The organism is Sphingomonas sp. DBB INV C78 (genome assembly GCF_042693015.1).
In the GTDB taxonomy this organism is placed as follows: domain Bacteria; phylum Pseudomonadota; class Alphaproteobacteria; order Sphingomonadales; family Sphingomonadaceae; genus Sphingomonas_E.
In genome coordinates this window covers 1,761,788-1,877,130 of record NZ_CP170544.1, presented here as the reverse complement: position 1 = coordinate 1,877,130, position 115,343 = coordinate 1,761,788, and the positions used below count along the sequence as shown (strand labels likewise).

Genomic DNA, 115,343 nt, shown 5'->3' with positions numbered 1-115,343 from the left:
CTACCTACACGTAGGTAGAAAACGACGCGTCGCGGAGAGAAGCGGATTCGCAGCCGTCGCCCGCGTCGTTCTTTTGGGAGGGATGCATGAATCGTCGTTTTGCGCGCATAGTCACTTGCCTGCTGGTCGGAACCGCGGGGATCACGCCCGCCATCGCGCAGGACGCGGCTTCGGATGGCATCGAGGAAATCGTCGTCACCGCGCAGAAGCGCGAGGAGTCCCTTCAGGACACGCCGATTTCGATCGCGGCGTTCGGTGCCAAGGATCTGGAAAGCAAGGCGATCACCGGCCTCGTCGATCTGCGTGCGAACGTGCCCAATCTGCAGCTCACCCCGCATCCGAACAGTGCTGCGACCACGCAGATCTTCATGCGCGGCGTCGGCCTGAGTGACGACCAGATCACCCAGGATGGCGGCGTCGCGGTCTATATGGACGGCGTCTATATCGCGCGTAGCCAGGGGCAGGCGCTGGAAGTTGCCGATCTGGAGCGCGTGGAAGTGCTGCGCGGTCCGCAGGGGACGCTGTACGGCCGCAACGCAACGGGCGGCGCGATCAACTTCATCACCAAGAAGCCGGATCTCGGTGATTTTGGCTTCAAGGGGCAGGTGACGATCGGCAATTACGACAATCTGCGGATCAAGGGCGCGGTGAACGTGCCGATCGGCGATACGTTCGCGGCGCGCTTCTCCTACATGAATGCCCAGCAGGACGGCTTCATCAAGAATCCGGGCACGCAGGTGAAGCGCTGGGGCGACAAGGATCGCGAGGCGATGCGTGCCGACGTGCTGTGGGAGCCGTCCGACAGCATCAGCCTGCGCTACAGCTATGATCGTTCGGAAATCAACGACACGCCGATCTATGTCGCGTTGTCGCCGCTCCATCCGCTGACGATCCCGCGCCCCGATGCCGGCAGCCCGCTGGTGCGCGACGTGGTGCCCAACGATGTGACCTCGCAGGGACATAGCCTGATCGGCGAATGGGAAGCCGCGGACTGGCTGACGATCCGTTCGATCACCGCCTATCGCAAGCTCGATAACTTCCAGAACCAGGATTATCTGACCGGTGCGATCGGGCCGTTCCCGCTGCAGAAGAACCAGAGCCGCGCCAAGCAGGATCAATGGAGCCAGGAAATCCAGTTCGTCGGTGACGCGCTCGACGGCGGCCTGCAATATGTCGCGGGCTTCTATTACTTCACCGAAGAAGGCAGCAATTTCAGCAACAGCTACAGCCCGCCGACACTGACGCGCAGCTTCACCACGGCGACGATCGACAACGAATCCTATGCGTTGTTCGGACAGGCGACCTGGACGCCGGAATGGATCGACCGACGGCTGCACATCACGATCGGCGCGCGGCAGAGCTGGGATCAGCGGGCGGCGACGCTGGTGCGGCAGACGCAGGTGGGTGGCGGCCCGATCGTGCCGGTGCCCGGCATGGGTGATGGCGACCGCAAGTTCAACGATTTCAGCCCGAGCTTCGTGCTGGCCTTCGACGCGACCGAGAGCGTGAACGTCTATGCCAAGGCGGTGAAGGGCTACAAAAGCGGCGGCTTCAACATCCGCGCCAGCTCGATCGCGGCGTTCAACCAGGGGTTCGATCCGGAGACGCTGTGGTCCTACGAAGCCGGCATGAAGGGCCAGTTCCTGGACAACAGGGTGCGGCTGAACATCGCGGCCTTCGTGTCCAACTATAAGGACATCCAGATCAACGTGCAGTCCGATCCCACCAATGTGCGGATCACCGACGTGCTCAACGCCGGCAAGGCGACGGTGAAGGGTGTCGAGGCGGATCTGACGCTGGCGCCGGTGCGCGATCTGCGCGTCACCTTCAACTATGGCTATCTCGACGCGCAATATGACGAGGTGATCAACGCGGCGGGCGTCGATGTGGCGGACAATTACCGCTTCACCAACGCGCCCAAGCACACGATCGCGTTCGACGTCCGTTACGATCTGCCGCCGACGCCGATCGGCACGCTCACCGCCAACGTGAACTACACGATGCAGAGCGACAAGTTCACCAACTCCACGATCAGCGGCGGCAAATATATCATCGGCGATTATGGCCTGCTCAACGCCCGGCTGGATCTGGGCGACATTCCGGGCGTCGATGGCGTGCGCCTTGGCCTGTGGGGTCGGAACCTCACCGACAAGGAATATTACATCATGCAGTTCAACATCGGCCGCCCCGGCGCGCTGTTCGGCGAACCGCGCACCTATGGTCTCGATCTCAGCGTCGATTTCTGACGGTGAGAATGATGCGATACTCCGTCGCGGCGTTGGGGGCGATCTTCCTCTCCTTCTCCGGCGCCGCGATGGGGGAGGGGGATTATCGGCCGGGCGCGGCCGATGTCCCCCGCACCGAACGCGCCTTTGCGGGCGGGCCGGCCGAGTTCCGCTTCGTGGTGATCGGCGATCGCACCGGCCAGCATCGGCCCGGTGTGTTCGAGGATGCGATCGCGAAGGTGGACGAACTCCGGCCCGATTTCGTGATCAACATCGGCGATCTGATCGAGGGCAATACCGAAGATCAGGCGCGGCTCGACCAGGAATGGGGGGAGGTGAATGCGGCGATCGGCAAGCTTGCCGTCCCCTTCTTCTACGTGCCCGGCAACCATGACCTCACCAACGAGGTGCAGCGCGCCGATTGGCGCAAGCGGCTGGGCGCGGACTATTACAGCTTCACCTACAAGGGCGCCTTGTTCCTGGTCCTGAATACCGAGGACCCGCCGCAGCCGAAGATCGCGCGGATGAAGCTGTTCCAGCAATATGGCGCGGAGGCGATGAAGACGGTGTTCACCGCGCTGCAGGGCGATCCCGCCAAGGCCGACGCGCTGTTTGCGAGCGACCCGAAGCTGGCGGAACTGGCGGCGAAGATCCGCGGATCGGAGAATGTCGCCTTCAGCAGTGATCAGGTGAAGATGGTCCGCGATGCGCTGGCGAAGACCCCCAACCCACGCTGGATATTCGTGCTGATGCACCGGCCGGCCTGGAAGGTGGATTCACCTGCCTTCCGGGCGATCGAGGCGATGCTGAAGGGCAGGCCCTACACGATGCTGGCCGGCCATTATCACAAATATGCCCATGAGGTGCGTGCGGGGCGCGACTATGTCCAACTCGGCACGACCGGCGGAATGCCCGGTGGCGCGGCGGACGACCCCGCCGTGGTGGACCATGTGATGTGGGTTGCGGTGGCTGAGGGCGAGCCCCGCATCACGAATCTTCGGCTGGAAGGCTTCTTCGGTAAAGTTGGGCCGAAAGCCAAAGCCCAATCGCTTGCCCCGGCCCCCGTTTCACCTCACTGAACATCCCGCATCACGGAGAATATTGGTCCATGGCTTCCACCGACCTTTCGCCCGCATTGGGCAATCCCGGCACCGCCGTCATCATCACCGGCGGCGCATCGGGCATCGGCCTGGCCTCCGCCCGCGCGCTGGCCGCTGTCGGCCGTGGCGTGGCGCTGTGGGACATCAACGGCGCCAAGGCTGCGGAGAGCGCAGCGGCGATCGCGGCCGAATTTGGCGTGAAGGCGCTGGGCCTGGGCGTCGACATCACCGACATCGCCGCCTATCCGGCTGCGATCGCCGCAAGCCGTGAGGCGGTGGGCGCGATCGGCGGCCTCGTCCATGCTGCCGGTATCGTCGATACGGGATCGCTGGAAGGCATTACCGAGGAAAGCTGGGCCGCGGGCATCAACACCCATCTGCGTCCGCTGGCGCTGTTGACCCAGCAGCTCCAGCCCGATCTGAAGGCCAATCCGGGATCGGCGATCGTCGCCATCACCTCGATCAACGCGACGCTCGGCAATGGCATCAACCCGGTCTACACCGCGGCCAAGGGCGGCATGCTCTCGCTCGTCCGCTCGCTTGCCGATGGCCTGGCGCCGCACGGCATCCGCGTCAATTCGGTGTCGCCCGGCCAGATCATGACCGCGATGATGAAGCCCGCGGTCGACAATCTGCCGCAGGGTTATTTCGAAAAGCGCATCCTCCTCGAACGGATCGGCGTGCCGGAGGAAATCGGCCGCGTCGTCCGCTTCCTGCTTTCGGCCGAAGCGAGCTATGTCACCGCCGCGGAGATCGTCGTCGACGGCGGGAATATCTCGTCCCAGCGCGGATAAGGCCAAAAAGGCCAGCGGGATAAGAAGGGAGAGGGAATGAATAACCGGGGTTCGACTTTTCGGTTCGCTGTGGCTGCCTCGATCGCGGCCGCCGTGCCGCTGCTGGCGGGATGCGCGACCGGGGCGACACGTGCGCCGGCGGCGATTTCGGAAGAGCAATCCGGCGTCATTCCCTTCACCAGCGCCAGCGTGAACCGCGTTGCCGACAATGGCGATGCGCAGATCAACTGGTCGGCGCCGGGCGCGGGCCGCGTGACCGTCTATGCCGGCCATGACCCGGAACAGATCGCGCGCGACAAGCCCGTAGGCCATGGCGATGCGATCGGCGGCATTCGTGTGTCCGGCCTGATGCCGGGCAAGCGCTGGTTCTTCGCACTGGTGCCGGAACATGGCGCGCCGCTCGTCATCGCCGATCGCGGGCTGCATCTGGCGACCATCCCCAATCTGCGCGACATCGGCGGTTATCGCACCAACGACGGCCGCTGGGTGAAGATGGGGATGATCTATCGCTCAGATCAGCTCGACCGATTGAGCGATGCCGATCTGGCGGCGATGGGCGGCCTCGGCCTGACGCTGGTCGCGGATCTGCGCACCGAAACCGAACGGCAGCGCGAACCCGATCGCGTGCCCGCGGGCGCGCAGCCGCTCGTCCTCGACGTCGCGGCCGACAGCACGGGCAGCCTGGGCGGAGACATGAAGAAAGCGGGTGCCGCGATCATGGCCGGCAAGGGCGCCGCGCTGATGGTCGATGCCAATCGCGACTTCGTGACGCTCAGCAGCGCCAAGGCGGCTTATGCAGGGCTGCTCGATCGGCTCGACGATCCGACCGCGGGCGGGACCCTCTATCACTGCACCGCCGGCAAGGACCGCACCGGCTGGGCGACGGCGGTGATCCTGACCCTGCTGGGCGTGCCACGCGAAACGGTGATGGCCGATTATCTCGCCAGCAACGAATATCTGCGCGCCAAGAATGAGGCGACGATCACTTCGGTCGCCAAGATGATGCCGCGCGAGAAGCTGGAGCCGGTGCTGGGCGTGCGCGCCGAATATATCCAGGCGGCGTTCGACGAGGTGGAGAAAAGTTACGGTTCGTTCGACGCCTATCTGAAGGACGGGCTGGGGCTGGACGGCGAGGAGATCAACGCGCTCCGAACGCGCTATCTGACGGGCGAGGCCGCGCGCCGCTAAGTTCGATGCCGCTGGCCCTATGCGCTTCCTGGTAATCCCGAATGTCGATCGGTCCCAGAGCCCATAGGGCCGCTCTGCCACCCCGCCTTATACTTCACCCGGCGAGGTGGGGCGCGAAGGCGCAGCGGATTCTGCAGGGGCCGGTGACTGGCGAAGTCGCATGTCGCGCTTTGCTGTCACCCATGCACCGGGCACCACGATAAACAGCAGAACGAGGCTTGCGGCGAGCGCGTAGCGGCCAGGTGCAGACAATGAGGGCGCAGCCTGCTGGAAGCCGGCCATCATGAAGACGTGAAGTGTGAACATCTGGATCGAATATTTCCCCGCATTCACCAGGAAGGGAAGCGAGAAGTACCAGCGCATGACCCGATCGAGCCATGCCAGTGGCCCTTCTGGACGCAGCAGAATCGCGCAAAATAGCGAGATGAAGGCGAGAATCTTGAAGAGGTAGACGGGGTGCAACTGCACTCGCGGCCAATTGCTGTTCAACTCCGCAAACCCTTCAAACGGTGTCGGGAAATAGCTGGTCTGGCGTCCGACAAGGACGACCACGGCGGCAACTGCCATCAGGGCATAGAACGTGCCCTGCGGCAGGCGTTTGATGAGCTCTGCCGCATCCTGCGATCGGGTTCCGATATACAGGAAGGCCATTAACAGAAATTGCCACGCCGGGACGTCAAACACGATGAAGCGGTTGCCATAGCCGAACATCCCGGCTGCATAGGTCGCCTGGCTCGCTGCGTAGATAAGCCCGGAGATTGCCAGCACGGTTCCGAGGCCAATGCGAGGCACCATCCAGAACAGGCCGTAGAGCAGCAGGAAACAGTAGAAATAGATCGGCAGAATATCGGAATAGGCCCCGCCATCCCGCATTACGGCGACGCTTCCGATGAGCGGCAGCGTTTCTGCCAAAGAGGTGCTGCTGAATGTCATCTGTGGACGCCCCTTTGGATGCAAGCAGTAAATCGGGGCATGTTGGCACGTAGTCGGATGCTGTCATCTGTCCGGCCTCGATGAGCAGCGCCATAGCTGCGGGCCAGTATGGGAGTTCGCGGACCGGATCCATTTCAGCAACGCGCGCTTGGTTAGCGCTCCGACATTCCCTGGTTCTTCCAGCCCCGTCTCGCCGACTGTTGTGCCATACCCTCCTTCGACCGCCTACGTCCCCGACGCCTCTGGCCTCAGTCCTGGCTTACGCCGTGACCACTGCCGGAGCTCTGTAATCTTCGTTCCTGGTGAGCAGCGCCCAGGCCATGCGCGCCATCTTGTTGGCGAGCGCGACGGTGACGAGCATGCGCGGCTTGCGGGCCAGCATCCGCTCCAGCCACGAGCCAGTCGGCGCACCGAAGCGACACGCCTGGCGCACGATAGAGCTGCCGCCAATGATGAGCAGCCGCCTGATGGTCCGCTCTCCCATTTTCGAAATGCTGCCCAATCGCTGCTTTCCGCCTGTCGAGTGCTGACGGGGCGCGAGGCCGAGCCAGGCAGCGAAGTCGCGACTCTTGCGGAAGGCCTCGATCGGCGGCGCTAGCGCGATAATGGCCGTCGCAGCAATGGGTCCGATGCCAGGAATAGTCATCAATCGTCGGGCTGCTGCATCCTCCTTTGCACGCCGCGCGATCTCACGATCGAGCACGGATATCTGCTTGTCGAGTTCCGCGAGCAGGTCGACCATGAGCTTGAACATCGGCCGCGCCGCTTCCGGCAGGCTCGAGGTCATCGCCTCATCCTCCAGAAGGTCAGCCAGCATCGCCATATGCGCGGTCCCGCGTGGCGCCACCCAGCCATACTCGGCCAAGTGGCCGCGGATCGCATTAATGAGCTGGGTGCGCTGACGCACCACCAGATCACGCGTGCGGAACACAAGCCCCGCAGCCTGCTGCTGCTCGCTCTTCACCGCGACGAAGCGCATGTTTGGACGCTGCGCTGCCTCACAGATCGCCTCGGCATCGATCGCATCGTTCTTGTTCCGCTTCACGAACGGCTTCACGTAGGCCGGCGGGATTAGCCGCACATCGTGTCCCATCGCCTGCAGTTCGCGCGCCCAGTGATGCGCGCCGCCGCACGCTTCGAGCGCTACAACACAGACCGGCTGACCGACGAAGAAGTCGAGCAGCTTGACCCTCGTCAGTTTGCGACTGAACACCATGGCACCGCACTCATCAGCGCCGTGCGCATGAAATACGTTCTTGGCGATATCCAGACCAATTGTGGCAACCTGCGACACGGACGCCTCCCTCAGTGGTGTTCAACACCTCCACTTTGACACATCGATGCCGTCGGGGGGCGTCCACCCCATCAGCAACAGGAAAGGGATCGCACTGATCAGGTAATATTTGTAAATAGTACCGAGGCGACCATTGAGGAAGGCGTAGAATCCTCCGACCGTCTTGATCCGCGTCGCGTAAAGATAACCGATGATGAACCCCGAAATCGGGATAAAAAATTCCGCATCATACATGCTGATGAAGAAGTGATGATGCATGTATCGGAGATAGTTCATCCCTTCGCTGAAGCTGAGATGAGCTATCAGCATTCCGATGAGTAAATGCCCACGGATTCCGTCAACCAGATGTAAGCGCATCCGGCTTCCCCCCCAAATTGTCCCCGGAAAACTAACATATGATAAGAGAGGATATTGCAAGCCGTTAACCAATCTCGCCATGAGATCGTATCTGTCGCTGGGAGAGTGCGCGGCGGCGGTCGTCGCGTTTGCACCGTGGCGATCTGGGATTCCTCGCCGCCATCTTGCGTTTGCCTTCGGCGAATTGGCTTGGCTGAATCGCTGACGCCTTGGTTGGTGGCTGCCGCGCTCGAACGATGGATCGCCTGCGCCCGATCGAAATTCATTCTTGTATGGCATATAATATATGCCATTAGATAATTGTGATTCGATCGGTGGAGGGGATGGTGACGACAGATGTCGCGACCCGGAAAGGCAAAGGGGAGGTCCGCCGGGGCCGACGCCCGCGCCTTTCGCGCGACGCCGTGCTCACGGTTGCGGCGGAGATGATCGCGCGCCAGCCGGCCGCGCCTTTTTCGCTCAATGCGTTGGCGCGCGAACTGGGCGCCAGCCCGATGGCGCTCTACACCTATTTCGGCAGCAGCCATGATCTGCACCAGGCGCTGACCGAGCATATGCTGCGCGAGCTGGTGGTGGAGATGGATGCCGCCATGCCGCCGCTCGACGCGATCGCCGGCTGGTGCCATGCCACCCGTGCCTTCTTTCTGCGCTATCCGCAGCTTATCCACCTGCTGATCTGGGAAGGCGGCGGCGCCTCGATCGCCTGGTTCAACAAGTCGCTGCCGCTGGTCGACGCGCTGCGCCGCACGGGCCTGGACGGGGAGGATCTCGCCCGCGCGACCCTGTGGGTCTGGGGCGACATCATGGGCGCGATCCACAACGAGATCAGCAATCGCGCCGCGCCGCAGGTGATCACGCCCGATCAGGTAGCGCGCATGGAGCCGGCGCTGCACGCGCCCGTCACCGCTTTGCTCGCCATGGTCGGTGGCGACGGCCATTTCGACAGCTTCTTCGATTATCAGGTGGCGCGCCTGCTCGATGCGATTGCAGCGCTCACCAATCACCAACGAACATAATCAAGCGGACGGATGGAGTGATGCAGGAAGAGATGGCGATGCAGGTGGCGAAATACGTCACCATCTATGGCACCGGGGCGGGCATCTTCCTGCTCTTCTGGCTGGTCGCGGAAGCCTATCTGCGGCGGCGCGAGGGCAAGCGGGCGGTCAGCGGCGAAGGCTGGGCGAACTTCATCCTCTTTCCCTTGGGGCCGCTGGCGGAGGGCATATTCCTGAATGCTCTGCTGATCGCGGGCCTCTATCAATTCTATGCGCTGACGCCGCTGCGGGTGCCGGTCACGCTGTGGACGCTGCCGATCTACTTCATCGTCGGCGAATTCGCCCAATATTGGTTCCACCGCGCGGGCCATGAGGTGCGGCTGCTCTGGGCCGATCATTCGATCCATCATTCGGCCCAGACCTATGATTTCACGGTCAATCTGCGGCACACGCCGTTTTCGACGGTGTATCGCTTCCTCACCTGGGCGCCGCTTGCGCTGCTCGGCTTCGAGCCGCTGGTGCTGGTCGTCTTCGCGATGACGACTCCCGCCTTCCAGTCGCTATGCCACACCGAACGGCTCGGCCGCTTCCATCCCTGGTTCGAATGGCTGTTCGTCAGCCCCAGCAACCATGCGGTCCACCACGCGAGCAACCCGCTCTATATCGATCGCAACTATGGCGGGTTGCTGAACATCTGGGATCACGTGTTCGGCACCTATCAGCGCTTGGAGGAGCATACGCCGCCGGTCTACGGCATCACCCGACAGGTGGATTCGAACAATCCGGTGAAGATCCTGCTCCACGAATTTCGCCATCTCTCCCGTGATTTCCGCGGGGCACCCGACGGGCGGCAGAAGCTGGGCGTGCTGTTCGGCAAGCCGGGCGAGACGTTCGAGATGGACAAGGCCGCGAAGGACATGCCCGTTGCCGAGGGGTTGGAGGCGGCGCGATGAAGCCGTTCGACGTGTGGACGCTTGCGGCATTGGTCGCAGCACTTGCCCTGCTGGCGACGCTCAGGCTTTCAGTGCCGGGTGCACAGCGCGTGCGCCGACTGAAGCTGATCGCACATCCCGCCTTGCTGTTGCCGTTGATCCTGACGGTGCCGATGACGGTGGGCCTGATGCTGGCGGGCATGGTGCCGATCGCGCCGACCGCGGCTCAGGCTATCGTCACGGCGAACTATGGCTATTGGGCGGGAATCGCGGCGCTTATCACTGTGGTGACGGCCGAGCTGTGGCTGTTGTGGACGCCGGCCATCGCCGCGCGGGGGATGGCGCGGAACGCCGATCATCCCGGTTTGGGGGGGCTGCCGATCGTCAACCTCCTCTTCGGGGCGACGATCCTGGCCCTATTGTGGTGGGCCTGGAACTGAGAAGGCTGGTGCGGACGGCGGGACTCGAACCCGCACTTTCAAAGAAAAGCAGATTTTCGCACCACTTCGGCTTTCGCCGCCGGCCCTTCCGCGAGGAGGGGCCGTTCGTGGTCCGGACTGTCCCTTCGCCATGGCCCAAGGGCCGAAGGCGCCACCCGTCCAGTCTCTACACCTTCCTGCCCACGCCACAGGGCGGGGCGGGCTTGGCTCGGGATTGGCCTGACCGGCGTTTGCCGGCTTTAGCTTTCCCCGAATTTGAGCGGTTCTGCACCGCGGGTTTCCCCGCGGGCACCCAAATCATTTAAGTCTGCTGCGTCTACCGATTTCGCCACGTCCGCGGCTTACTGCCAAAGGCCGCAAGCCGCGGGCGCGGTCAAGCCGGAAATCGCATACGCCTCAAACATTCAGGCGCGCGCGCATCTCCTTGCCAGGTTTGAAATAGGGAACGCGCTTGGCGGCAACCTTCACCGATTCGCCGGTGCGGGGGTTGCGGCCGGTACGGGCAATACGCGCCCGAGTCGAAAATGCGCCGAAGCCGCGCAGCTCGACCCGGCCGTCTTCCTTCAACCGTTCCGAAATCTCTTCGAAGAACACACCGACGATGCGTTCGACCTCATTCATCGAGAGGCCCGGATTGTCCCGGGCCAGCATTTGCACGAGTTCCGATCTGATCATTGGCCTTCCCCCATTGTGACGGACCGCTCGGCGCCTCCAGGGTTACAGACTTTAGCCGTTGCCAGGAACAGGACCCCCACGGTCCCAATCCTCGGAAACGATCGTCACCCCACAGACGGGCCGACACGATCCGGCGTGCCGGCCTCCATCAATATGCAACAAAACGAACGGGAAAGCGACGGGTGAGTTGCGCTGTCTCAAGCGCTGCCATAGCCATCTCTAGCGTCACTGAATCGGAGTGGAATGGATGATCGTTCGGAAACTCTTCCTGGTCGCGGGGCTGGCGCTGGCGGCCCAGCCGGCGATGGCCGACCCCCTGCCGAAACCGCCGTCTTTCGCCACTTGCAGCGTGTGCCACAAGGTCCAGGCGGGCGTGCCTTCGGCGATGGGGCCCAATCTGTGGGGCGTGGGTGGGCGCCAGCCGGCGACGCTGCCCGGCTATGCCTATTCGCCGGCGATGAAGAAGGTGACGAAGCCGTGGACGCGGGCCGCGCTGATCGCGTTTCTCGCCGAACCCCAGAAGATCGCACCGGGCAACAAGATGGCTTATGCCGGACAGAAAGACCCCAAGGTCGCCGCCGCGCTCGCCGATTATCTGATGTCGCTGAAATAGATTTCGGCCGAAACCCAAAGAAAAAGGGCGCGAACCGCAAGGTCCGCGCCCTTCTTTTGCGTAGCCCGAAGGCTTGAGCGTTACTCGCCGCGCGCCTTGTTCAGCGCCGCGCCGAGGATGTCGCCCAGCGACGCGCCCGAGTCGGACGAGCCATACTGCGCAACCGCCTGCTTCTCGTCGGCGATCTGCATCGCCTTGACCGAGAAGGTCGGCTTCTTCGAACGATCGAAGCCGGTGACCATCGCGTCGAACTTCTGACCGACCTGGAAACGCTCCGGACGCTGCTCGTCGCGGTCGCGGCCGAGATCGCCACGCTTGATGAAGCCGACCGCGCCATCGTCGCCCGCCTGGACGTCGAGGCCCGCATCGCCGACCGAAAGGACGGTGATGGTGACGATCGAGTTCTTGGCCAGCTTGTCGCCGCTGGCGGCAACGACGCCACCACGCTCAAGCTGCTTCATGCCGAGCGAGATGCGCTCCTTCTCCGGATCGATGTCGAGCACGACGGCCGACACGGTTTCGCCCTTGTGGTGGAGAGCCAGGGCTTCCTCGCCCGAAACGCCCCAGGCGATGTCCGACATGTGGACCATGCCGTCGACGTCGCCGTCGAGGCCGATGAACAGGCCGAATTCGGTCGCGTTCTTGACTTCGCCCTCGACGGTCGAGCCAACCGGGTGCCTCTCGGCGAAGGCTTCCCACGGGTTGCTGATCGCCTGCTTCAGGCCCAGCGAGATGCGGCGCTTGTCGGCGTCGACCTCGAGGATGACCACGTCGACTTCCTGCGAGGTCGAGACGATCTTGCCCGGATGGACGTTCTTCTTGGTCCAGCTCATTTCGGAGACGTGGACCAGGCCTTCGATGCCCGGCTCAAGCTCAACGAACGCACCATATTCGGTGATGTTGGTCACGCGGCCGGTGAACTTGCCACCGATCGGATACTTGGCGGCCGCGCCTTCCCACGGATCGCTCTCGAGCTGCTTCATGCCGAGCGAGATGCGCTGGGTTTCGCGGTTGATGCGGATGATCTGGACACGGACGGTATCGCCGATGTTGATCATCTCGCTCGGGTGGCCGACGCGCTTGTAGCTGAGGTCGGTGACGTGCAGCAGGCCGTCGATGCCGCCGAGATCAACGAACGCACCATAATCGGTGATGTTCTTGACGACGCCTTCGATCACCTGGCCCTCGGCCAGCGACTGGATCAGGCCGGTGCGCTGTTCGGCGCGGGTCTCTTCCAGAACGGCGCGGCGCGACACGACGATGTTGCCGCGGCGGCGATCCATCTTGAGGATCTGGAACGGCTGCGGGATGTCCATGAGCGGGGTGACGTCGCGCACGGGACGGATATCGACCTGGCTGCCCGGCAGGAACGCCACGGCGCCGTTGAGGTCGACGGTGAAGCCGCCCTTGACGCGGCCGAAGATGACGCCATCGACGCGGGTCGACTGGCCGAATTCGGCTTCGAGCTTGTCCCACGCGGCTTCGCGGCGGGCGCGGTCGCGCGACAGCATCGCTTCGCCGTGCGAATTTTCGACGCGGTCGACATAGACTTCGACTTCGTCACCGACCTTGAGTTCGGCCTTCTGGCCCGGCGCCGGCGCGAATTCGCGCAGCGCGACACGACCTTCCGACTTCAGGCCGACGTCGATGACGGCCATGTCGTTTTCGATGGCGGTGACGGTGCCCTTGACGACGCGGCCTTCGAAGCCCTGTTCATCGCCGAGAGTTTCATTGAGGAGAGCCGCGAAATCATCGCGGGTCGGATTGGCGGCAGTTGCCATGGTCTAGAGTTTCCTACTAACGGTTTCCGGCCATCTGGTTGGATCCAGAGGTCTTTTGGCCGAACCGCCGCACGGGCCCCATGCCCGGACGGCATCTTTCAGGCGACACCCGCGAAAAGCCAAAAGCGCGCAAGGAGCCTCCGGTGTCATCCGCCGGTTCCTCTGCGCGCCGGTTACGAGCTGGCCTTGCGGCCGATCCCGAGCTGGGCTTCCACGAGCGAAATCGCCCGATCGACGGCGGCGTCTATATCCAAATCGCTGGTATCCAGCAAGGCGGCATCGTCGGCCGGCTTGAGCGGTGCGGTCGCCCGCGTGCTGTCCCGCAGATCGCGAGCGCGGATGTCAGCTTCGATCTGGCCGACGTCGACCTCGTGACCGGCGCGCGCCAGTTCGTCATGGCGGCGACGCGCCCGCACCGCGGGGGACGCCTGGACATAGAGCTTGGCACTGGCATGCGGCACGATCACCGTGCCGATATCGCGCCCGTCGAGCACCGCACCGCCCGGCTGCGCAGCAAAGGCGCGTTGGCGCGCGACCAGTGCCTCGCGCACGGCGGGGATCGCCGAAACCCTGGAGGCGGCGGCACCCGCCATCTCGGTGCGGAGTTCCCGGTCGGCGAGCAGCGTGCCTGGAAAATCGCAGGCGGCCAGCGCGTCCGCCTCATTTTCCGGGTCGCCACCCGCGCGCAGCACCTGCACGCCGACGGCGCGATAAAGGAGGCCGGTGTCGAGGCAGGGCAGCCCATAATGAGCGGCAAGCGCGCGGGCGATGGTGCCCTTGCCCGATGCGGCGGGGCCGTCGACGGCGATGATCATTTCGGGTCACCCCCTGCCAGCCAGTCGCGAAGTGCGGCCAGATAGGCCTTGGGCTGATCCGATTGGGTGCGGTGGGCGGCGTCGGCGATGATCTTCAGGGTCGCGCCCGGCGTCTCGGCCATCAGGCGGCGGGCGGTTTCGGCGGTCACCTCGTCCGAATCGCCGATCAGAAACAGGGTCGGGGCGGTGATCCGCTTCAGCAACGGTTCGCCATCATAATCGGCCAACGTGCCGGTCGCGCGGAACTCGTTCGGCCCCCACATCGCGTTATAGATGTTGGCGGCGAGCTTGAGCCCGTGGCGTTGCTCATAGGCCTGCGCCCAGGCAGGCAGCGGCTTGAGCCGCCAGAACCGCGCATAAAAGGCGTCGACGGCCGCATCGCATGTCGGCCGGGCAGGCGGGTAGGGGCCTTCGCACGCATCGAGCGTTGCCTGCACCTTGGCCGGCAGCATCGCGCGCAGCGTGGCCGCATCTTCCATCCAGGCGCGGGTGGAGATCAATGGCCCCTGGAGGACGAGGCTCGCCAGTTCCTTCGGCTGGCGGGCAGCATATTCGAGCGCGACCGTGCCACCCCAGCTGTGCCCCAGCACATGCCAGCGATCGACGCCCAGCGCGGTGCGGATCGCCTCCAACTCTGCGACGAATCGCGGGACGACCCAATTGGCCGGATCGCCCGGCTTGTCGGAAAGCCCGCAATCGAGCTGGTCGTAGAGGATCACCGCGCGATCCTTCGCCAGCGGCAGTGCCGGCAGGAAGGCACCGTGCGAGCCACCGGGGCCACCATGGATCATCACGATCGGCGGCAACTTGGCGTTGAGATCGCCATTGATCCGCACATAGGCGCGGCCGCCGGGCACCGGCACCATCATTTCCCGATCGGGGCGGACGAAAGCGGCGGCATCGGTGTCGGCAAGCGCCGAGGCGGGTGCCAGCATCGCAGCGCCGGCAGCGGCCAGCGTGGTCCTGCGGTCCATCATCATATCCCGGTTCAATCGATCGCCACGACGCGGCGGTGGGCGCCGAGGCTGGTTAACATCTCGGCGAAGCCGGGGAAACTGGTGGCGACCGGCGCCATATCGTCGATCACCACGGGTTGCCGCGACATCAGACCGGCAATTGCGAAGCTCATGGCGATGCGATGATCGAGATGCGCCTTTACGGTCGCGCCGCCCGCCAGCTTTTCGCCATCGCTGCCGTCGACGATCAGGCCGTCCTCCAATTCCTCGACGCGTGCGCCGATTGCGCGCAGCCCTTCGGCCATCACGGCGATCCGATCCGATTCCTTAACGCGCAGTTCCTCCAGCCCGCGCATCACGGTCCGACCCTGCGCCATTGCCGCGGCGACGAAGAGGATGGGAAATTCATCGACCATGCTCGGCACGATCTCCGACGAAACCTCGATCCCGGTCAGCGTGGAATGGCGTACGACGAGATCGGCCACCGGCTCGCCGCCGACGATGCGTTCATTGGCAAAGCTGATGTCCGCGCCCATCGCGCGCAGCACTTCATAAAGCCCGGCGCGGGTGGGATTGAGGCCGACATTCTCCACCGTCACCGACGACCCCGGCACCAGCAATGCGGCAACCACGGGGAAACCAGCCGAAGATGGATCGCCCGGCACGACGATCGCCTGGGGCTTCAGTTCGGCCTCGCCGCGGATCGAAATGATCCGCGCACCGTCTGCATCTTCCTCGACGCTGAGTTCGGCGCCGAAGCCGCGCAGCATGCGCTCGCTATGGTCGCGCGTCGGTACGGGCTCGATGACGCGGGTGATGCCCGGCGTGTTGAGGCCGGCGAGCAGGATCGCCGACTTCACCTGCGCGGAGGCGACCGGCAGGCGATATTCGATTGGCACCGCCGGGCAGATCCCCCGCACCATCAAAGGCAGGCGCCCGCCAGGACTGGCGTTGAATTCGGCGCCCATCAGGCCGAGCGGATCGGTGACGCGGCCCATCGGCCTTTTGGACAGCGACGCATCGCCGATGAAGGTGGCGGTGATGGCGTGGCTCGCCACCAGACCCATCAACAGCCGTGTCGAGGTGCCGGAATTGCCCATGTCGAGGGCCGCCTGCGGTTGCAGCAGGCCACCCACGCCGACGCCGTGAATGCGCCAGCGGCCATCGTCGCTGCGGGCGATATCGGCGCCCATCGCCCGCATCGCGGCGGCGGTGGCCAATACATCCTCGCCCTCCAGCAGGCCCTCCACCACGCTTTCACCGACCGCGAGCGCGGACAACATCAGCGATCGGTGCGAGATGGATTTGTCGCCCGGCACACGTACGGTGCCGTTGAGCGGGCCGTCAGCCGAAAAGGCGATCGAGGTGGCGGGGGATGCGGGGGAGTGGGCGTTCATCGGACGCGGCTTTTGACAGCGGCCCCCCGCTATGGCAAGGCGCCCGGCGTTTCGCTCTCGGTCCGCTGGTTCGGGGGTGCTTTTCCAATTCTTTCTTTGGAGTCTCACAGCCGTGGTGAAACCTGAATGGGGCACCAAGCGGTCCTGCCCGAAATGTGGCACCCGCTTCTATGATCTTGGCAAGGAAGATCCTGTCACCTGCATCGAATGCGGTACGGCGTGGGAGCCCGATCCCATCCTGAAGTCGAAGCAGCCGCTGCCGTTCGATGCGCCCAAGAAAGTGGTCGACGAGGACAAGGTCGATGCCGATCTGTCTGAGGACGATCTGGACATCGACGAAGATGCCGAGCCGAGCCCGGACGACGATGTCGACCTGGGCGGCGACGACGATATCGGTGTCGCCACGGGCGGCGACGACGACGAAAACTAAATTTTCGGATTGTTGCGATAATCATCTTGCAGGGGGGCGCGACCCGATCTAAAGGGCGCGCTCCCCGCCGGTCCCAACCGGCGGAAAATGAGATGGGGCCGTAGCTCAGCTGGGAGAGCGCTGCAATGGCATTGCAGAGGTCAGGGGTTCGATCCCCCTCGGCTCCACCATTTAAAAAGCCCGGATTTCCGGGCTTTTTTTATGCGCGGCATTGGCCGGATAGCGGCCAGTTTCCTTGAGATTGGTATCGCGCCGGGATGCGCGACGCGGTCTGGTGATAATGAAAAGGAGTCGATTGTGCGGACCCTTCCGGTCGGCTGATCATTCCATCCGAATGTCTGCGGCAAGGCAGCAGCTCCGTCACTACTTCATCTCCGTAATAAGCGGCCCGTCATGGTTGCAGCGATCCGGTGACCAGATCGTCGCGCCTGGCCGGCGGTGCTCAGTGCGCGATGTTGACCGTGCCGCCGCCGCGCCGGGACTCGCGGGGCGACATTCCGAAGGTCTGGACATGCCAGCGGGTGAAGGCGCCGATCGAGCTGTAGCCGAGCATGTCGGCGACATCGGTCACGCGTACCTTGGGATTGGCCAGATATTGCGCGGCGAGTTGCATGCGGGCGCGGTTGAGGAGTTGGCTGAAGCTGGTGCTTTCGCCGTCGAGCAGGCGTTGCAGCGTCCGGATGGTGAGGCCCATCGAATCCGCGCAGGTCTGGATATTGGCGCGGCCGGAGGGGAGGAGGAGCATGACGATCTGCTCGACCTCCTGGGCAGGGCTGCGGCGCGCGGGGCTGACGACGGATTCGATCAGGCGGCGGGCGTGGAGCGCGAGCGCGGCATCAGCCTTGGGGTTGGGCCGGTCGAGATCGCGTGCGTCGAGCACGATGCCGTTGAAAGGCGAATTGAACTGCGGCGGGCAGCGGAACAGGCGGCGGAAGATCGCCATCTCGTTCGAGGGTGGAGCCTCATGGGCGAAACAGGCCGCTTGCGGTTCCCATTGGTCGCCGAGAACGGTTGCGCATAGCCGCGCAATGACTCCCATCGCCAGGTTCGATGCCTGGCGCGATGGTTCCGGAGTGCTCAGCGAGAAATCCTCGCGCAGGATCACCTCTTCACCGATCTGCTCGAAATGCAGCACCAGCGTCGAATTGACCCGGTTGCGGAATTCCGCGAGCGCCTCCAGCGAGAGGCGCAGCGTCGGCTGATGGACGATCAACAGGCTCGTTGTGCCGAGATCGGCGAGCGATCGGCCCTCCGCCATACGCAGGCCGAGGGTGAGGCAGCCCGTCGCGGCCGCGCTTTTTTCGAGAAGGCGGATGGCGGCGCGGGCCGAGATCAGTTGCTCGGGATTGGTCAGCAAATCGGGGGACAGCCCGATATCCTTCAGGATAGGGCGCGGATCGACACGGAATTCCCGCATCGTTGAAAAATAGCCGGTCAGCGCGGCGACGCGCATAAGCTCCGTCATTCCGCCTCTCCGAAAGCCGCCCCCTTGGCGTCGAATGGCAAAAGAATGTCATCAAATGTGAAAAAGGCAAGCGGGCTGCTGCCTATGCCTCATTCAAATTATCGAATGAGGGTGATGCGTAAATGGCAAAGGCGGTCCGCTTTTACGAAACCGGTGGCCCGGACGTTCTGAAGCTGGAGGAGGTTGCCGTCGGCAATCCCGGTCCGGGCGAGGTGCGCATTCGCCATGCAGCCGTGGGCCTCAACTTCGCCGACACCTATTTTCGACTGGGCTATTATCCGGCGCCGCTGCCCAATGGCATGGGTGTGGAAGCGGCCGGCACGATCGAGGCGGTGGGCGAGGGCGTCACCGGCTTCGCGGTGGGCGATCGCGTCACCTACACGGGCAGCCCGCTTGGCGCCTACTCCACCGAACGGGTGATGCCGGTGGGCTCGTTGTTCAAGCTGCCCGATGGCATCGCCTTCGAAACAGCGGCGGCATCGACCATGCGCGGGCTTTCCGCCGCTTACTGGCTGCTCAAGACCAATCCCTGGCTGAAGGCCGGCGACACCATCCTGCTCCACGCGGCCGCCGGCGGCGTCGGGTTGATCGCGGTGCAGTGGGCGAAGCTGCTCGGCCTGCGCGTGATCGGCACGGTTTCGACCGAAGCCAAGGCGGAACTCGCCCGCGCCCATGGCTGCGACGAGGTGATCCTGTATCGCAACGAGGATCTGGTCGTCCGCGTCAAGGAACTGACCGACGGCGTCGGCGTCGGCACCGTCTTCGACAGCATCGGCAAGGATACCTACGAAGCTTCGCTCAAGTGCCTGAAGCGCAGGGGCATGCTCGTTGGCTGTGGCACCGCGTCCGGCCCGTTCCCGCCGATCGACGCGCTGCAGATGGCGATCCAGGGTTCGGTCTATTTCACGCGGCCCGCACTCGCCGATTTCATCGCCGATCCGGCGGAGCGCGCAGAGCTATCGACGGCTTTGTTCGATCATGTCGCGAGCGGCCGCATCCGCATCGAGATCAACCAGCGTTACGCGTTGGAAGATGCCGTCCAGGCGCATCGCGATCTCGAGGCGGGCAGGACCACCGGCTCGTCCGTGTTCATCGTCTGAGCGGGGAGGAGGCCATGCGCGTCGAGAAGCTGACCACCCATATCGGCGCCGAGGTTCATGGCGTGAACCTGGCCGAGGCAGCGCGCAATGACGATCTGTTCGGCGCGCTGCGGGCGGCCTTGCTGGAGCATCGCGTCCTCTTCCTGCGCGATCAGGATTTTGCCCGCGCCGATCATGTCGCCTTCGCCGAACGCTTCGGGCCGCTGGAGGATCATCCGGTGGCGGGCAGCGATCCCGATCATCCCGGCCTCGTCCGCATCTACAAGGACGAGAATTCGCCGCCCGATTATTACGAGAATGCCTGGCATTGCGATGCGACCTGGCGGGAAGTGCCGCCGATGGGCGCGGTGCTGCGCTGCATCACCTGCCCGCCGGTGGGTGGCGACACGATGTGGGCCAATATGGCGAAGGCCTATGCCGACCTGCCGGACTATGTGAAGCAGACGATCGCGCCCCTGAAGGCGCGCCACAGCATCGAGGCGACCTTCGGCGCGCGCATGCCCGAGGAAAAGCGGCACGCGCTCAAGACGCAGTTCCCCGATGCCGAGCATCCCGTTGTTCGCACGCATCCCGAAACCGGCGAGAAGATCCTCTACGTCAACGGCTTCACGACCCACTTCACCAATTTTCACACGTTCGAAAACGTCCGCTACGGACAGGACTTCGCACCGGGCGGCGCCAACCTGCTGCAATATCTGATCGGGCGCGCGGCGATCCCCGAATATCAGGTGCGCTGGCGCTGGCAGCCGAACAGCGTGGCCATCTGGGACAACCGTTCGACCCAGCATTACGCCGTCATGGATTACGCCCCCACCGTCCGCCGCATGGAGCGCGCGGGCATCATCGGCGACCGGCCGTACTGACTTTCCGACAGGAGTATCGACATGCAGTTCCTCGACGATTCCCTGCTTCCTGAAACCCAGGAAAAGCTGGTCATCACCGTTGCGCCTTATGGCCCGGAATGGGCGCCGGAGGATTTTCCGGAGGATATTCCGATCTCGATGGACGCGCATGTCCAGAAGGCGGTGGATTGCTACAATGCCGGCGCGACCGTGCTGCACATCCACGTCCGTGAGGAGGATGGCCACGGATCGAAGCGGCTGTCCAAGTTCAACGAACTGCTCGCGGGCCTGCGCGAAGCCGTGCCCGACATGATCCTCCAGGTTGGCGGCTCGATCTCCTTCTCGCCCGAAAACGAGGAGGACGGCGCCCAGGCCAAATGGCTGTCGGACGAGGTGCGCCACATGCTCGCCGATCTGAAGCCTGCCCCCGATCAGGTGACGATCGCGGTCAACACGACGCAGATGAACATCATGGATCTGATGGCGGAGGAGGAATATGGCGACACCTCGCTCGCCAATCCGGCACTCTACCACGCTTATCGCGAGATGGTGGTGCCGGCCGGCCCGCATTGGGTGGAAGAGCATCTCCGCCGGCTGACCGCTGCGGGCATCCAGCCGCATTTCCAGCTCACCTGCATGCCCGACATGGAAACGGTGGAGCGGCTCGTCCGCCGCGGCCATTATATGGGCCCGCTCAACCTGACCTGGGTCGGCATCGGCGGTGGTTTCGACGGGCCGAATCCGGCGAACTTCATGGAGTTCATCCGCCGCGCGCCTGACGGGTCGACGGTGACGCTGGAATCGGTGATGCGCAACGTGCTGCCGGTCAACGTGATGGCGATGTGTCTCGGCCAGCATGTCCGCTGCGGCATCGAGGACACGCTTTACGATCAGCATGGCGACAAGATGACCTCGGTCCAGCAGATCGAGCAGTTGACGCGCGTCGCGAAGGAGCTTGGCCGCGAGATCGCGACCGCCAAGGAGGCGCGCGAAATCTACAAGATCGGCGTCCAGTATAACAGCGTGGACGAGACGCTGGCGAAGCTCGGCATGGCGCCCAATCGCGAGCCGAAGCAGCGCGCGATCCCGATCCGCTACGCGAACTGACCCCGCCATGAGCGACACCGCCGACGCCACTTTGCTGTTCGTGCCGGGCCTCCGCGATCATGTGGAGGATCATTGGCAGACGCATATGGCCCGCGCCTTCCCCGGATCGGCGACGGTGGAGCCGCTGCGCGTCGATGGCCTCAGCCGGGCCGCGCGGGTGGAAGCGCTCGACGCAGCGATCAACGCGATCGCGGGGGATGTCGTGCTGGTCGCGCACAGCGCCGGCTGCCTGATGGTCGCGCATTGGGCAGAGACGCCGACCCGCGCGATCCGCGCGGCCCTGCTCGTCACCCCGGCCGATGTCGAAAATCCGCTGCCCGAAGGCTATCCGCAACTGGCCGATCTGGATGCCAATGGCTGGCTGCCGATCGCCCGTTCGCCGCTGCCCTTCCCGGCGGTGGTGGTTGCGAGCCGCAACGATCCGCTGGCGCCGTTCGATCGGACGGCGGCGCTGGCGCAGGCTTGGGGCGCGCGCTTGCATGATGCGGGTGAGGTCGGGCACCTCAATCCGGCGGCGGGCTATGGGCCTTGGCCGCAGGGCGCGGCGCTGATCGATGATCTCTGCCGCGGCATAGGCTGAGGATCGGTCGATGGCCGTCATCGCAGCGACAGGCTCGGATGTTGCGCAGGGGCCTGCGCGTCCCACCGCTTATGGCTGGGCGGTGTTCGCGCTGAGCTTCGGCCTGCTGATTTCGGACTATATGGCCCGGCAGGTACTGAATTCGGTATTTCCGCTGATCAAGACGGAATGGACGCTGAGTGACGCGCAACTCGGCCTGCTGTCGGGTGTCGTGGCCGTGATGGTCGGCCTGTTGACCTTCCCGCTCTCGCTGCTCGCCGATCGCTGGGGTCGCGTCAAAAGTCTCACGCTGATGGCGGTACTCTGGAGCCTCGCCACTCTGCTGTGTGCGGCGGCCCAGAATTATGGGCAGATGCTCGCCGGCCGCGTGATGGTGGGCCTCGGCGAGGCCGCTTATGGCAGCGTCGGAATCGCGCTCGTCATCAGTGTCTTCCCGCAACGCATGCGATCGACGCTATCGGCCGCCTTCATGGCGGGCGGCCTGTTCGGGCAGGTGCTGGGCGTCGCACTGGGCGGCGAGATCGCGGCCAGCCATGGCTGGCGTTCGGCGTTCGTTGCCATCGGCCTGGCCGGCTTGGTGCTTGCCATCCTCTTTCCGCTCATCGTCAACGAACGCCGCAATAGGGTGCTGGCTGGAGAGGTGGCCTCGTCCACTGACGTCGCCCCGCGACCCAGCCTGAAAAGCCTGTTCGCATGCCGATCGGTGACGCTGGCTTATATCGGCAGCGGCCTCCAACTGTTCGGGGCCGGTGCGCTGCCGGCGTGGATGCCCACCTTCCTCGGCCGCTATCATGGCATGGCGGTCGACGAGGCCGGTCGCACCTCCGCCTTGTTGTTCCTTATCTGCGGCGCGGGCATGGTGCTGTGCGGCATGGCCAGCGACCACTTCGCCCGGCAACGGCCGGACCGCAAGATCGCGCTCGCCATCGTCTATTGCCTCGGTTCGGCCTTGGCGCTTTCTCTGGCGATGCAATGCGCACCGGGCGGACTGCAACTCGTGCTGCTCGGCGTCGCACTGTTCCTGATCGCGGGGACGACCGGGCCGGCCGGCGCGATGGTGGCTAACCTCACTCCGCTCGCCATCCATGGCACCGCTTTCGCCACGTTGACGCTCGCCAACAACATCCTGGGGCTCGCGCCCGGGCCGATCGTCACGGGCCGCCTGGCCGACAGCTTTGGCTTGTTGGAAGCCTTTCGCCTGATCCCGATCGCCAGCGTTGCGGCGGCGATCGTCTTCGCCATGGCGCGGAAAAGTTATCTTTCGGATCTCGCCCGCATCGACCAGGCCGGCGTCCAATCGTGAATTCACTGCTCGCGCGGGGACGCACGCTCTTTCCCGGAATCCTGATGGCGTTCGTGGTTGCGGCTGCGGCCTGCTTCCTGTCCGAACATTATGATGCGCCAGTCATGCTCTATGCGCTGCTGCTCGGCATGGCGCTCAACTTTCTTACGGAAGCGGAGCGCAGCCGGCCGGGCATCGAGTTCGCGTCAAAGGCGCTCCTGCGCTTTGGCGTAGCGCTGCTGGGCCTGCGGATCGGTTGGGATCAGGTGACGGCGCTCGGCTGGGCACCGGTCATATTATCGGTCGCGCTTGTCAGCATCACCATCGCGGTATCCGTCCTGGCCGCCCGCTTCATGGGTTTCAGCCCCTTGTTCGGTTTCCTGTCGGGCGGGGCCACCGCGATCTGCGGGGCTTCGGCGGCGCTGGCGCTTTCGGCGGCGTTGCCGGCGCACCCGAAGAAGGAACAGGCGACGCTGTTCACGGTGATCGGCGTCTCGGTGCTGTCGACGCTTGCGATGATCGGCTACCCCATCGTCGCGAGCATCACGGGGCTCGATCACCATCAGGCCGGCATCTTCATCGGGGCGACGATCCACGACGTCGCGCAGGTCGTTGGCGCCGGCTACGCGATCTCGCCCGAAAGCGGCGACACCGCGACGATCGTCAAACTGCTGCGCGTCGCGATGCTGCTGCCCGTCATCCTCGTCGCCGGGCAAATCACCCGCAGCCAATCGGCGCCGGACGCGGTGCGCCCGCCGCTGCTGCCCTGGTTCGTGGTCGGGTTCATCGCGCTGGTAATGATGAACAGCCTGTTGCCGCTGCCGTCCGCGCTGCTCGATGCTGGCAACACCATTTCCAGAGCCTGCCTCGTCACCGCGATCGCCGCGATCGGCATGAAGACCAGGCTGGGCGAGATCGTGAAGGTCGGTCTGAAGCCGGTCGTGCTGATGGTCCTCGAAACCGTTTTTCTTGCCGCGCTGGTGCTGGCGGCAATCAAATTCGGCTTTGTGTGACATCAATTGTGAAATTCATGTCGCCAAAAGTGAAAATCGGGATGCCCAGCCTCGATTAGCCTCACGAAAATCCTAGGGGAGATACTTGAATGAAGCTCGATCAATGGCGCCTGCGCGCCAGCCCGCTTGCTGTCGCCTTGATTCTGTCTTCGGCGACGCCGGCGCTGGCCGAGGAAGTGGCGGCGGATGCTGCCGCAAGCGCAGACGCTGCTGCCGGTGCGGACGCCGATAGCGGCGACATCATCGTCACCGCCCAGAAGCGTGCCGAAAGCGTGCAGCGCGTGCCGATCTCGATCGCGGCTTTCGACAACAAGGCGCTGGCCGCGGCCAATGTCACTTCGGTCCAGGATCTTGGCCGCATCGCGACCAATGTGCAGATCAACAAGGGCGTCCAGTCCTCCTTCCTGCGCCTCAATGTCCGCGGCATCGGATCGGCGAGCAACACGACGATCGAGCCCAGCGTCGCCGTCTTCGTCGACAATATCTATGTGCCGCGCGCGGGCGCGATCGTCGGCTCGATGCTCGACATGGAAAGCGTGGAAGTGCTGCGCGGCCCGCAGGGCACCCTGTTCGGCCGCAACGCCAGCGTCGGCGCGCTGTCGCTCCATTCCGCGACGCCCAAGCAGGATTTCTCGGGCCGCGTGACGGGTGAGATCGGCAATGGCGATCGCTACAAGCTCGATGGCTATGTCAACATGCCGATCGACGACAATATGGCGGTGCGCGTCGCCGGCATGGGGCAATGGTTCGGCGGCTATTGGAAGAACCATCTCGACGGCAAGCAATATGGCGGCACCGACGATATCGCGCTGCGCGGCAGCTTCCGCGGACAGTTCGGCGATTTCGAATGGATCGTCCGCGCCGATTATTCCGAAATCAAGGGTGACGGCTTCACCAATATCGACTTCGACGAGAAGTCGGTCTCGCCCACCCAGCTCGCGACGCTGCAGGCGCGCTTGGGCGGCCAGTTGCCGGACACCGTGTTCAGCGATCGCTTCATGAACCAGTATGTGACCGCCGATCTCGACGACAAGCAATGGGGCGTCTCCAGCACGCTGTCCTGGGATCTCGATGGCAGTACCCTGCGCCTCATCAACAGCTATCGTGACTGGGACAGCGATCAGCTCGACGGCGACGTGATCTTCACGCCCGCGCCGATCCTGTCGCGCGTCGGCAATTTCGGGTCGCAGAGCCAGAACCACGAACTGCAGTTCATCTCGCCAGTGCGCGAATGGTTCGACGGCCATTTCGATATGGTGGCCGGCCTCTATTACTTCACCGAGGATTACAGCCTCGGCGAGAAATTCCAGATGAACGCGCAATTCTGTAACGTGCTGACGCCGCCGGGGCCAGTGCGCGGCGCGTGCAACAATTTCCTGACGGCCAATGGCGGCCGCGATGCCACCAACCAGCAGGTGACGCAGACCGTCGACAGCTATGCGGCCTACAGCCAGCTTACCTGGCATTTCACCGAGGAACTCCAGCTCACGCTCGGCGGGCGCTACACCAAGGATAAGAAGAAGGGCACCTATTCGCAGACGATCACCAACCCGTTCGTCGCGGGGCTGCGCGCGCCCGAGGTGCTGACCTTCCCGAAGATCGATGACGAGCGCTTCACCTATCGCGTCAGCCTGAACTATCAGCCGACGCGCGCGATGCTGTTCTTCGCCAATGTGTCGACGGGCTACAAGTCTGCCGGCTACAATAGCGGCGGCGGATCGCCGGCGCTGTCGACCTTCGACGCCAACGGCAACCTCATCTCCACCAAGCGCGTCTTCGATCGCGAAACCTCGACCAACTACGAGCTTGGCGCGAAGACGAGCTGGCTCGACAACAGGCTGACGGCGAACCTGACCTTCTACCGCATGGACATCAGCGGCTATCAGGATCGCGCTTTCGACGGCACCAGCTTCACCGTGCTCAACGCCGGCAAGCTGCGGCAGCAGGGCTTCGAATATGATATGGTGATGGCGCCGGTGCGCGATTTCCAGGTCACGGCCTCGCTCGCATACCTCGATTCGGCCTTCCGCGATTATCCCAACGCGCCGGGCCTGCCGGGGCTTGGCGGTACGCAGGATCTGAAGGGCAAGCCCAACACCTTCTCGCCCGAATTCACGACCCGCGTCGCGGTCGACTGGTCGGGTGACATCGGCTCGACGGGGATGCGCTGGGTGCTGAACGGCAACCTCGCCTTCGTGTCCGACCAGTTCTACGGCCTGGTCTCGGACGCAAACCCGCAGACGGTGCAGGATGGTTATGCGGTGCTCGGCGCGCGCGTGACGATCAACTCCGCGGACGACCAATGGTCCTTTTCCGTATTCGGCAACAATCTGACGAACACCCAATATACCAACGGCAATCTGTATCAGACGCTTGATGGTCCGCTGGGTCTGCGCAACGGCGTGTTCCCCGGCAGCACCGCCATCCGCACACTCCACGCCGATCCGCGCACTTATGGTGCGTCGGCCACTTTCCGCTTCTGATCCTACGCTGTTAGGTTCGGGGGAGGAGGGGAACCCGCTCGGTCATGGGGGTGGCTGGGCGGGGGAACCGAAAAGGATGGAGATCGAGATGCAGGGCCTGATGCAGCACTGGCCGCTGACGGTGGACAAGATCCTGGATCATGCCGCCCGTGTGCATGGCGATGCCGAAGTCGTCACCCGACGCCTGGGTGGTGACATTCATCGGATCAGCTATGCCGCGCTGCATGACCGCGCCAAGCAGGTGTCGGCGGCGCTGATGGCGCAGGGCATCCGGCCCGGCGATCGCGTTGCGACGCTTGCGTGGAATGGCGAGCGGCACATGGAATGCTGGTACGGCACCATGGGAATCGGCGCCGTGCTGCACACGATCAATCCGCGTCTGCACGCCGATCAGATCGTCTGGATCGCCAACCATGCAGCGGATCGCGTGCTTGTTCTCGATGCCTGCTTCGTGCCGCTGATCGAATCCATCCGCGATCGCCTGCCTATCGAACATTATGTGATCATCGCCGATCGCGATGCCATGCCGGCCAATGACCTGGGAGCGCTTTGCTACGAGGACTGGATCGCGGGCCGCGACACGGGCACGCCCTGGGGCGGCTTCGACGAGAATGCCGCCTGCGGTCTCTGCTACACCTCCGGCACGACGGGCAATCCGAAGGGCGTGCTCTATTCGCACCGCTCCAACGTGCTGCACGCGATGATGGCGCTGGGCAGGGACGTGCTGAACATCGGCCGGAACGACGTGGTGATGCCCGTGGTGCCGATGTTCCACGCCAATGCCTGGGGCATGGCCTTCGTCTGCCCGGCCGCGGGCGCGCGCATGGTGATGCCGGGTGCCCAGCTTGACGGCGCGTCGATATACGAACTGCTGGATAGCGAACGTGTGACGATGACCGCGGCGGTGCCGACAGTCTGGATCGGCTTGCTCCACCATCTGCGCGAACATGGCCTGTGCCTGCCCTGGCTGAAGCGGGTGGTGATCGGCGGCGCGGCGCTTCCCGAGGCGATCCTGCGCGCGTTCGAGGATGATTATGGGATCGAGGTGATCCACGGTTGGGGAATGACCGAGTTGTCGCCGATGGGCACGCTCGGCGGCCTTATGCCTGCGCTGGCGGATGCCGATCGCGACATTCAGGTCCGCCAGAAACTGAAGCAGGGCATACCGCCCTTTGGCGTCGAGCTGAAGATCGTCGACGAAGATGGGGAAGAACTGCCCGCGGACGGAAACTCCCCCGGCCGGCTCAAGGCGCGCGGCTTTGCGGTGGCGGGCGGCTATCTTGATGGCGACGGCGGCGATGTGCTCGATGCCGATGGCTGGTTCGATACCGGCGATGTAGCGACGATCGACAATCACGGAGCCATGCAGATCACCGATCGAGCGAAGGACGTGATCAAATCGGGCGGCGAGTGGATAAGTTCTATCGACATCGAAAATGCCGTGCTGTCGCATGCCGGCGTCGCCAATGCCGCAGCGATCGGCGTGCCCCATCCCAAATGGGACGAACGGCCGCTGCTGATCGTGCAGGCCGAACCCGGCGCACGCCCGGCGGATCATGAACTTCGCGATCTCCTCGAAGGTCGGATCGCGCGTTGGTGGATGCCGGATGAAATCGTTTTTATCGACGCCATCCCACTCGGACCAACCGGAAAGGTCAACAAGCTTAAGCTGCGCGAATTGCACCGCGAGGGAAAACTGAGAGCGCCGTTAAACTAGTGCCACACAAAAGCGCTCTGCCTGAACCCAGCCAGGCAGAGCAGCATTTGCCATGGAATTTGTTCAGTTGCTGACCGGGGTTTCCGGGTCGCTGTCGTCATTGCCCTCGACGAAGGCATAGGTCACACCAGCGATCACGCCGATTGCGCCGATGATCCAGCCGGCATTGCCTTCCAGCCGGTTTTGCCGGGTCATGGTAGCGCCGGCGCGTGCGGGTGCCCCGACCAAGGAAAGGCTGGATGCGGGTGATGCCGCCCGCGTCGCCTGTGCCTGTGCGACCACCGGTGTCGCTGCGATCAGGGACACCGCTGCCAGTTGCCATAGGCGCGAAGCACGCATGTTCTTCTCCATCTTCACTCGCCGGAAGGCGCCCGGCACCCAGCCCAAACCGCCCAACGCCGCGGTGGTTCCGTTGCCGCTACGATTAAGGAGTGTGGAGTTGCCGCGATTTAACCGAGCAGGGCGTCGAGCATGGTCGCCGCATCCGGCTCCGGCTCGAAGCGCGTCCAGCCGCCCGAACCCAGCCGCTCCATCGGCTGGAAGCGGGTCTTGTACTGCATCCTGGGCGATCCCTTCACCCAGTAGCCGAGATAGACATATGGCAGACCGGATTTTGCGGCACGCATGATATGATCGAGGATGATGTAGGTGCCGAGGCCGGGCCGATCGACATTCTGCGCGTCGAAGAAGCTGTAGATCATCGACAGGCCATCGGCCTGATGATCGCTGAGGCAGGCGCCCACGAGCTTGCCGTCGGGATCGCGATATTCGACGACATAGGTGTTGACCGGCGTCTGTTCGACCATGTCGGCGAAATCGAGATCGTCCATCTCCGCCATGCCGCCGCCGGGATGGCGGGCGGAAAGATAGCGGCGCAGAAGCTCGAACTGTTCCTCGGTCGTCCAGGGCTTGCAGGCGTTGACGCTGAGATCGGCGTTGCGGCGGATCAGCTTGCGCTGGCTGGCATTGGGCTTGAACTCGCTGGCGACGACGCGCACCGAAACGCAGGCGGTGCAATCCGCGCAGCTCGGCCGGTAGGCGACGTTCTGGCTGCGGCGGAAACCAATCCGGCCAAGGGCGTCATTCAGCTCCGCGGCATGCGGACCGGACAGCTCGGTAAATACCTTCCGCTCCGTCTTGCCCGGCAGATAGGGGCACGGCGACGGTGTCGTTACGAAGAAGCGCGGGAAGCGGAATGGTGCGCTCACGGCTGGCCCCGGACCCATAAGCCGTCCACCATGGTCGGCTTGATGAGATGATTATGCAGTTAGGCCGAAAATATGAAAAGGCCGTTCACCATGAAAAGAGGGTTAAGGGCCGCAAGGCGCCAAAACCCCCTGTTGACTCTCAGGCGAGTTCGACCGGCGTGACTTCGTAGCCGTCAGCCGTCAGCGCTGCCACGAGTCGCTCCAGATGCGCCTTGTCGCGGGTCTCGCATTCGACATCCAGGCTCAGGCCCTTGGCCGGCAGGTTGGTGAAGATTCGCTGGTGCGCGAGTTCCAGAATGTTGACCGCTTCCTGGTCGAAAATGCGCGCGACGCGGAACAATGCCCCCGGCCGGTCCTGCAGCCGGATGCGCAGGCGGGCGAGGCGGCCGGAGCGGGCGAGATCGCGCAGCAGCACGTTTGCCAGCAGGCGCGTGTCGATATTGCCGCCGGTCAGGACGAGGCCGACGGTTCGGCCGGCGAACCGTTCGGGATTGGAAATCAATGCGGCCAGCCCAGCCGCGCCCGCACCTTCGACCACTGTCTTTTCGATCTGGAGCAGGAGCGACAGCGCCTTTTCGAGATCGCGTTCGGAGACGAGTACCATGTCGTCGACGATCTCGCGGATGATCGCGGACGTGATCGCGCCCGGCTCCTTCACCGCGATGCCTTCGGCCAGCGTGTCGCCGCCGATCGGCAGGTCCGCGCCGTTGATCCGGTTATACATCGACGGAAACAGTTCGGCCTGGACGCCGATCACTTCGACCGGTCGGCTCTGCCCCTTGGCAACGATCGTGCAGCCCGAAATCAGGCCGCCGCCGCCGATCGGCACCGCCAGCGTATCGATGTCCGGCGCGTCGGCCAGCATTTCCAGCGCCACCGTGCCCTGACCGGCGATGATCGCTGGGTCGTCGAACGGATGGACGAAGGTGAGGCCGCGCTCCTTGGCGACGATCAGCGCGTGCTCATAGGCGTCGTCGAAGCGCTCGCCGCTCAGAATCACGGTCGCGCCATGGCCTTCGGTCTGTGAGACCTTAACCGTCGGCGTCGACTTCGGCATGACGATGGTGACGGGGATGCCCAGCCGCGCGCCATGGTAAGCAAGGCCCTGGGCATGGTTGCCGGCGGATGCTGCGATCACGCCGCGCGTCCGCGCCTCCTCGTCGAGCTGGAGCAGCTTGTTGAGCGCGCCGCGCTCCTTGTAGGCGGCGGTGAACTGCAGATTTTCGAACTTCAGATAGACCTTGGCGCCCGTCATGTCCGACAGCGTCTTGCTCAGCAGCGTCGGGGTCCGGACGATGCTGTCCGCAATCCGCATCTGCGCCGCCTGCACGTCGGCGATGGAGACGGGGAGCGGAGCGGGGGTCTTTACTGCAGTAGCCATGATGCCCGGCGCTCTAGCCCATCTGGCGGATTGGCGAAACCATGGTTATTCGGGGGCCATGGCAAAGGTAACTTTCATCGGCCTCGGCGTCATGGGCCGTGCGATCGCCCGTCATCTGCTCAGCGCTGGGCATGACGTGACCGTCTATAACCGCACGGCGAGCAAGGCCGATGCCTGGGTCGCGGCCCATGGCGGCCGATCGGCGCCGACACCGGCGGCCGCGGCAGAGGGAGCGGACGCCGTCTTCACCTGCGTCGGCGCGGACCCCGATCTGGAGGCGGTGACGCTGCGGGGTGACGGCTGTTTCCGCACGATGAAGCCGGGTGCGGTGTTCGTCGATCACACGACCGCGTCGGCACGCATCGCCCGCCAGTTGGCGGTCGAGGGCAAGGATCGCGGCTTCCTTGTCGTCGACGGGCCTGTTTCGGGCGGTCAGGCGGGGGCCGAGGCCGGCAAGCTTTCGGTGATGTGCGGCGGATCGGAGAAAGCGGTCGCCGCCGCCGAGCCGCTGATGAAGGCCTATGCCGCCCGGATCGTCCATGTTGGCGGCGCGGGTGCGGGGCAACAGACCAAGATGGTCAATCAGGTCTGCATCGCCGGCACCATGCAGGCAATTGCGGAGGCACTGCGCTTTGCCCAGGCCGCCGAACTCGACGTCGACAAGGTGTTCGAAGCGGTTTCCGCCGGCGCCGCGTCGAGCTGGTATTTCGTCAATCGCTGGAAGAGCATGGCAGCCGAGCAGTTCGACGAGGGCTTCGCGGTTGATTGGATGCGCAAGGATCTCGGCCTCGCGCTGGAGGAGGCCCGCGCCAATGGTGCGACCCTGCCGGCCGCCGCTTTGATCGACCAATTCTATGCCGAGGTGCAGGCTATGGGCGCCGGCCGGCAGGATCTGTCGGCACTGGTGCGGCGCATCAAGCAGTGAAGCGGGTGGGAGGGCGCCTGCTCGGCGCGGCCGCAGCGCTGGCGCTCGCTGCCTCGGCGGCGCACGCGGACGGGCTGATCGACAATGTGAACGGCTACAGCATCGGCAAGGACGGTGCGGTCGATCGCTTTTCGGGCCTGCTGATCGACGGCGAGGGCAAGGTCGTCCGAACGCTTTCGGCCAAGGACAAAAGGCCGGAGAAGCTGGACTATAAGCTTGACGGCAAGGGGCGCACCCTGATCCCCGGCCTGATCGACGCGCACGGCCATGTCATGCACCTTGGCTATCAGGCGCTGCAGGTGGACCTGTCCGGCACCAATTCGCTTGAGGAGGCCCAGCGGAAGATTCAGGATTGGGCGCGCGCCAATCCCAATCAGCGCTGGGTTGTCGGCTTCGGCTGGAACCAGGAGCGCTGGGGCCTCGGCCGCTTTCCCACGGCCGCCGATATCGACGCGGCGGTGGGTGATCGGCCAGTCTGGCTGTTGCGCATCGACGGCCATGCAGGCGTTGCCAATAGCGCCGCGCTAGCTTTGGCGGGAATCGGCCCCAAGACGGTATCACCTGCCGGCGGCCGCGTGGAGATGGCCGGCGGCAAGCCCACCGGCGTCTTCGTCGACGCGGCGATGGCCTTGATGGAGAAGGCCGTACCGCCGCCGCAAGCGCTCGAACGCGACCTCGCTTTCGCCAAGACGCAGGAAATCCTGATCGAAAAGGGCATCACCGCCGTCGCCGACATGGGCACCAGCGCGGATGACTGGGCGGTGATGCGCCGATCGGGTGACATGGGCCGGCTGCGCGTACGGATCATCTCCTATGCCTATGGTATCGAGCCGTTGATCTCGATCGCGGGCACTGGCCCCACGCCCTGGCTTTACAACGGCCGGCTGCGCATGGTCGGCGTCAAACTGATCGACGATGGTGCGCTCGGCTCGCGCGGAGCGCGGCTCAAGGCGGATTATGCCGATGCTCCGGGCCAGCGCGGCCTCACTCTGATCGACGACGCCAAGCTCAAGAATCTCGGCAGCCGCGCGGCGATGGACAATTTTCAGGTCGCGATCCACGCGATCGGTGACGCCTCCAATGCTCAGGCGCTGGATGCGATCGAGGAACTGGCCGGCACCTACAAGGGCGATCGCCGCTGGCGGATCGAACATGCCCAGATCGTCGATCCCGCGGACCTGCCGCGCTTCGGCCGCAACGGTATCATCGCGTCCATGCAGCCCGTCCACCAGACATCGGATCGGCTGATGGCCGAGGCCCGCCTCGGCCCCGCACGGCTGGTCGGCGCCTATGCGTGGCAGTCGATGTTGAAGGCGGGCGCGAGGCTTGCCTTCGGATCGGACTTTCCGGTCGAAAGCCCAGATCCCTTCGCCGGCCTCGCCGCCGCTATCAGTCGCGAGGATGCGTCGGGCCAGCCGCCCGGCGGCTGGATGCCCGAACAGAAGCTGACGATGCCGCAGGCCCTGTCAGCCTTCACCCGCGACGCCGCTTTCGCCGGTTTTGCCGAGGACAAGATCGGCACGCTGGAACCCGGCCGCTACGCCGATTTCCTGCTGCTCGACCGTGACATCCTCACCGCCACCCCCGCCGAAATCCGTGCCACCAAGGTGATGGAGACGTGGGTCGGCGGCAAGCGGCTGTGGGTGCGGAAGTAGCTCAACTCGCGTATTTTACCGCGCAGCCATAAGGCTTGCTGGTTGCGACCGAGACCGGCTTGCCCGCCTTCACGTCGGCAAGTGCTGCCAGCACATGGTTGCGGGCACCCGCAATGTCGGCGACGTCGGCAGTCGGCTTGTCGTCGATCGCGCCGGCATAGACGAGCGTGCCGGCGGGGTTGATGACGAACATCTGCGGCGTCGTCTTGGCGTCATAGAGCTTGCCGACCACGCCCTTGGGATCGAGCAGATAGGCGGTGGCATGCGCCTTTTCCTTCTTCTCGAAGGCCTGCGCCTCGGCACCGGTCATATGGCCCTGCTTGCCCGGCGCGCCGGAATTGATCGTCAGCCACACAACGCCCTGGCCGTGCGCGGCGGCCTGCGTCTTCTGCATGTTGCCGCTTTCATAATGCTTCTGGACGAAGGGGCAGCCGGGGTTGTTCCATTCCAGCACCACCGTCTTACCCTTGAAGCTCGACAGCTTGACGGGCTTGCCATCGGCATCGGCGGCAATGAAGTCGGGCGCGGGCTGGCCGACCGTGGCGGTCGCGAAAACGGGGGCCGCAATCGTGATGGCGGCGGCGAAAGCAATGGACTGGCGGATCATCTGCACTTCCTTCCTTTCATGGTGACGAGATAAGGCCCCCAAATTTCAAGCAGCCAGCGCCGTCAGCGTGCCGGGCGTCAGCACCTGCGGCAGAATTTCCGGCGGCTGGCCCGGCCGGTAGAACATGTAGAGCGGCACGCCCGAACGCCCCTGCTGGTTGAGGAAGCGGCCGATTGCGGCGTCGCCATTGGTCCAGTCGCCCACCAGCACCGCGACATTGGCGCCGGCAAAGGCTTCTGCCACCTCGGTCCGCTCGATCGCTGCCTTTTCGTTGACCTTGCAGCTCAGGCACCAGTCGGCAGTGAAATAGACGAAGACCGGGCGGCCCTCGGCCTGCAGCGCGGCGAGCTTCTCCTCGCTGAAGGGCTGGGCGCCGAGCGCACCGGCGGTAGGTGCCGCCGCGGTTGCGGGCGCGCGGGGCACCGTCACCATCAGCGCGAGTGCGGCGGCGGCGGCGGGGGCGAGCGGCCACCAGGCGGCGCGCTTGCCGGCAGCCTGCCGGCGACCGACCCACCACAGAGCGAAACCGGTGAGCAATGCCGCGCCCAGGCCCAAGGTCATGCCGTTGACGCCCGCCAGCCGGCCGAGCAGCCAGGCCAGGCCGAGCGCGGTCAGGAACATCGGAATGGCGAGGAAGCGCCGCAGCCGGTCCATCCACGGGCCGGGTTTGGGCAATCGGCGACGCAGCGCCGGGATAAAACCGAGCGCGAGGAAGGGCAGGGCAAGCCCCAACCCAAGCCCCGCGAACACCGCCATCGCGGCGGCCGCCGGCAAAACCAGCGCCGCACCCAAGGCTGCACCCATGAACGGGCCGGTGCAGGGCGTCGCGATGAAGGCGGCAAGGGCACCCGTCCAGAAGGAGCCGTGCGTGCCGCCCTGATTGGCGAGCGCATCGCCGCCGGCCACTGCTGGCAGCTCGAACAGGCCGGCCAGATTGAGCGCGATTGCCGCGGTCAGCAACAGCAGCAACAGGATCACGCGCGGGTCCTGCAACTGGAACGCCCAGCCTGCCGCCTCGCCGCCGGCCCGGACCGCCAAAAGAGCACCGCCGAGAGCGAGACAGGTCAGCACGGCGCCGCCGGTATAGGCCAGCGCTTCGTGCCGCGCGCCGCGCTCGTCGCCGCCGGCCCGCGCAAGGCTCAACGCCTTCAGGCTCAGGATCGGGAAGACGCAGGGCATGATGTTGAGCAGCAACCCGCCCAGGATCGCGCCGCCCAACGCCAACACGACGGTGCTGACGCCGCCCGATCCAGCGCCCTCGACCGATGCGGCGACGGCCGTCCCGGCCGCCGGCACATCACCCGGCTTCGCGGTCAGGGTCAGGCCATTATCCTTGCCGATGCGCAGTACGCCGTCGACCTGCGCCAAGCCGGCCGCGCCCTCCGCCGCCTTGACCTCGACGATCAGATTGTCGCCATTGCGCGTCACACTCTGCGGCGCGGCGTAAGCGATGGCGCCGTCGGTCAGCGGGAAGAAATAGACGTCGGCGACGTTGAGCTTGGCCGGGATCGGCACGGCCAGCCGGAAGGTATCGCCATTCAGCGCGAAGCGGCCCTGGCTGCCGAGCGGCTTGGGCATCGCTGCGCGCCATCGGGCGAAGTCGGTGGCGCGCGCCGCATCCGCCTTGCCATCCCCCACGACCAGATCGACGGCGATGTTCGCCTTCTCGGGGACGCAGATTTCCTTGGTGCAGGCGAGCCATTTGGCGGTGCCGCGGATCGGCAGCTTCGTCCCCGGCGCGAGGCCCGCGGGCAGCTTCAGTTCGATCAGCTGGGCGTATTCGCCTTCATAGACATAGTTCATCAGCCCGGCGATGATCAGCGTGTGCGGCACCGGATAACCGATTTCGCCCGCGGCCACGCCTTGCGGAAGCGTCCAGTCGATCACTGTCTCGATCCCGGAGTCGCCGGGATTCTTCCAGTAACCATGCCAGGTCGCATCCGGCTTCATCGCCAGCGCCAGCGTCACCGTCTTGCCGGCGGCCGGAGCCTGGCTTTCGGCGACGAGGCGCGGCTGGATATGCAGACCTTGTGCGAATGCGGGCACCGCCAGCAGCAGCGCGGCGAGCATTGTCATCAATCGGCAACCGAAGCTGATCATCGGGGCTCCAAACTGTGGCATGCCGGGGGTATAGCACCGCCAGGGCCGACGCGCATACGGGGAGCAGCCAAGTGAATTTGTTGCAAAAGATTACTGTCGCGGCGGCAGCGCTGGCGACACCGGCAGTGGCGCAGGTGCAAACGGCCCCGTCGCCAAAGCCCAAGCTGATCGTGGCCATCTCGGTTGACCAGTTTTCGGCCGATCTTTTCGCGGAATATCGCCAGCATTTCACCGGCGGCATGAAGCGGCTGGCCAACGGTGCGGTGTTCCCGGCCGGCTATCAGAGCCATGCCGCCACCGAAACCTGCCCCGGCCATTCGACGATCCTGACCGGATCGCGCCCGTCGCGCAGCGGCATCATCGCCAACAACTGGTTCGATCTGTCGCTGCCGCGCGCCGACAAGAAGGTCTATTGCTCGGAAGACCCCTCGGTCCCTGGCAGCGACTCGGAAAAATATACCGTCTCTCCCCAATATCTTAAGGTGCCCACGCTGGGCGATCGGATGAAGACGACCGATCCCGCCACCCGCGTCGTCGCGGTCGCCGGCAAGGATCGCGCGGCGATCATGATGGGCGGTCACACGACCGATCAAATCTGGTTCTGGGGCGGCAAATCCTATGTCTCTTTGGTCGATCGCACCGGCCCCGCGCCGGCCACGGTCGCCAGCATCAACGCGCGCGTCGCGGCTTTGGTGGCCAAGCCCTCGAAGGCCGAACTGCCCGCCATCTGCCGTTCCCGCTCGGTCGCCGTGCCGCTGGGGCAGGGCAAGCAGGTCGGCGTGCTTGCCGATCGCAAGGCGGAAGATTTCAAGGGCTTCCGCGCCGCCGGCGACTTCGACACCGCAACGACCGATCTCGCCATCGGCCTGCTCGACGAACTCAAGCTCGGCCGCGGCGCCGGCACCGATGTGCTGACGATCGGCCTCTCCGCGACCGATTATGTCGGCCACACCTTCGGCACCGAGGGCGCGGAGATGTGCGCGCAGATGGTGACGCTGGACAATAATGTCGGCCGCATCCTTGCCGCGCTCGATGCGACGAAGCTGCCTTATGTCGTGGTGCTCACCGCCGATCATGGCGGCCATGACCTGACCGAACGTGCCCGCCAACGCGGCTTCCCCCGCGCTGAGCGTGTCGATCCCAAGCTTAGCGCTTCCGTCTATGCGGCGGAGCTTTCCAAGGAATTCGGGGTCAAGACCAAGGACGATCTGATCCATTCCGACGGCCCCTTCGGTGACTGGTATCTGTCCCGCGAGGTGCCGGCCGAGCTTCGTGCGCGGATGATCACGGCGCTCAAGGCCAAGCTGCTCGCCCATCCCCAGGTCGAAGAGGTTTTCACGGCCGAGGATCTCCGCCGATTGCCCTCGCCGCAGCCCCCGGTGGAGGAATGGTCGCTGGTGGAGCGGTTTCGCGCCGCCTTCGACCCGGAACGCTCGGGCGACATCATCATCGCATTGAAGCCGCAGGTCATGCCGATCGCCGATCCCATCAAGGGCTCGGTCGCCACCCATGGCTCGCCATGGCAGAATGACCGCCGCGTACCGATTCTCTTCTACCGGCCGGGAACCGTAGGTTTCGAACAGCCGCTCTCGGTCGAGACCGTGGACATCCTGCCGACGCTGGGCGCGCTTGTGGGTCTAGACATCCCCACGGAGGAAATCGACGGCCGCTGCCTCGATCTGGATGCCGGATCGGGATCGACCTGCCCCTGAAACGGCATCGCCGCGCGACGCCATCGGTGGTAGAAATGTCTTTTCCTCACTGACGAGAGGAGGAGAGGATGAGCACGGCTCTTATGGGTGGCGCGGCGGTGGCCGCGTTGCTGCTCGGTTCGGGCGTGGCGCTGGCTTCAGGCGGCAGTTCAGGCGGCTCGATGCCGAGCATGAGCGCACCCGCTTACGACCCCGCCGAGGAATATCGCAACGGCGTGGCAGCGCTCGAAGCCAAGGATTATGCGGGGGCCAAGAAGGCATTCGATCGCGTGCTGCGCGCGACACCGAAGAACGCCAACGCCAACTATCTCGCCGGCCTCGCCCGCAATGGCCTCGGCGACGTCAAGGGATCGCGCAAATATTTCGAGAATGCGGTCAAATATGACGACAAGCTGATACCGGCGCGGCAGGAACTGGGCATCGCCTTTGCGAAGCTCGGCGAATCCGCGAAGGCCGAGGAGCAATTGGGTGTGCTCAAGGCGAAGGCGACTGAATGCGCCGACACCTGCCCACAGGCGGCCGACCTCAAGGCGGCGATCGCGGCGGTGACGACCGCGATGGGGCAGGGGCCGCAGGCCCGGCTCGATACAGCGCCCACCCTGATCTTCCAGAATGCGGCGGCCGGCGACAGTGCCTATCTGGCGGCGGTCTCGCTGATCAACGAGCATCGTTACGAGGACGCGATCGCCTCGCTCCAGGCTGCCGAACATGCCTTTGGCCCGCATCCCGACATCCTCACCTATCTCGGTTTCGCGAACCGCAAGCTTAAGCGTTACGATGTGGCCGAATCCTATTATCTGGCTGCGCTGGAGGCGGCCCCCGGCCATCGGGGTGCTACCGAATATTATGGTGAGTTGCTGCTGGAGCGTGGGGATGTAGCGGGCGCAAAGGCCAAGCTCGCCGCGCTCGACGCCGCGTGCGCCTTCGGTTGTGCCGAGGCCGAGGAGTTGCGCCGTTGGATCGCCGCGGGCGGGGCGCCCGCTTCCTGATCGCGGCGGGCGTCGCGGTCCTCTCGGGCCTCGCCGTCGCCGCCGTCGATCCACCGCTCCGCGCCGCACACTGGCTGACACCGGAGGCGCGCCCGCGCGCACTTGTCGAACGGCCGGCGGAATGCTTTGCGGCCCCCGCTGATACTGTCACGCGTGCTTCGGCCGAAATCGGCCGCGCGGCTTTCCGCACGCCGCTACTGCTGGGTGGGCAGGCGGCGCGCGTCGGCCTCACCTGCGAAAGCTGCCACCGCGCCGGCCGCGGCAATGCCGATTTCCACTTCCCCGGCCTGTCGGGCACGCCCGGAACGGCCGACGTCACCTCCTCCCTGATGAGCTCGCACCGCGGCAACCAGCGCTTCGATCCGAAGCCGATCCCGGATCTCGCCATGCCGGGCAAGGTTTCGCATGATCCGGCCAGCCCCGCGCTCCGCACCTTCATCCACGGGCTGGTGGTGGAGGAATTCGACGGTACCGAGCCGCCGCCGCGCGTGCTCGACGGGCTTGCTGCCTATGTGCGTGCGCTCGATATCCGCCATTGCGGGCAGGCCGGCCCGATCCGGCTGGCTGATCAACTTGGCGACCTCGATCGTGCCCGCAAGGCCGCGGATTCCGCCCTCCACAACGGCGACGGCGCCACTGCACGGCTGATGATCGCCGCGATGCGCACCGCGCTCGGCCAGATCGACGAGCGCTACGCCATCCACGGTCTGGAACGGCACCGCAATGCGCTCCGCGCCGCCGATGCACAGTTACAGAGGTTCCAGCGCGAACTCGATAGCGACGGCAGGGCACCCGATCTCGACGGCTGGATGCGCGCGTCACACGGCTGGGTCGCTGCGCTGCGCCGGGACGAAGCGCAGTCGCTTTACAATGCCGATCTTCTCCGCAAGGCCTACGCGACACCCGGTAGTTGAGGAACCGCATGAAGATTATCGGCAGCTTTGTCAGTCCCTACGTCCGCAAGGTGCTTGCCTGCCTTGCGCTCAAGGGGATCGACTATGAGATCGATCCGATCACCCCCTTCTTCGGTGATGAAAGCTTCGGCCGGCTGAGCCCGCTCCGCCGCGTGCCCGTAATGATCGATGCAGATCTGGTGCTGTGCGACAGTTCGGTGATCTGCGCCTATCTCGACGAGGCCTATCCCGGCCATCCGCTGTTGCCGCGGGACGTGAAGGATCGCGCCCGCGCCCGTTGGCTGGAGGAGTTCGCCGATACCCGCATGGGCGATGTCTTCATCTGGGGCCTGTTCTACCAGCGCTTCGTCCATCCCGCCGTCTGGGGCGAGCCCGGTGACGCGGCTCGCGTGGAAAAGACCCTCGCCGAGGATGCACCCGCCGTCCTCGATTATCTGGAAACCGTGGCACCGGCAGCAGGTTTCCTGTTCGGCGAGATCGGTCTCGCCGACATCGCGCTCGCCTCCTTCCTGCGCAACGCGGCCTATGTCGACTATGAGGTCGATCCCGCGCGCTGGCCGCGGACGGCCGGCTTTATCGGCCGTGTGCTCGCGCATGATTCGCTGGCTCAACTGCTTCCCTTCGAAGATGTGCAGCGAAACGCCAGCATCGCCGGCCGCCGCCAGGCGCTGATCGATGCCGGCGCGCGGCTGTGCGAACAATCGGTTGGCGTCCGCACGCCGCAACGGGGAATCATGAAGCTCTGACCGGCCTCTTTCCGCGTCGCAACAAATCGGCTATGGGCGCGCGGAACAACATACCCCTCGCAAGATCGGATTTTCATGAGCCTCCGCAACGTGGCCATCATCGCGCACGTCGATCATGGCAAGACCACACTGGTCGACCAGCTTTTTCGCCAGTCGGGCACGTTCCGCGACAACCAGCGCGTCGAGGAACGCGCGATGGACTCGAACGATCTCGAAAAGGAACGCGGGATCACCATTCTTGCCAAGCCCACCTCGATCGAATGGGAGGGGCACCGTATCAACATCGTCGACACCCCCGGCCACGCCGATTTCGGCGGTGAGGTGGAGCGCATCCTCTCGATGGTCGACGGCGTGATCCTGCTGGTCGATTCGTCGGAAGGCGCAATGCCGCAGACCAAGTTCGTGACCGGCAAGGCGCTGAAGCTCGGCCTGCGTCCGATCGTGGTGGTCAACAAGGTCGACCGTCCGGACGAGCGCATCCAGGAAGTGCTCGACGAAGTGTTCGACCTGTTCGTGTCGCTCGACGCGACCGACGAGCAGCTCGATTTCCCGGTGCTCTACGCCTCGGGCCGCAACGGCTATGCCAATGAAGATCCGACGCTGCGCGAAGGCACGCTTAAGCCTCTGTTCCAGAAGATCGTCGATCACGTGCCGCCGCCGAAGGTCGAAGTCGAAGGCACGCCTTTCACCTTCCTGGTGACTCTGCTCGATCGCGACAACTTCCTCGGCCGCATCCTCACCGGCCGCGTCAATTCGGGCGTGGTCAAGGTCAACCAGCCGATCCACGCGCTCGATTCCGATGGCAATGTGATCGAAACCGGCCGTGCGTCGAAGATCATGACCTTCCGGGGCCTGGAGCGCGTGCCGGCCGACGAAGCCAGGGCAGGCGACATCATCAGCCTCGCCGGCCTTACCGTCGCGACGGTGTCGAACACCATCGCCGACACCACGGTGAACACTCCGATCAGGGCGCAGCCGATCGACCCGCCGACACTGTCGATGCGCTTTGCGGTGAACGATTCGCCGATGGCGGGCCGCGAGGGATCGAAGGTGACGTCGCGCATGATCCGCGACCGGCTGGAGCGCGAAGCGGAATCGAACGTCGCGATCAAGGTGACCGAGAGCGAGGACAAGGATTCGTTCGAAGTCGCCGGGCGCGGCGAACTCCAGCTCGGCGTGCTGATCGAAACGATGCGCCGCGAAGGCTTCGAGCTGGGCATCAGCCGCCCGCGCGTGCTGTTCGGCACCGATGAGAATGGCGGGAAGACCGAGCCGTACGAAACCGTCGTGATCGACGTGGACGACGAATTCTCCGGCACGGTCGTCGACAAGATGAACCAGCGCAAGGGAGAGATGACGGATATGCGTCCGTCGGGTGGCGGCAAGACCCGCATCACCTTCTCGGCGCCGTCGCGCGGCCTGATCGGCTATCATGGCGAATTCCTTTCGGATACCCGCGGCACCGGCATCATGAACCGGCTGTTCGAGAAATATGGGCCCCACAAGGGCAATATCGAAGGCCGCAAGAATGGCGTGCTGATCTCGAACGGCGTCGGCGAGGCACAGGCCTATGCGCTGGGGCCGCTCGAGGAGCGCGGCGTCCTGTTCGTCGGTCCGGGCGAGACGCTTTATGAGGGTATGGTCATTGGCGAGAACGCCAAGACCGACGACCTCGAAGTCAACCCGATGAAGGCCAAGCAGCTCACGAACTTCCGCGCGTCGGGCGGCAAGGACGATGCCATCCGTCTGACCCCGCCGAAGAAGATGACGCTGGAACAGGCCATCGCCTATATCGACGATGACGAGATGGTGGAGGTGACGCCCAAGTCGATCCGCCTGCGCAAGCGCCACCTCGATCCGCACGAACGCAAGAAGGCATCGCGCGCCAAGGCCGCGGCCTGACGAAACAGGGCCGGTCTCCGCAAGGAGGTCGGCCTTTTTCTTTGGCGCCGGATCTACGGTTACGAAGGCGTAACGTGCCGCCGGGCGCGGGGGATTTCATCGCATTTTACGTGCCGAACCGCTCGGCAAAAACACCGTGGCGAAGCCCGAAATCGCTGACTGTCAGCGAAGCCTTGCCGAGCATTTCCATGATCGTCCGGACAATGCAGGCCCCGGCCAGGATGACTTCCGCACGCTTGGGCTGCAGGCCGACGATCGAATGGCGGCCCTCCGCGTCAAGGGTCCGGTACATCTCGATCTGGCGGTCGATCTCGTCGCGTTCGAGCGGCGTGCCCTGGATTATTTCGGGATCATATCGGCTCAGGCCATGCTTGACCGCGGCCATGTTGGTGACCGCACCTCCCATCGCCACCAGCGTGTCAAATGACGGGTGCCCGTCGATCCGCGATAGGTCGGCAGAGATTGCCGCCCGCGCGGAGCGGATGACGTCGGGAGTGACGGCGCGGTCCAATCCGAACTGTTCCGTGTAGCGCGCGGCGCCGACATTGACGCTGAACTGCTCCTCGACCCGACCATCCTGGCCGAATGTGAATTGCGAGCTGCCACCGCCCGTATCGAAAACCGCCAGCGACCCCTTCGGTATGCCCAGGCCCGCCATCACGGCAAGATAGGCGAGACGACCTTCCTCGATGCCTTCGACGACCTCGACGGAGATTCCCGCCTGTGCCCGAAACATTTCGAGGACCGCATCGCTGTTGCGGGCGATCCGTAGTCCGGCGGTGCCGACAGCCACAATCGCGCGGGCGCCGGAGCTCCTGGCCTCGTCGGCCATGGTGCCGATGGCTGCTGCGGTCCGCGTGGCGGCTTCAGCCGCGATTTCGCCCTGGTCCTCCAATCCCTCACCCAGCCGTGTCAGTTCCGCACGATCGACAATCGTGCGCCAGCCGCCCGCGCCGCCACGCTCGCCGATATGCAGTTTGACCGAGTTGGTGCCGACGTCGATCACCGCATAGCGTTCGGGCGCGTCGTCGAGCAGCCATTTCAGGCCGCGGGCGTAATTCGTATTCGCATAGCCATTGAGGCCGACCGAAGCGACGGCCGACAAGACTGCGGCCGCATCCTCTGACTCGATCGCGATGGTGCGGCTCGGCCTGCCGTCCGCCACGATCTCGCTCAGTTCCGAAGTGCAGCCCATCACCTGATAACGCGTGCGGCGCTTGTGGACCTTGATGGGAGCCGCCAGGCCGCCAGGCACGGCGAGTTCATCAATGAATTGATCGAGCGTGTAATCATCGCGATTGCATTGGGGAGCCGTGAGGCCGAGATAAGCGAACATCCTGGCTGCCTCTGATGCAGGCAGAGGAAAGCCCTGCTTCATCACAGGCTCCCACCGCTCAAGGCCGCCCGCATTCACCTCGCGCAGAAGCTTGATGTCCATCAGGCCGCCGCGCACCTTGGCGATCCCGCCCGAGCCGCCGAGAAAATAGAGCTCGTCGCTTTCCTCAACCGCGCCCGGCGTCAATCCGGCAAAATGGGTCTGTGCGATACCGAAGCGGCTGCCGAACGTGCGCCACTCCCATCGCGGAACAATCGCGGTCATCGGCGCTCCTTTTCGATGATCCGGTGTGCGGCGAAGGTTAGGATTTCGCGCCTGCGCAAACCTTGGCGAAATATTGCAGCGCCGTCCGCGTCTTTGTTTCCTGCGCGCCCTGCGGATCGAGCCCGAGTTTCTCAAGGTGATCGCAAAATGCCTTTTGAGCGGAGCGCGCTTCGTCGGGCGGCACCTTGATCGAGACTTCGACTAGATCGTCGCCATTGGGCAGCCGCCACTCCTCGACGGTCAGTCTATGCGGAAAGCCCTTATGCTCTAGCTTCCAGCGCAGCACGCGGATCGGGCCCATGACGCACAGATTTTCGAAGTCATTCGGTCCCTTGTAAACCTCCTTGAAGAAACGCTCCTGGTCCTGGCAAAACAGCCTGTGGATGGGCCGCTCACCATTCGCGACCTCGTCTATCTCGTCACGTTTCTGCAGGTGGGTCAGGGAAGCCGAGAAGACCGCCCGTTCACCTACGCAATCAGCCTCAAGCTTGAACCCCTCAAGATCCATCCATTCCTGAGAGACCGTGGCCCTTTTTTCCGTGCGGAACTTGACGGTGGAATCGTCGTCGTCACCCTTCACAAGCCTGGCGCGCAGAGCGACCCCGGCTTCGAACAAGTCCAAGTCCGCTGTATCGTAGAAATAAATGAGCCGGATATCGGCCGTGTCCTCGTTGACCTCCATCGCGCGCTCGGCGCGAAGCTCCTGATCGGGGCGGATCGTGACTTTGATCTCGACGGCATCCATCCCGGCAAAGTCATGGACGGCATTTTCCGCAGGTTGTGGGCTCGTGATCGTACTCATTCGCACGCTCCTCTCCGAAGCGAACGCGCAAGCATGTTCCAATGGGCAACTGCCGCCGCGTCCGGAACCAATGCGAGTGAAACGAGGCGCTGCGATCAATGGCGCAGGCGACTCAAGCTTTCTCCGGCCATCCTAATTCATTCGGCCGGCTGCAACTAGGAGTTCGATTCCCGGTGCGGAGACCTTCTCGCGCCTTCTCTCAACTGCGCTGGACACCACCCGCCAGATCGAGGATCGCCTTCCACTCATCTTCGCCGACCGGGGATACCGAAAGTCGCGACTGGCGGACCATCTCCAGCTTGGCGAGGCGCGGATCGGTCTTGATCGTTGCCAGCGTCACGGGCGAGGTGAGGGGGGCGACCGGCGCCACCGCGACCGATGCCCATTTGTCCTCCGGCCCGTCGGGCTTCCAGGTCCGCGTAATCTTCATCACGCCCACGCAGGCCTTGTCCGCGCCGCTATGATAGAAGAACGCCTCGTCGCCCACTTGCATTGCCTTCAGGTGGAGCCGCGCCGCGGGGTTGCGCACGCCGTCCCACTCCGTCCCACCATCGCGGACCAGCGCGTCCCAGGAATAGGATTCCGGCTCGGATTTCATCAGCCAATGGACCATGCACGCTCTCCTTGAGCATAGGTTCGCATCTCCGGGTCAGGAAAAGCAATGCCTTCACCCCCGCGGCCCTATCTCGATCCGCGCGATCCGGCCGTCGCGGATAGTGTAGCGGCCCGTTAAGCTCAATTCGATCGCCTCGCCGGCGCGCGGGCTCATCCCCAGGAAATCGTCGACGTCCGCTCGCGCCACCAGCCGATCGTGAATGTCGACCGTCGCGCCGTCGCTGTCGGCCGCGATCCGCTCGGGCGTCATCCGGTCCTCGAACGTGGTGATCATCCAGCGATAGGTGGCGAGATAAGCGTCACGGCCGGCCTGCTCACCATTGGCCGAAACCAGCACCACATCTTCCGCCAGCAGCGCCGCGACCTGCGCTTCGTCCTCGCTGTTATAGGCCGCATAATAGGCCCGCATCAGCGCTTCGTTGTCCATCGCGTCTCTCCCTTGCGCACAATTCGATAACCGATCTGCACTTTACGTAAGCGTCAAGCGATGGCAGTCTTGGTGCGGAATCGGGGCCAGAACCCGCCGGAGAGGACATTGATGACCGACGACGCGACCTTCCGTGCCGAAACGCGTGCCTGGCTGGAGGCGAACTGCCCTCCGGCGATGCGCCAGCCGATCACCGGCCTCGACGATGCTTATTGGGGCGGGCGCAACGCCACCTTTTCCAGCCCCGAGCAGAAGCAGTGGTTCGACGCGATGGCCGCGCGCGGCTGGACGGTCCCTGATTGGCCGAAGGACTATGGTGGTGGCGGCCTTTCGCCCGAGCAGGCCAAGATATTGCGACAGGAAATGGCGGCACTCGGCTGCCGCAGCCCGCTCCACAGCTTCGGCATCTGGATGCTTGGCCCCGCGCTCCTGAAGTTCGGCACCGAGGAGCAGAAGCGGCATTATCTGCCGCAGATCGCGCAAGGGAAGATCCGCTGGTGCCAGGGTTATTCGGAGCCGGGCGCGGGTTCCGACCTTGCCGGGCTGCAGACCCGCGCGGAGGACAAGGGCGATCATTGGCTGGTCAACGGCCAGAAGATCTGGACCTCCTATGCCGACAAGGCGGACTGGATTTTCTGCCTTGTCCGAACCGATCCGACGCAGAAGCAGGGGGGCATCAGCTTCCTGCTGTTCGACATGGTCTCGCCGGGCGTATCGACCAAGCCGATCCTGCTGATCTCCGGTTACTCGCCCTTCTGCGAAACCTTCTTCGACGATGTGAGCGTTCCGAAGGAACAGATCGTCGGCGCCATCAACCAGGGCTGGACCGTCGCCAAATATCTCCTCGGGCATGAGCGGGAGATGATTAGCTCGATGGGCTTCGGCACCGGCGATCCCTCGCTCGGCCGCCAGCTCGCAGCCGATCATGGCGCGTTCGACGATCCGGTGTTGCGGGCGGAAGTCGCGGTCCACGACATCGATGCGCTCGCCTTCCGTGCCATGTCGGAGAAGTTTCTCGACGAGTTGAAGCATGGCCGCGCGCATCCGGCTCAGCCGTCGATGATGAAATATGCCGGCACCGAGCTCAACAAGCGCAAGCTGGAGCTGGAAATGGCGGCCGGTGGCTCGGACGCGCTCGAATGGGAAAGCGCGCGTTCGAACGAGGGCGCGTTGCCGCGGGAATGGCTGCGGACCAAGGCCAACTCGATCGAAGGTGGCACCAGCGAAGTCCAGCTCGGCATCATCGCCAAGCACATTCTGACCCTGCCGGGAGCTTGATCCGATGCCGTTGTTTCACACCGAAGACCAGGCGATGCTCAAGGATATGGCGGGGCCGTTCCTTGCCGAGCAGGCGCCGGTCAAGCATCTCCGCGGCTTGCGCGACAGCAATGATCCGACCGGCTTTTCCCGCGATCTCTGGAAGCAGTTTGCAGAAATGGGCCTGACGGGCGTTCTCGCTCCCGAAGCCGAAGGCGGCACCGGCCTCGGCCATGTCGAGGCCGGCATCGTGCTGGAGGAGGTTGGCCGCAACCTGTCGCCGTCGCCTTTCCTGGCGACCGCGGTGGCCGCAGTGACGGCGCTGAAGGCGGCGGATCCGGAACTGCGCGGCCGCTTCCTGCCGGGCATCCTCGCCGGCGAGACGGTCGCGGCGATCGCGATCGACGAGGGCCGCAAGCACCGCCCGGCGGCGACCGCGCTCAAGGCTGAGCGGTCGGGCAACGGCTTCCGCCTGACCGGTACCAAACAGTTCGTGGTCCAGGGCCATTTGGCCGATCTGCTGATCGTCGCCGCGCGGACCTCGGGCGAGGCTGGTGAAGAACGCGGCATCACGCTGTTCGCGGTCGAGAAGGGCGCGGCCGGCCTGTCCGCAGAACCGGTGCGCCTGGCCGATAGTTCGATCGCAGCCCGCCTCGATTTTGACGGGGTTGCGGTCGATGCCGGGGCGGTGATCGGGGAAGTCGATGGCGGCTGGGCGCCGCTTTCTCGCATCCTCGATGCCGGTCGCGCCGGTGCGGCGGCGGAGATGCTGGGCGTCGCGGGCGCGGCGATGGACATGACTATGGACTATTTGCGCCAGCGCAAGCAGTTCGGCCGGCTGATTGGCGAATTCCAGGCGCTCCAGCATCGGGCGGCGCAACTCTATTCGGAGCTGGAAATTGCCCGCGCCTCGGTGCTCAAGGCGCAGCAACTGCTCGATGCGGGCGATCCGAGCGCCGAGCTGATGGTTGCGGTCGCCAAAGCCAAGACCGGCCGCGCCGCGGCGCTCGCCGTGCAGGAGGGCATCCAGATGCATGGCGGCATCGGCATGACCGACGAATATGACATCGGCCTCTACATGAAGCGCCACCGCGTGCTGGAAGAGTTTTTCGGCGACGCGGGCTTCCACGCTGACCGCGTGGCGCGGCTCAACGGTTATTGATTCCCTTTTCGTCCTCCCGGCGCAGGCCGGGATCTCTCTTCTTCGTCGTTGGATGAAGGCAAAGAGATCCCAGCCTTCGCTGGGATGACAGTTACGGTTCAGTAAGCCAACGCCGCGCCGTCCGCGCGCATCTCGCTCGCGGCGGCGTAGACGCGCTCGCCATTGCGCTCGATCCGTTCGACGCACTGGTAGCGGCCGAAGCCGCCGTCCGACGCGCCGATCTTCCAGCCCATATCGGCCAGCGCCTGGCGGGTGGCGGCTGGCACGCCGCTTTCCAGCCGCAGCGTGCCGTTGGGGCCTTCGTCGCCCGAATCCTCGCCCATGCTTTCGGATGAGCCTTCATGGTGCCAGCGGGGGCTGTCCCCGGCGGCCTGCGCGTCGAGGCCGTAATCGGTGCGGTTGACGATGATCTGCGTCTGCCCCTGCGGCTGCATGTCGCCGCCCATCACGCCGAAGCTGAGCCACGGCTTGCCGTCCTTCGTGGCGAAGCCGGGGATGATCGTCTGGAAGGGGCGCTTGCCCGGGGCATAGATGTTCGGGTGGTTCGGCTGGAAGGAGAAGAGCTGGCCGCGGTCCTGGAACATGAAGCCGAGTCCGTCGGCGACGAGGCCCGATCCCATGCCGCGGAAATTGGACTGGATCAGCGACACCATCATCCCATCCTTGTCGGCGCAGGTGAAATAGGTGGTATCGCCGCGCGACGGCGCCTGGCCGGGCTTCACGTCGGACATCAGCCGATCGGTACGGATCAGCTTGGCGCGCTCCGCGGCATATTCCTTGGAGCCCAGCCATTCGAACGGCACCTTGGCGAACTGCGGATCGGCGTAATAGCGGGCGCGATCCTCATAAGCGAGGCGCTTGGCCTCGGCCTGCAGGTGGATCGACAGCGGCGACTGGAAGCCGGCGCCCTTCAGGTCGAAATGCTCGAGGATGTTGAGCATCTGGAGCGTCGCCAGACCTTGCGTGTTGGCGCCGATCGCCTGCACACCCACGCCGCGATAGGTGGTCTGCAGCGGTTCGATCCACTCGGCCTGATGGGCGGCGAGGTCCGCGCGGGTCATCCAGCCGCCGATCCGCTTGAAATAGCGCTCGATCGTGTCGGCGATCGGGCCGTTGTAATAAGCATCGCGGCCGCCGGCGGCGATCAGGCGATAGGTCCGCGCGAGATCGGGATTGCGGAACGGATCGCCGGCCTGCGGCACCACGCCGCCGGGCGCCCAAACCTTGCGGGCATTTTCCGTCTCCTCGATGCCCATGCCGGGCTTGGCGAAGTTCGCCATGGCGCGGCCGATATAATGGGCGATGATCGGGGCGACGGGCACGCCGCCTTCGGCCATCGCGATCGCGGGTTCGAACAGTTCAGCCCATTTGAGCTTGCCGTGACGCTGGTGGAGCGCCCACCAGCCGGCGACCGTGCCCGGCACCGATACCGAGACCGCGCCATAGGCCGGCAGCACGCCATTCTTCGTCCGCGATTGCGCGGTTTCGAAGCTCAGCCCCTTGGGGGATCGGCCGGAACTTGCCAGCGCATCGACCTTGCCCTTCTTCGGGTCCCACAGCAGCGCATAGAGATCGCCGCCGATGCCGCAGGCGGTGGGCTCCAGAAAGCCGAGGCAGGCATTGATCGCGATCGCGGCGTCGACCGCCGATCCGCCTTTCTTCAATATCTCGATGCCCGCTTGCGTCGCCAGCGGCTGGGCCGATCCGGCCGCGCCCGAAAGCCCGTAGACCGCGGATCGCGACGCAAAGCTCGCGCCCACTGGCCGATCGCCGCCGCGCACGTCGGGCCGATCGAAGCGGACATCGCCGGGCGTCCACACCGGGGCCGGAGCAGGGGCTTGTGCCCGCAGGATCGCAGGGGCCGCAGCTGCGGCGGGAAGGGCGGCGAGGAAGGTGCGACGGCGCATGGCTGGGCTTTCTTTTTGGAGACCTGTCCGATGGATAGCGGCGCAATTTTCTTTCGTCATCCCCGCGCAAGTTGAGGAAGTTGAGGTCTCTATGCGGTTTTTCGCGTTTCGGGCCTGGAAGCGCCGTTGAAGCGCCGTTGAAGCGACAGCAAAGCGACAGCGACGCGACACCTAAGCGACGGGGGCGCGACAGGTCCGCACCAGGCACGCACCTGATGCGCGTCACTTATGCATCATCCACGCGCCAGCTAGGCGGCAGGGCGGGCATGCTTCCCGGCAGATGGGATAGTGGATCATCCGACAGTGTAGAACATGAAGGGCACCGCGTAGGAAAGGGTTTTGATCCCGCCGGAGGGCGTGATCATCCACACGGTCTAGCTTATGCCGACAAAAAAATTGGCGGCCGGGGTGCCGGCCGCCAGGTGCGGAGAGGGAGGAAAGGGATGTCCCTCGTCGTTTAGAATTCGAACCCTAGCTGCACGCCGTAGGTCCGCGGTTCGCGGGCGGCGGCGAAGCTCCACAGGATCGGGAAGGCCGAGACGGTGAAGGCCGTCTGCGTGCCGCGATCATCGAGCAGGTTGCGGGCGAACACCGTGGCCCGCGCCTTCGCGCCCGAGGCATTCATGTCCCAGATGAAGGAAACGCTGGCGTCGAGCAGGTTCTGCTCGTCCGAACGCAGGCGCGGATCGTTGCGCTCGACCACGATCGGATCGGGCCCGGTCAGCGGCGTGTTGGCGTCGGCCGCGATCTGCTGGTCGTAGCGCGACAGATAGCGGTAGCTGGCGTTCAATTTGATATCGCCATCCACGTCACCCATCGTCACCGGCAGCGTATATTCGCCGCTGACCGCGAAGGTGATCTTCGGCGCGTAGATCAGGTCGACATCGGAGAAGTCGAAGTTGCGCAGCACGCCGCCGGCAAGCTGGCCGATGATGAAATCCTCGAACTTGGAGTCCGTGTAGCCCAGCGAACTGCGGAGGATGAGGCCATCGGCCGGCTTCACCGTCAGATCCGCCTCGATACCCTTGATCTTGGCGCCCGCGGCATTGGTGACGATCGTCTCGTTGAACGGCGGCACCGTCAGCGGCACCGTGGAGGACTGCTGGATGTCCTTGTAATCTGTATAGAATGCCGCGACGTTCAGAGAGACACGGCGGTCCCAGAACTCGCTCTTCAGGCCGACTTCATAGGCATCGACGGTTTCGGGATCATAAGGCGTCGTCGCCGATCCGATCGTCTGCCCGCGGCCGTTGAAACCGCCCGAACGATAACCGCGCGACCAGGAGGCATAGACCATCAGCTCGTCGGTCGGCCGATAGTCGAGGCCGATCTTCGGCGTGAACTTGCTCCAGCTTTCCGATGCCGAAACGCCGCCCGGTGCGAGCAGCGGATTGATGTTTTCCTTCTTGTCGTGGGTCCAGCGGCCACCGCCGGACAGGCGTACGCGATCGAAGATCTCCCAGTTGAAATCGGCGAAGGCGGCATAGCTTTCCGATTTGCCGGTCGTGTCCTGCGTCGATGCCTGGCCGAACACGAGCGTGTCCTGCACCAGCCGGTATTTGCTGTCGAAATAATAGAGGCCGGCGACATAATCGAAGGAATCGCCGATCTTGCCGGCGCCGCGCAGTTCCTGGCTGAACTGGTGATATTTCTGCCGGCGGCGGGCGTTGTAGAGGCCGTTGGTCGCGAAATCCTGAAGCTGGTCTTCCTTGGATTCGCGATAGCTGGTCACCGACGTCAGCTTCACCGCGCCGGCATCAAAGTTCATTTCCAGCGTCGCGGCGGGCGCCTTGTAGCTGCCATAGCCGCCCGGCGCCGGGAACACATTGTAGATGTCGGTCGTGTTGTTGCCGCCACAGACTGGAAGGAAGGGGCAGAAGACGTCGCCCGACTGGCTGAGCGGCCCCTGGACCGGATCGAAATCCTGGATCTGCTTTTCGAGCGTCAGCAGGGCATCGAAATTGTCCGAAGGAGTCAGCAGGAAGGACGCGCCGAAATTCTCGTTATTCGATCCGCCACGCAGCTTGCCGGTGCCGACTTCCTTGTAATAGCCCGATCCATCGGTGTGGAATTCGAAGAATTTGGCGGCCAGAACGTCTTTGATGATCGGCACGTTCACCACCGCGCGGGCGGCGAACTGATCATATTTGGCGAAGCTCGCTTCGAACTTTCCGCCCAGCTCGCCAGTCGGCCGGGTGCGGCGGACGTTGATCACGCCCGAAATGGTGTTGCGGCCGAACAAGGTGCCCTGCGGACCACGCAGGATTTCGATCGAATCGATATCGAAGAAATCCAGGAACTGGCCGGTCGACGTGCCGATATAGACGCCATCGACATTGATGCCGACCGCCGGGTCGAACGACTTTTCCACATCCGCGAAGGCGATGCCGCGGATCGAGATGTTGGCGGTCGCGGCGCCCGTGGCCTGCACCGTGATCAGGACGTTCGGTGCGGCGCCCTGCAGATCGCCGATGTTGAGCGCGGCCGCTGCTTCGAGCTGTGACGGCTGGATCGCGGTGACGGCGATCGGTGTCGTCTGGATCGACTCGTTGCGGCGGCGGGCCGTGACGATGATGTCCTGGATGCCGCTATCGGTGGTGGCTGCCTGTTCGGCGGCCGGAGCCTGTTCCTGCGCGAAGGCCGGTGTTTGCCACGCCAGTGCGGCGCCCAGTGCCAGAATAACAGGACGGCGAGTTTGATCTGCCCCCACGACAATCCCCTCATGTTGCGGCCCGATCTGCCGTCGCGCGGCCGGGTCCTATTGTTGCGGGGACAATAGATGCAGAAACAAAGCGAGAGGACTAACTGCGACTTTACGTAGGTCGGGAATGTTTGATGCGGATTGATACATTTCCGCAACGGCGTGTCAGAGCGCCGTCATCCCGCCATCGACGCTGAATGCTGCGCCGGTCGCGAAGCGGCTTTCGTCCGAAGCCAGCCAGGCGACGATCGCAGCGATATCGTCGGGATGGCCGAGATAGCCGATCGGGTGGACGGAGAGGAAACCGGCCAGCGTCGCTTCGGGATCGTCGACCTGCGCCAGCACCTTATCGAGAATGGGGGTGCGGATTGCGCCGGGATGCACGCTGTTGACGCGGATGCCATATTTCTCCTGCGCACAATGGAGCGCGATCGACTTGCTCATCAGCGTCACCGCGGCCTTCGCTGCGTTGTAGCCGACCAGATTGGCGCTCGCCTTCAAGCCCGAACCGGACGCCATGTTGATGATCGAACCGCCAGTCCGTTTCATCAACGGAATGGCCGTCTGGCAGCCGAGGAAGACGCCGCCGACATCGACGTCGAGTTCATGACGGAGCGCGGCATAATCCAGCGTCTCGATCGACCCCATCGTGGTGATGCCGGCATTGTTGACGAGAATGTCGAGCCGCCCATGGCGTTGCTCCACCTGGCCGATCGCCGCCTGCCACTGATCGGGCTGCGTCACATCGAGCATGATCGCATGGTCGCATTGGGAGAGTGTTGCGGCATGGTGGCGTGCGCCGTCGCCGTCGATGTCGGCAACGATCACTTTCGCGCCTTCGGCATCGAGACGACTGGCGATCGCGGCGCCGAGGCCGGAGGCGCCACCGGTGACGAGCGCGATGCGGCCGGCGAGCCGGTCGGGGAAGGGCGGGAGCGGGGCTGTGGGATCGATCATGCGTGCGAATGTGCGCGCGTGCGAAAGCGGCTCCACCTGTCACAAGAAATAGGCGGGGTTTGGCGACGGACACGGCATAGCGGCCCGCGAAGGGCAGGATGGACAATGGAAGACCGGCAGCAGCGATTTGGCGGATCCGGCCCGGTGCGCGCGGGCCAGGGGTTCGACGCGGACCGGCTGGAAGTGTGGATGCAGGGCCATGTGCCGGGCTTTGCCGGGCCGATCGCGATCGAGCAGTTCAAGGGCGGGCAATCCAACCCGACCTACAAGATCCTGACCGCCGGCCGCGGCTATGTGCTGCGCCGCAAGCCGCCGGGCGCGCTGCTGAAGGGCGCGCATGCGGTGGAGCGCGAATATCGCGTGATCCGCGCGCTGGGCGATGCCGGCTTCCCCGTCGCCCGCGCCTTTGCGCTGTGCGAGGATGAGGGCGTCATCGGCACCCCATTCTATGTGATGGAATTGGTGGAAGGCCGGATCTTCTGGGATTCCACGCTGCCGGGCCTGTCGGTGGCCGACCGCCCGGCCTATTTCGACGCGATGAACGCGACGATCGCCCAGCTTCACGGCTTCGATCCGGCGGGCATCGGCCTTGGCGACTATGGCAAGGCCGGCAATTATTTCGAACGGCAGATCGGCCGCTGGAGCCGCCAATATCGCGAGGACGAGGCCGCCGGCCGGCTCGATGACATGGACATGCTCGCCGAATGGCTGCCGGCCAATATCCCGCCTGGTGACGAGACAAGGATCGTCCATGGCGATTTCCGCGCCGACAATATGATCTGGCACGCCACCGAGCCGCGCATCCTGGCGGTGCTCGATTGGGAGCTGTCGACGCTTGGCCACCCGCTTGCCGATTTCACCTATCATCTGATGATGTATCACCTGCCGCCGCACATCATCGGTGGGTTCAAGGGGGCGGACCTGGCCACGCTGGGCATCCCGGCGGAGGCGGACTATGTCGCTGCCTATCGCCGGCGGACGGGGCGCGACGGGATCGCCGATCTCAGCTTCTATCTTGCCTTCAACATGTTCCGCTTCGCCGCCATCATCCACGGCATCAAGGGCCGGATGGTGCGCGGCACGGCGGCGTCGCCCGATGCCGCCACGCTTGTCGAAACCCTGCCCGAACTGGCGGCGCTGGCGCGCGCCATGGCCGAACGAAAGGATTGATCCATGGTGATTGCCGACCATCCCGCCCCAACCGAACGCTCCGCAAAGATCGCGGCGGATGTCGAACGCTTCGTCCGCGAAGTGGTCGTGCCGTATGAGCGCGATCCGCGTGCCGGCGCGCACGGCCCGAGCGAGGATCTCCTCGTCGAGATGCGCGTGAAGGCGAAGGCGGCGGGGCTGCTCACCCCGCATATCCTGGAAGGGGGCGGCCACCTCACCCATCGCGAAACCGCGATCGTGCTCAAGAAATCCGGCCTGTCGCCGCTCGGGCCTGTCGCGCTCAACACCATGGCCCCGGACGAGGGCAATATGTACCTGATCGGCAAGGTGGGCAGCGACGAGCAGAAGGAACGCTTCCTGAAGCCGGTGGTCGAAGGTCGCGCGCGCTCCGCCTTCTTCATGACCGAGCCGGCGGACGAGGGTGGAGCGGGTGCCGACCCGTCGATGATGCAGACCCGCGCGGTGAAGCAGGGCGGCGAGTGGGTGATCACCGGACGCAAGGCGTTCATCACCGGCGCGGAGGGTGCGAAGGTCGGCATCGTCATGGCCAATAGCGGCAGCACCGAGAAGATGGCGGCGACCATGTTCCTGGTCGATCTGCCTAACCCCGCGATCCGCATCGAGCGCGTGCTGGAGACGATCGACAGCTCGATGCCTGGCGGCCACGCCATCGTCATGATCGATGGCCTGCGCGTGCCCGAGAAGGACGTGCTCGGCGAACTGCATAAGGGTTTCGAATATGCGCAGGTACGCCTCAGCCCGGCGCGGCTGACGCACTGCATGCGCTGGCTGGGCGGTTGCATCCGCGCGCACGAGATCGCGGTCGATTATGCCTGCCGCCGCCACGCCTTCGGCAAGCCGCTGATCGACCATGAGGGCGTCGGCTTCCCGTTGGCCGACAACCTCATCGACATCCGCCAATGCGAACTGATGATCGACTGGGTGGCCGACGTGCTCGACCGCGGCGAACTCGGCACGACCGAAAGCAGCATGGCGAAGGTTGCGGTGTCGGAAGCGCTGTTCCGCATCGCCGATCGCTGTGTGCAGGTGATGGGCGGCACCGGCGTCTCAGGCGACACCATCGTCGAACAGATCTTCCGCGAGGTCCGCGCCTTCCGCATCTATGACGGGCCGACCGAGGTTCACAAATGGAGCCTCGCGAAGAAGATCAAGCGGTCGAACCGGGGATGATCCGCCTCTAGCGCAAGTGACAGTAGGCTAATCCCCGCTCGCCCGCGAAGCTCGCCAAAACCATATGGGAGAGACGCGTGGGCGGTGAGTTCGATTATGTCATCGTCGGCGCGGGTTCCGCGGGCTGCGTGCTTGCGGAAAAGCTTTCGCGCGATCCGGCGATCCGCGTTCTGCTGATCGAAGCGGGCGGTGAGGATCGCAGCCCCTGGATTCATATCCCCAAGGGCGTCGCCAAGCTGGTGGTGAACCCCGAGCACATCTGGGCCTATCAGGTCGAGCAGGGGCGACATCCCGGTGAGGCGGGCCATGAGGTGTGGATCCGCGGGCGCGGCCTCGGTGGCTCATCCTCGATCAATGGCATGATCTGGAGCCGGGGCGAACCGGCCGATTATGACGCGTGGGACACGCCCGGCTGGAGCGGCGAGGCGATGAGCGCGGCCTTCCGCGCGATCGAGGATCATGGGCTGGGGGCGAGCGTAACCCGCGGCGCTGGCGGGCCGGTGCATGTCGAACCGGGCACCTTCCGCTATCCGCTCACCCACAAGATGATCGCCGCCGGCGTCGAGGCCGGCCTTTCGGAGACAGATGATCTCAACAGCATCACCGGCGGGCGCGTCGGCTATTACAGCCACAATATCCGCCATGGCCGGCGTGATGGGGCGGCGCAGGCCTTTTTGCGGCCGGCGCGGTCGCGGCCCAATCTTTCGGTCATCACCGGCCGGACGGTCGATCGTGTCCGCTTTTCCAACGGCAGGGCGGTCGGCGTCACACTGGCCGGCGCGGGGGCCTCCGAGATCGCCTGCGCGGGCGAAGTGATCGTCTGCGGCGGGACGATGGAGAGCCCGTTGATGCTGGAGCGTTCCGGGGTGGGCGATGGCGCGGTGCTGCAGGCCGCCGGCGTCGAGACCGTCGCGCACAGCCCCGATGTCGGCAACCGGATGCGCGAGCATCTTTCCTACGCGATGCCGCACCGGCTGAAGCATCAGGACGGCATCAACCGCAGCTTCTTCGGGCTCGGCCTTGTCGGATCGGTGCTGCGCTACGGGCTGACACGGGGCGGCGCGCTGGCGACCGGGCCGTTTGAGGTGGGCGCCTTCCTCAATGTCGCGCATCCCGATGGGCGACCCGATCTGCAGCTTTATCTCGGCGGCTACACCTTCGCGCTTACCGACGACAATCATCCGGTGCCGCTCAACAATATCGATCGCAAGCCGGGCATCTCGATCTACGGCCAGCTTCTCCGGCTCACCAGCGAAGGATCGGTGCATATCCGTGGCGGCGGCGCCGGCCCGGCGATCGCGCCCAACTGGCTTTCGACGCCTGAAGATCAGCAGGCGGCGGTCGCGACGATCCGCTACATGCGCCGCTACATGGCGCAGCCCGCGCTGGCCGGGGAGATCGCCGCCGAACTGCTGCCCGGCGATCATATCCAGAGCGACGAGGATCTGCTCGAAAGTTTCCGCACGCTTTCGACCAGCGGCCTCCACGGCACCGGCACCTGCCGGATGGGCGCGGATGAGGGATCGGTGGTCGATCCGCGGTTGCGGGTGCGCGGCGTCGAGGGGTTGCGCGTTGTCGATTGCTCGGTGATGCCGGGGCCGGTGACGGGCAATACCAACGCGCCCGCGATGGCGCTCGCCTGGCGCGCCGCGGACATGATCCTCGAAGACCGGAGAGCGTGATGGCCGCCAGGGAGATCGTCGCCACCTATTTCACGCTCGCCGGCAATGTCGGTCCGTTCGATCCGGTGACGGTGAGCCCGCATCCGCTGGTCGATCGCGCACGCGCGGCGGCGGCGGGTGGCTATCGCGGCCTCGGCTTCGGATCGCAGGACATCGTGTATCTGCTCGAACGCCACGGCGCGGCGGAGGTGAACGCGATCCTCGACGACCATGGCCTCGTCCATCGCGAGTTGGAGGTGCTGCTCGGCTGGTTCGACACCGGGGACGTGCGTGCCGTTTCAGATCGGGACCGCGATGCGCTGCTGGCGGCTGCCGAAGCAATCGGTGCGCGCCACATCAAGGTGGGCGGCGACATGGCCGGGCGGAGCTGGCCGATGGAGCATCTGGTCGGCGAGTTCGCGAAATTGTGCGATCAGGCGGCCGACGCCGGCACCGCGATCACCATCGAGCTCTTTCCCACCTCCAACCTCTGCGACCTGCAAGCGGGGCGCGCGGTGGTGGAAGGGGCAGGGCGCGCCAATGGCGGGCTGCTGCTCGACATCTGGCATGTAGTGCGCGGGCGCATCACCATGGAGGGGATCGCCGCGTTGCCGCCCGGTATGGTCAACCATGTCGAGTTGGACGATGGCCCGCTGGAGGCGAGCGGCAATTATCTCCAGGAAACCATCGACGCGCGTGTGGCGCCGGGGGAGGGCGAATTTCCGCTGGCCGCCTTCTTCGAAGCGCTCGATCGCTCTGGCTATGACGGACTCTACGGCGTCGAAGTGCTCTCCGATGCCTGGCGGACCATGCCGGTCGAGGAGGCCGCGATCCGATCCGGCCGGGCGACGCTGGCGATGCTTGGAGTTCCGCAATGAGCGATCTCGAAGAACGCATCCGCCGCATCGAGGACCGGCAGGCGATGTACGAGCGTCTGCTGGCTTATTATGTCGCCTGCGATCGGCTGTCGGACGTGGACGATCTGCTCGCTTCCTTCACGCCGGACGCGGAGTTCGACCTGAGCGGTCTCGGCCTCCCGCTGATGCAAGGGCATGGCGCGATCGGCCCCTTCTTCGCTGCCGTGTTCAAGGACATGGCCCACCACGCCCACTTCATCAGCAACTTCCGCCTGTCCCGGCAGGAGCGCGATACGGCGACCGGCCTGGCCTATGTGATCGGCCTCGGCCGTTCGCATGCCGGCGCCGACGTGACCGTCCACGCCAATCTCGAGATCGACTATGTCCGGGTGGGCGACGACTGGAAGATCACCCGCTTCGTCGAGGCCGCACAGATGCCGCTTGCCGGCATGGCCGAAGCGCATGGGGACCGGTTTACGGGGTAGCCGTAACGCCACATCTTCGTCATTCCCGCGAAGGCGGGAATCCATATTCTCTGAGGCTGCGCTTCCATCGCCACCGTTGCGTTTATGGATTCCCGCCTTCGCGGGAATGACGAGCTTTGTGGGTTGAGGCTAGTTCTGCTGCATCGCTCCGCCATCGGCATAGATGCCGTGGCCGGTGATGAAGCGCGCTTCCTCGCTCGCCAGGAAGGCAGCCAGTGGAGCCACATCCTCTGGCGTGCCGACGCGACCGAGCGAGGCCTTGTTCTCCCAATAAGTGCGATAGGACGGGTCCTGTTCGAACACCGGGCCGGTGATGCCCGTCAGAATCGCGCCGGGCTGGATGCAGTTCACCGTGATGCCGTCCTTGCCGAGTTCCGCCGCCAGTGCGCGGGTGAGGCCGAGGATCGCGTGCTTGGAGACAACGTAGGCGGAGAGCCCGGCGGATGCGAATTGCGAGCAGGTTGAGCCGATCATGATGATCCGCCCCTGATCCGACGCGCGCAGTTGCGGCAGCAGCGCGCGGGTGATGCGGGCGACGGCATCGACATTGATGCGCAGCGTATCGTCCCACAACGTGCTTTGCTCGTCATCAAACAGGCCGAAGGCGCTGATGCCCGCAGCGTTGACGAGGATGTCGCAGCCGCCGGCTTCCTCCGCCAGCGCAGCGATGCGGGCAGGGGCGTCGGACGCCGAAACGTCGATGGCGAGCGTCGCGGCGCCCGTCAGCCCGGCCGGGTTGCGATCGACCGCGACGATGCGGACATTATTCTCCTCCAGCCGCCGCGCGATGGCGGCGCCGATGCCCGAGGATGCGCCGGTGATGACCGCCACGCGGCCGGAAAGCCCCTTCATCGCGTCACACCAGCTTGAGGATCAGCTTGCCCTCATTCTTGCCCTCGAACAGCTTGAGGAAGGTGGGGAGCGCATTGTCGATCCCTTCCTCGATATGCTCGTCGAAGCGCAGTTTGCCCTCAGCCACCAGCTTGGCCATCGCCGCACCGCCTTCGGGGAAGCGGTGGAGATAGTCGCTGACGAGGAATCCCTGAATGCGCGCCGATTTGACGATGAGCTGCCACAGGTTCCGCGTGCCATAATGCTCGCTATTATATTCGGAAATCAGGCCGCAGAGCCCGACCCGCGCCTCGCGATTCAGGTGGAGCAGGGTGGCGTCGAGCACCGTGCCGCCGACATTCTCGAACACCATGTCCACGCCGTTGGGCGCCGCCTCGCCTATCGCGGCCGAAAGCTGGTCGACCGTCTTGCCGCGATAGTCGACCGCGGCGTCGAAGCCATAATCATTGAGCAGCCGCGCGCATTTCTCCGGGCCGCCGGCGATGCCGACGACGCGCGCCCCGGCGAGCTTGCCGAGCTGCCCGGCGATCGATCCCACCGCACCCGCCGCGCCGCTGATCAGGAAGGTTTCGCCCGCTTTGGGCTTCAGCACGTCGTTGACACCGAAAAAGGCGGTGAGGCCGACGGCCCCCATCACCGACAGATAGTTGGTGACGCTGGGCACCGCATTGGCATCGATCGGGTAGGTGAAGCCGCCCTCGGCCGCGACGGAGTAATGTTCCAGCTTGTTGAGGCCCATCACCCAGTCGCCGGCCTTGATGCTGCCGGCCTTGCTGGCTTCCACCTGCCCGACCGTCGAGACGCGCACCGCATCGCCGAGTTCGATCGGCGGCAGATAGCTCGGCGCGTCGTCGAGCCAGCCACGGATCGCGGGGTCGAGCGAGACATAATGATTGCGGACGAGGAATTGGCCGTCGGCAAGTTCCGGCACAGGCTCATCCACCAGCGCGAAATCGCTGGGCTTGGGCAGGCCATCGGGCCTGGCGACGAGGGTGAAGCGGCGGTTGAGTGTCATGGTCCCCCTTAACGTCCCGAAGTGCCCGACGCCCAATCGCGCGTCTGGCTGAAATCCGCGCCCTTGCGACCGGAAAGATGAATCTCCTTCATTTGATGGAGAATGTCATCTGTTGCCGGATCGGTCCGCGCCCAATCAATGAGTTCGCGGCGGCGCGAGATCGCCCAGCGGCCGCCGCGGCATTCATATTCGTCGACATAACGGCCGGCCATCAGCAGGTCTTCATCGCGGCCGTCCGTCACCTGCCGGTGCCAGGCGATGAAATAGACCTCGCCCGTGCCGCGGCCGGCCTCGGCATCGACGTCGAGATCGACCTGGCCGACGAGGTGCTGGCTGCCGACCAGATTGGCGAGGAAGCCCTGCGCGAAATCGGTATAGTCCTCGGGGCTGCCGCGCAGCAGGCCGCAGTCGACGTCCGCGCCGTCGTGGAAGGCGGTGCGCTGCAACTGCCAGTCGAGCCGGTCCTGCCCCCGCATATAAGCGAATATCGCCTTCTGGATGTCGCGCCGCGCCGCCAGATCACGCACCTCCCGCTCAAGGTCGAACGCCATCACTCTCTCCCTTTATCGTTTCAGTGCCAGAGTCTGTAGACGGGGTCGTCGGGGCCGAACGTCCCGTTCTCCAGCGGCTCATACATGCCTTGCCCGATCATCCGGCTCGACGGCTGCTTGATGCTCCAGTCGATGACGAAGGTGCGTTCGGCAAAGCGCCAGGCGCCGTCGCGTTTCTCGAACCGATCGACATAGCGGCCGCCGGTCAGGATTTCGGACTTTGCATTGTCCTCCTCCGTCATGGTCGCGACAGCGATGACGTAGGTCTCGCCGACCGCGCCGTCCCCCGTCACCTCAACCCACTGGTTGGCGATGCTGTGGAAGGTCTGGTCGAACACGGCGCGGACGATCTTACAGATCTCGGTCGCGAACAATTGGCCCGAACCGTTGAAGGTGCCCGATACGATCGTGCTGTCTTCATGGAACAGCGTCTTGAGCAGGGCCTCGTCGGCGCGGTCGACACCGCGGCAATAGGCCATGGTCAGGTCCGCAATCTGTTGTCGGGCAAGCACGGCCTCGACGGTGGCCGCATCCGGGGGATCGGTGCGCATCCCACTTTCTCCTACTGTAAACTTGGCATTGATGGCGCGGCCGAGCGCGAGCAGCGCGAGGCCGGGATCGGCGGAACCCTGGCCGCCGGCGGGCAGATGAAGGGCAAGCGGCGCCAGCGGTGCGATCGCCCATGCGCCGGGCCAGTTGACGTTGGTATCGAGCAGATAATGGCGATGGGCCATGCGCCACACGCCATCACGCCGCTCGTGCCGGTCGAGATAGCGGCCGCAGATCAGCCGCTGATGGACGGTGCCGTCCGCTTCCGGTGACTGGGCATAAGCGAGGATATAGCTTTCGGAAATTGCCCGGTCGCCATCCAGCCTGACCCACATCTGCGAGGTGCGGTGGAGCGTCACGGGCTGGCCGCGCTGGGCATCGGCGATGATCGCGGCGAACTGGTGCGCGGACCCGGCGAAGAAGCCGTAATCGACCGTGCCGTCCTCGACATAGCAATCGGCGAGCAGGCCGAAATCGGCGCGATCGATGCCGCGGCTATGCTGGGCGAGCCGGTTGCGGATCGCCTGGATGTCCGCAAGTTCCGCGATGGAAAGGTCCGTCGTCATGGGACGATCGCTTCGCCGGCGAGATATTTGTCGATCGTCGCGTTGAAGTGGCGGATGCGCACTTCCTGATAATTGCCGAGCGTCTGGCCCGTCTTCCGGCCGCTATGTAGCGCGTTGAGATAGCCCTTCTGCTGCGAGCGCAGATTGTTGGTGTCCTGATCGTAAACCGCGCCGAAAGCGGGGTCCATGCCGGGGACGATCGAATAGCTTTCCTCTTCCTTGACATGGAACACCTGCGCGGGCTCGGGCGGATCGCGATCGTCGGGCAGGGGGCGGAGGAACAGGATCTCGAACAAAGTGCGGTTCGGGTCCATGCCGATCGGGCGGAAGCGATAAACCATCGGCAGAGATAGGCCGGGGAACAGCACCATGTTGGGGAACAGGTGATATTCGATCGTGTCGATCATCTCGCTGTCGGAAAAACGCGAGAGATCGGTGCCATATTTCTCGCCCAGCGTGCGGCGGAGGAAGCGCGCCATCACGATCCGCGCGGTCTCGCCCTCGCCGACATTCATGTCATCGAGCACCGAGCGATCGCCGACGAGCATCATGTTGACGAGCTCCTGCTCGCTCAACTGCTCTTCCATGTGCGGGCTGTTGACCCCGCCGGCGGCGTAAAAGCGCGAGACATGATCGCCATAGCAATCATATTGGACATTGGCGTCGCCCACGCCCGCCATCAATTGCGGGTGGGTTTCCAGCACATGATAGGATTCGAGGAATGCTTCCTGCGCCGTCTTCCAGTTGCAGGGCAGCTCCTTCGCCATGTGGAGGTCGACATAGCGCTCCTCCAGCCCCCAATCGGCGAAATGATCCGGCAGCACGCCGAGATAGTCTTCGAGCGGCTTCGCGTCGGGATCGAGATTGACGAAGACGAACCCGCCCCAGCGGCCGGTCGCGACTTCGGGGAGGTGGTAGCTCTCCGGATCGACATGCGGGAAATCCCAGGCGCAGGGGACTTTCTTGAGCCCGCCGTCGAGCGCCCACGTCCAGCCATGATAGGGGCAGCGCAACTCGCGGGCATGGCCCTCGCCCTCGCAGGGGCGGAGCTTGGTGCCGCGGTGGAGGCAGGAGTTGACGAAGGCCTTCACGCTTTCGTCGCGCTGGCGGACGACGATGATGGAAAACGGGCCGACCTCATAGACATAATAGTCGCCGGCCTCGGGAATATGCTCGTCGCGGCAGGCCCATTGCCAGGTCTTGGGCCAGATCAATTCCATCTCGCGCTCGAAGAATATCGCGCTGGTGTAGCGGGCAACGGGAATGTCGGCGTCGCCGAGAAATTCATAATGCTCGTGCGTCAGCACCGCGGGGGCCGGCTTCGCGTCGGAGCGGATGATCTCCTGCACCGAAGGCGCGGGGCAGCGCGCCTCGCCCGAAACAAGGCTGGTCGTTCCGTCGCGCGGCATGGTGGACATGCGGGCAGGCTTGTTCACGACTTTCGCTCTCCCGTCGGTTTCCCCCGATCGTTGCAAAACCTAGGCCGAGGGGAGGAGAGGGGCGACTTGCGTTTCCGATAGGTGGCGATGAGCGGGGCCCTGTGCTTTGTCACAGGAAGGAGAACAGGATGCCGATCATTCATTATTCCGCGCCGGTGAAACTGCTGGTCGCGGTGCGCGGCCATCCGTTCGAGCGCGACGCCTTCGACGCGATCTTCCAGGCGATGGAGGGGGTATCGGCAACGATGGTCGACCAGCCCGCCGCCGCCTTGTTGATGAACCCGGACGGGATGCGCGGTTTCGACGCGCTCGTCCTCTACGACATGCCGGGTCTCGATTTCGAGGACGCGGTCGAAAAGCCGCGCTTCGTCGACCCCGATCCCGAGGTGAAGGCGGGGTTCGAGGCATTGCTGACCGAGGGCAAGGGCGTGGTTGCGCTCCACCACGCGCTCGCGGGCTGGCCGACATGGCCCGAATATGGCGAATGGCTGGGCGGACGGTTTTTGTATCGCGCGGGCGAAGTGCGCGGGGAAAAGCGGCTCGACAGCGGCTATGCCCATGCCGTGGCCTATGACGCGATCAACGTCGCGCCGGATCATCCGGTGATGGCGGGCCTGCCCGAACGCTTCGCGATCACTGACGAGCTTTATCTGGCAGAGATCTTCGAGGGTGACGTGACGCCGCTGCTTCGCTCATCCCACGATTTCGGCGCCGCCAATTTCTACAGCGCCACCGCAGCGCTGGCGGGGCTGATGAACGACAATCAGGGCTGGGATCATCCCGCGGGATCGAACCTGATCGGCTGGACGAAGCGCGCGATCAACAGCCCGCTTGTGTATCTCCAGCCGGGCGATGCGGCGGCGGCGTATGACAATCCGAATTATCGCCGGTTGTTGCGGAATGCGATCGAGTGGGTGGTCACCGAGCGACGTTAGGTTGCACCGTGCCGCATTATAGTTTGCGACTTGGTTGCAGACTTCTGTGTGAGACGGCACATTCGTGTCCATGAGGGACGATCAACCAAGATTAGAGGATCAATGGCAGGACCGCTCTATGGCTGCCGTCTGCCAATTTGGATCGGCATTGAAAGAGCTGCATCAGACCAATCCATGGCCGGAATTGCCGCTGCTGACGCAAGCCATGAACTACTTGATGACCGAACTTTGGGATCACGGTTTCAGTCAATCCGAGATACGAAAAGCCTTCGAGGACGCCGTGGCGGCTATGCCGCGTTACGCGACTGGCGAAGAAGTTCGATCGTAGGCTCACATTCCAACATTCTCGTCATGCGAGCGGAGGCTGGCATCCATGACTCTTCCACATGCGGTAGCTTCTGCCGCGATAGCCATGGACCCCAGCCTTCGCTGGGGTGACGTTTCAAGGGGGCGTGATCGACCGGACAAAACTGGCGATTATCAGCGCCGGTTTTATCTTCAGGTCTATGGTGCCCGGGGCTTATGACACGGTAGGTCCGCATGGCGGCCGACGGGATCGCATTCGCCGCTTACCCGTTCCGCCCAGATCACGCTGATATACGGGGTAGGTCGCCAATGGCCGACTATGATCTCTATTACTGGCCGTTGCCGTTTCGCGGCCAGTTCATCCGCGCGATCCTGGCTTATGCCGGCATGGAGTGGCTGGAACATGATGCGGGCGAGATCGACACGCTCATGAAGTCGCGTCCCGAAGATCAGCCGATACCTTTCATGGGGCCGCCGGTGCTGGTGGAAAGGCGAAGCGGCTTCGCGCTGGCCGAGATGCCTGCGATCGCTCTCCACCTGGGATCGAGCCTGGAATTGATGCCCGCAACGGCCGAATTGCGGGCGCTGACCGCGAAGATCATCAATGACGCCAACGATGTGATCGATGAAATCACGCTGGATGGTGGTCGGGAGATGTGGACCGAGGAAAAATGGGCGGAATTCGTCCCCCGGCTCAAACGATGGATGGCGATCTGGGAAGTGACGGGCAAGCGACACGGCTTGCAGGAGGATGGTGGCTTCCTTTTAGGCACGCCCGAAGCGGGGGTGGCCGATATCGTTACGACAACGCTTTGGGCGACCATGTCCGACAGATTTTCGGTCATCGCCAAAATGCTCGCCGAGACGGCACCGCGCACTGCAGAGTTGTCGCGCCGCCTGCAGGAGCATGGAGCGCTCAAGGCGCTGAACCGGATGTCACTCGAACGCTACGGCCGCATCTATTGCGGAGGAGACATCGAGGAATCGTTGCGGAAGGTGATCTGTTCACAACCCACACGATGAAAGTCGCGAAACCCGGCCAGGGGCGCCGGATGCCGTCACAATTCGCCCCATATTAGGACATCGCAACTTGGCGCGAAGGTTTTGAAGAGGCGTCTTTCGCCATTGGCGGTGTGTGCGGAAGGTGCCGGAACAGACCCAATTTAAAGCAGCTTGTATATCCTCAACTGACTCCACCGACGTGAGAGACGAGGCAATTGAACCTCGGTCATTCTCCAGATTTGCCGTAGTTTTCTGTTCCTTGGCCTGCCGTGATCGGGATTTCTGTTCGGGTATTCTTGTTCGGCGTATTTCAGGCAAGCGCCTTAGCGCCGGCATTCACGGAAAAATGGATTTCCCCCTTCCCAACATGATTTTTCTTCGCTCTTTGTCGCGGACGGCGTTGGCAAATGTTTCCAGCAGTGGGATCAAAAGCATCACTTGGTGTAGAGGACGTCCGAAGGAGACTCGTGGTGAAAACCTCGATGGGGCGCTCTGTTCATTCGACGGCGGACAGCTTGTTCCGACTGATCGCAAACCAGACAGAATACTCGATGGGGGTGTTGACTGTGCACTCAACACTCCACGAGGATTTCGACATTCACGATACATTTCATATGCCTGAAGCGCTGGCATCGCGTATCGGCCAGGCCATTCAACAGGCTGTTTGGACGGATGCATGGTTGCCGGAGAAGAGCAACGGGCACAGGATAAGCTTTGAAATCGATGGCGGATATTCGTCTGATCTGATCAGAGACATATCTCAGTTCACATTTTTCTGCCGCGTTGAGCCGGCTGTTTTGCTGGCTCTGACAATATGTTGGGAAGCGCCGCAAAAAAGATCAAATGCCGCACTGTCACCGGAAATGATCCAGGACTGGGTCCATTCTCACCTTCGGCTGCTATGGCAGGTGCAGCGCGACCGGGATCATTCCGCCATTCTCGGCGGGGCCCTGGATCTGCTCGATTTCGCGATCATGCTGCTTGATGCCGAAGGCAATGTGAAGTTCGTGAACGAACAGGCCGAAGCGTTGCTCGATGCTGGCGAAGGCTTACGCCGGGCTGGACATTCCATCACCGCCACCGATTTCGACAATGCCGTGCGGCTGCAGGCCGCCATCCAATATTTCAACCAGTGCGATGGCCATCCGCGTTCGGGCGAGATCGGCAACCTTCCGGTCATCCTTCTGCGACGTCCGAGCGGTCGACCGCTCGTCGCGGTTCTTTCCCACATATTGACCGATCCTGAAGGTCATGGCGCCACGGCGATCTATGTCCTCGACCCGGACGTCGAAACCCGCCCGCTTATCGACGGATTGGGCCGAGCTTTCGGCCTGACCGCCGCCGAGGCTTCGCTGGCGCACCACCTGGTGGAAGGGCTGACGATCGCCGAGGCGGCCTGCGCTATGCATATCCAGACGCAGACCGCCCGGGCTTATCTGAAGCAGGTCTTTTCGAAAACGAACACGCACCGGCAGGCTGATCTCGTCCGTGTCATCCTCAACAGCATCGTGCGCCTCAGGGCCGTAGCCGCTCCCCCCTCAAATGGGGGCGGTAGTTTCTCCCACCTAGGGGCAAAGCGGGCACCTGTCTGGGGCTAAGTATCCAAGACGCTTAAGTTTATATCTCCGGAAAAGAGGTCGCCACGAGCCAAGGTCTCGTCGATTGCCTATTGTATAACCGGGAGAGGATAAGCTCATGAAAACTATCCTTCTATTAACTGCCTCTGTTGGCGCCCTGTCGATCGCTTCCGGGGCCGCCCTCGCGCAAAGCACCGATACGGGCGGGAGCACCGCCACGGCGGACAATGGCGCGACAGCGACATCGGCAGACAATTCGGCAGATACGACGACGAGCGATTCATCCGGTGTGGGCTCGGCCAACAATGGCAGCACGTCGACGTTCAGCGTCGATGCGACTGGGGCAGCCAGTGATGCCAGCGGCCAGGGCGCGGCCAACAATGGCGGCACCTCCACCAACACCAACGATTCCAGCGACCAAAGCAATGCCAGCGATTCGAGCGGCCTCGGATCGGCCAATAATGGCGGCACTTCCAACATCGCCGTCGACGCCGCAGGCGCCGCCAGCGATTCCAGTGGCATTGGCTCCGCCAATAATGGCGGCACGTCGAGCTTCGCCGTCGACGCCGGGGGCGCGGGTAGCGATTCCAGCGGTCAGGGTTCAGCCAACAATGGCGGAACTTCCAGCAACGACGCGAGCGACAATAGCAACAACAGCGATTCGAGCGGGCTCGGCTCGGCCAACAATGGCGGAACCTCCAGCATCGCGGTTGATGCGGGCGGCGCCGGCAGCGATTCCAGCGGCCAAGGCTCGGCCAATAACGGTGGCACGTCCACCAATGATGCCAGCGACAACAGCAATAACAGCGATTCGAGTGGTCAGGGTTCAGCCAATAATGGTGGCACCTCGAACAACAACAGCAGCGACTCCAGTGGCCTCGGCTCGGCCAACAACGGCGGCACGTCCAACATCACGGTCGATGCCAGCGGTGCAGGCAGTGACTCGAGCGGTCAGGGGTCGGCCAATAATGGCGGAACCTCGAACAACAATAGCAGTGACTCCAGTGGTCTCGGGTCCGCCAACAATGGAGGCACCTCCAACATCACAGTCGATGCCAGCGACAACAGCGACAACAGCGATAACAGCAATAACAGCGACTCGAGTGGCATCGGTTCCGCTAATAATGGCAGCACGTCCAATTTCGCGGTCGATGCCAGCGACAACAGCAACAACAGCGATTCGAGTGGCCTCGGCTCTGCGAATAATGGCGGCACCGCGACCGTAACCTATACGACGGTGACCACCACCGCGTCGCTGGCCGGCGCGGTAACAGGCGGCCAAGTCACGTTTTGGCAGCCATCGGATGGTGGTGTCGGCGGCGGCGGCGGTGATGCCAATGGCGGCGCGGACCCGCAGAACACCGGCAGCGGTGGCGCTGGAGGGACCGGCGGTGCAGGTGCGGCCGGTGGCAATGGCGGCGCCCCAGTGATGTCGTGGGACGTCGAGTTCGATAATGGTGCATTCTCGAACTTCGCCGGTCTGAACGCGATGAACATCAATACCGGCGTCTTTGCCTCGCAAAACGCCAACATCAATGTGAGTGCGAATATCGGCACGTTCACTTTGGGCCAATAGCCAGCGGATGTGGGCCGGTCATTTCGGTGGCCGGCCCATTTCGCCGTCCTGCAACGTCAAGGAGGGAGGCTTCCGTGGCCCGCTTCCTGCCGATGATGGCCGGGGCTCTCGCCCTGGCCCTATTCACGCCGATGGCCGCCGCGGCGTCCGACCCGGGATCCACGCCTGCGGCCATTCCACCGCCAGGCGAACCCGTTCAGTCGGTCGACGGGCCGCAACCTGCCTCGCCATTTGCCGGCGCCGCTATCGCCGAGGAGAGCATATTGGCATCCGTTACCGGCAAGGCCGACATGCAGATCCTGGAGCAGATCGTGAATGCCCAGAATACGGGCACCGTGACCGGAAACACGATTAATGGCGATTTCACGACCGGCACGATTTCGATCGACCGGGAATCATTCAATAGTTTCAATGGTATGGCGTTGTTCAGCGTCAATACCGGCAACAATGTATCGATCAATTCGTCGATGAGCGTCAATGTCGCCTTCCAGCATTAGGATCGGTTGGATCGGCATGGCTGGTCTGACGCTGGCGGCGTGCGCCGGAGAGAAGATTCCGCCGAGCGGCACGATGCTGAGCCTGCCGGCTGGAGACTTTACGCTGCCCGTGAAAAGCATGGTCGAGCGACGCTATCTGACGATCGTTCGGCAGCAATATGATTTCAGCTGCGGGTCCGCGGCGCTCGCGACTCTGCTTCACTATCATTATGGTGATCCCCAGAACGAGAAGACCATCTTCGTCGGCATGTGGAAGGAGGGCGATCGCCAGCAGATACGCCGTTACGGCTTTTCGCTGCTCGACATGAAGCGTTACCTGGCGGCGCGCGGGATAAGGGCCGACGGTTACAAGGTTTCGCTGGCCGATGTCGCGGCGACGCGAATTCCCGGCATCGCGATGATCAATATGAAGGGATATAAGCATTTCGTCGTGATCAAGGGTGTGGAGCGCGACCATGTTCTGGTCGGCGATCCCTCCCTGGGGATGCGGTTGATCGACCTCGATACCTTTGCCGGCATGTGGAACGGAATCCTGTTCGCACTTGGCGATCAGGTGGAAACCGGCAGGAAAAACTTCGGACGGGCCGACGAGTGGGCGCTTGTGCCCCGCAGCCGCGCGACGATGCTGATGGAGCCCGCCAGCCACCAGGCCCTGGCCCTCACCCGGGCCCCGCCATTCCCGGTCGAGATGTAGGAGGCCGTGGTGGCTTGGCGCATCGACCCGACAGTTCGATTTTGGGGATCGTTGCTGATCCTTGGCCTGGCCAATTCGGCTTGGGCGGCCAACGCCTTTGCAGCCGAGCTGCTATTCGCCGATCGCGAACGGACGAGCGAACAGGAACTGGATGGAATACGCGGCGGGTTCGCTCTTCCGAACGGAATGGACGTGTCGATCGGGATCGAGATCACCACGCTGGTCAATGGCGCCCTGGCCCTTCGCACCGTGCTTGCTTCGGGAGGGACCGGAACCCCCAGCGTGTTCGTGGGGAGCGGTGGTACGTCAGCCACGGCCTCGGCAGGCGGGACAACCCTGTCGAATGGCAATGTCGTTCGCGTCGTCAACGGCGATGTGCAGCAACCCACGGCTCTGGCCGGGCAAGAACTGGTCGAGCTGAATCCCAACGGGCCTGCCGTGGCAACAGCATCGGGAGCGATCAAGTTGGCGCAGAGCGATCGCGGGTCGACCGTGGTGCTTTCGGGCGCTTCGCTTGAACTGCGCCACATGGTTGGGGACTTCACCGGAAGCCTGGTGGCGAATGCAGGAAATAACCGCGCGATCGATACGGTCGTTACTGTCAATGTCGGCCTCCCCAACTCTTCAATACCCGTCGGCAATGCCATGCTCCGCTTGGAATCTATATTCGTCGATGCGGCGAGTCGTGCTATTCGTTGAGCAGAACTCCGCACGGAGGGCGCCGATGAAGGGGTTTCTGCCGGAAACAAGCGCGCTCCTTGCCGCTCTTTGGGCTGCGCCGGTGTTGGCTCAGACCGCCGTGCCGGCTTCGGTTCAACTGCCGGAGCCGGAAGTGTTCGATCTCATCGGCTTGCAGGATGAGATCGACGCGCAGCGCAAGGTTATCGAGCAGCAGCGCCGCACGCTCGATGCCCAGGAAAAGCGCCTGGCCGCGATGGAGGAACTCCTGCTCGGCAGATTGCGCGCTACCGGGCTGCCGGGCGGTCAATCCGGCTCTCCTGTCCAGTCGGCACAGGCGGATCGCGCCAGCCCGCCGTCCTCCTCGGATACCATCTCCAAGGTTGGCGAAAAGCCAGCCCAGCCCAGCCCGCCCCAGGAGGTTGCGGTTCTTGCTGACAAAGGCAGCGTCCTTACGAAAGCCGGCCGGCTTACCGTCGAGCCGTCGGTCGAATATGGCCGGACGGACCGAAATCGCTTCGTGTTTCGCGGGATCGAAATTCCGCAATCGGTTTTGGTGGGCGTGTTCGACATCAACGAAAGCCGGCAGGATGTGCTGACCGTGGCGGGCGTCGCGCGGTTCGGGCTGACCAATCGCCTGGAAATCGGCGTGCGCGTACCCTGGATATATCGCGAGGACGCATTCGTGCTGGTGCCCCTCGTGCAGAATCCGCCCCAATCGGGCGCCGGCACGATCAATCGTTCCGCTTCGGGCTCGGGCATCGGCGATGTGGAATTCCAGGCCCGCTATCTGCTGACCGACGGCACCAATGGGTGGCCGTTCCTTACCGCCGATCTTCAGGTCACCGCGCCGACCGGCACGAGCCCGTTCAAGGTCTCGCGCGACGTGCTCGGCAACGCGACCGAGAGTGCGACGGGCTTCGGCTTCTGGGGTGTTTCACCAAGCATAACCACGCTGGTGCCCACCGATCCGGCGACCTTGTTCGCCGTGCTGGGCTATAATTTCAACTTTGGCGACGATGTCGACGAGCGGGTGAGCGACGCACAGATCGATCATGTCAATCCCGGCGACGGCCCCAATCTGACCGCGGGTCTCGGCCTGGGCCTCAATGAACACACATCGATAAGCTTCGCTTACGCCCATAACTGGATATTCTCGACCAAGAGCGTTGTGCGGCCGATTACGGTAAGGAACGGCATCCAGATCTTGGGCGATCCGATAACGAGCAAAACCCGCGATCTTCAGATCGGGCGCTTCCTGTTCGGCATCAGCTATCGCATCAATAGCACCACGATGATCAACTGGACGGTGGAACTCGGCGCCACCGATGATGCGACCGACCTGCGCACCACGCTTCGCATTCCGCTGACCATCAATTGAACGGGCAAAATCGCGGGCGAACCAGCTTTTGGCACCTGATGTGATTGAAGTTGCCCGCCAACCGGCGCGATGCAGAAGGTGCCACATTTCTGCTGGATGCTGGTGACCCCTACGGGACTCGAACCCGTGTTTTCGCCGTGAGAGGGCGACGTCCTAGACCGCTAGACGAAGGGGCCGTTTGCAGCGGAGCGGCGTCCTTATGGGGCGCGGCTTTTCAAGTCAAGCATGGGATCGGTGCCATGGCCTCGCAGGATCATTTCTGCGCGAGGAGCGGCCTGCGTGCGTCGGCGGGCGCGCTCCGGCACGACGGCGGCTCTCCTGGACATTAGCCCGCCGTCGCGGCGTCGAATATCTCGCCCTGATGGACGATGATGCGGGACGCGGGGACTTCAGCGACCGCCGCGGCGGCATTTTCGGCCTGGATCGCGACGAAGGTGGCGGGATTGCCGGCGGCGAGGCCATAATCGTCGAGGCCGATCATCTCGGCGCCGGCATGGGTGGCCATGTCGAGCGCGATGCCCAGTTCGGCGTCGGTGTAGAAGCCGGAGCGATAGCCGATCAGCATGGCGCGCTGGAGCATGTCGCCATTGCCATAGGGCCACCACGCATCGCGGATATTGTCATTGCCGGAAAAGACCCGGACACCCGCCGCGCGCAGCCGGAGGATCGGGGGAAAGGCGCGGTCGCCGGGCGCGTTGGTCATGATCGCGACGCCGGCGCGGGCGAGCGTGGCGGCGGTGCGATCGACCACATCGGGCGCGACGTCGCCGAGCGCATAAGCATGGCTGATGGTGACGCGGCCGCCTAAGCCGAGCACGCGGGTCCGTTCGGCGATGCGATCGAGCTGGGCGATACCGTCGAGGCCGGGTTCGTGGAGATGGATGTCCACCTTCACGCCATGGCGCTCCGCGATCCCGAATACGACGTCGAGATGGCCGTCGGCATCGCCGTCCATCGCGCTCGGATCGATCCCGCCGATCACATCGGCGCCTTCGCGGATCGCGGCATCGAGGATGTCAGCGGTGCCGGGGGCGCTGAGGATGCCGGCCTGGGGGAAGGCGACAAGCTCTACCGCGACGCGGCCGCGCCACTGTTCGCGCGCTTCCATCACCGCATGGAGATTGGAGAGGCCGGTGGTCGCGTCGACATCGACATGGCTGCGCATCGCCACCGTGCCGAAGCCGGCGGCGCGCGCGATCAGGGCCGAGGCGCGTTCGGCGATGGGCCGGGCTTCCGCCAGCATCGCTTTCTCCGCGGCCAGCCGGTCGCGCAAGGTCGCGGCTGGGACATGCGGGCGCCAGCGATCGCCGACGAAGCTCTTGTCGAGATGGATATGGCCGTCGACGAAGCCGGGCAGCACCACGCGGCCGCCGAGATCGATCGTCTCGCGTGCCTGCTCCGCCGGATCGGCATCGCCGATGCGTGCGATCCGGCCGTTGGCGATGGCGATGACAGCGCTGCTGCCGTCGGCGAGCCGGGCGTTGGTGAAGAGACGGTCGATCATTGCGGGGCGGCGGCGTTCCAGGTGGCGACCTTGGCGCGGGTGTCTGCGAGCATCGCGTCGAGCGCTGCGCGATCCTGCGCCTGGCCGCGCAGCACGACCATGTTGATGGCGCGGGTCGCTGCGATGTCGGCCAGCGGGTTGGCGTCGAGCAGCACGATATCGGCGGCCTTGCCGGCAGCCAGCGATCCGTAGCGATCGAGCTTGCCGAACCAGGCCGGCCCGGCGCGCGTGGCGGCGGCCAGCGCCTGCGGCGGGGTGAGCCCCTTCTGAACAAACAAGGTCATTTCGTCATGCAGGCCGATGCCGGGATAGTTGAACGAGTTGAGGAAGCCCGCGTCGGTGCCCGCGATGATCGGCACACCGGCCTTCGCGAGCATCGGCAGGACCGCGGCGATGCGATCGAAGGCGACGTGACGTTCGGCGATCTGCTCGGGCGTCGCCTTGGCCGCGCGCTCGATCCGCCAGTCATAGGTCTTGCGGAGCTTGGGGCCGATATAAGCGAGATAGGGATCGTTGGCGTGCGTATCGCTGTCGAGCCAGGCGAGAATGCGGCTGCCGTTGAGTGTCGGCGTGACTGACAGGCCCTGTGCCGCGAAGTGGCGATAGGCGGCCATCGCCGTCTTTTCGTCGAAGCTGGCGGCGAGGCGGCGGTTGGCTTCCGCCCGGTCGATCCGCTTGGCGGCGAAATCGGCGGCGATGGCAGCTTCCTGTGTGGAGCCGGCATGATAGGCATAATCGAGATGCTCGATCGAGCTGAGGCCGGCATCGACGGCCTGGCCGACCGTGATCGCCATCGGGATATGGCCCGAGCTGCGCAGGCCGAGCGCCTTCGCGTGGGATACGGCGTAGAGGAAGAGTTGCGGATCGAGCGTGCTGTCCGTGATCTTCACGAAATCGACGTTGAGGCCCTTGAGCTTGGCGAGTGCGGCGTCGACATCGGCCTCGGACCCGGTTTCGAGCGTGCCCTTCCATACTGGCTTCAGCCCTTCGATCTTCGGGCCGGAGGTGAGCAGGGTGGGGCCGAACAAAGTGCCGCTGGCGATCTCGCTCCGCCAATCGAGCACCTGATAGGGGAGATCGCCGGCGCAATCGCGGATCGTGGTGATGCCGTGCGCCACATAGAGCGGCAGCAGCGCCTTATTCTCCTCGATCAGATCCGGCCCGCCGCCGAAATGGACGTGCATGTCCCAGAGGCCGGGGATGGCGAAGCGGTGGTTCGCGTCGATCGTCCGGCCGGCGCGCCAGGCCTTGGCGATCGCTTTGTCGGCGCCGACCGCGACGATATCGCCGCCACGCGTGACGATCGCCTGATCGCGGAGCGTGCGGGCGTGTTCGACATCGACGATGGTCGCGTGGCGGATGATCAGGTCCGCATCGGCCGGCGCGGCGCGGGTGGGCGCGGCGAGGACCAACAGGCTGGCAAGGGCGAAGGAAAGCGATTTCAGCATCGGGCGCTCCGGGATGGACCGCCCAAAGCTACGTCTGCGCATGATCATTCACAAATTAGATGTTATAATCATCATCATTCACTATCTGGATCATTATGCTCGATCCTCGCTTGCTCCGCAGTTTCGTCGCCGTCGCCGACAGCGGGAATTTCACCCATGCGGCGCGGCGGCTCAACATGACGCAGTCGACGATCAGTCAGCAGATCGGGCGGCTGGAGATGGCGGTGGGTTGTCCGCTGATCGACCGCCACGCCCGGCCGGTGCGGCCGACCGCAGAGGGAGAGCGGCTGCTGGGCCATGCCCGGCGCATCCTGGCTTTGCAGGACGAAGCGGAACTGCTGATGCGCGATCCGGCGGGGACGGCGGCGATCCGCATCGGCCTGCCCGAAGACCTGGCGACCGCGGAAATGGCGCAGGGCTTTGCGCGTTTCGCCGGCGAATGGCCGGCCTTCCGGCTGGATGTGACGACGGGGCTGAGCCGCGATCTTGCCACCCGCTATCGGGATGGGGAGTTCGACATCATTGTCGTGAAGGAGGCTTTCGCCCGGCCCGACAGCCGCGCCGCTTTCCCCGAACCCCTGGGATGGTTCGCGGGCGGACCGGAAATGGCGGCGCGCGATCCGCTGCCGCTCGTCACCTTCCCGCCCGGCGGACTGTATCGGGATGCCATGTTCGAGCGGCTCGATGAAGAGCGGCGGCGCTGGTATGTCGCTTTCTCGGGCGGCAGCCTGCAGAGCGTGTTGAAGGCGGTCGAGGCGGGGCTGGGCCTGACCTTGCTGCCGATCGCGGCCGCGGGCGGGCATGGCGTCGTCAACTGCGCGGATTTCGGAGCGACGCCGCCGATGGTGATTTCGCTCTATGTCCGCGAGGCGCAGGGCGCCGTCGCCGAGTTGGGGGAGATGATCCGCGACGTGCTGAATGTCAGGGGTGCGGCGGACTGACGCTGTCATAGGCACTACGCACATCATCGAGAAGTTTCTTCAATCCCGCGGCGTCGCGCCATTTGCCCGCCGCCATCACGCCCACGGGTTTCCGCAAGGTCTGCAAGCCATCAAGCGGGTTGGCGTTCGACAGGATCAGATCGGCGCGCTGCCCGACGGCGACCTGGCCGAAAGGCTTGCCGCCCTTGGTGCGCTGGATGAAGTCGCCCGGCGCGCTGGTGGCCGCCGTCAGCGCCTTGAAGCGGCTGAGGCCGGCGGCTTCGAGCGCGTCGAGTTCGTCATGCATGGACAGGCCGGGGAAGAGGCCGGGGATGGTGGGGGCATCGGTGCCGGCGATCAGCCGTACGTCCGCGTCGGCCATCGCCTTCACCATCTGTTGCAGGAAGGCGAACTTGGCCTGAAGCTTGGCCGTCTTGTTGAAATAACCGCTGTTGCGCCATGCCAGCCGGTCCTGCGGCGAGAGCCAGGCGATCTCGGGCCGCGCCATGATCGGTTCCAGCGCTTCGGGATGGCCGAACAAGGCGGTGATCGTGCCGAAGGTCAGCGGGTCCGCGGTGACGGTCGCATCATATTGGCGGACGAGCCTGACCGCATCGGCGATGCGCGCCGTGGCGGGCGGCGTATCGGATTCCTCGACGCCCGGCGGGGTGAAGTAGGAATAAAAGAATTCCTCGCTATGCGCGATCATCACCTGGCCGGCGGCAAGCTGCTTGTCGATGCGGACGGCATAGACGCCATGGCCGACCAGCGGGATGTGCTGAAGCTTCGCTTCGTCCGCCAGCGCCGCATAGACGTCCGGCGTCAGGCCGACATAGACCTTGATGAAATCATAGCCGTTGGTCTTGGCGAGGCCGACGATCGCGCGGGCCTCCGCGGGCGTCTTGATGACGAAGCCGTTATAGGCCGGCGTCCCATCAACCAGGAAGCCGGTATAGACATGCGGTGACGGGATCTTGCCGGCATTGGCTTCGGGCACGACCGTATCGACGAAACCGGCGCGCGCCCCGCCCATGTGCAGCACGGTGGTGACGCCATGCGCGAGATAGACGGCGAGATCGTTGCGGCTGTCCGAATGGACATGCATGTCGGCAAGGCCGGGCGAGAGAAAGGCGCTGCGGTGGCCGTCGATCACCGTCGCGCCGGCAGGAACAGCTATCGTAGGGCCGATCGCCGAGATGCTGTCGCCGGTGACGATGACGGTCTGGTCGCGAAGCACGCGATCGCTGTCCATTGGCAGCACGTTCACGTGGACGAAGGCCGTGACGGCGGGAGCCGAGGTTTGAGCGGGCAGGGCGGATGGCAGCAGCAGTGCCGCCGCCAGGGCCAGAAATTTCCAGTGCCGCATGTCCGCTCCCGGCCAATTCATAGGGCTTTACAGGATATTGCGGATTTCGCGGCTTATCCAGCCGCAGCGCTTCATTTCCAGAGCGCGACGCCCTTGCCCATCTGTGCGCGCAGCGGCCGCTCGGCTTCGGCCTCGTTGACGATGCTCTGCAGCCGGGCGACGGCATCGAGAAGCGGCAGCGGTTTGGAGATATAGAAGCCCTGGACATGGCTGCAGCCCCAGGCGCGAAGTGCCGCGACATCGCCCGGATCCTCCACGCCTTCGGCCACCACCTCGATGCCAAGCTTGCGGCCGATATCGATCACGCCCTTCACCAATGTCGAATTGCGTTCCAGCTGGATCTTGCCGCCGCGCAGGAAGCTCTGGTCGAGCTTGAGGCGGTCGATGATGAAGTCGCCCAGATAGGAAAGCGATGAATAGCCGGTGCCGAAATCGTCGAGGGCGAGCTTGTAGCCGCGCTCCTTCAATCCTTCGAGCACCGCGCGCACGTCCTCGGTCGAGTTGAGGAGGATGCCTTCGGTGATCTCGAACATGATCGAGGAGGGTTCGATCGCGAATTCGTTCTGCGCGATGTCGAGTGCGCTGAGCAGCCCCGGATTCTGGATCTGCAGCGGCGACAGGTTGATCGACGTGCTGACGCCCGGCCACTGGAGGGAGTCCTCGAAGCCGCGGCGGATGATCCATTCGCCGAGATTGGGCATCAACCCCAGCCGTTCGACGATGGGGATGAAGATGTCGGGGGTGAGGGTGCGATCCGATTTGCAGCGGATCAGCGCCTCCATGCTCGTCGGCTGATCGTTCGCGAGCGAGACGATCGGCTGATAATGGAGCTCGAAATCGAGATTATAGACCGCGGCGGCGACGCGATGGTCCAATTGCTGAGCCTCCGCGACTTTCTGGCCCAGGCCGTGCTCGTAGACGACATATCGGCCCTTGCCGTTGGACTTGGCCTCATAGAGCGCGATATCGGCGTTGCGCATCAGTTCGACGCCGCTGCCGCCATGTTCGGGCGACAAGGCGATGCCGGCCGAAAGGCTGAGCGGAAGGGCCGCGGATTCCGCGCGGAACATGCGGCCGATCAACGCTTCGATCTTGCTGCCGAGGACATGCGGATCGCGATCCGGGCCTTCGTCGATAAGCGCGAACTCGTCGGCGCCGATGCGGGCGACGAGATAGTGGCTGTCGGAAAACTCCTCCGAAAGCTGGCCAGCGAACCAGCGGATCAAATCGTCGCCAACGCCGTGGCCCAGGCTATCGTTGACCACCTTGAAATCGTCGACGTCGACAAAGGCGATCTGGCAGGGCTTCGCGCCGACGAGCATGTTCAGCCGGTGCAGAAAGCGGCGTCGATTGGGAAGATTGGAAAGCTCGTCATTATTGGCGAGATAATCGAGCCGCTGGCCGTTGAGGCGTGCGCGCCGGCGCAGCGAGCGGATCCGCATCGACCAGGCACCGAGCAGCACGCTCAGGATCGTCGCGATCGCGAGAATGGCAGGCAGTACGCCGTACAGCAGCGCGTCGCCGGGGCGGCTCGGCGTCCAGACCAGGCGTTCGATCGGTTTGCCGTCGTCGGCGCTGAGGACGAAGCTGTCCTTGCCGCGCGGTACTTCGGCGGACAATGGCATCGCCTTGATGCCGCCGAGGGCGAGCACGCTATCGAACATCTCCAGCCTGCGTTCGCCGATCGGCACGAAGGCCGTGAGCACATAGGCATCGGGGCCGGTGCCGGTCGTCACCGATGCGACGACCGTCGCTTCGTTCTGGATATTGAGGACATGGGTGTCTGCCCGTTGATCGGGCTCGAGGCCGATCTTCTCCACGCCATAAGCGAGCGCGGACGTATCCCGTTCTTTCAGGCCGTGCGGTTCGCCGGTTCGCGCGGCGTTGATCGTGTCGGCCGCCTGATAGTGGAGCACATCGGCATCGCCTGGGGTAAGCAGGCGTCCGTATTCGTAGGCGTAGACCGGCCCCTGCCGGTTGGTGACAAGGACGGCGCGGTGGCCGAACGCCTCCGCCTGGACGGTGCCGAATTCGCGATCGAGCCATTCCTTCGATCCGGCGGCGTCGATGCCGTTCAGATGGTGGATGAGTTCGGGGCTCTGCGCGGAGGAACGGAGGTTGCGGACAGCGGTGATCGCCGCGTGAGAGAATGCGTTGCGGATCAGGCTCGCCTGTTGCTCGCGCGCGAACCGGTTCATTTCCTTGCCGGCATGCCAGGCGATGGCCGCACCGACGCCGCTGGTCGCGATGACCAGCGAGGCGCACGACACCCATCGCCTGCTCATGGACTGCAATCGGCTCAGCATGCGAGGACTCCAACGCGCTTTCTTGGCGCGTCGCGGTTCGCATTCGCTTGGACGCCCTTATATTTTTAGGACGCTTTCAGGCTTCTCCAAACCGACATGCAACAACCGCAGCCGCAAAAGCGCGACTGCGGTGAGCATTGGCCCTTATCGGCTGGCCTGACGCGACGTGCGGGCGCGGTAATCGGCGACCGCCATCAGCAAACCTTCGGCTTCCGCCGGGGACAGGGTGGCGCGGAGATCTTCGACCTTGTCCGACTTGAACTTATAGTCCCAACCGCCGCTGCGGCCGGCGATCGACTTCAGCAAATTCTCGTCGACCTTGAACACGATGTTCTTCGTCAGCGAGCAATCGCCGTTGAAATCGCTGTTGGGGCAGATGTCGTCGCCATGATTGGCCTGATCGACCTTGCGGGCGACGAGATTGCCATCGGCGCCTTCGAACTGGACGGCGCCATAGGTGCGGCGCGAGCCGAGATAGCGGACGAACTGATGAACTTCATATTCGGTCGCGCCCGAACGCTTGTCGATGCGGGCGACCAGATGATTGTCGCCCCAGGACGTTCCGGTCATCTTCTGCGACTTGCGGAAGCCCTCGCGCGTCGAGATCATCGCGTGGAATTCCAGATTATCGTCCTCAACGATGGCCGCCTTGCGGAAATCCGCGGCCTCCATCTTGGCGAGTTTCGTCGGCAGGGTGGGACCGTTCGCCACCGCGGGCGCGGCAAGGCAGGCGGTGACCAAGGCGAGGGCGTAAATGTGGCGGCGCAACATCAATCTCCATCCGTGCGGCCGGTCGAAGGGGTGGTGTTGGTTTGCCCCTTCTATGGCAATATCATTGGGAGAATGAGCTAATGACGACGGAATGCCTGGACCTTTCCAGATCGATACGAAATGTGTCTGGAAGTGTAACTTAGAGTATCATGAATATTTCAGAATATTTCATTGCAGTGTATGCGATGTGACAAATTGTTTCTCTGCCGGTGGCGTGGCTATATATTGCGTTGAATGAGCATTTGCGTCGTTGACGAGACATGATCAGCCCCTACTTGGCGGTGCATGCTTTCACAGTTCATTAGTATCCGCCCCAGATGACCGCGCCTTCCATCCTCCTGGTCGAGGACGATCCGCCCCTTCGAACCCTCACTGCGCGTGCGCTGCAAGAAAATGGCTATGTCGTGCGCCCCGCTGCCACTGCGCCGGAAATGTGGGCGACCTTCGACGCCGGGCCGATCGACCTGATCCTGCTCGACATCATGCTACCCGGCACCAGCGGCATCGACCTCTGCCAGGCGATCCGTCGGCGCAGCGAGGTGCCGATCATCTTCATCAGCGCCAAGGGCAGCGAGACCGATCGCGTGGTCGGGCTGGAACTGGGCGCGGACGATTATCTGCCCAAGCCTTTCTCTTCGCGGGAACTCGTCGCCCGCGTCCGTGCGGTGCTGCGCCGTGGCGGTTCGGAGAAGCGGCGCATGACGCCTTCGAGCCGAGCCGAGTTCGACGGCTGGACCGTCGATTTCTCGCGGCGCGAACTTTATTCGCCGAGCGGCGCGCTCGTCTCGCTGACCGGTGCGGAATTCGATCTGCTGTCGAGCTTTCTGGGGCATCCGCAGCGCGTGATCGCGCGGGAGCGATTGATCGAGCTTTCGCGGGCACGGATCGGCGATTCCTCGGATCGCAGCATCGACGTGCTGGTGAGCCGCCTACGCCGCAAGCTGACCGCGGGCGACAAGGCGGCGCCGATCATCACGGTGCGCGGCGTTGGCTACATGCTGAATACCCCGGTCACGCGAAGCTGAGGTGCTGACCCGTCCGTCGCTCGGCCTGCTCGGAAGAATCGTCGCAATCATCCTGCTGACGGTGACGATCGAGTTCGCCGCGAGCACCTTGCTCTACGAACGCGCGGGCGAGTTTTCGATCAAGGAGGACGAGGCCCGCCGCCTCGCCGAACATCTCGTGATCGTGCAGCGACTGATCGGTGACCGGCCGCCGGCCGAGCGCCCGATGATCGCGCGCTATCTGTCGACCGACCGTTACAGCGTCCACTGGCAGCGCGAGGTGCCGGGCCCGCGACCATTGGCGGCCGAATTGGGCAACATGCGCGATCAGGTCGTCGAGTGGGAACCGAAGCTCGCCGATGGGGAATTGCATCTGCAACTCGCTTCGCCGGGACGTCATGACATCGTCGTGGGTGAGTTGGCGCTGCCGGACGGCACCTGGATCCATTTCAAGATGCACGGGCTGGTGACGGGGTGGGGGCTTCAGCTCAACCGTATCATCCTGGCGCTGGTGCCGGCGATCGCGCTGGCGGTGCTGGGCGGTCTGCTCGTGCGGATGACCTTGCGGCCGCTCAAGACGCTGGGCGAAGCGGCCAAGCGCATCGGCCAGGGCGAGCGTGTCGACGTGCGCGAGGAGGGGCCGCGCGAGGTGCGCAACCTGATCCGCGCCTTCAACCGGATGCAGGACCAGATCAACCGCATGATGACGGACCGCACCCAGGCGCTCGCCGCGGTGGGGCATGACTTGCGCACGCCACTCGCGCGGCTGCAGTTGCGGATCGACGGATCATCGGATCGCGACCTTCAAGAAACATCCGAAGCGGATATCGGCGAGATGGAGGAGATGATTTCCTCCGTCCTCGCTTATCTCGCCGGGGATGCCGACCCGGAGACACCCGTCCGCATCGACGTGGCGGTGCTGATCGCGACCCTGGTCGACGATTTCACCGATCATGGCCATGCCATCAGCTATCAGGGGCCGGACCATCTGGAAGCGACGCTGCGGGCCAACGGCTTCAAGCGAGCGATCAGCAATCTTATCGAGAACGCCCTTCGTTATGGCGACACGGCCGACGTGATCGTCGTCGACTGGCCCGGCAGCATCGCGGTGCGGGTCGAGGATAACGGACCGGGCATCCCGCCCGAGGCGCTGGCGGACGTGCTAAAGCCCTTCATCCGGCTCGATTCGGCGCGTAGCCGCAACACCAAGGGGCTTGGCCTTGGGCTCGCCGTGGTGTCGCAGATGGTGGAGCGGGAGGGCGGCACGCTGCGTCTTGCCAACCGCGCGCAAGGCGGTTTGCGGGCGGAAATCCTGATTTCGAAACAGCCTGTCAGACAGCAATAATTCCTTACGACGGCGCTGCGCCGCAGCAACGCCGCTTCCCTAATTCCTAGCTGATACAGGGCGGGTGTTTTTCCCCGCCCTCCAGCAAAGGAGGAAGCGGAATGAACGAGCTCATCGGGCGCGTCTTCCATTTCGAGAAGCAAGTTTTCCCAGACCAGATCGACCTTTATTCGAAGCTGGCGAGCGACGGGCAGAGCCCCAAGGCGCTGATGATTTCCTGCGCGGATTCCCGCATCGTGCCGGAACATATCATGCAGGCGCAGCCGGGCGACCTGTTCGTCTGCCGCAATGCGGGAAACATCGTCCCGCCGTTCGCGACGGCCAATGGCGGCGTTTCGTCGACCGTCGAATATGCCGTGATGGCGCTCGGCGTGCGCGACATTATCGTCTGCGGCCATTCGGACTGCGGGGCGATGAAGGCGCTGGTCCACCCGGAAGGGCTGGAGCGGATGCCGAACGTCAGCGCCTGGCTGCGCCATTCGCACGCCGCCCAGCGCGTTGCCGCCGAAAGCTATCCGGAAGCAGCGCCGGAGGATCGCGTGCGGATCGTGGCGCTCGAGAATATCGTCGCGCAGATCGCGCATCTGCGCACTCACCCGTCGGTAGCCTCCGGCATTGCCCGTGGCGAAATTGCCCTGCACGGCTGGTTCGTCGACATCCATGCCGGCGCGATCCTGGGCCTTGACGGCGAAACCGGTCGGTTCTTGCCGCTGCGCGATGATCGCCCGCTCCCCGTCGCGTTGCAGGCGGCTCCGCGCCGTGCCGCGGACACCTATCCGCTCCAAGCCGCGGAGTAAGCGATGAGCAGCCCCCCGGTTCCTGCAAACTGGCTGGCGCGGGATTTCACCGCGTCGATCGTCGTCTTCCTCGTGGCGATGCCACTCTGCATGGGCATTGCCGTCGCATCCGGCGTGCCCCCGGAAAAGGGGCTGATCACCGGCATCATCGGCGGTGTCGTGGTGGGCCTGCTCGCCGGTTCGCCGCTACAGGTCAGCGGCCCCGCCGCGGGCCTCGCGGTGATCGTGTTCGAGATCGTCCAGCAGCACGGCCTGTCCGCACTCGGCCCGATCCTGATCATCGCCGGCGCGATCCAGGTGGTCGCGGGCATCTTCAGGCTTGGCGGATGGTTTCGCGCGATCTCGCCTGCGGTGGTCCATGGCATGCTGGCGGGCATCGGCCTGCTGATCGTGCTTGGCCAGTTCCACGTGCTGTTCGACGCGAAGCCGCTCGCCAATGGCCTTGAAAACCTTATCGCGATCCCCGGCCGCGTCCTCGGCCTGTGGCCGGCTGACGGGCATCCGGCTATCCCGGCGCTGGCGATCGGCCTGCTTTCGATCGGCGGAACCTTGCTGTGGGAAAAACTGCGTCCGGGTTCGCTGCGGCTGGTTCCCGGTGCCCTCGTCGGCGTGGTTGCGGCGACGCTGGCGGCCTATTTCACCGGGCTCGATGTGGCGCGTGTCGACGTGCCGGAATCGATCATGGGCGCGATCGCGGTGCCCACCGGCGAACAAATGGGCGCGATGGCAAACCCGGCGATCCTGGTGACGGCGCTCGCCATCGCCTTCATCGCCAGTGCCGAGACATTGCTTTCGGCCGCCGCGGTCGACCGCATGCACGATGGCCCGCGGACCGACTATAACAAGGAGCTCCGCGCCCAGGGCGTCGGCAACCTGCTGTGCGGCGCCGCCGGCGCGCTACCGATGACCGGCGTGATCGTGCGCAGCTCCGCCAACGTGCAGGCCGGCGCGGTCACGCGCATGTCGGCGGTGATGCACGGCGTCTGGATCCTCGCGCTGGTTGCGGCTCTGCCCTGGCTGTTGCGCGAGATCCCGATGGCGGCGCTTGGCGGCATCCTCGTCGTCACCGGCTGGCGCCTCGTCAGTCTCCAGCATGTCCGTCACCTGCTGCATGCCCATGGCCCGCTGCCGGCGGTGATCTGGGCGGCGACCCTGGTGATGGTGGTGGCGACGGACCTCCTGACCGGCGTGCTCGTGGGCCTTGGCCTGTCGCTGATCGAGATCGTGCCGAACCTCCGTCGCCTGAAGCTGGGCGTCGAGAAGAACCATGAGGACGAGCCGGTTTCCGAACTGAAGCTGGATGGCGTGGCGAGCTTCGTGTCGCTGCCCAAATTGTCTTCGGCGCTCGATAGCCTGCCGGCCGACAGGCCGATCCGGATGGACGTCACCGGACTGCGCTCGATCGACCATACCTGCGCGGAGATGCTTGCCGAATGGTGGCAGCGCCAGCGCGCCCGCGGCACTACGCTGGAGATCAGCGGTGCCCAAGGGCGATTGGCCAAGCTGCTCGCCGCGCACTGATGCAAGTCTCCTTCTCGATATCGCTTCCCCCCGCCGTTCCCGTCGGCAAGGCGACCAGTAGCGTCGCCTTCGCCGGCGGGGACGATCGCCCCCTGCAAATCCCGATCACGGTGGACGGCCATGCGGCCTGCGCCGTGCTCGATACCGGGGCGACACGAACGGTCGTCGATCGCGGCTTTGCCGAGCGCCATGGCCTGATCGGCCGTGGCCTTTCGGTCATCACCGGGCTGACGGCGCAGGTGGGGGGAGCGGTGACGCGGCCAGTGCGGATCAAGGTCGGCGATGTCGGGCTGGGGCCAAAGACCGGCGTGGTCACCGATCTTGGCCGGATGGCGCAGGCCGCGCGCACCGATGTAGATGTCGTGCTGGGGCATGACCTGTTTCTCGACCAGCGCGTCGAATTCGATTTCGCCGCCGGGCGCCTGCTGCTGTCGCGGCAGCCTTTCGCGGCCGATACGGATTGCCTGGCGCTGGAACGGATCGATCATCGGTTGTTCGCGATCGAGGCGCATATCGCACCCGAAATCACGACGGCGGCCGTCGTCGATCTCGGCAGCATGTTGCCGCTTTACGCCTCGGCCGATTTCGTGCGTGCGCATGGATTGTTCGAGGGGCGCCGGGTGGCGACCTCGATCAGTCTGGGGGTGGAAGGCGTATCGGTCGTCCAGACGGTGCGGCTGCCCTGGCTGAAGCTGGGGGATGCGATGTTCCGCGATGTTCCGCTCGCCGTGCCGGACAGTTGGGCCTTGGGGGCGCCAGTTGTCATCGGGCTGCCGATCTGGTCGCGCTTCCGTCTCGGGCTGGATATGGGGCGGCGGCAGATCCGGTTGGCGGCGGTGCATGATCTGGCTGGTCCGTTCCCGCGCGACCGATCGGGCCTGTCGGTGGTGGCGGAGGGCGATCGGCTGAAGATACTCCATGTCTCACCGGCAAGCCCGGCCGATGATGCCGGGCTGAAGGCGGGCGACGCGATCCTTGGCGTCAACGGCCAGCGCATCGACACCGACTTCCTCGCCGCCCATCGCAACATGGGCAAGAAAGCCGCCGGCACCCGCTATGTTCTGGATATAGAGGGCGGCGAACAGGCGGCTTTGGTGCTGCGGGATTATTTTTAGGGCTGGCTCACCACCACATATTGGACAGTGTTCCCGGCATATTGCGGTTGATACCAAACCGACCCGCACTGCGAGTAGGTGATATTGTTGACGACCGTCGTCGAACAGCCCGAGGGGAGGGCGGTGACGACGGTTCCCGGCGTCACTATAACGGTCGTGCTGCTGCTATTATTGTTGTTGGCAACGGCAGCCCCGACCACCGCGCCGGTGACGGCGCCAACCGCCAGCCCGACGCCGAAATCATGGTCGTCGTCCCAGTCATTGCCGTAGCAGCAGCCTCCGCCACCATGAACATTGACGTTGCGGTTGACGTTGACGTTCGTGTTCCGGTTGACGTTGGTGTTGCGGTTGACGTTGCGATTGGCCGTTGAGCTGTGATTGACGCTGGAGCGGGAGGAATCGCGGACCTGCATCTGGTTCGCCCGGCCGCTTACGGCACGACCGCCGGCAGCATGCCCCCCGCCACCGGCCGCGGGCCGCGCCGCATGTCCGCCGCCGCCGGCCGGGCGGTGCTGCGCGGCGGCGGGCATCAGGGGCACAAGCGTTGCACCGATCAGCGCGAGCGTGGCAGTGGCGGCAATCGAAAGCTGCGTGGTCATTTTTTTCACTCCCGCGGCAACGGCCGCACTGGTTCGACCTCAACTCGGGACGCTGCATTCAAGCCCGGCGAGCCGACAATAACTATCGGGAGGATTTGGGAGATGATGACGGGAAATACCCCGAGAAGATCGCCGACCATCAACGGAAGGGCTAATAGGCCGGCGACAGGCGCCCTGGCGAACCCATGGCACTCTATCGCTCAGGCAGCACTGGCGGTGTTGGGCATCATTATCCAATAGGCTTTCATGACTGGTTCGAGGAGACGCCGTCAGGTGGCGGCTTCCAGCGCCTCGGCATTGAAGACGTGCTGCCGGGTCCAGGCGCTCGGATCGGCATCGAAGATGCTGATCGCTTCCTCGACGACGCCCGTTTCCGCGACATAGCGATCCCATAGAGCCAGCAACTCGGCGAGCTTGGCGGGATAAGCGTTGGCCAAGTCGTCAATCTCGCCGGGATCGAGCGCCAGATCATAAAGCTGCCAGCGCGATCGCCCGTGCGCATCCGGCACATAGACCGCCTTCCAATGATCGCGCCGGATCGCACGGCGACCGAACAATTCCCAGCCCGTGCTGGTGCCCGGCGGATGGATGCGATCGGCCTTGCCGTGCAGCCAGTTCGCCAGCGAACGCCCGCGCAGGCCCGCGATCTCGCGATCCCGGTATCGCGTGCCGGGGTGGGCGACGCCGGCGAGTTCCAGGAAGGTCGGGGCCACGTCCATCGCGGTCGCGAACTCGCCTGAAATCTGGCCGGCGCGCTGCCCGCCGGGGTAGCGGATGAAGGCTGGCACGCGGATGCCGCCTTCCGTCGTATAGGTCTTCACCAGCCGCGACGGCGCGGTCGATGCCTGCGCCCAGCGGGGGCCGTACCAGATGTAGGAACCCGGCCGCCCGGCATTTTCCAGGCTGTTGTCGCAATGCTCCGCGATCAGCTTGGCGAAGACCGGGCCGATGATCGGCATGGCCTCGACGATCGCGCCCTCGGCGCCATTGTCCGACAGGAACAGGATCACCGTATTGTCGAACTGGCCCGTGCGTTTCAGCCACTGGACGACGCGGCCGACATTCTGGTCGATCCGGTCGACCATCGCCGCATAGACCTCCATCGCGCGGGCGGAAGCGGCGCGGTCCTCGTCGCTCAGTTCGTCCCACTCGGGTGCGTCGGTGACGACCGGGTGCGCCTCCACATCGAGCGCGACCAGCCCAAGTTCCTTCAGCCGCGCCAGCCGGCGCTCGCGCACCGCATCCGGGCCGTCATCATAACGGCCCTTATATTTGGCGATCTCGGCATCGGGCGCCTGCAATGGCCAGTGGGGCGCGGAGAAGGGCAGGTAAGCGAGGAACGGCCGATCATCGCTCGCGCCTTCCTCCAGGAAATCGATCAGGCGCGTTGTGAAATAGTCGGTCGAATAGAAATCGTCGGGCAATTCGGTGACGAAGCGGTCATCCTCGATATAGATGGGTCCGCGCGAGATAGTGCGATCGAGCGGGCTGCTGCCGAAATGATCCGCGCCGCCCGGCAGCAGCGCGAAGGACCGTTCGAACCCGCGCGCGATCGGCGCCGTCGCCAGCGTATCGCCCAGATGCCATTTGCCGGAGATCAGCGTGCGATAACCCGCGTCGCGCAGCAGTTCGGGGAAAGTCACCACCCGATCGTTGAGATAGCCCTCATAGCCCGGTGGCCGATCGAAATTAGGCCGCACCCCTCCACCATCGATCCCAGCCCGGCGATATGATGGTCGGTGCCCGACAGCAGCATCGCCCGCGTCGGCGAGCAGGCCGGGGCCGAGTGGAAATCGGTCAACCGCACGCCGGCAAAAGCCAGCGCATCGAGATGCGGCGTCTCAATCTCCGACCCGAAGGCGCCGATGTCGGAAAAGCCCATATCGTCGACCAGAATGACCAGGAAGTTCGGGCGCTTGCTTTCGCTATTGGCTGTCATGTCGCATCCTTTCCAAAGGTCGGGGCACCCTCGGTACGGCGCCCCACGGCGCCTCATTCGGCGGCTTGGGCCAAAGGTTCGGGTTTCAGCAGGCGGCTTTCCTGGCCATCGATGCCAACGGGCACGCTACCGGCGATCGTGGCGCGGCGCAGGTGGCGGCGCTGCAGGCCAAAATCCGCGATCGCGCGATGTTGCGTGGCGCGATTGTCCCAGATCGCCACGTCGCCCTTGCGCCAGCGCCAGCGGACGGTGTTTTCCGGCTTGGTCGCATGGTCCTGCAGGATCGCGAACAGCCGCTGCGAGTGGGCACTGTTGAAGCCGACGAAATGCTTGATGAAATGGCCCAGTAGCAACGTCCGCTCACCGCTTTCCGGGTGGACGCGGACCACCGGATGCTCGGTTTCATAGACGGTCGAGGCGAAGATCGAGCGATGGCGTTCAGCCGCATCCTTGGGCGCGTTCGCGAGGACGGCCGCATAGTCGTAGAGATTGGTGTGGACCGCGCGGAGCCCGTCCACCAGCGTCCTCAGCGCCTCGGGCAGATCCTCATAGGCCGTCGCGGTGTTCGCCCACAGCGTATCGCCCCCCGCTTCCCGGATCACGATCGCGCGCAGGATCGACGCTTCGGGATAGGCCGGCACGAAGGTCACGTCGGTATGCCAGCTCGATGCGGCATAGCCTTCGCGGGAATCGAGTTCGAGCAGGAAGCGCGATCCTTCGGCCACGGGCACCGTCGGGTGGGCGACCGGCTTGCCCAGCCGTTCGGCAAAGGCTTCCTGGCGGGCATCGTCGAGTTCGAACTGATCGCGGAAGAAGATCACCTTGTGGCGCACGAGCGCCGCGCGGATCGCCGCGACGGTGGCGTCATCCAGATCGCCCGACAAGGCGACGCCGCGGATTTCGGCGCCGATCCGTCCGGCGACGGGGACGATATCGAGCGCGCTGTCGACTTCACGGGCATTGACGAAACGCTGATGAATGGCGGTCATGGCAAGTCTCCTTGAAAATCGGGGTCAGCGGGTCTGGGAAGGGCCGATCGGGCGGTCGCCGATGATCGTCACGCGCTCCATGTGGCGCGGTTCATTGTAATCGGGCACCGCGTAATGCTGGGTCGCACGATTGTCCCAGAAGGCGACGGAATTGGGCCGCCAGCTCCACCGCACCTGGAATTCCGGCCGCTTGAACTGGTTGAACAGAAGCGCCAGCAACCGGCCGCTCTCTTCCGGCTCCAGCCCCTTGATGCGGCGGGTGAAGACCGAATTGACGTAGAGCACCTTTTCGCCCGTTTCCGGATGGAGGCGCACCACGGGATGCTCGACCTCGGGATATTGAGCGCGCAGCGCCTCCTTCTTCTCCTCGCTGTCGAGGAACTGGATGAAGACGCTGGGATCGTGGATCGCGGTCAGCCCGTCGATTCGCGCGCGCACCGCCTCGTCCAGCGATTCATAGGCCGCGACGGCGTTGGCGAAGACGGTATCTCCGCCCAGCGACGGCGATACCAGCGCGCGCAGGATGGATGCGGCCGACGGATCGGGCCGGAAGGTCGTGTCGGCGTGCCAGTTGCTGTCCGGCGAGGCACGATATTTGCCGATGAAATCGCGCGAGATCAGCGGCAGGATCTGCGGATAATCCGGCAGCGAGAAGACGGGGTGAACCTCCAGCTCGCCAAAGGCCGCGCCGAAGGCGATCTGCTGTTCGCGCGTGATGTCCTGATCGCGGAAGAAGAGGACGCGATAGTGCAGCAGGGCCGCCTGAAGCGCGCCAAGGCGGTGGTCGTCCAGCGGATCGGCCAGGTCGATACCGCTGATCTCGGCGCCGAGGCTGGGCTGGAGCGGGCGGATGTCGAACAGGCTTTCTGCTTCCTTGAGCTCGATTACGGGAAGGGTCATGGCGTGGTTCCTCTCAAAGAATATGGGCGTCTGGGGTGGCATCGCGCTGGTCGAGCGATGCGCGAATGCGGGCATGGGCGGCGGCGTCCAGCGGGAAGCCGTGGACCAAAGCAGCGGAGACGAGGTGGGCGAGCGCCGGGCCGAGCGCGAAGACGAACAGCAGCCCCTTGAGCGCGTCCGGGGAATTGGTGGACGAAGCCGGATCGAAACCGAGCCACGCCACCAGCGGCAGGGCAATGCCGACCGCCGCGGCCATCGCCGCCTTCATCGAAATGCTGAACACCGAATAGAACAAAGCGGTGCGATCCTCGCCGGTCGCAAGGCGATGCTCGTCAGCGACATCCGCCACCATCGAACGGAGCATCAGATTGCCCGAACCCTGGGCGAAACCCTGCGCCACTGTGAGCGCGATCAGCAGCCCGAGCTGGCCGGGCACGACGAACAGCAGGCCAAGGTTGATGGCGACCTGCACCAGTTCCCCGGTAACGGCGGCGCGATGCTTGCCGAGGCGGTAGCCGATCTTCATCCAGATCGGCCCGGCGCTGATGCCGAAGATGAACTGCAGCAGGAAGAGCCCGCTGGCCCAATGCGGCAGGCCCATATAGGCGCTGACGAAGAAGACGAAGAGCGTGCCGCGGATATTCTGGCCGAGCGTCACCGCGAAATCCGACGCCAATATCCGCATCAACAAGCGGTTGGACGCGACCAGCCGCACCGCCTGGCCGAACGGCAGGCGCTGCGGCGGAACTTCGGGCAATGGCGGCTCGGGAAAGGCGCGGAGCGTCAGGAACAGCGACGGGACCAGGGTGATCAGCAGCAGGCCGCCCATCACGCCCAGCTTGAGCGGGCCATCGCCCGGCCGGAACTGATCGACCAGTGTCGGCAGCACCAGCACCAGCAGCAATGCGGCAGAGCCGACGACGAGCTGGTAGGTCGCGACCCGCGTCCGCTCATTATAGTCGCGCGATATTTCCCCGGACCAGGCAAGGAACGGGATCTGGATCATCGACCAGCCGAGGTAGAAGGCGAACAGGACGAGGCCGAGATAGAGCGGCGTCACGCCCCACACGGGGAAGAAGAGCAGGAGCGCCGACAGACCGAACACCGCGCCACCCGCGGCGATCCAGGTGCGGCGGCGGCCGAAGCGGTTGCGCGTGCGATCGCTCAGCGATCCGATGATCGGATCGGCGATCGCGCCCCAGATCTTCTCGATCAGGAAGATGGTGCCGAGCACTGCCAGCGGCACGCCATAATGCTGCGCAAGGATGGCGGGCAGATAGACGTTGAGCGGCATTTGCGCGGCGGCGACGGGTAGCGCCACGGCGGAGAAAGCCAGCAGTCTGCCGGCCGGTAACCGATCCGGCGGGGTAGTGGCCGCCGCCGCCCCGGTATCGCGCCATATGTCGCTATTGATGGCAGTCGCCATGGTCCACCTCCTAGAAGCTGGTGCGGAGCGTCGCGCCGACGGTGCGGGGATCACCCGTCAGGCCGGTGACAAGGCCGGTATTGGTCGGGGTGAGCGTCTGGAAATAATCCTTGTCGAAGAGGTTCTTGGTCCAGAAGGACAGATCCCAGCGACTATCCTCGCTACGAACCCCGAAGCGCAGATTGACGAGGCCGTAGCCGTCGACCTTCGAGAAGCGCGAGTTGCTGACCGCGGTGTAGAAGGACGACCGGTGCGAAAAATCGACATGGCCGTAGAGCTGGACCGATCCGATCGGCTGGGCGACGTCCGCGCCCAGTGCGTAGGTGAACTTCGGCACGCCCGCGAGCGGCTGGCCGGATAGATCTGCGACGGCAAGACCACTTTCCACCGGGGCGGGGCCGTTGGGATAATCGCGATATTCGGCGTCGGTGTAGGCCGCGGATGCGGCGAAGCTGATCAGCTCGTTCGGGGCATAGGCCGCGTCCGCCTCGAAGCCGCGTGAGCGGACCTTGCCGGCGTTTGCGATATATTGGACGAAGGTCACCGACGACGGCAGCATTTCGAGGATCGCCGTCTGGTAATTGCCGACATCGGTCCAGAACGCGGCCAGGTTCAGTGTCACTTGGCGGTCGAGAAACTCGCTCTTGATGCCGATCTCGTAATTGTCGACCTTCTCGGGCTTCACGGTTTTCGGCACGCCCGCCGGCAGGGCGGCCAGGTTCAGCCCGCCCGATTTGTTGCCGCGCGAGTAGGTGGCGTAACCCAGCACGTCGGGCGCGATCTTGTAGGCAATGTTGATCGTGCCGGAGAGGCTGTCGTCCTTGCGCTTCGCCGTATAGTTCGTCGCCGGGCCAAAGCTATTGCGGATCTGCTGGGCCGCGGCGGCCAGCGCCGGGGGCAGGGTGCTCAGATCCGCCCCTTCCTGCACCTGGGTGTAGGTGCCGGTCTTGTCCTCATGCGTGAAGCGCAGGCCGGCCGTGACGCTCAGCGCATCCGTGGCGTTCCACGTCCCTTGTGCGAAGGCGGCATAGCTCTTGGTCTGCGGCGTCGATGTCGATCGCGCGACGAAGCCGTTGAGCGCGGCATTGCCAAGCACGGCGGGAACAGCGGGCAGGAACCAGTTGGGCGCCGCCGGGCCGTAGCCGGTTGCACCATAACCGTTCACCGTCTGGTTGAAATAATAAAGGCCCGCCACATAATCGACGACATTCTCACCCGTCGAAGCGACGCGGAATTCCTGGCTGAACTGGCGCTGGCGATTGGCCTGCTCGGCCAGCGTGATGACCGGCAGGCCGATGGAATCGCCGTCATTGGCGGGGTTCCAGTGCCAGCGGCGATAGGCGGTGATGCTCGTCAGTGCGACGGGGCCGAGATCCCAATCGACCTGGCCGGAAAATCCATAGCCATACATGTCGGCGTGGAAGTCGGAGTCGGCATCGGTCTGGCGCGCGAACGGGTCGGTGGGCAGCGGCGTGTAGCCGGCGCGGCTCACGCGATCGACGAAGTTGTTGGGGATGGGCGTCCCATTGTCATAGGTCGTAAAGACATCCGCGATCACGCCGATGCAGCAGTTAAGCCGCTGGCGCGAAAAATCGGCGATCAGGCGGATCGAAAGCGCCTCGGTGGGTGTCGCCAGAAGCTGGCCGCGGACCGAGAAATTGTCATAATCCTGCGCCTTGCGGCCGGTCCGGACATTGTCGAGGAAGCCGTCGCGGTGGGTGTCGGCGATGCTCAGGCGGAAGGCCAATTTGTCGTCGATTAGCGGTGCCGATGCCGATCCGCGGACCTGATGATAGCCGTAATTGCCAAGGCTCACCTCGCCCGAAAATTCCGGCGTGAAGCTGGGCGCGCGGCTGGTGATGTTGATCGCGCCCGCGGTCGTGTTCTTCCCGAACAGCGTGCCCTGTGGCCCGCGCAGCACCTCGATGCGGTCGAGGTCGACAAGGTCGAACTGCGATGTGCCGACGCGGCCGTAATAGACCTGGTCGACATAGACGCCGACGCCATTTTCCAGCCCGTCATTGGTGAGCGCGACATTGCTGCCGAGGCCGCGGATGTTGATGTTGGTGTTGCGCGGATTGAAGCTGAAGACCTGCAGGCTGGGCACGAGTTGCTGCACCTGGCTGATCGTGAAGGTGCCGGAGCGTTCCAACGTGTCCGCGCCAATGGCGTTGAGCGCGATCGGCACGTCCTGCGCGCGCTCCTCGCGGCGGCGGGCTGTTACCAGGATCTCGCTGGCGGCGAGCAGTTCCGAGCCACCCGCTTCCGCGGGAGCCGCCTCGGCTTCCGCCGGCGCGGTGACTTCCTCGGCATGGGCTGGCGATGTTGCGATCAGCGCGAGCGCGGTCGCGCTTACCGAAATATGGACCCCCAATTTCGTCTTGTAGTCACGTCGAATAGGCATGCGTGTTCGTCCCCCACGGCGCCTTTGACGGGCAGCCGCTTCCATTCGCGCACGCCCATAGGCGCGCACGATCGTGCGTTCTTGATCTGGTCGGTCAGTCGGCCGTCAGGCCGTCAGTTGGTCGGGATTGGATCGTGCCGTCGCATATAGTCTCCTCGCATTCGCGGGATCACGACGTCCGGTTGAGCGGGCCGAACCTTCGTGCGCTTTAGCCGTTGATTACGCGGAGCAAGCTGCTTCCCATCAAAAGCCGCGGGCCTATCTGACGGACATACGTGCCCGCCCGGCGACAGCCACTCGCCGAGACCCGCCAGCGCCTTCGCCAGTGAATGCATGTTTAGTCTACTAATGTGGTAGTGATTCCAATATAGTTTTGTTTGGGTAGTCCAAAGGAGTGGAGTGGAAGGCGCCAAAGCCGGATCAGACGGTGCGGCAGCATCGAGCGGGTGACGACTCGCCCGGCATTGCGCGCCAGGCATTCGAGGATGCGGAATTCCCGATTGGTGAGGTCGATGCGGTTGCCGCCGCGCGTGGCACTGCGCCCCAGCAGATCGATATCGAGATTGCCGACCGCCAGCTTCGCCTCTTCGGCGACCACAGGGCAGCGGCGGGCGATGACTTCGACACGGGCCAGCAGTTCGGCAAGCGAATACGGCTTGGCGAGATAATCGTCACCGCCCGCTCGAAGGCCCTTCACCCGTTCGTCGACGGCTTCGTCATCTTGCGCCACTTATGTGCTTTTCTTGGATGAGACGACCTTGATCGATCGCTTCTATTTTGCGGCGGGCTGCGGCAGTGTAGACCTTATCGAAACGGGAACAGGCCGCTGACGGTGCCGGCTGCACCGCCAAAGGCCGTTGGGGGGAATATGGTCAAATCATCGGCTTTCGTTGCGCTCGCTCTCGCCGGCATATCGGCTTCCGCATTTGCTCAACCCACCCCTCAGGCGGCATCCGCGCCTCAGGTGGCTTCTGCTTCCCCGTCCGTCCAGTCCGATCGCCCCGGCAAGACGCCTTCGGGCGCCACCTTCACGTCCCCGGCCGGCTGGAACGCTGCAGACAAACCCGCGCTCATCGAGCTGGCCGCTCCCGAGAAAGATCTTCGCGTGGCACTGGTCGATGTCGGTAAGGCGGCCGATGCCAGCGCCGCCGCGGCGGCAGCATGGAAGGTCTGGGCGCCGGACAAGGCCCGCGCGCCCAAGCTCGTCACGGCGCGAGCGCCGCGCAACGGCTGGGAGGACCGCGCGGTCGTCGATTATGAGACCAGCCCGAACGAAAAGCGCGTGATGTACGCGATCGCCTACCGCGCGGGCACGAACTGGACGGTGGCGATCGTCGACGGGGCCGAGGCGACTGCGGAGAAGCGGCTGGCGGCTATTGGCCTCGTCACCCAGAGCCTTCGTCCTGCCGGCTATAGCCGGGAAAGCTTCGCCGGCCGCACGGCCCACTCGATGGACGCGGCACGCATCGAACAGCTGAAGGCATTCGTCGCCCAATCGATGAAGGACCTGGGCATCCCGGGGGCATCCTTCTCCCTGACTACCCGTGAAAAGACGATCTATTCTACCGGCCTGGGCGTTCGTCTGCTCGGCGATGCCGCCCCGGTGGATGGCGACAGCCAGTTTCTCATCGCCTCCAACACCAAGGGCATGGCCACGCTCTTGCTTTCCAAGTTGGTGGATGAGGGCAAGCTCCGCTGGGATGAGCCGGTGACGCAGGCCTATCCGCCGTTTCAGCTAGGTAGCCCGGCGACCACGCAAAAGGTGCTGATCCGTCACCTCGTTTGCGCCTGCACGGGGCTGCCGCGCAAGGACATGCAGGTCATCCTGAATTCCGATCCCAAGGCGGCTGCGTCGGATGCCTTCGCGCAGCTCGCCTTGACCGAGCCGACCAGCGGCTTCGGAGAGGTGTTCCAATATAATAATCTGATGGCGGCCGCGGCCGGTTATGTCGGCGGACATCTCGTCCATCCCGAAATGGGGCTCGACGAGGCCTTCTACCGTGCGATGGACGAGAAGGTGTTCGGGCCGCTTGGCATGACCGCAACCACCTTCGATTTCGATCGTGCGATGAAGAATGATTGGGCACGACCACATGCCGACCAGATCAACGCCCAGCCTGCGCCGATCCTGGATGCGGGCATGAAGCTCAACTTCGCTTTCACCCGTTACGCAGGGGCGGGCGGGGCCTGGTCGACGGCGAACGACCTGATCAAATATGTGCGCTTCGAATTGAACGAGGGGAAATTGGACAACGGCACGCAATATGTGTCGGCGAAAAACCTGCTTCAACGCCGTGTCGCCAATGTGCCGGTGGGAGAGGATCGCACCTATGGCATGGGGTTGCAGACCGACAGCGACTATGGGGTGGCGGTGGTTCACCATGGGGGCAGCCTGGCCGGCTACAAGAGCGACATCCTGTTGATCCCGTCGGCCAATATCGGGGCTGTGATCCTGACCAATTCGGACAATGGCCAGTCGCTCCTTCGACCATTCATGCGCCGTCTGCTCGAACTGCTCTATGACGGAAAGCCGGAAGCGGCCGGCGATGTTGCTGCGGCGGGCGTGCGACTGAAGGCTGAGATCGCGAAGGAGGCCGAGCGGGTGTCGGTAACGCCCGATCCCGCCGCGGTCGCAGCGCTGGCATCGGCCTATTCCAATCCGGACCTCGGCCCCATCACGGTGACGCGGACGGGCAATGGCGTAGATTTCGCCTTCCGTACCTTCTCCAGTGCGATGGGTACCCGCAAGAATGATGACGGGACGACCAGCTTCGTCGCGCTCGACCCAACGATGCTATTCTTTCCGCTCGTCGTTGGGTCGGAAGACGGCAAGCCGATCCTGATTGCGCGTGATAGCCAGCACGAGTTCAAATTCGGCGCGGTGAAATAGTTTACGCACAGGGTGGAGGCGGCGGGTGTGGGCCTCCGCCCCCACAGCGGTGATTCCCAGAATATGGCTTCAAGCTTTTGACAGATTCCTATTTTTGGGGCGGCTGCTTCAGGTGCGCGCTTGCGCTGGCCGGCTTGTCTTCTCGTCGCGCACGAACCGCATCGAGCAGCGTGCGTGCCGCGTTCCGACTTCTTCCTGGATCGCATGGCCTCGGATCGGGATCGCTTGCAGTCCAAACTCCCGCTCTTCGTAAAGCGCCATTTCCACCCCAGGCCCCGACGCGCCGTTCATAGCGATTGAGGCGCGCGACAGGGATCGATCACTCTTCCAGTGCATTAAGGCAGATCAAGTCTGTGACGCAGCCGAATTGATATGCGTGCGGCGGTGGTAAGAGGCGAGGTAGGTCTGATGGCGAACTGCGCGACGGGCGTGTCGGGGCTGGATGAAATCTTGGTGGGAGGTCTTTCGAAAGGTCGCTTGTTTCTCCTGGAAGGAAGTCCGGGAACGGGCAAGACCACTTTGGCCACCCAATTCCTTCTTGCCGGCGTCGAAGCCGGCGAAAAGGTGCTCTACATTACGCTTTCAGAGACCGAGGAAGAGCTTCGGGACGGCGCGGCATCGCATGAATGGGCGTTTGGTGAGCAGTTCGTCATCTTCGAGCTCGTGCCGCCGGAAAGCCTGCTCAACGAGGAACAGCAGCAGAGCCTTCTCTATTCGTCCGACCTTGAACTGGGCGAGACCACGAAGCGCATTTTCGAGGTGTTCGAGCGTGTGAAACCATCGCGGGTCGTGCTCGACAGCCTTTCCGAGATCCGCCTGCTCGCGCAGAGCTCGTTGCGCTATCGTCGGCAGGTTCTGGCGTTGAAGCATTATTTTTCACGCAACGATGCAACCGTGCTCATGCTCGACGACCTCACTGCCGACCAGTTGGACAAGACGGTTCACAGCGTCGCCCATGCGGTGATCCGCCTGGAAGAACTATCGCCGACTTATGGCGCGGAGCGGCGACGTATGCGGGTTCTCAAATATCGCGGTCGTCGTTATCGCGGCGGCTATCACGACTTCGTGATCGACACCGGCGGCATTCGCGTCTTTCCGCGGCTGGTTTCTGCCGAGCATCGGTCTGCTTTCCTACGCGAGACCGTCCCGATCGATAATGCCCCGTTGAACGCACTACTTGGCGGCGGCCTGGAGCGGGGCGCGAGCAACCTGATACTCGGACCTGCCGGTACAGGAAAATCGCTGATCACACTCAGCTTCATCAAATCCGCCATTTCGCGCGGCGAGAACGCCGCGATATTCGTCTTCGACGAAGAGCTCGGCTTGCTGTTCGAACGCTGCAAGAAGATCGGAATTGATCTCGAGGCCATGACCCGTGACGGCAAGCTGGTTGTCGAACAGATCGATGCCGCCGAGCTGACGCCGGGCGAGTTCTCCGAGCGCGTTAGGCGCTGCGTCGAGACCCACGGCGCCCGGACCGTCGTCATCGATAGTCTCAACGGCTATCAGGCAGCAATGCCCGAGGAACAGGCACTGGTGCTGCACATGCACGAGTTGCTGCAATATCTGAACCGTCAGGGCGTTACGACCTTCCTCACTGTCGCGCAGCATGGACTGGTCGGCGATATGAAGGCGCCGGTCGACGTGACCTATCTCGCCGACACGGTAATTTTGCTTCGCTATTTCGAGGCGTTGGGACGGGTCCGCCGCGCCATCTCGATCGTTAAGAAGCGCACCGGCACACACGAGGACACGATAAGGGAATTCATGATCGGCCAGAACGGCATCACCGTCGGCGAACCGCTAACCGGCTTTCAAGGCGTTTTGCGCGGCGTCCCCAGCCTGGTGAGCAATAGTCCCGAACTGCTCCATACGAGTAAAGCGTGAGACGGATTTGAACCGCACACTTTCCGAGGGCGCCGCCATTCTCGCGCCGCATGGCCGCGACGCCGCCGTTGCCACGTCCATTTTACGCGAGGCAGGTCTGGCAGCTACGATGGTGCCAGATGTGGCATCACTGGTGCAAACTCTGCGCACTGGCGCGGCCTTCGGGATCGTGACCGAGGAAGTGCTGCGTGGCGTAGATCTTCGTGAACTCGCCGGGTTCATCGCCGACCAGGCAGAATGGTCGGATTTCCCGTTCATCGTTCTCACCGCCCGCGGCGGCGGCCTGGAGCGCAACCCGGCTGCGGTACGTGTGCTGGAGACGCTCGGCAATGTGACCTTTCTCGAGCGTCCGTTTCATCCGACGACGCTGGTAAGCCTCGCCCGCGCGGCGCGGCGCGCTCGACTGCGGCAATATGAGGCGCGCAGCAGGCTTGAGGAAATTCGCGATGGCCAAGAGCGCTTGCGGATTGCCTTGAGGGCCGGGGGACTGGGTGCCTGGTCGATGGAGATACCCTCCGGCTTGCTCGGCGTCTCTCCGGAGGCAGGGGCCCATCACGGACGGGAGGATGTCGAATTCACTTATCTGGACTTGCTCGCCAAGATCCTTCACCCGGACCGCGATGGTACACGCGCGGCGATGACCGAGGCGATCGCGTCGGGTGCCGACGTTGACATCCAGTATCGATGCCGTTGGCCCGACGGATCAATCCACTGGATCAAGGTCAATGGGCGGCTGGAGCGCGACAATCTCGGTCAGCCATTGCGGATGGTTGGGGTCACCCAGGACGTCACGGTGCATCGCGAGGCGGATAGCCGGAGAATGGCGCTTATCGCTCTTGGCGACGGACTGCGGCAGCTCAGCGACCCGGCGGATATGTCGTTTCTGGCGACCAAGATTCTGGGTGAGACGTTCGGCGTCAGTCGCGCGGGTTACGGTATTATCGACCCTGTTTCGGAGACAATCGCCATTGAGCGCGACTGGCAACTGCCCGGTATCGATAGCCTCGCGGGCATCCTCAACTTTCGTGACTATGGTTCCTATATCGACGACCTGAAACGTGGCGAGACGGTCGCAATCGCAGATGCGCGTCTGGATCCGCGTACATCCGAGACGGCTTCTGTGCTTGAGGCCATCCATGCTCGTGCAGTTCTCAACATGCCTGTTGTCGACCATGGCGATTTCGTCGCACTGCTCTATCTCAATCATGAGGAGCCGCGCGCCTGGAGCGACACCGATCTGGCGTTTGTCCGGAATGTTGCCGATCGCACGCAGGCCGCCATCGAAAGGTGCCAGGCGGAAATCTCCCTGGCCGAATTGGCGGCCTCGCTCGAGCGTCAGGTCGAGGAGCGAACCCGGGAAAATGAGGTGGCCCAGGAGCAGCTGCGCCAGGCGCAGAAGATGGAAGCGGTCGGCCAGCTGACCGGTGGCATTGCGCACGATTTCAACAATCTGCTGACGGGGGTCGCAGGCGGTCTCGAGTTGATGCAGATGCGGATTAGCCAGGGGCGCGCTGGCGAAGTCGAGAAATATCTCGAAATGGCGCAGGCAGCAACGAAGCGAGCTGCGGCCCTGACGCATCGTCTGCTTGCTTTTTCACGACGCCAGACGCTGGATCCGAAACCCACCGACATCGACCGGCTAGTTGCCGGTATGGCGGAGTTTTTGAATCGATCGGTGGGACCCACAATCGAAATCGACATGCGCCGGACGGACGACCTTTGGACAGCACTTATCGATCCCAACCAGCTCGAGAACGCGTTGCTAAATCTTTGCATAAACGCTCGCGACGCGATGCCGGACGGTGGATCCATCACCATCGAAACGCATAATGGTACGGGGCCAAGCGGCAGGGCGGGTGGAACTGCCGAGTTTCCGCCCGGCGACTATGTTGTGCTGTCGGTTGCCGATACGGGCACCGGCATGACGCCCGAGACGATCGAGCGCGCGTTTGACCCATTTTACACGACCAAACCTCTGGGTGAAGGAACTGGGCTGGGTCTGTCGATGATCTATGGCTTCGTCAAACAATCCGGTGGTCATGTCAGGATCGAATCCGAACTGGGCAGTGGCACGACCATGAGCTTGTATTTCCCGCGGGTGAATTCGGAGGAGGAGGGCGAAAACAGTAGCGAGCGACAGGGAAGAGAGCTCCCACCGGCAGAAGGGGAAACGGTGCTTGTTGTCGATGACGAGCCGGCGATCCGTACCCTGATCACCGACGTCCTCAAGGAACTGGGTTATAAAACGCTCGAGGCGACTGATGGAGCGGAGGGACTCGACCTTCTCCGGAAACAACAACATGTCGAGTTGCTGATCACCGACGTCGGACTGCCGAAGGGGATGAACGGCCGTCAGTTGGCGGACGCAGCGCGTGTCGATCGACCAGAACTCAAGATCCTGTTTATCACGGGTTATGCCGAAAGCGCGGTGATGGGCAGCAGCAGGATGGAAGCGGGTATGCACGTCCTCACCAAGCCCTTCGCCATGGACACGCTTGCGGGTCGCATTCGCGAGCTCATTTCGGGTTAACGCGGTCCTGAAGAGGCCGCCGCGCAGAACATGGCAACGTCAAAACCCACCTTCCTAACGCCGGGTGATACTTCAACGCCCGGTGACCGCCGGCTGTTATGGGGCAGCCCACCCTAGGACATCTTGGAGTAGCTTCCGGCCGAAAACTACAGTGTCCCTAGCGCCATGGAGGGGGCGATGGCGATCGCCCGATACTCCGGAATCGAATGGCGAGGGACATGGACCATGACTGAAGACTTCAATTGGGATCTGGAGGCTGACGTCGTCGTTCTGGGTTCCGGCGGGGCGGCCATGACGGCGGCGATTTCCGCGCGTGATTTCGGTGCCGGCGATGTGGTCATCCTGGAAAAATCCGGGATGGTCGGCGGGACGACAGCCATGTCTGGCGGCATGCTGTGGATTCCCAATAACCCCTATCAGCAAGCGGCCGGCATTGAGGATACTGACGACGACATCGTCGCATATCTCGATGCTCTCGCCCCCGGCCAGCTCGACCCCGAAACGCTTGGGGCATTCATGGAGAGCGGGCCGGAAATGATCCGCTACTTCACAGACAGGACGCCCGTTCGCTTCCATGCCTATGCCGACTTCCCCGACTATCAGCCCTATATGCCGGGCGCCAAGCCCGATGGCGGGCGCTCATTGGACAACGAGGCCTTCTGCTTCGAGGAACTCGGCAAATGGGCCACGCGGGTGAATCCCACCAAGATGGCCTATCCGGTGCGCGGCAGCCTGATGGAGGCGATCAACGGCACGCTGGACGAAGCGACACTCGCCGAACGCGAAAAGCATGATTACCGGGGCCTCGGGCAGGCGCTGGCGGGATCGCTGTTCAAGGCGGTGCTGGATCGCGGTATTCCGGTCGAGTTCGAAAAGCGCGCCCGCAAGCTGGTCAAGGATGGTGATCGGGTGATTGGCGTCGTCGCCGAAGACGCCGATGGACGCGACTTCCGCGTGCGCGCCCGCCGTGGCGTCGTCATCGCCACCGGCGGCTTCGAGTGGAACGAAACCCTGGTCAAAACCTTCCTGCGCGGCCCGCTGACGGGGCCGGTAAGCGTGCCGGAGAATGAAGGCGACGGCCTGCTGATGGCGATCGAGGCCGGCGCGCAGCTGGGCAATATGCAGCATGCCTTCTGGCAGCAGAGCGTGCTCGAATTCAAACCCCAGCACCGCGACGCCAAGCCTAACTATTTGCTGGGTTCGGACGAGCGGGCCCGTCCCGGCGCCATCCTTGTCAACCGAGCCGGCAAAAGGTTCGTGAACGAGGCGGCCAATTACAACGCGATGGGCAAGGCGCTGCACGCCTTCGACGCCGGGACCCATAGCTACGCCAATCTGCCCTATTGGCTGATCATCGATCAGCGCTACCGGGACAAGTATCCGCTCTTCAACGCGATGCCGACATCGCCGCTTCCGTCTTTCGTGATGCAGGCGGAAACGCTGGACGAACTGGCGGCGAAGGCGGGTATCGACGCCGAAGGGCTGAAGGCCACCGTGGCACGGTTCAACGAGATGGTCCGCAAGGGCCATGACGACGACTTCAATCGCGGCGACAACACGTACGACAATTTCTACATGTGGGGCGATGCGGCCTTCGATCCCCCCTATCGCACCCTGGGTGTTATCGATCAGGGGCCGTATTATGCGGTCAAGATGGAATCCGGCGCGCTTGGCACGTCGGGCGGCCCCAAGACCAATGGCGACGCCCAGGTGCTGGACTGGAACGGCAACCCGATCCCTGGTCTCTACGCAGCAGGCAACGCGATGGCCGCGGTGCTGGGTGAAGCCTATGGCGGCGCGGGCGGGACGTTGGGACCGGGCATGACCTTCGGCTACATCGCCGGCCGTCATCTCGGCACACATATGCCCAACCACTGATGTTCGCTCCAATCATCAAGGTGCGTCGCGCTGGCGAACATGATGCCGAGTTGGAGCCGGAGCGGGCGGCCCCACGCATTTCCGCTAGGTTGCGGAAAGGCTGTCCGTGGCCGAGGCTGTAGGCGGAGAAAATCGTTGGCCGAGAAATCAGATTTCGATCCGATCGCCGCGTGGCAAGGGTTCGTTTCCCAATGGGAGCGACAGATCAACGACATGTCGGCAAGTCTGAGCGCGAACGAAACCTTTGCCGGATCGATGAATCAGTTCGCAAAACTGTCTTTCGCCGCCCGCAAGAATGTCGAAGACCATCTGGATCGCCTCGCGCGTTCCGCGCAGCTTCCTACGCAGGCACAGATAAGTGAGGTTCTCGATCGGCTCGATCGCATCGAGCAGAAGATCGATGCGCTGGCTTTGGCGGTGGTTCAGACCAAGACGGCGGCTGCGCCATCGACCGCCCAACCGCGACGCACGCGCCAGCCACCGGATTCCGCGACTTGAACGCCAGCGCGGAGAATTTCGATTCCAGCGCGGTCGGCGATCGGGTCCGCCGCGAAATTGATCGCGCGATCCAGCGTAACATCAAGGGCCTCGAATTCCTGACCGCGCCGCGCCAGCCGGTCGGCGCAATGGCGAGCGACCTCCTCATCCGCCGGGGCACGATGGCGCTCTACCGCTACCGGCCGGTGAGCGACGAGGTCTATCGCGTACCGCTGCTGATCGTCACGCCGCCGAGCAACAAGGGCTATATCTTCGATCTCGCAAGCGGACAGAGCTTCATGGAGTTCATGCTCCAGCGGGGCTATGATATCTATCTGCTCGACTGGATGCCGCCACGCACCGACGAGGCGAAACTGGCGCTCGAGGACTATCTGCTGGACTTCATTCCAGCCTCGATCGAGCGGATCGGCGAAGAGACGGGCGAGCGCGAGGTTACGCTCGGCGGCTATTGCATGGGCGGGACATTGGCGGTGATGTATGCGGCGCTTGGCGAGCAGAACCGCATCGCCAACCTGCTCTGCTTCACCACGCCGATCGACTTTCGCCATATGCGACTGTTCCGCGTCTGGGCCGATCGCGAGCATTTCGACGTCGACCGGCTTGTCGCCACGCTGGGCAACATCCCGCCCGAACTGGTGCTCGGCGCGTTCGATCTGATGCGTCCGGCCAACCGGACGGCGGGCGTCATCAATCTCTGGGCGAACATGTGGAACGACGATTTCGTCAAATCCTACCGCATGTTCGACCGCTGGTCGGCGGAGACGCTGCCGATGCCCGGCGGCTATTTCCGGCAGATCGTCAAGCACCTGCTGTGGGACAATGCGCTCGTCGAAGGGCAGATGGAGATTGGCGGCCGCCCGGTGGACTTGCGGGCGATCACCGCGCCGATCCTGAGCATCGTCGCCGAGCATGACCACGTCGTCGCGCGTGAAGCGGCCGCACCGTTGCTCAGCCTGACGGGCTCGAACGACTGCGAGGAAATCTTGACCAAGGGCGGTCATGTGAGCGTCGTCGCCGGGCCGAGCGCCGTGCGGCGCCTATGGCCCTCGATCGACGCATGGCTCGGCAGGAGATCGATCTGAAATGAACGCCGTGACGACAGATCAAGCCATTGAGGTGCGCCCGATGAGCGCCGGCGACGCACGCGCGATCGTCGCCTTTGCCGAGGCGCTGCCGCTGATCGACCTCCTCTTCCTCCAGCGCGACATCCGCGTCGACAAGGTCGTATCCGCCTGGATCGAGCAGAATGAGCGCGGGCTGATCCGCAGCCTGCTCGCTTATTCGGGCGAGGAGCTTGTCGGCTGCGCCGCGGTGGTGCGTGATGCGCTGAGCTGGTCGCCCCATGTCGCCGAAATCCGCGTGCTCGTCGCCCAGGGAAACCGCGGCGCCGGTATCGGCCGACGCCTGGCCCAGGAGGCGTTCGCGCTCGCCGTCGCCGATGGCGTCGAGAAGCTGATCGTCCGCATCGTTCCCGAACAGCGGGGGGCGATAGCGCTGTTCGAGGAGATGGGCTTCCGCGTCGAGGCGATGCTGCGCGATCATGTGCGCGATGCCGAGGGCGCGAAGCACGACATCGCGATCCTCAGCCTGGACGTGCTGCGCCAGGGTAGACAGCATCTGGCCTATGGGCTGGGCTGAAGGGCGGCCGCGGGAGGATAGAGGAACCCGAATGCCTGCGGAGGCGTGAAGCGCCGCCACGCGCCTTCCGGCTGTGCAAGCCGATCGGCAATCACGTGCAGCACCGCCGGGTTCACGACCATGCCGAAATGGCTCGAATGCACTTCGACATTCTCGTTGATCGCATCTTCCGTCCCGACGCAGTTGCGCCAGGCGGCAATGCCGTCTGACTGGCTGAACACCGCGGTCGACGGGACAGGCAGCGCCGCTCCACCGTTGGCATAGCGCGCGCGCGTCTGGGGTGAGGCAATGATGTTGCCGCTCAATGCCTCATAGAGCCCGCGGATCGCATTGGCCGACGGGTCACCCGAGAACGGGCTGGCGAGGCTGACGACGGTGCGAACCAATTCCGGCACGCGCCGCGCGGCCTCGCGCGCGATTACGCCGCCAAGGCTCCAGCCGACCAGGCTGACGGCGCGCTTGCTTTCCCGCCGCAAGGCCTCGACGCGCGCGGTGATGAGTTCGCCTTCCTGACCGACTGTCCGGTGATCGAGGTTCCAGCCAAGATCCCAGCTTCGGGCATCATAGCCTTGCTGCGCGAGGAACAGACGCAACAGGGTGGTGGCGTGGTCGTTGGTCGCGAACCCGGGGAGGACGAGCACGACATGGCCGTCGCCGCGCGGCGACAAGGCGAGAAGCGGTGCCAGAGCGAGCAATCCGAGCGCTTCCATGCCGGCGCGCCAAGGTTCCGCCAATGTCAGCAGCTTTGACGGCGGCTTGATCAACGCCGCCTCGGCGGTCTTCCCGCGGCTGTGTATGTCGTGACTGCCTGTTTCATTTCCGAATGATAGGGAACGGGCGCGGCGGGCACATCAGGAATTAGAAGCGCCTATCGAAAAGGACAGCCGCGCTATCTGCTTTGCATGGAATGGTGGGCCACGCGGACGACCGATTTCAACAGGCACACTGCCAGTTCGTTAGATGGGGACGCCCGATTTCAGCATCTTGCGGCCGCTCGTGGCCGAAGATCGTCCTTCGAAATTCCATCTTTGCCAACCGACGGGGTAAGTTTAGCATTACGGGCGATGCTGGACCGGAGTTCCAGAGATGGCCAATGTCGATCATGTGCTTTCGATATTGCTGACGAAATATGTGCCACACGCGGGTAAGCGGCCGCATTCATCCACAGCCGGGCGATGACGGTGCCGCGGCTATGGCGAGGTTCGTTGGAAGACGTACCGCCGCCACCGGGCCACCATCTGCATATTGGCGGACGCAGGGTGCTGATGGGCCTGCTGTGGATTGGGGCTGCAGCAATCGGCATGAACGCGACTGCGGGGGCCGCGTCACAAGGCTCGGCGCAGGTCGCGCAGCCGCGGATCATCGTTCAGAATGGCCACGCCGCGGCCATTTCCGCGCTGACCTGGACGCGTGATGGCAAGTTCGTCCTCACGGGCTCTACCGACGGGCAATTGTTGATCTGGGATCTCGGCGGCAACATCGTCGACCGCATCCAGCTCGGCAACCAGCGCGAGCGAACCGTTGTCGAGCGGATCAGCGTCAATGCGGACGGCCGCGGTGCGGAAGTCGTCGAACTGAAGTTCGAGGACATGTTCGATAATGGCGTGGGCAGCGTGCTTCACCGGCGGACCTACAGCGTCCGTTTCGGCGATGCCGTGGCGTCGCAGGTGTCCGACGAACAGGTGGATCCGCCATGGGCGGCGGGAACGTCATTTCTGGACGGCTCGCTCGCCACGAAGCGGGCGTTGTTCATGCGAGCCGATTGGCCTCGATCATCACTGGGCTGGACGATCGAAAGACGCGGGGAAGCTTTGGCCATCCGCCCGCCTGACGCCGGCGCGCGATCCGTGAACCTCGTCGGCGCCCTGGGCCCCGCCCCGGATGAGGGTGACAAAAGGCTGGAGGCCAAGGCGCGGCGGATCGAGCAAAAGGCACGCGACCTCGATAGGGCTCAGGAAATCAGCACGGCGAATGACGAGGCCTGCCGGACGCAGCAGAAGCAATGCAGGTCGGCGGACGAACTCAATGCCTTGTTCAAGAGCAGTGCCGCGTCCGGCAGCGTCGAGATCGATGGCACCCATCCGCCGCTCTTTGCACCGGGCGGGATGCGGATCGCCTGGTTGGACACAGGTGCAGGAGCGGGCGCCACGCTGCACAGCCTGGATCTCGGCACAGGCGCTGCCCCACCGGCCGTCAAGCTGGGTACGCTCTCGCCCGCGAAACTGAGGGGCTGGACGTCGCCGACGATCCTGGCCGTCGATGATAAAAGGCTGGCGGATACGGATACGGGGCACGTTTCCACGGTCACCGCGCAACCCTGTCCGCTGGAAATGTCCGGAGACCTGGGTGCGGCTGGAAATCCGGATTGTTCGCAACATGCGGCGGAAGCTGCCGCGGCGAAGGGGGAATATGGCGTCCGGCTTGAGGGCGGTCCGGTCGTCCAGGCCTATGACCGCCAATCGGGAAAATATCTGTGCACCGCTGTCATCGACGAGGGCGAAGAGGTCGCCTCCGCCCGCTCCCTGGCGAGTTATGACGGACGCGTGATCGCGCTGCAAAGTGCACTCGGCTACACCGAATTGTTCGCGATCACCGACACCATTCTGCGGGCGCCGCCGATCGATTGCGATCAACTTCGTACCCGACGCGGCTATTCGGCAACCTTGCAATGCGACGCCAATGCCGCAGCGCTTCATGCCCGCAAATGCCCGACCAAGGGCGCATTCGCCGCGGATCTCGGCCATGTGGGATTTCACCCAACCAAGCCTTTATTGTGGATAGAGGGCAGGGGCGGCACGATCGATTTTCACCGGATTCTACCGAATCTGGATGAACCGGCCACGCCTTTCTTCTCGCTCTACCGGCTGCCCGGCGATCGCTTTTTCGCCATTGATGCCAAGGGGCGGTACGACACCAACCTTGCCGCGGATACGCGGGCGGTACGCTGGGTCCTATCGGACGCACCCTTCCAGTCGCTCGCCCCGCAGACCTTCATGCGCGATTATTATCAGCCGGGGCTTACCCGTCGCTTGCTGGCCTGTGCCGGCGCCGAGCCGACAAGTTGCGATGCCGCTTTTCCCGCCATTCGCCCGCTGGCCGGCATCAACCGGGTTTTGCCGCAGGTCCGCATCGTCAAGGTTCGGCCGGGCGAAACGCCTCGCACGGCGATCGTCTCTGTGGAGATTGCGGATGGCATCGATCCGACCGCGGCCAACGGCAAGACGCGCTCGGGCGTCTATGATGTCCGCCTGTTCCGCAACGATCGGCTCATGCTCCATAATCCGGATCAGGTGTATCGGGACATCGACCAAAGGCAGAAGCAGTTCGATGCGTTTCCCGATACACCCGATGGCGCGGCGCGACGGTTCGAATTCATGAAGTCGCAGCCGGTGCTGGGTGAGCGGCGCCCGGAGGCCGTCGCTGAAATCGCGAGCAAGGATGTGGATGGCTGGCGCCGGCTCAGTCGGGTCGAGCCCGATGCCAAGGGCCATTATCCATTGCTCGACTTCGTGGTCGACCTGCCGACGGCGGCCGGCACCGAAAATTCGCGCTTCTCGGCTTATGCGTTCAACGAGGATCGCGTCAAAAGCGATACCGCGACGTTCGAGTATCGCCGCCCACCGGTCCCGCCGCAGCCGCGCCGCGCCTTCATCGTCACGATCGGCATCGATGCCTATGATGCGCCCCGCCTCGCGCTGCAGTTCGCAGCATCGGACGCGACCCTGCTTGGCGAGCGGCTTGGGACCATACCCGATTTTGAAGTCCGCCGTATCACGCTCGCGGGTACGAAATTGCCCGACGGTAAGACCCGTCGGGTGACGCGAGACGCGATCGAAATATTGCTGAGCGCGCTGGCCGGCGGCGATGCCTCCACCTCGGCCGAATATCTTTCGCAACTCGGCTTCGATGCCTCTTCGCTCGATCGGGTAAGGCCGGACGACATCGTCATAATCAGCTTTTCGGGGCATGGCTGGGCCGATCCCCAGGGCAATTTCTATCTGCTCCCGGCCGACGCCAAATGGCCTGAAGGTGAATTGGCACCCGATGTCTCGACATTGCTCTCGTCGGCAAATCTTTCACTCTATCTGGACGCGATTCCCGCGGCCGAAATCGCGCTGATCATCGATGCCTGCCATTCGGCAGCCAGCGTCGATGCCGGTAATTTCAAGCCGGGGCCGATGGGCGATGCCGGTCTCGGCCAGCTTGCGTTCGACAAGGGCATCCGCATTCTCGCCGCGACGCAGACGGATGACGTCGCGCTCGAAGATCCGGTGCTGCGACAGGGATTGTTGACCTATGCGCTGGCGAGCGAGGGAATCACCGCGACCGGCGGCAAGGCGGATCGCAATGGTGACGGCCGGATCACGGTGGATGAATGGTTCGCCTATGCGGCCAAGCGCCTGCCGTCGCTGAGCGCCGACGCCCGGCTCGGTCGGCTGACGACCGATACATCCGGCGCGCGTGGCTGGGCGCGCGCCAATGCCGGATCAGCCAAGCCCATGGTTCAGGAACCGGCGCTGTTCGATTTCAACGCCGGTGGCAGCAATATCCTCCTGCGCGACAATGTGCGGCCATGACGCGCGGCTGGATCGGCCTGCTGGCAGCCCTTGCGCTTCTACCAACACCGGCCGCGGCGGCGTTACGCGCAGTGTTCATCGGGATCGACCATTACGCTTATTCGCAAACCAAGGTGCCCGAAGCGGATTTCAAGGATCTGAGCGGGGCGGTCAGCGATGCGCGCCATATCAAGGAGGCGCTGCGCGCGGCATATGCGATCGATCTCGATACGGAGACGGCAGGCCAATGCGCATCTGCGAACGCCGTCTCGATCACGCTGGTCAATGAATGCGCGACACGCAAGGCGATATTCGACGCCTGGCAAAAGCAGATCGCCGCCTCGGCCAAGGGCGATACGCTGATCCTGTATTTCGCGGGCCATGGTTCGCAGTTCGTCGACAGCCAGATTTTCGACCAGTCGAGCGGCTATAATGACACGATCCTGCCCTATGACGCGCGTCAGCCGGGCGCGGATGTCGAAGCCGATATTCTGGACAGGGAAATCAAGACCGTCATCGACACGGCGACCGCCAAGGGCGTCAACGTCGTCACCATATTCGACTCCTGCCATTCGGGAACGGCCGCGCGGGACGGCCCGGCCGAGGGGCAAAGCCGCGATGCGCCGCCGCGGCGGATGCGCGGAGTCGTGGCGGCGGGTGCGCCCGTGGCGCCCGGAATAGACGAGGGCTATCGCGTCCATTTCGCGGCGGCCGCGGATGGCGAGGAGGCGCGCGAGGTGGGGGCGGTCGGCAAGCGAGCGGGCGTCTTCACGACCGCGCTCGCGCAGACACTGAGCGTCATGCCCAATGCGGCCTTCGCCGACATTGCAACCGAAGTCCGCCTGAAAGTCGCCGAAACCGGCCACACCGCGCAACGGCCCCAGGCGGAAGGTGCGCTGACGGCGTCGATGGGGGGCGGCGAGCGTCGCATCCCGCTGCTCACCGCCGTCAACGACAGGGGCGCGATCTGGCTAGCCGGTGGGCAACTGAACGGGGTTACTGCCGGCTCTACTTATGCCTTGTTCGCCAAGACCGGCGACGCGTTGGATGATGGCGCCAAGCCGCTGGCGACCGGGCAGGTTTCGAATGTGGAGACCGCGCGCGCGACTTTGACGATCGATCCGCCGTCCGCGAGCCTTCCACCACAGCTGATCGCGCGGGAAACTGCTCATGCCTTCGGTGAGGAAGTGCTGCTCGTGCGTAACAGTGCGGCCCCGGAAGATAGCGCGGCCATCGCGACGATGCTGCAAGCGATGAAGTTCGTCCGGGTGGCGCCATCCGCGCCCTTTGCGATCGTGCCTACCCGTGACGGATATAAGCTTGTGGGCGCCGACGGGATTGCGGTGGCATCGCTTGGCTCCGCCGCCGCGGCTGACTTCTCGAACCGGCTGAGGATCGCGCTTCAGAAAATTGCGCGTGTTCAGGTGCTGCTGGCGCTGCGCTCCGATGCCACGCGCGCCGACGTGCAATTCTGCATCGGCAACGACCTCGACGCCAACGCCTTCGCCTGCAAGGCCGTGCACCAGTCCGATGGGCCCGTGCTCAAGCTCAACGCCAATGCCAAGCTGATCGCGATCAACCGCGCGGCCGAGCCTCGCTATATCTATGTGTTCGCGATCGATGACAGCTTCGCGGTCAATCTTGCCGTGCCGGATCATGGCGGCCTGGATTCAGCGGTCGCGCCGGGCCGGCCGATCGTCGCGTTCGGCAAGCCGGACAGCGAGGGGCGGCTGATCTTCCTGACATTGTCCACCGATCAGCCCATCAACGCATCGGTGCTGGAACAGAGCGGTGCCGGCGCGCGAGACCCTGCCGCCTGCAATTCGATACTGGCGCGGGCGCTTTGCGCGGCACAACAGGGCGCTCGCGATCCGGCGGTCCCGCGGGTCGGAAACTGGACGGCGGTCGTGACCCAGGCGATCATCAGGAAATAGGTGGATCAGATGCGATATATTCTCGGTCCGATCATGATCGCGCTGCTTGCCGTGCAGGCCTCAGCACAGGACGTGCCGGTTTCCGAAGCGCATGATCCCACTGCCGCCGCCGATGCGGCCGAGCCGCCTGCTCCAGATCCCGATGATGACGGCGGCCGGATCGTTGGCGGCTATCCCGCAAAGGCAGGCAGCGCGCCATGGCAAGCGCAGATCTTCGCCAAGGGCGATGCCGAATATACCCAGGCCGAAATCGCGGCGGACCGCGGGCGCACCGATGGTGGGAGCAAGTTCCTCTGGATGAAACCGACCTGGGAACTGAACCACCGTTGTGGCGGTGTGCTGATCGCGAAGGATTGGATCGTGACCGCGGCGCATTGCGCGCGGTTGCCACGAGAGGGCGATTTCATGGCGCAACGCGGTGTTCGGTTGGGAACGCAGGATCTCACCAGTGGGGGCGCCACCTATCGGATCGAGCGCGTCGTGATCCACAAGGCCTATGACCCGGACAAGCATATCCATGACATCGCCTTGATGCGGATCGTGCCGGAAGGGCCACCTGCGACAAATATCGCCCCGATCAGGGTGCTCGGCAGCAAGGCCAGCGACCTTCCGCTCGACGCCAATCCCTTCGTCACCGTCACCGGATGGGGCCTGACGAGCGAGCGAGAGACATCGATGACGATGACGCGCGACATGAAGAGGGTGAACCGCAAGTCGTTCAGGCTGATGGAAGTGGCGTTGACGATCCTGCAGCAATCGGCTTGTGCCACGCGGGCCAGCTACCGGTCGGCCCTCATCCCCGAGACCATCTGCGCCGGATCAAGCGATGGCCGGGATTCCTGCAACGGCGATAGCGGCGGCCCGATGACTCGCGCCGAAGGCAAGGAGCGCGTGCTCGTGGGGCTGGTCTCGTTCGGCTATGGCTGCGGCATCAAGGGGGTGCCGGCGCTCTACGTCAATGCCGGCGCCTATCGGCAGTGGATGACGGACGCGATGAAGCAGGCCCCGGCTGGTCGTATCACCCGATACTGAGTGCTCGACGGCAGATTATTTGTCGTCGCCGCCCGTCTTGTCGTCGCCACCGGTTTTATCATCGCCACCGGTCTTGTCGTCGCCGCCGGTCTTGTCATCGCCACCGGTTTTATCATCGCCACCGGTCTTGTCGTCGCCGCCGGTCTTGTCATCGCCGCCGGTGCGCTGGGAAACCGCGGCATTGTCGTCATCGGGCGCCGTCGCTTTCGGCTCTTTCGCGCCGCAGGCGGCCAACAGCAGAAGTAGCGACGCTGTGGCACCAATCGTAGGAATTCCGCGCATCTGTTTCGCCCCCATGATCAAGCGGTAAATCTACTCGAAACCCCGCTGCCTTAGCAAACCGGCGAAACCCGGTGCATTGCGCAATGGGTCGATCAACGGGTCGGTGCGGATCAGGACCAGGCCAGGATCGCCTGTCTCGTTCGCCTTCATCAACGTCGCCATTGCGCGGTCCCGATCGCCCCATTGGGCCAGAATTTGCGCCTGTTCGTAAAGAGCGCTGTTGCCGAATTCGCGGACGATTTCGGCGAGCGCGGCATCTGCCTCTGGCCGATGCCCTTGTTTCCGCTTCACCATCGCGACCCCGGTCAGGCGCCGCAATGCGCTGCTTTCCCTGGCGAAGGACTTGGCCGCGAGGTCCGTCTGTCCGAGCATGAGCTGGCTGAAGCCGATCGCGGCTGGCGTTCCGCTCATTTGCGGGTTGAGGATCAGGGCCTTTTCAAAAGCAGCGATCGCTTCAGGATATCGACGGGCGGTATATTCGACCGTGCCGACCGAGCGCTGGGCGAGGGGGTTCAACGGGTCGAGCATGGCGGCCCGGGCAATGGCCGTGCGCGCCTTTTCGAACGCACCGGTGCGTGCGCAATAGAGGGCGTATCGCGTGAGTACGTCCGATGCGCCCTGGCCGAGCTGTGCGGATCGCTCGAACGGCTCACGCGCCGCCCGCGCATCCCGCCGGCCGAAAAGCGTCGCATAGCCGAGCGCCGAATGCCCGTCCGCCAGATTGGCGGCGAGACTCAGCGATTTCTTCGCGGATTCGATCGCGTCATCGAACATCGCCTTTCGCGCCGCCCCATCGAGATA

General features: G+C 64.2%; 98 protein-coding genes and 2 tRNA genes (1 of these 100 cut by a window edge). 57 read left to right on the top strand and 43 right to left on the bottom strand.

All coding sequences use genetic code 11. The features are described from left to right. Window positions 1-86: 86 nt before the first annotated feature. From ACFB49_RS08960 to ACFB49_RS08945, 4 genes are read left to right on the top strand one after another with little or no spacing between them, the layout of a single operon-like run. Window positions 87-2,246, top strand: coding sequence for a TonB-dependent receptor (locus ACFB49_RS08960; protein WP_380878626.1), 2,160 nt, complete (start codon window positions 87-89; stop codon window positions 2,244-2,246). Window positions 2,247-2,257: 11 nt separating this feature from the next. Then, entirely contained in the window at window positions 2,258-3,304 is a 1,047-nt protein-coding gene (locus tag ACFB49_RS08955; protein WP_380878624.1) for a metallophosphoesterase family protein, read from the top strand. A 29-nt stretch (window positions 3,305-3,333) separates the two neighbouring features. Beyond that, window positions 3,334-4,119: an SDR family NAD(P)-dependent oxidoreductase gene (locus ACFB49_RS08950; protein ID WP_380878622.1), complete on the top strand. Its 786-nt coding sequence runs from the start codon at window positions 3,334-3,336 to the stop codon at window positions 4,117-4,119. A 36-nt stretch (window positions 4,120-4,155) separates the two neighbouring features. Then, on the top strand, window positions 4,156-5,307 hold the full coding sequence (locus tag ACFB49_RS08945) for a tyrosine-protein phosphatase (protein WP_380878620.1): 1,152 nt from the start codon (window positions 4,156-4,158) through the stop codon (window positions 5,305-5,307). 87 nt (window positions 5,308-5,394) lie between these two features. On the opposite strand, the gene opgC (ACFB49_RS08940) is transcribed toward ACFB49_RS08945, so the two are convergent. The 3 genes from opgC (ACFB49_RS08940) to opgC (ACFB49_RS08930) all read right to left on the bottom strand — a co-directional run bounded on the left by opgC (ACFB49_RS08940) (window position 5,395) and on the right by opgC (ACFB49_RS08930) (window position 7,891). Continuing rightward, window positions 5,395-6,240: an OpgC domain-containing protein gene (gene opgC, locus ACFB49_RS08940; RefSeq protein ID WP_380878618.1), complete on the bottom strand. Its 846-nt coding sequence runs from the start codon at window positions 6,238-6,240 to the stop codon at window positions 5,395-5,397. 259 nt (window positions 6,241-6,499) lie between these two features. Further along, window positions 6,500-7,534, bottom strand: a complete 1,035-nt coding sequence (locus ACFB49_RS08935) for an IS110 family transposase (protein ID WP_380878616.1) — start codon at window positions 7,532-7,534, stop codon at window positions 6,500-6,502. A 21-nt stretch (window positions 7,535-7,555) separates the two neighbouring features. Further along, entirely contained in the window at window positions 7,556-7,891 is a 336-nt protein-coding gene (opgC, locus tag ACFB49_RS08930; RefSeq protein WP_380878614.1) for an OpgC domain-containing protein, read from the bottom strand. A gap of 326 nt (window positions 7,892-8,217) precedes the next feature. Between opgC (ACFB49_RS08930) and ACFB49_RS08925 the strand changes: the two genes are divergently transcribed. The 3 genes from ACFB49_RS08925 to ACFB49_RS08915 are packed head-to-tail and all read left to right on the top strand — an operon-like array spanning window position 8,218 to window position 10,258. Further along, window positions 8,218-8,907 (top strand): TetR/AcrR family transcriptional regulator, encoded by a 690-nt coding sequence (locus ACFB49_RS08925; RefSeq protein ID WP_380878612.1) that lies wholly within the window; start codon window positions 8,218-8,220, stop codon window positions 8,905-8,907. 20 nt (window positions 8,908-8,927) lie between these two features. Continuing rightward, window positions 8,928-9,839 carry a sterol desaturase family protein gene (locus ACFB49_RS08920; RefSeq protein WP_380878610.1) on the top strand — a complete coding sequence of 304 codons (912 nt, stop codon included), beginning with the start codon at window positions 8,928-8,930 and terminating at the stop codon, window positions 9,837-9,839. Then, the gene (locus ACFB49_RS08915; RefSeq protein ID WP_380878608.1) at window positions 9,836-10,258 is read left to right on the top strand and encodes a hypothetical protein; all 423 of its coding nucleotides are present in this window, start codon (window positions 9,836-9,838) and stop codon (window positions 10,256-10,258) included. Before ACFB49_RS08920 ends, ACFB49_RS08915 begins: the two co-directional genes overlap by 4 nt. Window positions 10,259-10,654: 396 nt before the next feature. Here the strand turns inward: ACFB49_RS08915 and ACFB49_RS08910 are convergent, their stop codons facing one another. Further along, window positions 10,655-10,933 (bottom strand): integration host factor subunit beta, encoded by a 279-nt coding sequence (locus tag ACFB49_RS08910; RefSeq protein WP_380878607.1) that lies wholly within the window; start codon window positions 10,931-10,933, stop codon window positions 10,655-10,657. Between the two features lie 247 nt (window positions 10,934-11,180). Between ACFB49_RS08910 and ACFB49_RS08905 the strand changes: the two genes are divergently transcribed. After that, entirely contained in the window at window positions 11,181-11,546 is a 366-nt protein-coding gene (locus tag ACFB49_RS08905) for a c-type cytochrome (protein ID WP_380878605.1), read from the top strand. 80 nt (window positions 11,547-11,626) lie between these two features. Here the strand turns inward: ACFB49_RS08905 and rpsA are convergent, their stop codons facing one another. The 4 genes from rpsA to aroA form a co-directional block, all read right to left on the bottom strand. Then, window positions 11,627-13,327 (bottom strand): 30S ribosomal protein S1, encoded by a 1,701-nt coding sequence (gene rpsA, locus ACFB49_RS08900; RefSeq protein ID WP_380878603.1) that lies wholly within the window; start codon window positions 13,325-13,327, stop codon window positions 11,627-11,629. Window positions 13,328-13,500: 173 nt separating this feature from the next. Next, window positions 13,501-14,142 (bottom strand): (d)CMP kinase, encoded by a 642-nt coding sequence (locus ACFB49_RS08895; protein WP_380878601.1) that lies wholly within the window; start codon window positions 14,140-14,142, stop codon window positions 13,501-13,503. Further along, window positions 14,139-15,116, bottom strand: a complete 978-nt coding sequence (locus ACFB49_RS08890; protein WP_380878599.1) for a proline iminopeptidase-family hydrolase — start codon at window positions 15,114-15,116, stop codon at window positions 14,139-14,141. Before ACFB49_RS08890 ends, ACFB49_RS08895 begins: the two co-directional genes overlap by 4 nt. A gap of 14 nt (window positions 15,117-15,130) precedes the next feature. After that, a complete protein-coding gene (gene aroA, locus ACFB49_RS08885; RefSeq protein WP_380878597.1) occupies window positions 15,131-16,495 on the bottom strand; it encodes a 3-phosphoshikimate 1-carboxyvinyltransferase in 1,365 nt (454 codons plus the stop codon). A gap of 112 nt (window positions 16,496-16,607) precedes the next feature. Here aroA and ACFB49_RS08880 point away from each other — a divergent pair, with 112 nt between their 5' ends. Both ACFB49_RS08880 and ACFB49_RS08875 read left to right on the top strand, forming a co-directional pair. Continuing rightward, window positions 16,608-16,925 carry a TIGR02300 family protein gene (locus ACFB49_RS08880; protein ID WP_380878595.1) on the top strand — a complete coding sequence of 106 codons (318 nt, stop codon included), beginning with the start codon at window positions 16,608-16,610 and terminating at the stop codon, window positions 16,923-16,925. Window positions 16,926-17,019: 94 nt separating this feature from the next. Continuing rightward, window positions 17,020-17,095, top strand: a tRNA-Ala gene (locus ACFB49_RS08875). Between the two features lie 272 nt (window positions 17,096-17,367). Here the strand turns inward: ACFB49_RS08875 and ACFB49_RS08870 are convergent. After that, window positions 17,368-18,390, bottom strand: coding sequence for an AraC family transcriptional regulator (locus ACFB49_RS08870; protein WP_380878593.1), 1,023 nt, complete (start codon window positions 18,388-18,390; stop codon window positions 17,368-17,370). 122 nt (window positions 18,391-18,512) lie between these two features. On the opposite strand from ACFB49_RS08870, the gene ACFB49_RS08865 reads away from it, so the two are divergent. The 8 genes from ACFB49_RS08865 (at window position 18,513) to ACFB49_RS08830 (ending at window position 28,514) form a co-directional block, all read left to right on the top strand. Next, window positions 18,513-19,490: a quinone oxidoreductase family protein gene (locus tag ACFB49_RS08865; protein WP_380878591.1), complete on the top strand. Its 978-nt coding sequence runs from the start codon at window positions 18,513-18,515 to the stop codon at window positions 19,488-19,490. A 14-nt stretch (window positions 19,491-19,504) separates the two neighbouring features. Further along, window positions 19,505-20,353, top strand: a complete 849-nt coding sequence (locus ACFB49_RS08860) for a TauD/TfdA dioxygenase family protein (protein ID WP_380878589.1) — start codon at window positions 19,505-19,507, stop codon at window positions 20,351-20,353. 21 nt (window positions 20,354-20,374) lie between these two features. Beyond that, complete coding sequence (locus ACFB49_RS08855; RefSeq protein WP_380878587.1) at window positions 20,375-21,439, top strand: 3-keto-5-aminohexanoate cleavage protein; 1,065 nt, start codon at window positions 20,375-20,377, stop codon at window positions 21,437-21,439. A 7-nt stretch (window positions 21,440-21,446) separates the two neighbouring features. Then, complete coding sequence (locus ACFB49_RS08850) at window positions 21,447-22,019, top strand: RBBP9/YdeN family alpha/beta hydrolase (RefSeq protein WP_380878585.1); 573 nt, start codon at window positions 21,447-21,449, stop codon at window positions 22,017-22,019. 10 nt (window positions 22,020-22,029) lie between these two features. Next, window positions 22,030-23,322: an MFS transporter gene (locus ACFB49_RS08845; RefSeq protein ID WP_380878583.1), complete on the top strand. Its 1,293-nt coding sequence runs from the start codon at window positions 22,030-22,032 to the stop codon at window positions 23,320-23,322. Next, window positions 23,319-24,314: a YeiH family protein gene (locus ACFB49_RS08840; protein WP_380878581.1), complete on the top strand. Its 996-nt coding sequence runs from the start codon at window positions 23,319-23,321 to the stop codon at window positions 24,312-24,314. The genes ACFB49_RS08845 and ACFB49_RS08840 overlap by 4 nt, the downstream gene beginning before the upstream one ends. Before the next feature lie 89 nt (window positions 24,315-24,403). Continuing rightward, window positions 24,404-26,797: a TonB-dependent receptor gene (locus tag ACFB49_RS08835; RefSeq protein WP_380878579.1), complete on the top strand. Its 2,394-nt coding sequence runs from the start codon at window positions 24,404-24,406 to the stop codon at window positions 26,795-26,797. 76 nt (window positions 26,798-26,873) lie between these two features. Continuing rightward, a complete protein-coding gene (locus ACFB49_RS08830) occupies window positions 26,874-28,514 on the top strand; it encodes a long-chain-fatty-acid--CoA ligase (RefSeq protein WP_380878577.1) in 1,641 nt (546 codons plus the stop codon). A 63-nt stretch (window positions 28,515-28,577) separates the two neighbouring features. Here ACFB49_RS08830 and ACFB49_RS08825 read toward each other — a convergent pair whose 3' ends face one another. The 3 genes from ACFB49_RS08825 to ACFB49_RS08815 all read right to left on the bottom strand — a co-directional run bounded on the left by ACFB49_RS08825 (window position 28,578) and on the right by ACFB49_RS08815 (window position 31,103). Then, the gene (locus tag ACFB49_RS08825) at window positions 28,578-28,853 is read right to left on the bottom strand and encodes a hypothetical protein (RefSeq protein ID WP_380878575.1); all 276 of its coding nucleotides are present in this window, start codon (window positions 28,851-28,853) and stop codon (window positions 28,578-28,580) included. Window positions 28,854-28,963: 110 nt separating this feature from the next. After that, window positions 28,964-29,722: an arginyltransferase gene (locus ACFB49_RS08820; protein ID WP_380878573.1), complete on the bottom strand. Its 759-nt coding sequence runs from the start codon at window positions 29,720-29,722 to the stop codon at window positions 28,964-28,966. Between the two features lie 139 nt (window positions 29,723-29,861). Further along, entirely contained in the window at window positions 29,862-31,103 is a 1,242-nt protein-coding gene (locus tag ACFB49_RS08815; protein WP_380878571.1) for a threonine ammonia-lyase, read from the bottom strand. Between the two features lies 1 nt (window position 31,104). Between ACFB49_RS08815 and ACFB49_RS08810 the strand changes: the two genes are divergently transcribed. Both ACFB49_RS08810 and ACFB49_RS08805 read left to right on the top strand, forming a co-directional pair. Continuing rightward, window positions 31,105-32,028 (top strand): NAD(P)-dependent oxidoreductase, encoded by a 924-nt coding sequence (locus tag ACFB49_RS08810; protein WP_380878569.1) that lies wholly within the window; start codon window positions 31,105-31,107, stop codon window positions 32,026-32,028. After that, entirely contained in the window at window positions 32,025-33,683 is a 1,659-nt protein-coding gene (locus ACFB49_RS08805) for an amidohydrolase (RefSeq protein WP_380878567.1), read from the top strand. The genes ACFB49_RS08810 and ACFB49_RS08805 overlap by 4 nt, the downstream gene beginning before the upstream one ends. Window position 33,684: 1 nt before the next feature. Here ACFB49_RS08805 and ACFB49_RS08800 read toward each other — a convergent pair whose 3' ends face one another. Further along, window positions 33,685-34,290, bottom strand: a complete 606-nt coding sequence (locus ACFB49_RS08800; RefSeq protein WP_380878565.1) for a redoxin domain-containing protein — start codon at window positions 34,288-34,290, stop codon at window positions 33,685-33,687. A 45-nt stretch (window positions 34,291-34,335) separates the two neighbouring features. Further along, window positions 34,336-36,390 carry a protein-disulfide reductase DsbD family protein gene (locus tag ACFB49_RS08795; RefSeq protein WP_380878563.1) on the bottom strand — a complete coding sequence of 685 codons (2,055 nt, stop codon included), beginning with the start codon at window positions 36,388-36,390 and terminating at the stop codon, window positions 34,336-34,338. A 77-nt stretch (window positions 36,391-36,467) separates the two neighbouring features. On the opposite strand from ACFB49_RS08795, the gene ACFB49_RS08790 reads away from it, so the two are divergent. From ACFB49_RS08790 to typA, 5 genes are all read left to right on the top strand, one after another. Further along, the gene (locus tag ACFB49_RS08790; RefSeq protein ID WP_380879901.1) at window positions 36,468-38,102 is read left to right on the top strand and encodes an alkaline phosphatase family protein; all 1,635 of its coding nucleotides are present in this window, start codon (window positions 36,468-36,470) and stop codon (window positions 38,100-38,102) included. Between the two features lie 68 nt (window positions 38,103-38,170). Beyond that, window positions 38,171-39,091: a tetratricopeptide repeat protein gene (locus tag ACFB49_RS08785; protein WP_380878561.1), complete on the top strand. Its 921-nt coding sequence runs from the start codon at window positions 38,171-38,173 to the stop codon at window positions 39,089-39,091. Beyond that, window positions 39,058-40,005 (top strand): hypothetical protein, encoded by a 948-nt coding sequence (locus tag ACFB49_RS08780; RefSeq protein ID WP_380878559.1) that lies wholly within the window; start codon window positions 39,058-39,060, stop codon window positions 40,003-40,005. The genes ACFB49_RS08785 and ACFB49_RS08780 overlap by 34 nt, the downstream gene beginning before the upstream one ends. An 8-nt stretch (window positions 40,006-40,013) precedes the next feature. Then, window positions 40,014-40,751: a glutathione S-transferase family protein gene (locus ACFB49_RS08775; RefSeq protein WP_380878557.1), complete on the top strand. Its 738-nt coding sequence runs from the start codon at window positions 40,014-40,016 to the stop codon at window positions 40,749-40,751. Window positions 40,752-40,826: 75 nt separating this feature from the next. Next, window positions 40,827-42,653, top strand: coding sequence for a translational GTPase TypA (gene typA / locus ACFB49_RS08770; RefSeq protein WP_380878555.1), 1,827 nt, complete (start codon window positions 40,827-40,829; stop codon window positions 42,651-42,653). Window positions 42,654-42,759: 106 nt separating this feature from the next. On the opposite strand, the gene ACFB49_RS08765 is transcribed toward typA, so the two are convergent. The 4 genes from ACFB49_RS08765 to ACFB49_RS08750 all read right to left on the bottom strand — a co-directional run bounded on the left by ACFB49_RS08765 (window position 42,760) and on the right by ACFB49_RS08750 (window position 46,097). After that, window positions 42,760-44,253, bottom strand: a complete 1,494-nt coding sequence (locus ACFB49_RS08765; protein WP_380878553.1) for a hypothetical protein — start codon at window positions 44,251-44,253, stop codon at window positions 42,760-42,762. A 37-nt stretch (window positions 44,254-44,290) separates the two neighbouring features. Beyond that, on the bottom strand, window positions 44,291-45,055 hold the full coding sequence (locus ACFB49_RS08760) for a hypothetical protein (protein ID WP_380878551.1): 765 nt from the start codon (window positions 45,053-45,055) through the stop codon (window positions 44,291-44,293). A 199-nt stretch (window positions 45,056-45,254) separates the two neighbouring features. Continuing rightward, window positions 45,255-45,668: an EVE domain-containing protein gene (locus ACFB49_RS08755; protein WP_380878549.1), complete on the bottom strand. Its 414-nt coding sequence runs from the start codon at window positions 45,666-45,668 to the stop codon at window positions 45,255-45,257. 54 nt (window positions 45,669-45,722) lie between these two features. After that, window positions 45,723-46,097 (bottom strand): nuclear transport factor 2 family protein, encoded by a 375-nt coding sequence (locus ACFB49_RS08750; RefSeq protein WP_380878547.1) that lies wholly within the window; start codon window positions 46,095-46,097, stop codon window positions 45,723-45,725. Window positions 46,098-46,208: 111 nt separating this feature from the next. On the opposite strand from ACFB49_RS08750, the gene ACFB49_RS08745 reads away from it, so the two are divergent. Together ACFB49_RS08745 and ACFB49_RS08740 are read left to right on the top strand one after the other, a co-directional pair. Then, a complete protein-coding gene (locus ACFB49_RS08745; RefSeq protein ID WP_380878545.1) occupies window positions 46,209-47,375 on the top strand; it encodes an acyl-CoA dehydrogenase family protein in 1,167 nt (388 codons plus the stop codon). A gap of 4 nt (window positions 47,376-47,379) precedes the next feature. Further along, window positions 47,380-48,516, top strand: a complete 1,137-nt coding sequence (locus tag ACFB49_RS08740) for an acyl-CoA dehydrogenase family protein (protein WP_380878543.1) — start codon at window positions 47,380-47,382, stop codon at window positions 48,514-48,516. Between the two features lie 98 nt (window positions 48,517-48,614). Here the strand turns inward: ACFB49_RS08740 and ggt are convergent, their stop codons facing one another. The 3 genes from ggt to ACFB49_RS08725 all read right to left on the bottom strand — a co-directional run bounded on the left by ggt (window position 48,615) and on the right by ACFB49_RS08725 (window position 54,081). Continuing rightward, a complete protein-coding gene (gene ggt / locus ACFB49_RS08735; RefSeq protein WP_380878541.1) occupies window positions 48,615-50,423 on the bottom strand; it encodes a gamma-glutamyltransferase in 1,809 nt (602 codons plus the stop codon). A 457-nt stretch (window positions 50,424-50,880) separates the two neighbouring features. Beyond that, a complete protein-coding gene (locus tag ACFB49_RS08730; RefSeq protein WP_380878539.1) occupies window positions 50,881-53,133 on the bottom strand; it encodes a TonB-dependent receptor in 2,253 nt (750 codons plus the stop codon). Between the two features lie 156 nt (window positions 53,134-53,289). Beyond that, a complete protein-coding gene (locus tag ACFB49_RS08725; protein ID WP_380878537.1) occupies window positions 53,290-54,081 on the bottom strand; it encodes a glucose 1-dehydrogenase in 792 nt (263 codons plus the stop codon). Window positions 54,082-54,186: 105 nt separating this feature from the next. Here ACFB49_RS08725 and ACFB49_RS08720 point away from each other — a divergent pair, with 105 nt between their 5' ends. From ACFB49_RS08720 to ACFB49_RS08700, 5 genes are all read left to right on the top strand, one after another. Beyond that, a complete protein-coding gene (locus tag ACFB49_RS08720; protein ID WP_380878535.1) occupies window positions 54,187-55,251 on the top strand; it encodes a phosphotransferase in 1,065 nt (354 codons plus the stop codon). Between the two features lie 3 nt (window positions 55,252-55,254). After that, entirely contained in the window at window positions 55,255-56,442 is a 1,188-nt protein-coding gene (locus ACFB49_RS08715; protein WP_380878533.1) for an acyl-CoA dehydrogenase family protein, read from the top strand. A gap of 77 nt (window positions 56,443-56,519) precedes the next feature. Next, window positions 56,520-58,124 carry a GMC family oxidoreductase gene (locus ACFB49_RS08710; protein ID WP_380878531.1) on the top strand — a complete coding sequence of 535 codons (1,605 nt, stop codon included), beginning with the start codon at window positions 56,520-56,522 and terminating at the stop codon, window positions 58,122-58,124. Beyond that, entirely contained in the window at window positions 58,124-58,981 is an 858-nt protein-coding gene (locus ACFB49_RS08705) for a sugar phosphate isomerase/epimerase family protein (protein WP_380878529.1), read from the top strand. Before ACFB49_RS08710 ends, ACFB49_RS08705 begins: the two co-directional genes overlap by 1 nt. Further along, a complete protein-coding gene (locus tag ACFB49_RS08700) occupies window positions 58,978-59,445 on the top strand; it encodes a nuclear transport factor 2 family protein (protein ID WP_380878527.1) in 468 nt (155 codons plus the stop codon). Before ACFB49_RS08705 ends, ACFB49_RS08700 begins: the two co-directional genes overlap by 4 nt. A gap of 129 nt (window positions 59,446-59,574) precedes the next feature. Here ACFB49_RS08700 and ACFB49_RS08695 read toward each other — a convergent pair whose 3' ends face one another. Genes ACFB49_RS08695 through ACFB49_RS08675 form a run of 5 tightly spaced genes read right to left on the bottom strand, consistent with a single transcriptional unit; the run spans window position 59,575 to window position 64,414 of the window. Beyond that, the gene (locus tag ACFB49_RS08695; RefSeq protein ID WP_380878525.1) at window positions 59,575-60,297 is read right to left on the bottom strand and encodes an SDR family NAD(P)-dependent oxidoreductase; all 723 of its coding nucleotides are present in this window, start codon (window positions 60,295-60,297) and stop codon (window positions 59,575-59,577) included. Window positions 60,298-60,301: 4 nt separating this feature from the next. Continuing rightward, complete coding sequence (locus ACFB49_RS08690) at window positions 60,302-61,312, bottom strand: NADP-dependent oxidoreductase (RefSeq protein ID WP_380878523.1); 1,011 nt, start codon at window positions 61,310-61,312, stop codon at window positions 60,302-60,304. A gap of 8 nt (window positions 61,313-61,320) precedes the next feature. Then, the gene (locus ACFB49_RS08685; RefSeq protein ID WP_380878521.1) at window positions 61,321-61,863 is read right to left on the bottom strand and encodes a nuclear transport factor 2 family protein; all 543 of its coding nucleotides are present in this window, start codon (window positions 61,861-61,863) and stop codon (window positions 61,321-61,323) included. A 20-nt stretch (window positions 61,864-61,883) separates the two neighbouring features. Then, window positions 61,884-62,978 carry a nuclear transport factor 2 family protein gene (locus ACFB49_RS08680; protein WP_380878519.1) on the bottom strand — a complete coding sequence of 365 codons (1,095 nt, stop codon included), beginning with the start codon at window positions 62,976-62,978 and terminating at the stop codon, window positions 61,884-61,886. Next, window positions 62,975-64,414, bottom strand: a complete 1,440-nt coding sequence (locus ACFB49_RS08675; protein WP_380878516.1) for an SRPBCC family protein — start codon at window positions 64,412-64,414, stop codon at window positions 62,975-62,977. The genes ACFB49_RS08680 and ACFB49_RS08675 overlap by 4 nt, the downstream gene beginning before the upstream one ends. 131 nt (window positions 64,415-64,545) lie before the next feature. Between ACFB49_RS08675 and ACFB49_RS08670 the strand changes: the two genes are divergently transcribed. The 9 genes from ACFB49_RS08670 (at window position 64,546) to ACFB49_RS08630 (ending at window position 73,063) form a co-directional block, all read left to right on the top strand. Beyond that, window positions 64,546-65,352: a ThuA domain-containing protein gene (locus tag ACFB49_RS08670; protein WP_380878513.1), complete on the top strand. Its 807-nt coding sequence runs from the start codon at window positions 64,546-64,548 to the stop codon at window positions 65,350-65,352. Between the two features lie 118 nt (window positions 65,353-65,470). Continuing rightward, window positions 65,471-65,680 (top strand): hypothetical protein, encoded by a 210-nt coding sequence (locus ACFB49_RS08665; protein ID WP_380878510.1) that lies wholly within the window; start codon window positions 65,471-65,473, stop codon window positions 65,678-65,680. A 287-nt stretch (window positions 65,681-65,967) separates the two neighbouring features. Further along, on the top strand, window positions 65,968-66,681 hold the full coding sequence (locus tag ACFB49_RS08660; protein WP_380878507.1) for a glutathione S-transferase: 714 nt from the start codon (window positions 65,968-65,970) through the stop codon (window positions 66,679-66,681). Window positions 66,682-67,130: 449 nt separating this feature from the next. Beyond that, complete coding sequence (locus ACFB49_RS08655; protein ID WP_380878505.1) at window positions 67,131-68,258, top strand: helix-turn-helix transcriptional regulator; 1,128 nt, start codon at window positions 67,131-67,133, stop codon at window positions 68,256-68,258. Between the two features lie 97 nt (window positions 68,259-68,355). After that, entirely contained in the window at window positions 68,356-69,813 is a 1,458-nt protein-coding gene (locus tag ACFB49_RS08650; RefSeq protein WP_380878502.1) for a beta strand repeat-containing protein, read from the top strand. A gap of 74 nt (window positions 69,814-69,887) precedes the next feature. Then, window positions 69,888-70,310: a hypothetical protein gene (locus tag ACFB49_RS08645; RefSeq protein WP_380878500.1), complete on the top strand. Its 423-nt coding sequence runs from the start codon at window positions 69,888-69,890 to the stop codon at window positions 70,308-70,310. A 16-nt stretch (window positions 70,311-70,326) separates the two neighbouring features. Then, window positions 70,327-71,004, top strand: a complete 678-nt coding sequence (locus tag ACFB49_RS08640) for a C39 family peptidase (RefSeq protein ID WP_380878497.1) — start codon at window positions 70,327-70,329, stop codon at window positions 71,002-71,004. A gap of 9 nt (window positions 71,005-71,013) precedes the next feature. Further along, window positions 71,014-71,703 carry a hypothetical protein gene (locus ACFB49_RS08635; RefSeq protein WP_380878495.1) on the top strand — a complete coding sequence of 230 codons (690 nt, stop codon included), beginning with the start codon at window positions 71,014-71,016 and terminating at the stop codon, window positions 71,701-71,703. A gap of 25 nt (window positions 71,704-71,728) precedes the next feature. After that, the gene (locus ACFB49_RS08630; protein ID WP_380878492.1) at window positions 71,729-73,063 is read left to right on the top strand and encodes a hypothetical protein; all 1,335 of its coding nucleotides are present in this window, start codon (window positions 71,729-71,731) and stop codon (window positions 73,061-73,063) included. Window positions 73,064-73,163: 100 nt separating this feature from the next. Here the strand turns inward: ACFB49_RS08630 and ACFB49_RS08625 are convergent. From ACFB49_RS08625 to ACFB49_RS08615, 3 genes are all read right to left on the bottom strand, one after another. Further along, window positions 73,164-73,239 (bottom strand) — tRNA-Glu (locus ACFB49_RS08625). A gap of 149 nt (window positions 73,240-73,388) precedes the next feature. Further along, window positions 73,389-74,567: an amidohydrolase family protein gene (locus tag ACFB49_RS08620; protein ID WP_380878490.1), complete on the bottom strand. Its 1,179-nt coding sequence runs from the start codon at window positions 74,565-74,567 to the stop codon at window positions 73,389-73,391. Further along, window positions 74,564-76,015 carry an amidohydrolase family protein gene (locus ACFB49_RS08615; protein WP_380878487.1) on the bottom strand — a complete coding sequence of 484 codons (1,452 nt, stop codon included), beginning with the start codon at window positions 76,013-76,015 and terminating at the stop codon, window positions 74,564-74,566. Before ACFB49_RS08615 ends, ACFB49_RS08620 begins: the two co-directional genes overlap by 4 nt. A gap of 95 nt (window positions 76,016-76,110) precedes the next feature. Between ACFB49_RS08615 and ACFB49_RS08610 the strand changes: the two genes are divergently transcribed. Beyond that, window positions 76,111-76,956 carry a LysR family transcriptional regulator gene (locus ACFB49_RS08610; RefSeq protein ID WP_380878484.1) on the top strand — a complete coding sequence of 282 codons (846 nt, stop codon included), beginning with the start codon at window positions 76,111-76,113 and terminating at the stop codon, window positions 76,954-76,956. Here ACFB49_RS08610 and ACFB49_RS08605 read toward each other — a convergent pair. The 3 genes from ACFB49_RS08605 to ACFB49_RS08595 all read right to left on the bottom strand — a co-directional run bounded on the left by ACFB49_RS08605 (window position 76,937) and on the right by ACFB49_RS08595 (window position 81,375). Beyond that, a complete protein-coding gene (locus tag ACFB49_RS08605; RefSeq protein ID WP_380878481.1) occupies window positions 76,937-78,301 on the bottom strand; it encodes an amidohydrolase in 1,365 nt (454 codons plus the stop codon). The two genes, ACFB49_RS08610 and ACFB49_RS08605, sit on opposite strands and share 20 nt — an antisense overlap. 71 nt (window positions 78,302-78,372) lie before the next feature. Then, window positions 78,373-80,607, bottom strand: coding sequence for a putative bifunctional diguanylate cyclase/phosphodiesterase (locus ACFB49_RS08600; RefSeq protein WP_380878478.1), 2,235 nt, complete (start codon window positions 80,605-80,607; stop codon window positions 78,373-78,375). A 144-nt stretch (window positions 80,608-80,751) separates the two neighbouring features. After that, the gene (locus ACFB49_RS08595; RefSeq protein ID WP_380878475.1) at window positions 80,752-81,375 is read right to left on the bottom strand and encodes a hypothetical protein; all 624 of its coding nucleotides are present in this window, start codon (window positions 81,373-81,375) and stop codon (window positions 80,752-80,754) included. A 320-nt stretch (window positions 81,376-81,695) separates the two neighbouring features. Between ACFB49_RS08595 and ACFB49_RS08590 the strand changes: the two genes are divergently transcribed. The 5 genes from ACFB49_RS08590 (at window position 81,696) to ACFB49_RS08570 (ending at window position 87,160) form a co-directional block, all read left to right on the top strand. Continuing rightward, window positions 81,696-82,403, top strand: coding sequence for a response regulator transcription factor (locus ACFB49_RS08590; protein WP_380878473.1), 708 nt, complete (start codon window positions 81,696-81,698; stop codon window positions 82,401-82,403). A 1-nt stretch (window position 82,404) separates the two neighbouring features. Beyond that, entirely contained in the window at window positions 82,405-83,727 is a 1,323-nt protein-coding gene (locus ACFB49_RS08585) for an ATP-binding protein (RefSeq protein WP_380878470.1), read from the top strand. Between the two features lie 101 nt (window positions 83,728-83,828). After that, window positions 83,829-84,524 carry a carbonic anhydrase gene (locus ACFB49_RS08580; protein ID WP_380878467.1) on the top strand — a complete coding sequence of 232 codons (696 nt, stop codon included), beginning with the start codon at window positions 83,829-83,831 and terminating at the stop codon, window positions 84,522-84,524. Window positions 84,525-84,527: 3 nt separating this feature from the next. Beyond that, window positions 84,528-86,045 carry a SulP family inorganic anion transporter gene (locus ACFB49_RS08575; RefSeq protein ID WP_380878465.1) on the top strand — a complete coding sequence of 506 codons (1,518 nt, stop codon included), beginning with the start codon at window positions 84,528-84,530 and terminating at the stop codon, window positions 86,043-86,045. Beyond that, window positions 86,045-87,160 carry an aspartyl protease family protein gene (locus ACFB49_RS08570; RefSeq protein WP_380878462.1) on the top strand — a complete coding sequence of 372 codons (1,116 nt, stop codon included), beginning with the start codon at window positions 86,045-86,047 and terminating at the stop codon, window positions 87,158-87,160. The genes ACFB49_RS08575 and ACFB49_RS08570 overlap by 1 nt, the downstream gene beginning before the upstream one ends. On the opposite strand, the gene ACFB49_RS08565 is transcribed toward ACFB49_RS08570, so the two are convergent. From ACFB49_RS08565 to ACFB49_RS08530, 8 genes are all read right to left on the bottom strand, one after another. Then, complete coding sequence (locus ACFB49_RS08565; protein ID WP_380878459.1) at window positions 87,157-87,759, bottom strand: hypothetical protein; 603 nt, start codon at window positions 87,757-87,759, stop codon at window positions 87,157-87,159. The genes ACFB49_RS08570 and ACFB49_RS08565 overlap by 4 nt on opposite strands. A gap of 269 nt (window positions 87,760-88,028) precedes the next feature. Then, window positions 88,029-89,459: a sulfatase-like hydrolase/transferase gene (locus ACFB49_RS08560; RefSeq protein ID WP_380878456.1), complete on the bottom strand. Its 1,431-nt coding sequence runs from the start codon at window positions 89,457-89,459 to the stop codon at window positions 88,029-88,031. Further along, entirely contained in the window at window positions 89,399-89,698 is a 300-nt protein-coding gene (locus ACFB49_RS08555) for a sulfatase-like hydrolase/transferase (RefSeq protein ID WP_380878453.1), read from the bottom strand. Before ACFB49_RS08555 ends, ACFB49_RS08560 begins: the two co-directional genes overlap by 61 nt. A 53-nt stretch (window positions 89,699-89,751) precedes the next feature. Then, window positions 89,752-90,687, bottom strand: a complete 936-nt coding sequence (locus ACFB49_RS08550; RefSeq protein ID WP_380878450.1) for a TauD/TfdA dioxygenase family protein — start codon at window positions 90,685-90,687, stop codon at window positions 89,752-89,754. A 24-nt stretch (window positions 90,688-90,711) separates the two neighbouring features. Next, window positions 90,712-91,587, bottom strand: coding sequence for a TauD/TfdA dioxygenase family protein (locus ACFB49_RS08545; RefSeq protein WP_380878447.1), 876 nt, complete (start codon window positions 91,585-91,587; stop codon window positions 90,712-90,714). Window positions 91,588-91,600: 13 nt separating this feature from the next. After that, window positions 91,601-93,013, bottom strand: a complete 1,413-nt coding sequence (locus tag ACFB49_RS08540) for an MFS transporter (protein ID WP_380878444.1) — start codon at window positions 93,011-93,013, stop codon at window positions 91,601-91,603. A 10-nt stretch (window positions 93,014-93,023) separates the two neighbouring features. Next, window positions 93,024-95,417 carry a TonB-dependent receptor gene (locus ACFB49_RS08535; RefSeq protein ID WP_380878441.1) on the bottom strand — a complete coding sequence of 798 codons (2,394 nt, stop codon included), beginning with the start codon at window positions 95,415-95,417 and terminating at the stop codon, window positions 93,024-93,026. Between the two features lie 337 nt (window positions 95,418-95,754). Further along, window positions 95,755-96,147, bottom strand: coding sequence for a response regulator transcription factor (locus tag ACFB49_RS08530; RefSeq protein ID WP_380878438.1), 393 nt, complete (start codon window positions 96,145-96,147; stop codon window positions 95,755-95,757). A 234-nt stretch (window positions 96,148-96,381) separates the two neighbouring features. On the opposite strand from ACFB49_RS08530, the gene ACFB49_RS08525 reads away from it, so the two are divergent. The 7 genes from ACFB49_RS08525 to ACFB49_RS08495 all read left to right on the top strand — a co-directional run bounded on the left by ACFB49_RS08525 (window position 96,382) and on the right by ACFB49_RS08495 (window position 106,738). Further along, the gene (locus ACFB49_RS08525) at window positions 96,382-98,307 is read left to right on the top strand and encodes a serine hydrolase domain-containing protein (protein WP_380878435.1); all 1,926 of its coding nucleotides are present in this window, start codon (window positions 96,382-96,384) and stop codon (window positions 98,305-98,307) included. 408 nt (window positions 98,308-98,715) lie between these two features. Next, window positions 98,716-100,194: an ATPase domain-containing protein gene (locus ACFB49_RS08520; RefSeq protein WP_380878432.1), complete on the top strand. Its 1,479-nt coding sequence runs from the start codon at window positions 98,716-98,718 to the stop codon at window positions 100,192-100,194. A gap of 7 nt (window positions 100,195-100,201) precedes the next feature. Beyond that, a complete protein-coding gene (locus ACFB49_RS08515; RefSeq protein ID WP_380878429.1) occupies window positions 100,202-102,724 on the top strand; it encodes an ATP-binding protein in 2,523 nt (840 codons plus the stop codon). A gap of 225 nt (window positions 102,725-102,949) precedes the next feature. Next, window positions 102,950-104,602: an FAD-binding protein gene (locus ACFB49_RS08510; protein ID WP_380878427.1), complete on the top strand. Its 1,653-nt coding sequence runs from the start codon at window positions 102,950-102,952 to the stop codon at window positions 104,600-104,602. A 135-nt stretch (window positions 104,603-104,737) separates the two neighbouring features. Next, window positions 104,738-105,100: a hypothetical protein gene (locus ACFB49_RS08505; RefSeq protein WP_380878424.1), complete on the top strand. Its 363-nt coding sequence runs from the start codon at window positions 104,738-104,740 to the stop codon at window positions 105,098-105,100. Further along, complete coding sequence (locus ACFB49_RS08500; RefSeq protein ID WP_380878421.1) at window positions 105,097-106,182, top strand: alpha/beta fold hydrolase; 1,086 nt, start codon at window positions 105,097-105,099, stop codon at window positions 106,180-106,182. Before ACFB49_RS08505 ends, ACFB49_RS08500 begins: the two co-directional genes overlap by 4 nt. Before the next feature lies 1 nt (window position 106,183). Next, window positions 106,184-106,738 (top strand): GNAT family N-acetyltransferase, encoded by a 555-nt coding sequence (locus ACFB49_RS08495; RefSeq protein ID WP_380878418.1) that lies wholly within the window; start codon window positions 106,184-106,186, stop codon window positions 106,736-106,738. On the opposite strand, the gene ACFB49_RS08490 is transcribed toward ACFB49_RS08495, so the two are convergent. Beyond that, window positions 106,723-107,502: an esterase/lipase family protein gene (locus tag ACFB49_RS08490; RefSeq protein ID WP_380878415.1), complete on the bottom strand. Its 780-nt coding sequence runs from the start codon at window positions 107,500-107,502 to the stop codon at window positions 106,723-106,725. The two genes, ACFB49_RS08495 and ACFB49_RS08490, sit on opposite strands and share 16 nt — an antisense overlap. Before the next feature lie 441 nt (window positions 107,503-107,943). Here ACFB49_RS08490 and ACFB49_RS08485 point away from each other — a divergent pair, with 441 nt between their 5' ends. The 3 genes from ACFB49_RS08485 to ACFB49_RS08475 are packed head-to-tail and all read left to right on the top strand — an operon-like array spanning window position 107,944 to window position 114,260. Then, window positions 107,944-111,315, top strand: a complete 3,372-nt coding sequence (locus tag ACFB49_RS08485) for a hypothetical protein (protein ID WP_380878412.1) — start codon at window positions 107,944-107,946, stop codon at window positions 111,313-111,315. After that, a complete protein-coding gene (locus ACFB49_RS08480) occupies window positions 111,312-113,228 on the top strand; it encodes a caspase domain-containing protein (protein WP_380878410.1) in 1,917 nt (638 codons plus the stop codon). The genes ACFB49_RS08485 and ACFB49_RS08480 overlap by 4 nt, the downstream gene beginning before the upstream one ends. A 9-nt stretch (window positions 113,229-113,237) precedes the next feature. Beyond that, entirely contained in the window at window positions 113,238-114,260 is a 1,023-nt protein-coding gene (locus tag ACFB49_RS08475; RefSeq protein ID WP_380878407.1) for a S1 family serine peptidase, read from the top strand. 15 nt (window positions 114,261-114,275) lie between these two features. On the opposite strand, the gene ACFB49_RS08470 is transcribed toward ACFB49_RS08475, so the two are convergent. Next, on the bottom strand, window positions 114,276-114,563 hold the full coding sequence (locus ACFB49_RS08470) for a hypothetical protein (protein WP_380878405.1): 288 nt from the start codon (window positions 114,561-114,563) through the stop codon (window positions 114,276-114,278). A 9-nt stretch (window positions 114,564-114,572) separates the two neighbouring features. Next, window positions 114,573-115,343, bottom strand: partial view of a TIR domain-containing protein gene (locus tag ACFB49_RS08465; RefSeq protein ID WP_380878402.1) — the 3' end only. It continues 1,161 nt past the right edge of the window; 771 of the gene's 1,932 nt are visible here — the last part of the coding sequence; its start codon lies off the right edge, out of view; the stop codon is at window positions 114,573-114,575.

Bases quoted from the DNA above. Each gene is read 5' to 3' on its own strand.
- ACFB49_RS08480 (WP_380878410.1), top strand. From the start codon at position 111,312: ATGACGCGCGGCTGGATCGGCCTGCTGGCAGCCCTTGCGCTTCTACCA.
- ACFB49_RS08855 (WP_380878587.1), top strand. From the start codon at position 20,375: ATGCAGTTCCTCGACGATTCCCTGCTTCCTGAAACCCAGGAAAAGCTG.
- ACFB49_RS08795 (WP_380878563.1), bottom strand. From the start codon at position 36,390: ATGATCAGCTTCGGTTGCCGATTGATGACAATGCTCGCCGCGCTGCTG.
- aroA (WP_380878597.1), bottom strand. From the start codon at position 16,495: ATGAACGCCCACTCCCCCGCATCCCCCGCCACCTCGATCGCCTTTTCG.
- ACFB49_RS08910 (WP_380878607.1), bottom strand. From the start codon at position 10,933: ATGATCAGATCGGAACTCGTGCAAATGCTGGCCCGGGACAATCCGGGC.
- ACFB49_RS08720 (WP_380878535.1), top strand. From the start codon at position 54,187: ATGGAAGACCGGCAGCAGCGATTTGGCGGATCCGGCCCGGTGCGCGCG.
- ACFB49_RS08945 (WP_380878620.1), top strand. From the start codon at position 4,156: ATGAATAACCGGGGTTCGACTTTTCGGTTCGCTGTGGCTGCCTCGATC.
- ACFB49_RS08755 (WP_380878549.1), bottom strand. From the start codon at position 45,668: ATGGTCCATTGGCTGATGAAATCCGAGCCGGAATCCTATTCCTGGGAC.
- ACFB49_RS08540 (WP_380878444.1), bottom strand. From the start codon at position 93,013: ATGGCGACTGCCATCAATAGCGACATATGGCGCGATACCGGGGCGGCG.
- ACFB49_RS08715 (WP_380878533.1), top strand. From the start codon at position 55,255: ATGGTGATTGCCGACCATCCCGCCCCAACCGAACGCTCCGCAAAGATC.
- ACFB49_RS08690 (WP_380878523.1), bottom strand. From the start codon at position 61,312: ATGACACTCAACCGCCGCTTCACCCTCGTCGCCAGGCCCGATGGCCTG.
- ACFB49_RS08535 (WP_380878441.1), bottom strand. From the start codon at position 95,417: ATGCCTATTCGACGTGACTACAAGACGAAATTGGGGGTCCATATTTCG.
- ACFB49_RS08630 (WP_380878492.1), top strand. From the start codon at position 71,729: ATGAAGGGGTTTCTGCCGGAAACAAGCGCGCTCCTTGCCGCTCTTTGG.
- ACFB49_RS08510 (WP_380878427.1), top strand. From the start codon at position 102,950: ATGACTGAAGACTTCAATTGGGATCTGGAGGCTGACGTCGTCGTTCTG.
- ACFB49_RS08685 (WP_380878521.1), bottom strand. From the start codon at position 61,863: ATGGCGTTCGACCTTGAGCGGGAGGTGCGTGATCTGGCGGCGCGGCGC.
- ACFB49_RS08760 (WP_380878551.1), bottom strand. From the start codon at position 45,055: ATGAGTACGATCACGAGCCCACAACCTGCGGAAAATGCCGTCCATGAC.
- ACFB49_RS08955 (WP_380878624.1), top strand. From the start codon at position 2,258: ATGCGATACTCCGTCGCGGCGTTGGGGGCGATCTTCCTCTCCTTCTCC.
- ACFB49_RS08495 (WP_380878418.1), top strand. From the start codon at position 106,184: ATGAACGCCGTGACGACAGATCAAGCCATTGAGGTGCGCCCGATGAGC.
- ACFB49_RS08680 (WP_380878519.1), bottom strand. From the start codon at position 62,978: ATGACGACGGACCTTTCCATCGCGGAACTTGCGGACATCCAGGCGATC.
- ACFB49_RS08785 (WP_380878561.1), top strand. From the start codon at position 38,171: ATGAGCACGGCTCTTATGGGTGGCGCGGCGGTGGCCGCGTTGCTGCTC.
- ACFB49_RS08745 (WP_380878545.1), top strand. From the start codon at position 46,209: ATGACCGACGACGCGACCTTCCGTGCCGAAACGCGTGCCTGGCTGGAG.
- ggt (WP_380878541.1), bottom strand. From the start codon at position 50,423: ATGCGCCGTCGCACCTTCCTCGCCGCCCTTCCCGCCGCAGCTGCGGCC.
- ACFB49_RS08650 (WP_380878502.1), top strand. From the start codon at position 68,356: ATGAAAACTATCCTTCTATTAACTGCCTCTGTTGGCGCCCTGTCGATC.
- ACFB49_RS08700 (WP_380878527.1), top strand. From the start codon at position 58,978: ATGAGCGATCTCGAAGAACGCATCCGCCGCATCGAGGACCGGCAGGCG.
- ACFB49_RS08750 (WP_380878547.1), bottom strand. From the start codon at position 46,097: ATGGACAACGAAGCGCTGATGCGGGCCTATTATGCGGCCTATAACAGC.
- ACFB49_RS08920 (WP_380878610.1), top strand. From the start codon at position 8,928: ATGCAGGAAGAGATGGCGATGCAGGTGGCGAAATACGTCACCATCTAT.
- ACFB49_RS08545 (WP_380878447.1), bottom strand. From the start codon at position 91,587: ATGACCCTTCCCGTAATCGAGCTCAAGGAAGCAGAAAGCCTGTTCGAC.
- ACFB49_RS08950 (WP_380878622.1), top strand. From the start codon at position 3,334: ATGGCTTCCACCGACCTTTCGCCCGCATTGGGCAATCCCGGCACCGCC.
- opgC (WP_380878618.1), bottom strand. From the start codon at position 6,240: ATGACATTCAGCAGCACCTCTTTGGCAGAAACGCTGCCGCTCATCGGA.
- ACFB49_RS08890 (WP_380878599.1), bottom strand. From the start codon at position 15,116: ATGGACCGCAGGACCACGCTGGCCGCTGCCGGCGCTGCGATGCTGGCA.
- ACFB49_RS08775 (WP_380878557.1), top strand. From the start codon at position 40,014: ATGAAGATTATCGGCAGCTTTGTCAGTCCCTACGTCCGCAAGGTGCTT.
- ACFB49_RS08575 (WP_380878465.1), top strand. From the start codon at position 84,528: ATGAGCAGCCCCCCGGTTCCTGCAAACTGGCTGGCGCGGGATTTCACC.
- opgC (WP_380878614.1), bottom strand. From the start codon at position 7,891: ATGCGCTTACATCTGGTTGACGGAATCCGTGGGCATTTACTCATCGGA.
- ACFB49_RS08640 (WP_380878497.1), top strand. From the start codon at position 70,327: ATGGCTGGTCTGACGCTGGCGGCGTGCGCCGGAGAGAAGATTCCGCCG.
- ACFB49_RS08555 (WP_380878453.1), bottom strand. From the start codon at position 89,698: ATGACAGCCAATAGCGAAAGCAAGCGCCCGAACTTCCTGGTCATTCTG.
- ACFB49_RS08810 (WP_380878569.1), top strand. From the start codon at position 31,105: ATGCCCGGCGCTCTAGCCCATCTGGCGGATTGGCGAAACCATGGTTAT.
- ACFB49_RS08670 (WP_380878513.1), top strand. From the start codon at position 64,546: ATGCCGATCATTCATTATTCCGCGCCGGTGAAACTGCTGGTCGCGGTG.
- typA (WP_380878555.1), top strand. From the start codon at position 40,827: ATGAGCCTCCGCAACGTGGCCATCATCGCGCACGTCGATCATGGCAAG.
- ACFB49_RS08615 (WP_380878487.1), bottom strand. From the start codon at position 76,015: ATGCTGAAATCGCTTTCCTTCGCCCTTGCCAGCCTGTTGGTCCTCGCC.
- rpsA (WP_380878603.1), bottom strand. From the start codon at position 13,327: ATGGCAACTGCCGCCAATCCGACCCGCGATGATTTCGCGGCTCTCCTC.
- ACFB49_RS08665 (WP_380878510.1), top strand. From the start codon at position 65,471: ATGGCTGCCGTCTGCCAATTTGGATCGGCATTGAAAGAGCTGCATCAG.
- ACFB49_RS08600 (WP_380878478.1), bottom strand. From the start codon at position 80,607: ATGCTGAGCCGATTGCAGTCCATGAGCAGGCGATGGGTGTCGTGCGCC.
- ACFB49_RS08740 (WP_380878543.1), top strand. From the start codon at position 47,380: ATGCCGTTGTTTCACACCGAAGACCAGGCGATGCTCAAGGATATGGCG.
- ACFB49_RS08550 (WP_380878450.1), bottom strand. From the start codon at position 90,687: ATGACCGCCATTCATCAGCGTTTCGTCAATGCCCGTGAAGTCGACAGC.
- ACFB49_RS08835 (WP_380878579.1), top strand. From the start codon at position 24,404: ATGAAGCTCGATCAATGGCGCCTGCGCGCCAGCCCGCTTGCTGTCGCC.
- ACFB49_RS08705 (WP_380878529.1), top strand. From the start codon at position 58,124: ATGGCCGCCAGGGAGATCGTCGCCACCTATTTCACGCTCGCCGGCAAT.
- ACFB49_RS08815 (WP_380878571.1), bottom strand. From the start codon at position 31,103: ATGGCTACTGCAGTAAAGACCCCCGCTCCGCTCCCCGTCTCCATCGCC.
- ACFB49_RS08895 (WP_380878601.1), bottom strand. From the start codon at position 14,142: ATGATCATCGCCGTCGACGGCCCCGCCGCATCGGGCAAGGGCACCATC.
- ACFB49_RS08580 (WP_380878467.1), top strand. From the start codon at position 83,829: ATGAACGAGCTCATCGGGCGCGTCTTCCATTTCGAGAAGCAAGTTTTC.
- ACFB49_RS08870 (WP_380878593.1), bottom strand. From the start codon at position 18,390: ATGACGGAGCTTATGCGCGTCGCCGCGCTGACCGGCTATTTTTCAACG.
- ACFB49_RS08850 (WP_380878585.1), top strand. From the start codon at position 21,447: ATGAGCGACACCGCCGACGCCACTTTGCTGTTCGTGCCGGGCCTCCGC.
- ACFB49_RS08620 (WP_380878490.1), bottom strand. From the start codon at position 74,567: ATGATCGACCGTCTCTTCACCAACGCCCGGCTCGCCGACGGCAGCAGC.
- ACFB49_RS08725 (WP_380878537.1), bottom strand. From the start codon at position 54,081: ATGATCGATCCCACAGCCCCGCTCCCGCCCTTCCCCGACCGGCTCGCC.
- ACFB49_RS08915 (WP_380878608.1), top strand. From the start codon at position 9,836: ATGAAGCCGTTCGACGTGTGGACGCTTGCGGCATTGGTCGCAGCACTT.
- ACFB49_RS08610 (WP_380878484.1), top strand. From the start codon at position 76,111: ATGCTCGATCCTCGCTTGCTCCGCAGTTTCGTCGCCGTCGCCGACAGC.
- ACFB49_RS08695 (WP_380878525.1), bottom strand. From the start codon at position 60,297: ATGAAGGGGCTTTCCGGCCGCGTGGCGGTCATCACCGGCGCATCCTCG.
- ACFB49_RS08765 (WP_380878553.1), bottom strand. From the start codon at position 44,253: ATGACCGCGATTGTTCCGCGATGGGAGTGGCGCACGTTCGGCAGCCGC.
- ACFB49_RS08800 (WP_380878565.1), bottom strand. From the start codon at position 34,290: ATGATCCGCCAGTCCATTGCTTTCGCCGCCGCCATCACGATTGCGGCC.
- ACFB49_RS08605 (WP_380878481.1), bottom strand. From the start codon at position 78,301: ATGCGGCACTGGAAATTTCTGGCCCTGGCGGCGGCACTGCTGCTGCCA.
- ACFB49_RS08520 (WP_380878432.1), top strand. From the start codon at position 98,716: ATGGCGAACTGCGCGACGGGCGTGTCGGGGCTGGATGAAATCTTGGTG.
- ACFB49_RS08960 (WP_380878626.1), top strand. From the start codon at position 87: ATGAATCGTCGTTTTGCGCGCATAGTCACTTGCCTGCTGGTCGGAACC.
- ACFB49_RS08590 (WP_380878473.1), top strand. From the start codon at position 81,696: ATGACCGCGCCTTCCATCCTCCTGGTCGAGGACGATCCGCCCCTTCGA.
- ACFB49_RS08475 (WP_380878407.1), top strand. From the start codon at position 113,238: ATGCGATATATTCTCGGTCCGATCATGATCGCGCTGCTTGCCGTGCAG.
- ACFB49_RS08860 (WP_380878589.1), top strand. From the start codon at position 19,505: ATGCGCGTCGAGAAGCTGACCACCCATATCGGCGCCGAGGTTCATGGC.
- ACFB49_RS08865 (WP_380878591.1), top strand. From the start codon at position 18,513: ATGGCAAAGGCGGTCCGCTTTTACGAAACCGGTGGCCCGGACGTTCTG.
- ACFB49_RS08905 (WP_380878605.1), top strand. From the start codon at position 11,181: ATGATCGTTCGGAAACTCTTCCTGGTCGCGGGGCTGGCGCTGGCGGCC.
- ACFB49_RS08570 (WP_380878462.1), top strand. From the start codon at position 86,045: ATGCAAGTCTCCTTCTCGATATCGCTTCCCCCCGCCGTTCCCGTCGGC.
- ACFB49_RS08825 (WP_380878575.1), bottom strand. From the start codon at position 28,853: ATGCGTGCTTCGCGCCTATGGCAACTGGCAGCGGTGTCCCTGATCGCA.
- ACFB49_RS08565 (WP_380878459.1), bottom strand. From the start codon at position 87,759: ATGACCACGCAGCTTTCGATTGCCGCCACTGCCACGCTCGCGCTGATC.
- ACFB49_RS08845 (WP_380878583.1), top strand. From the start codon at position 22,030: ATGGCCGTCATCGCAGCGACAGGCTCGGATGTTGCGCAGGGGCCTGCG.
- ACFB49_RS08660 (WP_380878507.1), top strand. From the start codon at position 65,968: ATGGCCGACTATGATCTCTATTACTGGCCGTTGCCGTTTCGCGGCCAG.
- ACFB49_RS08830 (WP_380878577.1), top strand. From the start codon at position 26,874: ATGGAGATCGAGATGCAGGGCCTGATGCAGCACTGGCCGCTGACGGTG.